Annotated in this window: 108 protein-coding genes, 1 tRNA gene and 1 riboswitch (1 of these 110 only partly in view); of the genes, 45 read left to right on the top strand and 64 right to left on the bottom strand. The window is 69.6% G+C overall.

The window, feature by feature from the left end:
* Positions 1–241 precede the first annotated feature (241 nt).
* A complete protein-coding gene (locus ACIBH4_RS14490; RefSeq protein WP_362521957.1) occupies positions 242–625 on the bottom strand; it encodes a DUF427 domain-containing protein in 384 nt (127 codons plus the stop codon).
* A gap of 96 nt (positions 626–721) precedes the next feature.
* Complete coding sequence (locus tag ACIBH4_RS14495) at positions 722–1,006, bottom strand: antibiotic biosynthesis monooxygenase family protein (protein ID WP_362521955.1); 285 nt, start codon at positions 1,004–1,006, stop codon at positions 722–724.
* Between the two features lie 296 nt (positions 1,007–1,302).
* Between ACIBH4_RS14495 and ACIBH4_RS14500 the strand changes: the two genes are divergently transcribed.
* The 3 genes from ACIBH4_RS14500 (at position 1,303) to ACIBH4_RS14510 (ending at position 4,215) form a co-directional block, all read left to right on the top strand.
* Complete coding sequence (locus ACIBH4_RS14500; RefSeq protein ID WP_350945225.1) at positions 1,303–1,620, top strand: hypothetical protein; 318 nt, start codon at positions 1,303–1,305, stop codon at positions 1,618–1,620.
* 327 nt (positions 1,621–1,947) lie between these two features.
* Complete coding sequence (locus tag ACIBH4_RS14505) at positions 1,948–2,694, top strand: DUF4253 domain-containing protein (RefSeq protein WP_362521953.1); 747 nt, start codon at positions 1,948–1,950, stop codon at positions 2,692–2,694.
* A 310-nt stretch (positions 2,695–3,004) separates the two neighbouring features.
* Positions 3,005–3,154, top strand: a riboswitch (cyclic di-AMP (ydaO/yuaA leader).
* Between the two features lie 245 nt (positions 3,155–3,399).
* Positions 3,400–4,215: a hypothetical protein gene (locus tag ACIBH4_RS14510; RefSeq protein ID WP_362521951.1), complete on the top strand. Its 816-nt coding sequence runs from the start codon at positions 3,400–3,402 to the stop codon at positions 4,213–4,215.
* Positions 4,216–4,374: 159 nt separating this feature from the next.
* Here ACIBH4_RS14510 and ACIBH4_RS14515 read toward each other — a convergent pair whose 3' ends face one another.
* The 6 genes from ACIBH4_RS14515 to ACIBH4_RS14540 form a co-directional block, all read right to left on the bottom strand.
* Positions 4,375–4,746: a hypothetical protein gene (locus ACIBH4_RS14515; protein ID WP_362521949.1), complete on the bottom strand. Its 372-nt coding sequence runs from the start codon at positions 4,744–4,746 to the stop codon at positions 4,375–4,377.
* A gap of 12 nt (positions 4,747–4,758) precedes the next feature.
* Complete coding sequence (locus tag ACIBH4_RS14520) at positions 4,759–5,139, bottom strand: roadblock/LC7 domain-containing protein (protein ID WP_362763786.1); 381 nt, start codon at positions 5,137–5,139, stop codon at positions 4,759–4,761.
* Between the two features lie 58 nt (positions 5,140–5,197).
* Positions 5,198–6,091 (bottom strand): hypothetical protein, encoded by an 894-nt coding sequence (locus ACIBH4_RS14525; RefSeq protein WP_362521945.1) that lies wholly within the window; start codon positions 6,089–6,091, stop codon positions 5,198–5,200.
* Between the two features lie 4 nt (positions 6,092–6,095).
* Positions 6,096–6,476, bottom strand: a complete 381-nt coding sequence (locus ACIBH4_RS14530; RefSeq protein WP_362521943.1) for a roadblock/LC7 domain-containing protein — start codon at positions 6,474–6,476, stop codon at positions 6,096–6,098.
* A 152-nt stretch (positions 6,477–6,628) separates the two neighbouring features.
* Positions 6,629–7,840 carry a DUF4032 domain-containing protein gene (locus ACIBH4_RS14535; RefSeq protein ID WP_362521941.1) on the bottom strand — a complete coding sequence of 404 codons (1,212 nt, stop codon included), beginning with the start codon at positions 7,838–7,840 and terminating at the stop codon, positions 6,629–6,631.
* 63 nt (positions 7,841–7,903) lie between these two features.
* On the bottom strand, positions 7,904–8,551 hold the full coding sequence (locus ACIBH4_RS14540; RefSeq protein ID WP_362521939.1) for a class II aldolase/adducin family protein: 648 nt from the start codon (positions 8,549–8,551) through the stop codon (positions 7,904–7,906).
* A gap of 331 nt (positions 8,552–8,882) precedes the next feature.
* Here ACIBH4_RS14540 and ngcE point away from each other — a divergent pair, with 331 nt between their 5' ends.
* The 6 genes from ngcE to ACIBH4_RS14570 all read left to right on the top strand — a co-directional run bounded on the left by ngcE (position 8,883) and on the right by ACIBH4_RS14570 (position 13,864).
* Positions 8,883–10,334, top strand: a complete 1,452-nt coding sequence (gene ngcE / locus ACIBH4_RS14545) for an N-acetylglucosamine/diacetylchitobiose ABC transporter substrate-binding protein (protein ID WP_362521937.1) — start codon at positions 8,883–8,885, stop codon at positions 10,332–10,334.
* Between the two features lie 6 nt (positions 10,335–10,340).
* Complete coding sequence (locus ACIBH4_RS14550; protein WP_362763789.1) at positions 10,341–11,252, top strand: sugar ABC transporter permease; 912 nt, start codon at positions 10,341–10,343, stop codon at positions 11,250–11,252.
* Positions 11,252–12,169, top strand: coding sequence for a carbohydrate ABC transporter permease (locus ACIBH4_RS14555; protein WP_362521933.1), 918 nt, complete (start codon positions 11,252–11,254; stop codon positions 12,167–12,169). Before ACIBH4_RS14550 ends, ACIBH4_RS14555 begins: the two co-directional genes overlap by 1 nt.
* Positions 12,170–12,277: 108 nt before the next feature.
* Positions 12,278–12,880 carry a hypothetical protein gene (locus ACIBH4_RS14560; RefSeq protein WP_362521931.1) on the top strand — a complete coding sequence of 201 codons (603 nt, stop codon included), beginning with the start codon at positions 12,278–12,280 and terminating at the stop codon, positions 12,878–12,880.
* Positions 12,867–13,157: a 4a-hydroxytetrahydrobiopterin dehydratase gene (locus tag ACIBH4_RS14565; protein WP_350945238.1), complete on the top strand. Its 291-nt coding sequence runs from the start codon at positions 12,867–12,869 to the stop codon at positions 13,155–13,157. The genes ACIBH4_RS14560 and ACIBH4_RS14565 overlap by 14 nt, the downstream gene beginning before the upstream one ends.
* Positions 13,158–13,288: 131 nt before the next feature.
* Positions 13,289–13,864 (top strand): superoxide dismutase family protein, encoded by a 576-nt coding sequence (locus ACIBH4_RS14570; protein ID WP_362763792.1) that lies wholly within the window; start codon positions 13,289–13,291, stop codon positions 13,862–13,864.
* Between the two features lie 33 nt (positions 13,865–13,897).
* On the opposite strand, the gene ACIBH4_RS14575 is transcribed toward ACIBH4_RS14570, so the two are convergent.
* Together ACIBH4_RS14575 and ACIBH4_RS14580 are read right to left on the bottom strand one after the other, a co-directional pair.
* Complete coding sequence (locus ACIBH4_RS14575; RefSeq protein WP_362763795.1) at positions 13,898–14,884, bottom strand: pirin family protein; 987 nt, start codon at positions 14,882–14,884, stop codon at positions 13,898–13,900.
* Positions 14,885–15,162: 278 nt separating this feature from the next.
* Positions 15,163–16,611, bottom strand: coding sequence for a serine hydrolase (locus ACIBH4_RS14580; protein ID WP_362763798.1), 1,449 nt, complete (start codon positions 16,609–16,611; stop codon positions 15,163–15,165).
* Between the two features lie 183 nt (positions 16,612–16,794).
* On the opposite strand from ACIBH4_RS14580, the gene ACIBH4_RS14585 reads away from it, so the two are divergent.
* Positions 16,795–18,621 (top strand): histidine kinase, encoded by a 1,827-nt coding sequence (locus ACIBH4_RS14585; protein ID WP_362521921.1) that lies wholly within the window; start codon positions 16,795–16,797, stop codon positions 18,619–18,621.
* A gap of 126 nt (positions 18,622–18,747) precedes the next feature.
* Here the strand turns inward: ACIBH4_RS14585 and ACIBH4_RS14590 are convergent, their stop codons facing one another.
* A complete protein-coding gene (locus ACIBH4_RS14590; RefSeq protein ID WP_362521919.1) occupies positions 18,748–19,596 on the bottom strand; it encodes a fused MFS/spermidine synthase in 849 nt (282 codons plus the stop codon).
* A 212-nt stretch (positions 19,597–19,808) separates the two neighbouring features.
* On the opposite strand from ACIBH4_RS14590, the gene ACIBH4_RS14595 reads away from it, so the two are divergent.
* The 3 genes from ACIBH4_RS14595 to lat all read left to right on the top strand — a co-directional run bounded on the left by ACIBH4_RS14595 (position 19,809) and on the right by lat (position 22,544).
* Positions 19,809–20,477, top strand: coding sequence for a hemolysin III family protein (locus tag ACIBH4_RS14595; RefSeq protein ID WP_362521917.1), 669 nt, complete (start codon positions 19,809–19,811; stop codon positions 20,475–20,477).
* Between the two features lie 10 nt (positions 20,478–20,487).
* A complete protein-coding gene (locus ACIBH4_RS14600; protein ID WP_362763801.1) occupies positions 20,488–20,868 on the top strand; it encodes a PPOX class F420-dependent oxidoreductase in 381 nt (126 codons plus the stop codon).
* 239 nt (positions 20,869–21,107) lie between these two features.
* The gene (lat, locus tag ACIBH4_RS14605; protein WP_362763804.1) at positions 21,108–22,544 is read left to right on the top strand and encodes an L-lysine 6-transaminase; all 1,437 of its coding nucleotides are present in this window, start codon (positions 21,108–21,110) and stop codon (positions 22,542–22,544) included.
* Positions 22,545–22,591: 47 nt separating this feature from the next.
* Here the strand turns inward: lat and ACIBH4_RS14610 are convergent, their stop codons facing one another.
* The 7 genes from ACIBH4_RS14610 to ACIBH4_RS14640 form a co-directional block, all read right to left on the bottom strand.
* Positions 22,592–22,846 (bottom strand): LuxR C-terminal-related transcriptional regulator, encoded by a 255-nt coding sequence (locus ACIBH4_RS14610; RefSeq protein WP_362521911.1) that lies wholly within the window; start codon positions 22,844–22,846, stop codon positions 22,592–22,594.
* A 153-nt stretch (positions 22,847–22,999) separates the two neighbouring features.
* Positions 23,000–23,075: transfer RNA gene (locus tag ACIBH4_RS14615), tRNA-His, on the bottom strand.
* Positions 23,076–23,151: 76 nt separating this feature from the next.
* On the bottom strand, positions 23,152–23,754 hold the full coding sequence (orn, locus tag ACIBH4_RS14620; protein WP_350945247.1) for an oligoribonuclease: 603 nt from the start codon (positions 23,752–23,754) through the stop codon (positions 23,152–23,154).
* Positions 23,755–23,776: 22 nt separating this feature from the next.
* Positions 23,777–24,919: a DUF2510 domain-containing protein gene (locus ACIBH4_RS14625; RefSeq protein WP_362763807.1), complete on the bottom strand. Its 1,143-nt coding sequence runs from the start codon at positions 24,917–24,919 to the stop codon at positions 23,777–23,779.
* Between the two features lie 55 nt (positions 24,920–24,974).
* A complete protein-coding gene (locus tag ACIBH4_RS14630) occupies positions 24,975–26,426 on the bottom strand; it encodes a hypothetical protein (protein ID WP_362763810.1) in 1,452 nt (483 codons plus the stop codon).
* Positions 26,427–26,460: 34 nt separating this feature from the next.
* Positions 26,461–28,179 (bottom strand): serine/threonine-protein kinase, encoded by a 1,719-nt coding sequence (locus ACIBH4_RS14635; protein ID WP_362763813.1) that lies wholly within the window; start codon positions 28,177–28,179, stop codon positions 26,461–26,463.
* Positions 28,180–28,535: 356 nt separating this feature from the next.
* A complete protein-coding gene (locus ACIBH4_RS14640) occupies positions 28,536–29,210 on the bottom strand; it encodes a pyridoxamine 5'-phosphate oxidase family protein (RefSeq protein ID WP_362763816.1) in 675 nt (224 codons plus the stop codon).
* Positions 29,211–29,277: 67 nt separating this feature from the next.
* Between ACIBH4_RS14640 and ACIBH4_RS14645 the strand changes: the two genes are divergently transcribed.
* A complete protein-coding gene (locus tag ACIBH4_RS14645; protein ID WP_362521900.1) occupies positions 29,278–30,684 on the top strand; it encodes a PLP-dependent aminotransferase family protein in 1,407 nt (468 codons plus the stop codon).
* A gap of 129 nt (positions 30,685–30,813) precedes the next feature.
* Here the strand turns inward: ACIBH4_RS14645 and ACIBH4_RS14650 are convergent, their stop codons facing one another.
* Complete coding sequence (locus tag ACIBH4_RS14650) at positions 30,814–31,896, bottom strand: GNAT family N-acetyltransferase (RefSeq protein WP_362763819.1); 1,083 nt, start codon at positions 31,894–31,896, stop codon at positions 30,814–30,816.
* Between the two features lie 195 nt (positions 31,897–32,091).
* On the opposite strand from ACIBH4_RS14650, the gene ACIBH4_RS14655 reads away from it, so the two are divergent.
* Positions 32,092–33,117: a phosphotransferase family protein gene (locus tag ACIBH4_RS14655; RefSeq protein WP_362763822.1), complete on the top strand. Its 1,026-nt coding sequence runs from the start codon at positions 32,092–32,094 to the stop codon at positions 33,115–33,117.
* Positions 33,118–33,387: 270 nt separating this feature from the next.
* Positions 33,388–34,770 (top strand): xylan 1,4-beta-xylosidase, encoded by a 1,383-nt coding sequence (locus tag ACIBH4_RS14660; protein ID WP_362763825.1) that lies wholly within the window; start codon positions 33,388–33,390, stop codon positions 34,768–34,770.
* A gap of 9 nt (positions 34,771–34,779) precedes the next feature.
* On the opposite strand, the gene ACIBH4_RS14665 is transcribed toward ACIBH4_RS14660, so the two are convergent.
* The 9 genes from ACIBH4_RS14665 to ACIBH4_RS14705 form a co-directional block, all read right to left on the bottom strand.
* Positions 34,780–34,977: a DUF397 domain-containing protein gene (locus tag ACIBH4_RS14665; protein WP_362521892.1), complete on the bottom strand. Its 198-nt coding sequence runs from the start codon at positions 34,975–34,977 to the stop codon at positions 34,780–34,782.
* A 9-nt stretch (positions 34,978–34,986) separates the two neighbouring features.
* A complete protein-coding gene (locus tag ACIBH4_RS14670) occupies positions 34,987–35,829 on the bottom strand; it encodes a helix-turn-helix transcriptional regulator (protein WP_362521890.1) in 843 nt (280 codons plus the stop codon).
* Positions 35,830–36,385: 556 nt separating this feature from the next.
* Positions 36,386–37,237 carry a helix-turn-helix transcriptional regulator gene (locus ACIBH4_RS14675; protein ID WP_362763827.1) on the bottom strand — a complete coding sequence of 284 codons (852 nt, stop codon included), beginning with the start codon at positions 37,235–37,237 and terminating at the stop codon, positions 36,386–36,388.
* A 4-nt stretch (positions 37,238–37,241) separates the two neighbouring features.
* The gene (locus ACIBH4_RS14680; RefSeq protein ID WP_362763829.1) at positions 37,242–37,760 is read right to left on the bottom strand and encodes a DUF6879 family protein; all 519 of its coding nucleotides are present in this window, start codon (positions 37,758–37,760) and stop codon (positions 37,242–37,244) included.
* The gene (locus ACIBH4_RS14685) at positions 37,738–37,962 is read right to left on the bottom strand and encodes a hypothetical protein (protein WP_362763831.1); all 225 of its coding nucleotides are present in this window, start codon (positions 37,960–37,962) and stop codon (positions 37,738–37,740) included. Before ACIBH4_RS14685 ends, ACIBH4_RS14680 begins: the two co-directional genes overlap by 23 nt.
* Positions 37,963–38,331: 369 nt before the next feature.
* A complete protein-coding gene (locus tag ACIBH4_RS14690; RefSeq protein ID WP_362763834.1) occupies positions 38,332–38,646 on the bottom strand; it encodes an IS3 family transposase in 315 nt (104 codons plus the stop codon).
* On the bottom strand, positions 38,639–39,736 hold the full coding sequence (locus tag ACIBH4_RS14695) for an IS630 family transposase (RefSeq protein WP_399172151.1): 1,098 nt from the start codon (positions 39,734–39,736) through the stop codon (positions 38,639–38,641). Before ACIBH4_RS14695 ends, ACIBH4_RS14690 begins: the two co-directional genes overlap by 8 nt.
* A 72-nt stretch (positions 39,737–39,808) precedes the next feature.
* Positions 39,809–40,459, bottom strand: a complete 651-nt coding sequence (locus ACIBH4_RS14700; RefSeq protein ID WP_362769614.1) for an IS3 family transposase — start codon at positions 40,457–40,459, stop codon at positions 39,809–39,811.
* Positions 40,456–40,764 carry a transposase gene (locus tag ACIBH4_RS14705; protein ID WP_355575034.1) on the bottom strand — a complete coding sequence of 103 codons (309 nt, stop codon included), beginning with the start codon at positions 40,762–40,764 and terminating at the stop codon, positions 40,456–40,458. The genes ACIBH4_RS14700 and ACIBH4_RS14705 overlap by 4 nt, the downstream gene beginning before the upstream one ends.
* A 66-nt stretch (positions 40,765–40,830) precedes the next feature.
* On the opposite strand from ACIBH4_RS14705, the gene ACIBH4_RS14710 reads away from it, so the two are divergent.
* Complete coding sequence (locus ACIBH4_RS14710) at positions 40,831–41,754, top strand: hypothetical protein (RefSeq protein WP_362769612.1); 924 nt, start codon at positions 40,831–40,833, stop codon at positions 41,752–41,754.
* Between the two features lie 153 nt (positions 41,755–41,907).
* Here the strand turns inward: ACIBH4_RS14710 and ACIBH4_RS14715 are convergent, their stop codons facing one another.
* The 9 genes from ACIBH4_RS14715 to ACIBH4_RS14755 form a co-directional block, all read right to left on the bottom strand.
* Positions 41,908–43,128 (bottom strand): DUF418 domain-containing protein, encoded by a 1,221-nt coding sequence (locus ACIBH4_RS14715; RefSeq protein WP_362769610.1) that lies wholly within the window; start codon positions 43,126–43,128, stop codon positions 41,908–41,910.
* A gap of 92 nt (positions 43,129–43,220) precedes the next feature.
* Entirely contained in the window at positions 43,221–46,469 is a 3,249-nt protein-coding gene (locus ACIBH4_RS14720) for a hypothetical protein (RefSeq protein WP_362769608.1), read from the bottom strand.
* Between the two features lie 270 nt (positions 46,470–46,739).
* Positions 46,740–47,543, bottom strand: a complete 804-nt coding sequence (locus ACIBH4_RS14725; protein ID WP_362514417.1) for a polysaccharide deacetylase family protein — start codon at positions 47,541–47,543, stop codon at positions 46,740–46,742.
* Positions 47,540–48,490: a glycosyltransferase family 2 protein gene (locus ACIBH4_RS14730; protein WP_362514420.1), complete on the bottom strand. Its 951-nt coding sequence runs from the start codon at positions 48,488–48,490 to the stop codon at positions 47,540–47,542. The genes ACIBH4_RS14725 and ACIBH4_RS14730 overlap by 4 nt, the downstream gene beginning before the upstream one ends.
* Before the next feature lie 2 nt (positions 48,491–48,492).
* Positions 48,493–49,323 (bottom strand): glycosyltransferase family 2 protein, encoded by an 831-nt coding sequence (locus tag ACIBH4_RS14735; protein WP_362514423.1) that lies wholly within the window; start codon positions 49,321–49,323, stop codon positions 48,493–48,495.
* A 157-nt stretch (positions 49,324–49,480) separates the two neighbouring features.
* On the bottom strand, positions 49,481–50,608 hold the full coding sequence (locus tag ACIBH4_RS14740; protein ID WP_362514425.1) for a GNAT family N-acetyltransferase: 1,128 nt from the start codon (positions 50,606–50,608) through the stop codon (positions 49,481–49,483).
* A gap of 522 nt (positions 50,609–51,130) precedes the next feature.
* Entirely contained in the window at positions 51,131–53,545 is a 2,415-nt protein-coding gene (locus tag ACIBH4_RS14745; protein WP_362769606.1) for a sigma-70 family RNA polymerase sigma factor, read from the bottom strand.
* Between the two features lie 201 nt (positions 53,546–53,746).
* Positions 53,747–55,531, bottom strand: a complete 1,785-nt coding sequence (locus tag ACIBH4_RS14750; protein ID WP_362514431.1) for a substrate-binding and VWA domain-containing protein — start codon at positions 55,529–55,531, stop codon at positions 53,747–53,749.
* A 419-nt stretch (positions 55,532–55,950) separates the two neighbouring features.
* Complete coding sequence (locus tag ACIBH4_RS14755) at positions 55,951–56,583, bottom strand: hypothetical protein (RefSeq protein WP_362514435.1); 633 nt, start codon at positions 56,581–56,583, stop codon at positions 55,951–55,953.
* A 325-nt stretch (positions 56,584–56,908) separates the two neighbouring features.
* On the opposite strand from ACIBH4_RS14755, the gene ACIBH4_RS14760 reads away from it, so the two are divergent.
* The gene (locus ACIBH4_RS14760; protein WP_362769604.1) at positions 56,909–57,682 is read left to right on the top strand and encodes a DUF4184 family protein; all 774 of its coding nucleotides are present in this window, start codon (positions 56,909–56,911) and stop codon (positions 57,680–57,682) included.
* The gene (locus tag ACIBH4_RS14765; RefSeq protein WP_362514441.1) at positions 57,675–58,577 is read left to right on the top strand and encodes an RNA methyltransferase; all 903 of its coding nucleotides are present in this window, start codon (positions 57,675–57,677) and stop codon (positions 58,575–58,577) included. Before ACIBH4_RS14760 ends, ACIBH4_RS14765 begins: the two co-directional genes overlap by 8 nt.
* Here the strand turns inward: ACIBH4_RS14765 and ACIBH4_RS14770 are convergent.
* The 7 genes from ACIBH4_RS14770 to ACIBH4_RS14800 form a co-directional block, all read right to left on the bottom strand.
* On the bottom strand, positions 58,561–58,965 hold the full coding sequence (locus tag ACIBH4_RS14770; RefSeq protein WP_362769602.1) for a RidA family protein: 405 nt from the start codon (positions 58,963–58,965) through the stop codon (positions 58,561–58,563). The genes ACIBH4_RS14765 and ACIBH4_RS14770 overlap by 17 nt on opposite strands.
* Positions 58,966–59,174: 209 nt before the next feature.
* A complete protein-coding gene (gene atzF / locus ACIBH4_RS14775; RefSeq protein ID WP_362769600.1) occupies positions 59,175–61,115 on the bottom strand; it encodes an allophanate hydrolase in 1,941 nt (646 codons plus the stop codon).
* Positions 61,116–61,166: 51 nt separating this feature from the next.
* Positions 61,167–62,774, bottom strand: a complete 1,608-nt coding sequence (locus ACIBH4_RS14780; RefSeq protein ID WP_362514455.1) for a hypothetical protein — start codon at positions 62,772–62,774, stop codon at positions 61,167–61,169.
* A gap of 3 nt (positions 62,775–62,777) precedes the next feature.
* A complete protein-coding gene (locus ACIBH4_RS14785; RefSeq protein ID WP_362769598.1) occupies positions 62,778–63,458 on the bottom strand; it encodes an isochorismatase family cysteine hydrolase in 681 nt (226 codons plus the stop codon).
* A gap of 250 nt (positions 63,459–63,708) precedes the next feature.
* Positions 63,709–64,356, bottom strand: a complete 648-nt coding sequence (locus ACIBH4_RS14790; protein WP_362514463.1) for a GntR family transcriptional regulator — start codon at positions 64,354–64,356, stop codon at positions 63,709–63,711.
* Positions 64,357–64,483: 127 nt separating this feature from the next.
* Entirely contained in the window at positions 64,484–65,521 is a 1,038-nt protein-coding gene (locus ACIBH4_RS14795; protein ID WP_362769596.1) for a serine hydrolase, read from the bottom strand.
* Positions 65,522–65,573: 52 nt separating this feature from the next.
* A complete protein-coding gene (locus ACIBH4_RS14800) occupies positions 65,574–66,119 on the bottom strand; it encodes a VTT domain-containing protein (protein WP_350945273.1) in 546 nt (181 codons plus the stop codon).
* 189 nt (positions 66,120–66,308) lie between these two features.
* On the opposite strand from ACIBH4_RS14800, the gene ACIBH4_RS14805 reads away from it, so the two are divergent.
* Entirely contained in the window at positions 66,309–66,872 is a 564-nt protein-coding gene (locus ACIBH4_RS14805) for a hypothetical protein (protein WP_362769594.1), read from the top strand.
* Between the two features lie 79 nt (positions 66,873–66,951).
* On the opposite strand, the gene ACIBH4_RS14810 is transcribed toward ACIBH4_RS14805, so the two are convergent.
* From ACIBH4_RS14810 to ACIBH4_RS14820, 3 genes are read right to left on the bottom strand one after another with little or no spacing between them, the layout of a single operon-like run.
* Positions 66,952–70,323: a BTAD domain-containing putative transcriptional regulator gene (locus ACIBH4_RS14810; RefSeq protein ID WP_362514477.1), complete on the bottom strand. Its 3,372-nt coding sequence runs from the start codon at positions 70,321–70,323 to the stop codon at positions 66,952–66,954.
* 53 nt (positions 70,324–70,376) lie between these two features.
* Positions 70,377–71,438 (bottom strand): lysylphosphatidylglycerol synthase transmembrane domain-containing protein, encoded by a 1,062-nt coding sequence (locus ACIBH4_RS14815; RefSeq protein ID WP_362514482.1) that lies wholly within the window; start codon positions 71,436–71,438, stop codon positions 70,377–70,379.
* A 54-nt stretch (positions 71,439–71,492) separates the two neighbouring features.
* The gene (locus tag ACIBH4_RS14820) at positions 71,493–72,350 is read right to left on the bottom strand and encodes a PIG-L family deacetylase (protein ID WP_362514486.1); all 858 of its coding nucleotides are present in this window, start codon (positions 72,348–72,350) and stop codon (positions 71,493–71,495) included.
* Between the two features lie 35 nt (positions 72,351–72,385).
* Between ACIBH4_RS14820 and ACIBH4_RS14825 the strand changes: the two genes are divergently transcribed.
* Positions 72,386–73,684, top strand: a complete 1,299-nt coding sequence (locus ACIBH4_RS14825; protein ID WP_362769592.1) for a glycosyltransferase family 4 protein — start codon at positions 72,386–72,388, stop codon at positions 73,682–73,684.
* 505 nt (positions 73,685–74,189) lie between these two features.
* On the opposite strand, the gene ACIBH4_RS14830 is transcribed toward ACIBH4_RS14825, so the two are convergent.
* Positions 74,190–74,585 (bottom strand): hypothetical protein, encoded by a 396-nt coding sequence (locus ACIBH4_RS14830; RefSeq protein ID WP_362514492.1) that lies wholly within the window; start codon positions 74,583–74,585, stop codon positions 74,190–74,192.
* Positions 74,586–74,718: 133 nt separating this feature from the next.
* On the opposite strand from ACIBH4_RS14830, the gene ACIBH4_RS14835 reads away from it, so the two are divergent.
* The gene (locus ACIBH4_RS14835; RefSeq protein WP_362514494.1) at positions 74,719–76,059 is read left to right on the top strand and encodes an APC family permease; all 1,341 of its coding nucleotides are present in this window, start codon (positions 74,719–74,721) and stop codon (positions 76,057–76,059) included.
* Positions 76,060–76,504: 445 nt separating this feature from the next.
* Here ACIBH4_RS14835 and ACIBH4_RS14840 read toward each other — a convergent pair whose 3' ends face one another.
* Positions 76,505–77,746: a hypothetical protein gene (locus ACIBH4_RS14840; protein WP_362514497.1), complete on the bottom strand. Its 1,242-nt coding sequence runs from the start codon at positions 77,744–77,746 to the stop codon at positions 76,505–76,507.
* A gap of 98 nt (positions 77,747–77,844) precedes the next feature.
* Here ACIBH4_RS14840 and ACIBH4_RS14845 point away from each other — a divergent pair, with 98 nt between their 5' ends.
* Together ACIBH4_RS14845 and ACIBH4_RS14850 are read left to right on the top strand one after the other, a co-directional pair.
* Positions 77,845–78,219, top strand: coding sequence for an STAS domain-containing protein (locus ACIBH4_RS14845; protein ID WP_362514500.1), 375 nt, complete (start codon positions 77,845–77,847; stop codon positions 78,217–78,219).
* A gap of 88 nt (positions 78,220–78,307) precedes the next feature.
* Complete coding sequence (locus ACIBH4_RS14850) at positions 78,308–78,673, top strand: STAS domain-containing protein (RefSeq protein WP_362514503.1); 366 nt, start codon at positions 78,308–78,310, stop codon at positions 78,671–78,673.
* Positions 78,674–78,750: 77 nt separating this feature from the next.
* Here ACIBH4_RS14850 and ACIBH4_RS14855 read toward each other — a convergent pair whose 3' ends face one another.
* A complete protein-coding gene (locus ACIBH4_RS14855; protein WP_362514506.1) occupies positions 78,751–79,488 on the bottom strand; it encodes a glycosyltransferase family 2 protein in 738 nt (245 codons plus the stop codon).
* 320 nt (positions 79,489–79,808) lie between these two features.
* Positions 79,809–80,093 (bottom strand): hypothetical protein, encoded by a 285-nt coding sequence (locus ACIBH4_RS14860; protein ID WP_350945285.1) that lies wholly within the window; start codon positions 80,091–80,093, stop codon positions 79,809–79,811.
* Between the two features lie 230 nt (positions 80,094–80,323).
* Between ACIBH4_RS14860 and ACIBH4_RS14865 the strand changes: the two genes are divergently transcribed.
* From ACIBH4_RS14865 to ACIBH4_RS14885, 5 genes are read left to right on the top strand one after another with little or no spacing between them, the layout of a single operon-like run.
* Positions 80,324–81,772, top strand: coding sequence for a helix-turn-helix transcriptional regulator (locus tag ACIBH4_RS14865; RefSeq protein ID WP_362514509.1), 1,449 nt, complete (start codon positions 80,324–80,326; stop codon positions 81,770–81,772).
* Positions 81,772–82,677: an aminoglycoside phosphotransferase family protein gene (locus tag ACIBH4_RS14870; protein WP_362514512.1), complete on the top strand. Its 906-nt coding sequence runs from the start codon at positions 81,772–81,774 to the stop codon at positions 82,675–82,677. The genes ACIBH4_RS14865 and ACIBH4_RS14870 overlap by 1 nt, the downstream gene beginning before the upstream one ends.
* Before the next feature lie 23 nt (positions 82,678–82,700).
* Complete coding sequence (locus ACIBH4_RS14875; protein ID WP_362514514.1) at positions 82,701–83,138, top strand: SRPBCC family protein; 438 nt, start codon at positions 82,701–82,703, stop codon at positions 83,136–83,138.
* A gap of 57 nt (positions 83,139–83,195) precedes the next feature.
* Positions 83,196–83,942, top strand: a complete 747-nt coding sequence (locus tag ACIBH4_RS14880) for an IclR family transcriptional regulator (protein ID WP_362514517.1) — start codon at positions 83,196–83,198, stop codon at positions 83,940–83,942.
* Between the two features lie 48 nt (positions 83,943–83,990).
* The gene (locus ACIBH4_RS14885) at positions 83,991–85,154 is read left to right on the top strand and encodes a 4-hydroxybenzoate 3-monooxygenase (RefSeq protein WP_362514519.1); all 1,164 of its coding nucleotides are present in this window, start codon (positions 83,991–83,993) and stop codon (positions 85,152–85,154) included.
* Positions 85,155–85,311: 157 nt separating this feature from the next.
* Here ACIBH4_RS14885 and ACIBH4_RS14890 read toward each other — a convergent pair whose 3' ends face one another.
* The gene (locus ACIBH4_RS14890; protein WP_362514522.1) at positions 85,312–85,953 is read right to left on the bottom strand and encodes a response regulator transcription factor; all 642 of its coding nucleotides are present in this window, start codon (positions 85,951–85,953) and stop codon (positions 85,312–85,314) included.
* 25 nt (positions 85,954–85,978) lie between these two features.
* Positions 85,979–87,142, bottom strand: coding sequence for a sensor histidine kinase (locus ACIBH4_RS14895; protein WP_362769588.1), 1,164 nt, complete (start codon positions 87,140–87,142; stop codon positions 85,979–85,981).
* Between the two features lie 135 nt (positions 87,143–87,277).
* On the opposite strand from ACIBH4_RS14895, the gene ACIBH4_RS14900 reads away from it, so the two are divergent.
* The 3 genes from ACIBH4_RS14900 to ACIBH4_RS14910 all read left to right on the top strand — a co-directional run bounded on the left by ACIBH4_RS14900 (position 87,278) and on the right by ACIBH4_RS14910 (position 90,342).
* Positions 87,278–87,952: a hypothetical protein gene (locus ACIBH4_RS14900; protein WP_362514528.1), complete on the top strand. Its 675-nt coding sequence runs from the start codon at positions 87,278–87,280 to the stop codon at positions 87,950–87,952.
* A 223-nt stretch (positions 87,953–88,175) separates the two neighbouring features.
* Complete coding sequence (locus ACIBH4_RS14905; RefSeq protein ID WP_362769586.1) at positions 88,176–88,832, top strand: DUF998 domain-containing protein; 657 nt, start codon at positions 88,176–88,178, stop codon at positions 88,830–88,832.
* A gap of 67 nt (positions 88,833–88,899) precedes the next feature.
* Complete coding sequence (locus ACIBH4_RS14910; protein ID WP_362514533.1) at positions 88,900–90,342, top strand: WGR domain-containing protein; 1,443 nt, start codon at positions 88,900–88,902, stop codon at positions 90,340–90,342.
* A 254-nt stretch (positions 90,343–90,596) separates the two neighbouring features.
* Here the strand turns inward: ACIBH4_RS14910 and ACIBH4_RS14915 are convergent, their stop codons facing one another.
* From ACIBH4_RS14915 to ACIBH4_RS14925, 3 genes are all read right to left on the bottom strand, one after another.
* Complete coding sequence (locus tag ACIBH4_RS14915) at positions 90,597–91,919, bottom strand: RICIN domain-containing protein (protein WP_399172167.1); 1,323 nt, start codon at positions 91,917–91,919, stop codon at positions 90,597–90,599.
* 45 nt (positions 91,920–91,964) lie between these two features.
* Positions 91,965–93,368, bottom strand: coding sequence for a ricin-type beta-trefoil lectin domain protein (locus ACIBH4_RS14920; RefSeq protein WP_399172169.1), 1,404 nt, complete (start codon positions 93,366–93,368; stop codon positions 91,965–91,967).
* An 889-nt stretch (positions 93,369–94,257) separates the two neighbouring features.
* Positions 94,258–96,636 (bottom strand): Tex family protein, encoded by a 2,379-nt coding sequence (locus ACIBH4_RS14925; protein WP_362766194.1) that lies wholly within the window; start codon positions 96,634–96,636, stop codon positions 94,258–94,260.
* 294 nt (positions 96,637–96,930) lie between these two features.
* On the opposite strand from ACIBH4_RS14925, the gene rpmG reads away from it, so the two are divergent.
* Together rpmG and ACIBH4_RS14935 are read left to right on the top strand one after the other, a co-directional pair.
* A complete protein-coding gene (gene rpmG / locus ACIBH4_RS14930) occupies positions 96,931–97,095 on the top strand; it encodes a 50S ribosomal protein L33 (protein WP_362514545.1) in 165 nt (54 codons plus the stop codon).
* A 2-nt stretch (positions 97,096–97,097) separates the two neighbouring features.
* Complete coding sequence (locus ACIBH4_RS14935) at positions 97,098–97,343, top strand: type B 50S ribosomal protein L31 (RefSeq protein ID WP_362514549.1); 246 nt, start codon at positions 97,098–97,100, stop codon at positions 97,341–97,343.
* Between the two features lie 156 nt (positions 97,344–97,499).
* Here ACIBH4_RS14935 and ACIBH4_RS14940 read toward each other — a convergent pair whose 3' ends face one another.
* The 3 genes from ACIBH4_RS14940 to ACIBH4_RS14950 form a co-directional block, all read right to left on the bottom strand.
* Entirely contained in the window at positions 97,500–98,066 is a 567-nt protein-coding gene (locus tag ACIBH4_RS14940; RefSeq protein ID WP_362514552.1) for a cellulose binding domain-containing protein, read from the bottom strand.
* 181 nt (positions 98,067–98,247) lie between these two features.
* Positions 98,248–99,318: a lytic polysaccharide monooxygenase gene (locus ACIBH4_RS14945; RefSeq protein WP_362766197.1), complete on the bottom strand. Its 1,071-nt coding sequence runs from the start codon at positions 99,316–99,318 to the stop codon at positions 98,248–98,250.
* A gap of 383 nt (positions 99,319–99,701) precedes the next feature.
* The gene (locus tag ACIBH4_RS14950) at positions 99,702–100,181 is read right to left on the bottom strand and encodes a GNAT family N-acetyltransferase (protein WP_362514558.1); all 480 of its coding nucleotides are present in this window, start codon (positions 100,179–100,181) and stop codon (positions 99,702–99,704) included.
* A 155-nt stretch (positions 100,182–100,336) separates the two neighbouring features.
* Between ACIBH4_RS14950 and ACIBH4_RS14955 the strand changes: the two genes are divergently transcribed.
* The gene (locus tag ACIBH4_RS14955) at positions 100,337–100,555 is read left to right on the top strand and encodes an EF-hand domain-containing protein (RefSeq protein ID WP_362514561.1); all 219 of its coding nucleotides are present in this window, start codon (positions 100,337–100,339) and stop codon (positions 100,553–100,555) included.
* A 141-nt stretch (positions 100,556–100,696) separates the two neighbouring features.
* On the opposite strand, the gene ACIBH4_RS14960 is transcribed toward ACIBH4_RS14955, so the two are convergent.
* The gene (locus tag ACIBH4_RS14960; protein WP_362514565.1) at positions 100,697–101,044 is read right to left on the bottom strand and encodes an STAS domain-containing protein; all 348 of its coding nucleotides are present in this window, start codon (positions 101,042–101,044) and stop codon (positions 100,697–100,699) included.
* Between the two features lie 335 nt (positions 101,045–101,379).
* On the opposite strand from ACIBH4_RS14960, the gene ACIBH4_RS14965 reads away from it, so the two are divergent.
* Positions 101,380–102,492, top strand: a complete 1,113-nt coding sequence (locus ACIBH4_RS14965; RefSeq protein WP_362766201.1) for an acetate kinase — start codon at positions 101,380–101,382, stop codon at positions 102,490–102,492.
* 88 nt (positions 102,493–102,580) lie between these two features.
* Positions 102,581–103,024, top strand: coding sequence for a DUF6789 family protein (locus tag ACIBH4_RS14970; protein WP_362514574.1), 444 nt, complete (start codon positions 102,581–102,583; stop codon positions 103,022–103,024).
* 129 nt (positions 103,025–103,153) lie between these two features.
* On the opposite strand, the gene ACIBH4_RS14975 is transcribed toward ACIBH4_RS14970, so the two are convergent.
* Positions 103,154–103,549 (bottom strand): isoamylase early set domain-containing protein, encoded by a 396-nt coding sequence (locus ACIBH4_RS14975; RefSeq protein WP_362514577.1) that lies wholly within the window; start codon positions 103,547–103,549, stop codon positions 103,154–103,156.
* A 290-nt stretch (positions 103,550–103,839) separates the two neighbouring features.
* Here ACIBH4_RS14975 and ACIBH4_RS14980 point away from each other — a divergent pair, with 290 nt between their 5' ends.
* Positions 103,840–104,466, top strand: coding sequence for a uridine kinase (locus ACIBH4_RS14980; RefSeq protein WP_362514580.1), 627 nt, complete (start codon positions 103,840–103,842; stop codon positions 104,464–104,466).
* Positions 104,467–104,526: 60 nt separating this feature from the next.
* On the opposite strand, the gene ACIBH4_RS14985 is transcribed toward ACIBH4_RS14980, so the two are convergent.
* Together ACIBH4_RS14985 and ACIBH4_RS14990 are read right to left on the bottom strand one after the other, a co-directional pair.
* Positions 104,527–104,823, bottom strand: coding sequence for a hypothetical protein (locus tag ACIBH4_RS14985; protein WP_362766204.1), 297 nt, complete (start codon positions 104,821–104,823; stop codon positions 104,527–104,529).
* Between the two features lie 109 nt (positions 104,824–104,932).
* Positions 104,933–105,181, bottom strand: a complete 249-nt coding sequence (locus ACIBH4_RS14990) for a hypothetical protein (protein WP_362514587.1) — start codon at positions 105,179–105,181, stop codon at positions 104,933–104,935.
* 134 nt (positions 105,182–105,315) lie between these two features.
* On the opposite strand from ACIBH4_RS14990, the gene ACIBH4_RS14995 reads away from it, so the two are divergent.
* Positions 105,316–106,050 carry a hypothetical protein gene (locus tag ACIBH4_RS14995; protein WP_362766207.1) on the top strand — a complete coding sequence of 245 codons (735 nt, stop codon included), beginning with the start codon at positions 105,316–105,318 and terminating at the stop codon, positions 106,048–106,050.
* A 230-nt stretch (positions 106,051–106,280) separates the two neighbouring features.
* On the opposite strand, the gene ACIBH4_RS15000 is transcribed toward ACIBH4_RS14995, so the two are convergent.
* Positions 106,281–106,760 (bottom strand): PepSY domain-containing protein, encoded by a 480-nt coding sequence (locus ACIBH4_RS15000; protein WP_362766210.1) that lies wholly within the window; start codon positions 106,758–106,760, stop codon positions 106,281–106,283.
* 277 nt (positions 106,761–107,037) lie between these two features.
* Between ACIBH4_RS15000 and ACIBH4_RS15005 the strand changes: the two genes are divergently transcribed.
* From ACIBH4_RS15005 to ACIBH4_RS15030, 6 genes are all read left to right on the top strand, one after another.
* On the top strand, positions 107,038–107,724 hold the full coding sequence (locus ACIBH4_RS15005) for a DUF6907 domain-containing protein (RefSeq protein WP_362766213.1): 687 nt from the start codon (positions 107,038–107,040) through the stop codon (positions 107,722–107,724).
* Positions 107,725–107,913: 189 nt separating this feature from the next.
* Positions 107,914–108,828: a helix-turn-helix transcriptional regulator gene (locus ACIBH4_RS15010; RefSeq protein ID WP_362766216.1), complete on the top strand. Its 915-nt coding sequence runs from the start codon at positions 107,914–107,916 to the stop codon at positions 108,826–108,828.
* Positions 108,829–108,973: 145 nt separating this feature from the next.
* Entirely contained in the window at positions 108,974–109,786 is an 813-nt protein-coding gene (locus ACIBH4_RS15015; RefSeq protein ID WP_362514600.1) for an SAM-dependent methyltransferase, read from the top strand.
* Between the two features lie 250 nt (positions 109,787–110,036).
* Positions 110,037–110,504, top strand: coding sequence for a hypothetical protein (locus ACIBH4_RS15020; RefSeq protein ID WP_362514603.1), 468 nt, complete (start codon positions 110,037–110,039; stop codon positions 110,502–110,504).
* A gap of 133 nt (positions 110,505–110,637) precedes the next feature.
* Positions 110,638–111,252, top strand: a complete 615-nt coding sequence (locus ACIBH4_RS15025; protein ID WP_362514606.1) for a TetR/AcrR family transcriptional regulator — start codon at positions 110,638–110,640, stop codon at positions 111,250–111,252.
* A 107-nt stretch (positions 111,253–111,359) separates the two neighbouring features.
* Positions 111,360–111,572, top strand: the 5' portion of a protein-coding gene (locus ACIBH4_RS15030) for a hypothetical protein (RefSeq protein WP_350945315.1). Its footprint extends 12 nt past the window's final position; 213 of the gene's 225 nt are visible here — the first part of the coding sequence; its start codon is at positions 111,360–111,362; its stop codon lies beyond the right edge, outside the window.

Raw genomic sequence — 111,572 nt, forward strand, 5'->3', positions numbered from 1 at the left:
CTGGAAGAAGGGGCTGAGCTACGCCGGTAAGTGGTACACCTCCGGCCAGTTCCAGCTGGGTCCGGTCGCGGGCCGCCTCGTCCTCGGCGACTGGTAGTCGATCACCTGTGACGCGACGGTGGGCGGCTGCGGGGTGCCGCCCACCGTTGGCCGTACGAGTCGAAGTGCCCGTCCCAGTGGTGATCGGAGGGTCGGGCACGAGAGCCGGACGTCTCCCGGCGGACTCGAGCCGAAAAGGCGCTCAGGCGGCCGGTTCCTCGACGATGGAGTCGACCCGGTCGGGATAGAAGGCGACGTGGTCCTTGATCTCGGCGACGGCCGGATACGGCGACTCGTAGAACCACACCGCGTCCACCGCCTGCTTCCCGTCCACCGTGACGGTGTAGTAACTCGCGTCGCCCTTGAAAGGACAGTAGGTGGCGGTGTCGGTCCGCTCCAGCAGCGAGCGGTCGACGTCGGCGATCGGGATGTACTGCACCGGCGGGTACGCCGCCTCCCGCAGTGTCAACGCGCTCCGCGAGTCGGCGACCACCCGGCCTGCCACCGAGACGACGATCCGGGCCGGGTTCGGCGTGATCGTGATCGGGTGACTGGGGCTGGGCTCCAGGATGGGCTTGTCGGTCATGACGAGACCCCTTTCTGTCATGTCCAGTCTGCCGGACCCCGGACCCCGGACCCTGAACCGCGTCGCCATCCCCCTCCCTGGTGGTGTCGACCCCGCTCAGGCGGGGCCGACGCCGGAGATCTGGTAGCGAGACACCTCGGCATCGCGGATCATCGTCTCCTGGTCGTCGCTCGGCCCGGAACCTCGGAAGGCGTCGAGGGTCTCCTCCGACTCCCACCGCTCGTAGACGTTGATCCGGCCGGTGTCCACGAGGTCGGCGCCAAGCGTGAAGTCGAGGCAGCCGGACGCGGCGCGGGCCTGCTCGATCACGCTCACGCATCCCTTGAGGTAGTCGTCACGGGCATCGGGGGCGACACGGATCCAGCCGGAGATAATGATCATGCCAGCAGGGTACGGCCCGCCACTGACAGAACCGGCTCCACGGGCACGCGTGCACCCTTTCCGTGTTGTCCTGGCCCCCACCGCCCCTCCTCGTCGGTCGCGTATATACGCGTATATAAAGGTGTCCGCCTTCCGCACCGGTCGCGCATTCCAGACGTCGATCCTTCCGCACCGGTCGCGCATCTCGGGCGTCGATCTTTCCGTGCCGTTCGCGCATATCAGGCGTCCGCCGGGCACGTAGGATTCGACGGCTGGGCAGGCGACGACGAGGACGACGAGGACGACGAGGACATGGTGTGAGCTTTGATCTCGGGGTCTGGTTTGCGGCCGGGCCGATCACCGCGCGGGAGGCCCTTCTTCGATATCTCGCCTGGGACGAGAGCGGAGCCGCACCCGGTGAGCCCCGCCCGGAGGTGGCGGCCTTCTACGAGGAGCTGACGGCGCTCTTCCCCGACCTGACCGTCGAGAACTACGGCGCCTCACCGTGGTCCGAGCCGCTCACCGTGGGCGAGGACTTCGTGCTGATGAACGCGGTCTTCCCACGGGCGGGGGAGGTGTGCCGCGTGGTCCTGGAGATGACGCGGCGCCACCCCCTGGTGCTCTTCGAGCCTTAGCTCTCCGGCTTCGTGGGCCCGCCCATTACCCCGAGACTCACGGCGCCCTCGCGAACGCGGCCTGTAGCCCCGAACGGTCTCGTTGAGCGTTGAGGGGTGGCACCCGCTCGGCCCTGTTCCCCTCTGTACCGATAATTTTTGCCTGGACCAGGGCAGAACTGTCCCTCGGGATGGTTGACAGGCCAAAATTGATCCGTGGTCAGGATCGGATCGGTAGAGATGAGCGATTGCGAGCGTGAGAGACTCCCGCCAGTTCTGGGCCAGCTGTTCGCCGATGGGGGAGAAGGAGCCCACGAAGGTGAGGGGGACGGGGGCAGGAGGCTTTCGGTGGAGTTGCCGCCGGGGGACGTGGTGTGGCCCGACCCCGGTTACGCTCAGCTCGCGGTCCGTCGCCGTCCGGCGTTCTGGCTGAGTGAGGTGACGGTCTCCGGCGAGTACTGGGCCCGGCTGAGGGCTCAGCACGAGCAGTCGGGCCTGTGGCCGGTTCTGCTGGAGGACTCCGTCCAGCCCTGGTCGGCCGGCCAGATCGCCCCTGACACCGCCGCTCAGATCGACAACTACAACGCCGCCGCGTTCATGGCCGAGGTGTGGTCCGACTGGATCGCGAGGGCGACCCTGGACCAGCTCGAACTTCTCGACCCCTACGGTCCCGAGTGTCCGGGCCCGGCGCCCGGGGGAAGGCTCGCCGCCGATCCCGGTGTGGTCGCCGACTGGTACGCCGGGTTGGTGGCCGAGCGCAGGACCCCGCTCGGGCTCGTCGCGGTGGAGCGCGGGGCCGACGCCCTGGCCGTGATGGGCTGGCAGGGCGCCCTGAACCACAACGAGTGGATGGTCCCGCTCGCGGCCGTCGTACGGAGCTGGGAGGAGAGGTTCGGGGTGCGGGTGGTCGGGATGGGTTTCAACACCCTCGACCTCAGCGTCGCCGCGCCTCCGACGACCTCCGAGCACGCCCTGCACGTCGCGGCGGAACACTGGACGTTCTGTCCCGACAGCATCATCCAGGGGGCGGGGACCCTCATCGACTACGCCGAGCAGATCAAGGGCAGGAACGCCTGGTCGTTCTGGTGGGACTGACCGGACGGGGATGACCCGGGGGCCCATCCCGGATCTCGGGGAGGAGCTTCGTCCGGCGGGACGGGCTGTCGGCCGCCGGTGGAGGCCCCCGCGCGGGTCCGGGGGCGGGGGTTCTCGCGGCGAATGACGGCATGGGGAAGGCGTTCTCGCTGGTAGGGCGGGTGCCGACCTGGCGGGGCGATCGATGGGGCTTCCTTGAAGCTTTTAGGTAGATCTTCTGGGTTTTTCGTGGTGTTTGCTTTGCTTTGTCCGATTTGGTGGGTAGTGTCCACTGTTATCGGTTGGCGACCTGCCCTTCACAAGAGGAGGCGGCCGGCCGACGTCGAATCCCGAGGGCCCGCAGGGCTCCGGAGCCGGGGAACCAATTTTCCGGGGTGAATCCGCCGCGAACGCGCGGCGGTAGGGCAACTCCACCGCCCGAACCCGTCAGCTAACCCGGTAGACGAGATGGAGAGGAGATCCCCTCATGGATCACCGCGTCACCACGTCGGTGGACCCACTGTCCGCACCGACCACCTGAACTTTCACGCCGCCCCCCGCCCCTCGACCCGCCGCGCCTGATCGCGGCATCTTCAGGACCGTGCTCCGCGTAGCGATCGGCTGATCCGACTACGCCACCTTTTCCGATGAGCGCGTCCCCGCCGGTGCACCCCTTCGGTGTTCGCACACGGCCGCCCCGTTCCCTCGTGAAAGAGCCCTTTCTCCATGCACCCCTCCTTTGGTATGCACAAGAACGACCTGAACAAGCCCCGTCCGGGCGAGCGACCCTCGTACAGGAACACCTCCCTCGGGCGCGGCCTCGCCGCGGCCCTCACGGCCGCGAGCCTTCTCCTCTCCGGCGGTGTCGCCCTGGCGCTTCCCGCCTCCGCGGCCCCCGCCTCCACCCGCCTCGCGAACGACCCCGCGGCCGCCGCGCCCGCCGGTACCGAGGCCGTTCTCCTCCAGGGTGCGACCACGGCCTCCTACTTCTGGGACGACTCCTCGGGCCGGGCCGGTGACACCGGACTGCCCGCCAGCGGCAAGCCGATGCAGAAGGGCATGATCGCCAGCCCGAGCTGGCCCCTGTTCACCGAGGGATACGTCCTCTACAAGGGCAAGAAGGCGAAGTTCTTCGTCGGCGACCGCGGCCCGGGTACCCCCTCCAACCGGGGCATCATGATCGACATCGACGCCAAGACCTTCGCCGACCTGACCGGCGGCACGTTCAACTCCCGCACACTCGGCGTGGACGGCAACGGGGGCATGGGCCACATCGACATCCAGTACGTCGTCACCAAGTGGGGCAACGGCACGGGGATCAAGAACCACCCCGTCGCGTTCTCCACCGGCGCGTGGAACCGCAGGGACACCAGCCCGGCCCAGCCGCCGACGACCGTCTTCGCGATGGCGAGGAAGCTGGGCATCGGCCTGCAGACCCAGCTGGTGAGTGCCGAGGCGCGGCCCTGGCTCGGCAAGCCCAAGGTCATGGTCGAGCACGTCTCCGAGCATGTCCCCGACGGCGTGGCCGCGGAGAAGAACTGACCCCGACGGCGCGACAGCCGGGAAGAACCGGCCTCCGCCACCGCCACCGTCCCCGGCGGCGTGGCGGCCCAGAAGAACCGACCCCTCCGTCACCGTCCCCGAGGTGCGGAGGGTTCCGGTGCGGTCCGCGCCTGTCGGGGCGCGAACCGCAGCGGAGGATCAGACTTCGAGCTTCTCCTCGATGCCGCGCAGGCTGTGCCGGGCGAGCGCGAGGTTGGCCCGGCTCCGGTCGAGGGCCAGGTAGAGGAACAGCCCTTTACCGCTCCGGCCCGAGATCGGGCGGATCACGTGATACTGCGTGCCGAGCGTGATGAGGATGTCCTCGATGCCGTCCTTGAGGCCGAGCGACTCCATGGTCCGCATCTTCGCCCTGACGACCTCGGTGTTACCCGCGGCCGCGACCTGGAGGTCGAGGTCCTTGGACCCGCCGAGCGCGCCGAGCGCCATTCCGCTGTTGTAGTCGACGACGACCGCGCCGATGGCGCCGTCGATCGCCATCATCTCCTTGAGCGAGATGTCCATGTTGCCCATTACTGTCTCCGATCACTGGGATATCGATGTGCGTGAGCTGACGGCGGCGAGTCTGTCCGCCGTTTTGCGGCCCTCCAGCCTGAGCAGCCCGAGATTGGTCCCCGGGCGTGCCAGGACTGTGAGAACGATCTTGGGTCCGGCGGCGTAGAACGCCGCGTAGCCGTTGGTTCCGGAGATCAGCGTCTCCTCGAAGGCGCCCTTGCCGGCGATGCCCGTCATCCGGCGGCTCAGGGCGAGCACCGCGGAGGAGAGCGCGCCCGTCTGCTCGATGTCGTTTCTCAGGTCGCTGGCTATCGTCAGGCCGTCGACACTGCACGCGATGCTCCCGTCCACGTCGGGTACGCGTTCTCGCAGCATCGCCATCTCACGGCGTATCTCCTCGCGCAGTTCCACCGGCATCCTCCTTCCGATCAACTTCAGCGTCCGTAGCCTTATCGGCATGTGACCGGGCTCAAGTCATTGCCTCCAATGCGTTCCTGAGCCGGATGAGCAGGTTGACGTCGGCCGGGTCCCCGTTCGCCCTGGGGATCCGCTCCGACGTCTCCACGGAGCCCGTCCCGGCCGCCGGGATCTCCGTGGCGCCCTTCGTCCGCCTGGGCAGCGGGTCCGGCGCGGCGGGGGCCTCGGCCGGACCGGGCTCCGGGACGCGGAGCAGCCCGGAGGAGGCGAGCTGTCGTACGGCGAGCAGTACCGAGTACGCGGGACGGCCCAGCTTGCGCGCCAGTTCGGCCGGGGTCGCGACGGAGTCGGCGCCGACGAGCACCTCCCACTGGAGCGCGCTCAGCACCACCCGGTGGGCGTCGATGCGCTCCACCGGGACGACCGGGAGCGTGTCCAGTTCCGCGGACGGCCAGATCTGTTCCAACTGCGCCTTCCTCCGCTCGCACTCCCGGAGCAGGCCGGTCGCGTCGAAGTACCACTGCGGTCCGAGCCAGTGCCGCTCTCCCCGCCGGAACCTGGGCCGGTGCCCGGTGGCCCGCAGCAGGAAGTACGCGGCGTCGAGCACCGTGCTGAGCACGCAGAACTCCAGCTCACCCCTGGTGAGCAGGCCCTGGACGATCAGCCGCTCGCCGCCCGTCGGCTGGGGCTCCCGCGACTCCCGCGGCTCGGGAAGGGGCGCGGGGTCCGGTCGCCTGCGGGTGGTGGCCTGCCTGACCTGCCGTACGGCGTGGGCGGATATGCCGCGGCAGGCGCCCAGCAGGTCCTCCAGCCGAGGGGCGGACGCGCTCTCGGCGTAGGTCACGCGGCCGTCGGTGAGGTAGATGACCCCCGCCTTGCCGAGCCGCAGGGATCCGGTGGCGTGGTCGCCGGCGAGCCCGCTGAGGATGTTCTCGACGCTGGGCATGGGCTCACGTCGATATCAGGCGGCCGGAAAGGGCCTGGAGGCGGTGGCGGGCCAGTGCCAGGTTCGAGCGTTCCAGATCGAGCCTGACGTAAATGACGAGCGGGCCGTCGAACGGCGTTTCCAGCGGCTTCAGTAAATGGTGTCCGCCGTCCGTGGTCACGATCATGTCGTTGATCCGGACCGTGCCGCCGGGCACGGTGACGGCGAGCCCGTCGAGCGTCGCGCGCAGGGTCTCGCTCAGCCCCGCGGCCGACCTCTCCACGTCGGTGTGACGGCTCGCACCGCCGGCGGCCACCGCGGTCCCGCTGGTCTGATCGATGAGGATCGCGTCCAGGGCCCCGGGGATGGCCATTACCTCGGTGAGACAGTCTTCGATTCCGAGCACGTGCTCTCCCTTGCCGACGACTTCGAACGTCGCCCGGTCAGCGTAGGGAAAACCCTCGGAAACCACTCTCTCCGACTGGGGGTTTCATGGGAGAAGGGGGAGGATTCACCACCCCGAGGGGAAGTTATGCACCCCGGATGGAAATCAACCCTTTAGTCCTCGGCGATGAGTGCCTTTTCGTCCGGCTTGAAAATGAGAATGTTCTTCACATAGGAATTCACCGCGGCGGGCAGGCCGACATCGGTCCCCGCCTCCTCCGACATGTACCAGCGGTGGTCGAGCACCTCATGGAAGAACTGCGCGGGCTCCAGCTTGCCCCGCATCTCCTGAGGGACGGCCTGCACCGTGGGCTGGAAGACCTCGGCAAGCCAGCGGTGGGCCACGATCGCCTCGTCCTCGTGGCGAAGACCGTGTGACACGCGGAAGGAGTCGAGGTCGTTGAGGAGGCGTCTGGCCTGGTTCTCCTCCACGTCCAGGCCGGTGAGCCGCAGCAGCCTGCGCTGGTGGTGCCCGGCGTCCACGACCTTGGGCCTGACGATGAGCCGCCCGGTGCCCGCCTTGCGGCGGACCATCATCTCCGCGACGTCGAACCCCAGGGAGTTCAGCCGGCGGATCCGCTGGTCGATCATGTGCCAGTCGACCTCTTCGATGATCTCGTCGGAGGTGAGCTCGCTCCACAGACGGTGGTAGCGGCGGCAGACCGAGTCGGCGACCTGCTCGGGGTCGATGGAGGAGTGCAGCAGCCCGCCCGCCTCCAGGTCGAGCATCTCGCCGAAGATGTTGGTGTGCGCCACCTCGATGTCGTACAGCCGCTGCCCCTCGCTGATCATGGGGTGCAGTTCGCCCGTCTCGGCGTCGACCAGATAGGCGGCGAAGGAGCCCGCGTCCCGGCGGAACAGGACGTTCGACAGCGAGCAGTCGCCCCAGTAGAAACCGCTGATGTGCAGCCGTACGAGCAGTACGGCGAGGGCGTCGAGCAGTCGGTTGAGCGTCTCTGGGCGGACCGTCCCCGACATGACCGCGCGGTAGGGCAGCGAGAACTGCAGGTGCTGGGTGATGAGCGCGGAGTCGAGCGGCTCGCCGTCCGAGCCGGTCCGCCCGGTGACCACGGCGACCGGCTCGACGGACGGGGTGTCCATCCGGCTCAGGTCCCACAGCAGGCGATACTCGCGCTTGGCGTAGTACTCGCTGATCTCCTTGATCGCGTACACCTTGCCCGACAGGCGGGCGAAGCGCACCACGTGCCGGGAGATGCCGCGGGGCAGGGAGACCAGGCGGTGCTCGGGCCACTGCTCCAGCGGGACGTCCCAGGGCAGGCGGATGAGGTCCGGATCGCTCGGCGCGCCGGTGAGCTGCAGGGGCATGGGGTCAGTCCTCGCGATGGGGAGTCCGGCGGTGTGCCGGACGGGCAGGTGGTCGCGCCGCGGTCAGTCCTCGCGGCGGGGAAAGGTGGGCGGGTCGAGGGCGCGCCGGACCACCGAGGCGAGCTGCTCCTCGGTGAGCACGCGGGGCTCGCCGACGCTCCTGGCCCGCACGTAGACCTCGCAGAGCCACTCCAGCAGCCTGGTCGCCTCGAAGGCGCCGTCCAGGTCGTCGCCGATCGTGACCCCGCCGTGGTTGGCCATCAGCGCGGCACGCCTGTCCTTGAGCGCGGCCCTGACGGAGGCGGCGAGCTCGGGGGTGCCGTAGGTGGCGTACTCGGCGACCCTCACGGTCCCGCCGAGCAGCAGGACGTTGTAGTGGATCGGCGGCAGCTCGCTCATGGTCGTGGCGACCACGGTGCCGAAGACGGAGTGGGTGTGCACGACGGCGCCGGCGTCGGTGGTCGCGTAGACCGCGAGGTGCATGGGGGTCTCCGACGACGGCCGCAGGTCGCCCTCGACGAGGTGTCCCTCGATGTCGACGACCGGGCAGGCCTCGGGCTCCAGCCGGTCGAGGGAGACGCCGCTGGGTGTCACGGCGACCAGGTCGCCCGCGCGGACGCTGAGATTTCCCGCGGTCCCGACGACCAGTCCGGTCGCGGCGGCCCGGTGGCCGTACTCACACAGCAGGCGGCGCTGCTCGGCCAGCAACATGTCGTTAAAAGTAGGGGGTTGCGGTACCGGGCGGCAAACCTTCATTATCTGGTCTAGACCGGTTGCCGCCTGTCGGCGGCCGGAGAGCAGGGTTCCTCTACCTCCCCAGAGGTCGTGCGTCAATGGTTCGTAGAGGAATTTAGACCGCTATGTGCTGTTTCGTTGCCAGATCGCACTTCCCTGGCGTTTGGTTTCTACCGGATATGTCGCGAGGACATCACGGCTCGGTCTAGACCGGATGCGAGCTCTTGACGGTGGACTCCAGGGGTACGTACCTTCGGGCAAACGTTTAGGAAACTTTCCTAATTGATCCCCCGTGCAGGAGGGTTACATGTCCACATCGGCCAGTACGCCCGGAGATATCACCCGGCGGCAGATGCTCCGCCGGATCGGCATGACCGCTCTGATCGCCGGCCCCGGCGCAGGGATGCTCACCGCCTGCGCCACCGCCGGCGGCCCGGCCCCCGCCGCCTCCGCGGCACCCTCCGCGAGCGGCGCGATCTCCGCGGCGAACCCGTTCGGCGTCGCCGCCGACGCGCCGCTCGAGGTCGTCATCTTCAAGGGCGGCCTGGGCGACAGCTACGCCACCGAGGTCCACGAGCCGCTGTACAAGAAGGCGTTCCCGCAGGCCCAGATCAAGCACGTCGCCACCCAGCAGATCGCCCAGACCCTGCAGCCGAGGTTCGCCGGCGGCGACGTCCCCGACATGATCGCCAACTCCGGCACCGACCTGATGGACAACGGCGCCCTGCAGCAGGAGGGCCAGCTCCTGGAGCTCACCGAGCTGTGGGACGCCCCCTCCATCGACGACCCGAGCAAGAAGGTGCGCGACATGGTCGCGCCGGGCACCGTCGAGTCCGGCCTCATCGGCGGCAAGCCCTACCTGATGAACTACGTCTTCTCCGCGTACGGCCTCTGGTACGACTCCGCGCTGTTCGAGAAGAACGGCTGGACCCCGCCGAAGACCTTCGACGAGTTCAAGACCTTCGCCGAGACGGCGAAGGCGGCGGGGATCACCCCCTTCGCGTACGCGGGCAAGAACGCCTCCTACTACATGTACTGGATGATCCTCATCTCCGCCGCGAAGATCGAGGGCAACCAGATCCTGATCGACGTCGACAACCTCGTCGACGGCGTCTGGCAGCGCGACGCGATGAAGCAGTCCGCCGCAGCCTGGGCCGAGATCGCCAAATACATGGACAAGTCCTTCGAGGGCCTCATCCACACCGAGGTTCAGCTCCGCCAGAACCAGGGCAAGATCGCGCTGTACCCGTCGGGCTCCTGGCTGGAGAACGAGCAGAAGGAACAGACCCCCGAGACCTTCAAGTACGCGCTGACGCCCACCCCCAGCGTCACAGCCGCCGACAAGATGCCCTTCGAGGCCATCCGCGCCGCGGCCGGCGAGGCCTACATCGTCCCCGCCAAGGCGAAGAATCCCAAGGGCGGCCTGGAGTATCTGCGCATCATGCTCTCCAAGGAGGGCGCGCGCGGCTTCACCGAGAAGTCGGGCAACATCACCGTCGTGACCGGTGCCGCCGACGGCCTGGAACTGTCGCCGGGCAACGCGAGCCTCAGCGCCGCGCAGACCGCCGCCGGCCAGAACATCGTCACCTTCAGCAGCTTCGAGAACTGGTACAAGGAGTTCGAGACCGAGCTGCGCAAGCAGACCAACGCCCTGATGTTCGGCCGCATCTCCGCCGACGAGTTCTGCGAGAAGATGCAGAAGGCAGCCGACAAGACCAAGGCGGACTCGTCCATCACCAAGCAGGAACGGCCGGTGTAGCTCCCGATGCGGCAGGGCAAGTATCCGTTCATCGTCGGCTTTCTCGCCGCGCCGGTCCTCCTCTACGTGGTCTTCGTGATCAGCCCGTACATCCAGGCTTTCCAGATCTCGATGACCAACTGGAAGGGCATCTCGGCGAACCCTCAGTTCGTCGGCCTGGAGAACTTCACCAGGCTCTTCGACGACGAGGTCTTCTGGGCCGCGGTGCGGCACCACGGTGTTCTGCTGCTCGTCATGCCGCTGGTCACGATCGTGATCGCCCTGTTCTTCGCCTTCCTGCTCAACCTGAGCGGCGGGCAGCGGGACGGGCGGATGACCGGGATCTGGGGTTCGAAGGTCTATCGTGTGATCTTCTTCCTGCCCCAGGTCCTGGCCGTCGCCATCGTCGGCGTGCTCTTCCAGGCGATCTACCGCCCGGACGGGACCGGCGTGATCAACGGCCTGCTCGGCAAGGTCGGCATCGAGCCGGTCGGCTGGCTCATCGACCCGGACATCGCCCTGCTGTCGATCATCGCGGTGATGGTCTGGCAGGCCGTCGGCTTCTACGTGGTCCTGTTCTCGGCCGGCATGTCCTCCATCCCCAAGGACGTGTTCGAGGCCGCCGCGCTCGACGGCGCGGGCCGGTTCACCCTGTTCTTCAGGATCACGATCCCGCTGCTGTGGGACACCATGCAGGTCGCCTGGGTCTATCTCGGTATCGCCGCGTTCGACGCCTTCGCCCTGGTCCAGGTCCTCTCGGTCGACCGCGGCGGGCCCGACAACTCCACGACGGTGCTCCCGCTGGAGATCTGGCGTACGGCGTTCAACTTCTCCAAGTTCGGCTACGCCTCGGCGATGGGCGTGGCGCTGTTCTTCATGACCATCACGTTCGCCGCCCTCACCCTGCGCGTGACCCGGCGCGAGAGGATCGAGTTCTGATGGCTGCGCCTCCCACGGACACGGCTCGCAAGCCCGACGCCACCCGCCCCGCCGCCCCCGCGCGCGCCGGGCGCCGCGTGAGAAACCCGCTCGGGGTCTTCGGCGCGCTCTCCCACGTCGCGCTGCTGGTCTGGGCGATCCTGATCATCGGTCCGATCCTCTGGACGTTCCTGTCCTCCTTCAAGACCAACACCGAGATCTTCGGGGACGCGATCACGCTCCCCGCCTCGTTCGGCTGGGACGCCTGGGGCCGGGCCTGGGAGAAGGCCCACATCGGCCAGTACATGCTGAACACCGTCTTCGTGGTGGCGTGCAGCACGGCGGGCACCATGCTGCTCGGCTCGATGGCCGCGTACGTGCTGGCGCGCTACACCTTCCCCGGCAACAGGTTCATCTACTTCCTGTTCGTCTCGGGGATGACCTTCCCGGTCTTCCTCGCGCTGGTCCCGCTCTTCTTCGTGGTGAGAAACCTCGGCCTGATCGACACCCACTTCGGGCTGATCCTCGTCTACATCGCCTACTCGCTGCCGTTCACCGTCTTCTTCCTGTCGGCGTTCTTCAAGACGCTGCCCACCTCGGTGGCCGAGGCGGCGATGATGGACGGCTGCTCGCACACCCGGACGTTCTTCCAGATCATGGTGCCGATGGCGAGGCCGGGGCTGATCAGCATCACGATCTTCAACATCCTGGGCCAGTGGAACCAGTATCTTCTGCCGATCGTGCTGCTGTCGGGCAACGTCGAGGACAAGTGGCTGATCACCCAGGGCGTCGCCAACATCTCCACCAGCGCCGGGTACGAGGCCGACTGGCCGGGACTGTTCGCCGCGCTGAGCATGGCCATCATCCCCGTCATGATCATCTACATCATCTTCCAGCGCCAGATCCAGTCGGGTCTGACCTCGGGCGCCGTCAAATGACCGGATCCGGTCAAATAAACGGTCTCGGCGAGTAATCCCGGGGGCGTCGTCAGGAGTCGTTCATATTCGGAACGACTCCTGACCCTTCTCCCGCGGAGAACCCGACACATGGCCCACCCCGACCAGGATTTCCCCTTCCCCTTCTTCGGTGCGGGGGAGGCGAGTTACTACATGTGGGCCGAGGTGCACGTACGCTTCGCCCGTCAGCCCAGCAGTTCCCAGCGCGCGGTCATCGTCGACACCGTTCCGGCGCCCCTGCGCGGGGCGCTCGACTGGTGCGAGGGCCGCCAGCTCATGGTGGCGAGCGGTCTGCTCCTGCACGGCACGGTGGTCCGCACCTACCCGGTCGCCGACGGCGAGTCAGACCGCATCGGCGACGACGGCTGGCTGTACGCCGCGCCCTCCCGGATCGCCGCGTTCAACGCCGACATCGAGCGATGGCTGCTCCGCATCAACCGCGAGTGCCCGATCCTGGCCGCCTACCGCGCCGAGGACCCCGACAGCGGGGGCACCCGCCTGTCGGGCTGGCACGAGTGGAGCCTCGCCGGGCTGCCCGAACTGCTGCCCGAGCTGGAGCCCCTCCTCGACCAGGCCAGCCACGCCACCTCCATGGCCCAGGGCATCATGGCCATGGCCAGGCGCGCCGGAAGCCTGCCCAGGCTTGGTGTCCTCGCCGGAGACATGATCTCCTGGGGGGATGAACCTGCTTGACGACTCCACGGTGGACGCTCGGCTGACCGGCCTGCCCGAGTGGCGGCGCGAGGGCGACGAGATCCGCCGCACGATCAACGCCACCGACTTCCCGACCGCGATCCGCATCGTGGACGAGATCGCGGTGGAGGCCGAGAAGCTCGACCACCACCCCGACATCGACATCCGCTGGCGCACCCTCCACCTGGCGCTCAGCACGCACAGCGCGGGCGGCCTGACGGAACTCGACTTCACCCTGGCCGCCCGCATCGACGAGATCGCCTCGGCCAACGCCTGAACCGCTCCCGCGCCGATCACATCCCGCGCTTCCTGGGCGGCGTGGCCGAGAGCGGTCAATACCGAGAGTGATCATATGATTACTCGATATGGTGGGCTCTGCTCTTCTCCGGCCGCTCAAGGAGATCGTGGATGCGCATCATGAGAGTTCTCGCCGCTGTGGCTCTGCTCTGCGCGGGCTGCGGTGATCAGGCCGCCGATCCCGCCGGGCGCGGCCCGGCCGCGGCGTCGGCCACCCCGGGCGCCCGCGAGATCCGTCTCGTCGGGGGCGGCACGTTCACCGATCCCGCGCCGCGCGTCTCCACCATCGTCTACGACACCCGGCTCGTGCCGCCGGGAGCCTGGGCGCAGGTCAACGTGGAGTCCGGGGCGGTGCTCGCCACCGCCACGGTCACCGTGAAGGGCATGCTCCCTGGGCGCACGTACGGGGCGCACCTGCACGTCAATCCGTGCGGCTTCGAACCGGAGGACGCCGGGCCGCACTACCAGCACTCCCACACCCACGCGAGCGCCGAGAACGAGGTCTGGCTCGACTTCACCACCGACGCCCAGGGCGCCGCCACCGGCACCGTCACCCAGGACTGGGCGCTCGTCCCCGGGCGGCTCCCCAGGTCGCTCGTGATCCACGCCGAGCCCACCCGCAGCACGGGTCCGGAGGCCGGCGCGGCCGGTATCCGCGTCGCCTGCGTCACCCTCGTCGAGAGCTAGGCCCGGCACCGGATGGCCGGTGCCGGACCGCGCTCAGGCGTGGTCGGCGGGGATGGTGCCGAGGCGGCCCGCCTGGTAGTCCTCGAACGCCTTGGCAAGCTCCGCCTGGGTGTTCATCACGAACGGCCCGTAGTGCGCCACCGGCTCGCCGATCGGACGGCCGCCGAGCACGATGACCTCCAGGTTGGGGCTACGGCTCTCCTGCGTACCGGCGGCCGAGAGCGTGATGGCCTCGCCGTCGGTGCCCAGCCCGGGAAGGTTGCCGAAGCCGTCGAAGACGGCCAGCTGACCCGACTCGATCGGCTGCCGGTCGCCGCCGACGGTGCCACGTCCCGACAGGACGTACGCGAGCGCGTTGAAATCCTTGCGCCAGGGGAGCGTCAGCTGGGAACCGGGGCTGAGGGAGGCGTGCAGCAGGGTGATCGGCGTCCGGGTGGAGCCGGGGCCGGTGAACTCGCCGACCTCGCCCGCGATGAGGCGGACCAGCGCTCCGCCGTCGTGGCTGCTGAGAAGGACGACGTTGGTCCTGCCGATGTCCTGATACTTCGGCGCGACCATCTTCTCCTTGCCCGGCAGGTTGACCCAGAGCTGGATCCCGTGGAACAGGCCGCCCTTGGCGACCAGCCACTCCGGGGGAGCCTCCTTGTGCAGGATGCCACCGCCGGCCGTCATCCACTGCGTGTCGCCGTCGGAGATCGTGCCGCCGCCGCCGTGCGAGTCGGCGTGGTCCATCACACCGTCGATCATGTAGGTGACGGTCTCGAAGCCCCGGTGCGGGTGCCAGGGGGTGCCCTTGGGCTCGCCCGGCGCATAGTCGACCTCGCCCATCTGGTCCATCATGATGAACGGGTCGAGATACTGGGACTTGATCGTCGCGAGTGCCTTGCGGACCGGGAATCCCTCTCCCTCGAATCCGCTCGGCGCGGTGGTGACGGCCAGCACCTGGCGCTCGCGGGTCGCGTTCAGCGGCTGCGGCAGGCGGGGCAGGGTCAACGGGTTCTCAACGGTCACGGCGGGCATCTTGGATTCCTTCCTGCGATGTTCGCCGGTGACAACTCAGTTGATGTTTCAACTATTCCTTGCCGGGCGAGACCGTGACATCCCGAGCCCCCGAGACCGTTACGCCCCTAGACCGTGAGGCCGCGAGACCGTGACGCCCCGAGGCCGTGACACGTCGTTGCCACGGCCTCGTCGGTGAATTCGTTCGCCTGGAGGGGCCACTTCCCCATCGTTCGCCGAGGAGAATCACCTTCCCGCCGTCCATTGAACGGGGACCGCTGCCGCCGCCCCGGGTGGGACTACTTCCTGCCGGTCAGTGCGAAGCCGCCCCGGCTCAGCGAGATCAGCTCGGGGGTCGCGACCCGCTCGTCCAGCGCGCCGGCGGGGTCGCTGGTCAGCGCGGTCACGACGTAGGTCCTCCCGGTGGCCGAGCGTGCCATGTACGACAGGTCGAGGACCCCCAGCTCCGAACCGCCCTTGGCCCAGACCACCGGCCACTTCTTCTTGTCGAGCCCGATCCCGACGTCGTTGGCCGACATCACCGCGCTCACCTGCTTGCCCCCCAGCTTGAGGAGCCCGGCGTAGGCGCGGCAGATGTCGCGGGGCGAACCGAACCACTCCAGAGTGTCGATCTCCCTGGGCTTCTGCCAGAGCACGATGTCCGACAGCGACTGTCCGGCGACCGTGTTCTTGAGGTAGGCGCGCTTGCCCGCGGTGTCGAGCGCCAGGTAGGCGCGGGCCTGCGCCGGGTGGTTCACGCCCTTGAGCAGGAAGACCTCGCGCGTGGTGAGGAAGGGGATGTTCCGGGTGGCGTGGCTCGACCACTGCCGTACCTTCGCCTCCACCGCCTTGCGGCCGACCGTGTGGATCAGGATGTCGGTGGCGGTGTTGTCGCTGATCGAGATCATCAGCTTGGCGGCCTCCTTCACCGTGGTGGTGCCGCCGTCTGGACGGCCCGTCAGTCCGTCCTCACCCAGGCTCTTCCACTCGGGCTTGATCGTGAGCTTGGTGTTCCAGCTCAGCTTGCCGTCGCGGACCTTCTCGGCCACGGCGCCCAGCACGTACAGCTTGAAGATCGAGCCCAACGGCCGGACCGTGTCCGGCGCCACGGCGTGCGCGACGTCGCACCTGCCCCGCGAGTCGATCTCGGCGGAGAGGAAGCCCACGCGCGGTGCGACCTCGCGGACCCGGGCGTCGAGCTGCTTCCAGTTTTTGGGAGCGGCGGGTACGGAGGGCTCCGGAGGCGTCAGCCCGAACAGGTTGATCTTCCCGTCGCCGTCCACACCGAGCTGCAGGACGAACGCCTGCTCGCCGATCGCCCCGGTCCCGGCCAGCGCGGACGGCGTCTCCTTGGTCAGCTTCTCCAGGCGGAACCCCTTCGCCGCCTGCAGGAAGGCGTTGACGCCGTTGACCGTGAGCGACGAGAGGTAGCCGGAGTTGAGATGCTCCCCGAGCTCGCTCTCCGAGAGCGGTGCCCGGTCGGGCGCGCCGAGGAACCAGCGCAACTGCCGGCCGGCGGGGCTGTCGGGGATCTCCGGCTCGGCGAGAACGCCTCCGGCCGTGACCGCTCCCGACGTGGTCGTCTCGGCCGTGACCGCCCCTGCGGTGACCACTGAGGTGGCCGCTCCCGTGGTGACCACCTCCGTGACCGCCGACGCGGGGACGGCCAGTGGCAGGGCCGTCGCTGGAACGGCCGCGACGGCGACGGCGACGGCGAGCAGGCGCTTCGATCGGAACGGCAACCGCATGAGGTTCTCCTTGGATGGTCTCCGGCGTTGCGGCCATCTCCCCGATGGCCCTCATCCGAAACTAGAAAGCGCTCCCCGCTCACGACACCCGGTGGTCCTCCGTCTCGCGGGTGCGGCGAACCACACCGGACATGCGGACAACCCCCTGGACGGCGGAGCCGGTCGCAGGTCACCCTACGTCCCATGACGTCCACGGCCTCCCGCACCGTCCCGGCACCCGCGTCGTCGCCGGGGCCGTCGACGTCCACCACCCCGGCCCGCGCCCTCGCCACGTCGATGGCCGCGGTGTCGGTTGCCGGGATCGTCGCGGGTTGCCTGCTGGCGGCCCGCATGTCCGTGCCGTTCAGCGAGTGGCTGTTCATCGCGGTCTGCACGGCCCTGCCGTCGGTCGGCCTGCTCATCGCGGTGCGGCGCCCCGACAACCCCTACGGCTGGCTGCTGCTCGCCGCCGCCTGCTGCCTGGGCCTCGGCTGCCTCGGGGTGGGCGTCCTGACGACGTACGGAGAAGGGAGTGGCCCTCTGGCCGTGGCCGCCGTGCTGCTGACCTCGGCGCTTCCCGTCTTCTACGGTCTGAGCTGGGTCTTCGTCCCGCTGATCTTCCCCGACGGCAGGTTGCCCTCGGCGCGCTGGCGCCCGGTCGCCTGGATCGCCGCAGTGGCGATCTTCCTGCACTGGCTGGGCATCCTGCTGAGCCCGGACGAGGTCTACGCGTTTCTCCCGTACGGCAACCCGCTGGGGCTCGAAGGCATGGCTGGGCTGTTCGCCGCGCTGGTGGGCGGGTTCGGGCAGCTGGCGGTCTTCATCGTGTCACTGTCGGTGCTGGTCTCCCTCGTCCTGCGCGGGCGGCGCGGACCCCGTGCCGAGCGACGCCTGCTCCGCTGGATGGCCTTCGGGGTGGCGGCGGGTCTGAGCGGTTCCGTGCTGACGATGATCTTCGGGCAGGCCGGGCAGGGAAGCCATGCGCTGAGCTGGCTCGGCGTCGTGACGGCGGTGGCGGCGCTGCCCGCGGTGATCACCACGGCTGTGTTCCGCCACAACCTGCTCGACATCAAGGTGGGGATCAAGGGCTCCAGACTCTTCCTGATCTTCGACCTCAGGCCCACGGTGGACGAACTCCTGACAGAGCTCGGGCCGGGCCTGGAGGAGGTGGAGCCCGTGAAGCAGCTGGGAAGGCTGGCGGAGGCCGTACGAGCGGGCCTGGAGACGCGGTGGGCCGCCGTGACGCTCGCGGACGGCACGCGGGTGGTGGCGGGCAGGGAGGACGGCGAGGCCGTGCTCACCGTCCCGGCGGGGCTGGGGCACATCGCCTGCGGACCCAAGGTCGTAGGGCGCCTCAACGCGGAGGACCGCAGGCTGCTCGTCTCGCTCGCGGTGCCGATCGGGCTGGCGATCCAGAGCGCGGGGCTGGCGGCACGCCTGGTCAACGCCCAGGAGGCCGAGCGGCGGCGGATCGAGCGCAACATCCACGACGGGGCACAGCAGCAACTCGTCGCGCTGATCGCGGGGCTGGAGCTGGCCCGCGCCACCGGCGGCGGCTCCGACAGCTTGACGCTCCTGCGCGAGCAGGCCCGCCAGACCCTCGCCGACCTGCGGGAGCTGGCGGCGGGCATCCACCCGTCCGTGCTCAGCCAGGGTGGTCTGGCCGAGGCGGTCGAGGAACGCTGTTCGCGGCTGCCGGTGGCCACGACCGTGACGGTCGATCCCGCGCTTCGCTCGCGGCGCTTTCCCGACGAGATCGAGGGAGCCGTGTACTTCACGGTCAGCGAGGCCATCGCCAACGCGCTCAAGCACGCCGACGCCTCCAGGATCGAGGCGCGGCTGGCCTGGTCGGGCGGGCGCCTGCGGGCCGTGGTCTCCGACGACGGCAGGGGCTTCGAGCGGGGCGGGTCCGGCCACGGGGGCCTGGGCGCGCTCGCCGACCGGATGGCCGCGCTCGGCGGCGGCCTCGACGTCTCCTCGACGCCCGGCGAGGGCACCCTGGTCAGCGCCTGGGTTCCCGTCCCGGACTGAGGTGCGGAACGGGGGCCGGGGCGACGCGTTCGGCCCGTGCGTCGGGCTGACGGGCCGAGGTTACGGGCCGGGCGGACAGCCGGACCGGTGCGCCGGAGGGAGGGGCAGAACAGGCTGGGAGCCGAGTCAGCCGAAGACCGCGGGCGGGGGGACGGGGATGACCACGGCGTCGCCGTCGTGCAGGGGGCGGGCTCCGGCGATGAAGTTGACGATGTCCTCGCCGTACACGCAGCGGGCCTGCGTGAGGCCGCCCGCGGCCCTGCGGGTGAGGCCGGAGACGGGCAGGGGCAGGCGGGAGGCGGCGACGATGAGGTTGCCGAAGCGCCGTCCCCGCATGACGCCGGGTTCGGCGAGCAGCACGACCTGGGGGAAGGTGGTGCGGACGGTGGCGAGCACCCGGCGGGTGAAGGCGAGCCCCTTGCCGTCCGCGACGTTGATCAGCACGGTGCCGTCCGTGCGCAGGACGCGGGCGACGTCCCCCATGTACTCGGAGGTGGCGAGCTCGATCGGCATCGTGGCGCCGCTGAAGGCGTCCAGCACGAGCAGGTCGGCGGAGGCGTCGCCGAGTCCGGTGGTGGCGGTGCGGCCGTCGAGGATCCTGACCTTGAGCCGGGGCACCGACTTCAGCCGGAGCTGGTCCCTGACGAGCTGGACGAGCCCTTCGTCCGGCTCGGCGACGATCTGCCGGGACCCCGGGCGGGTCTCCGCGACGTAGCGGGGCAGGGTGCAGGCGCAGCCGCCCACGTGCACGGCGTCCAGCGGGCCCTCGCGGAGGAGGTCGACGACGTCGGCCATCAGCCGGACGTACTCGAAGTCGAGGTAGGTGGCGTCGTCGAGGTCGACGTACGACTGCGGTACGCCGTCCTTGGAGATCACCCAGCCGGAGGGCCGGTCGAGGTCCTGCAGGAGATCGACCTCGCCGAAGGTCACCGGATACCGTCCCGGCATCGGCTCCCGCGCTTCCCGCCTGCCCATCGGTTCGGTCCTCTTTTCCCTGATGTGAACCCGTAGGTTCCTGATGCGAACCCGAGGGGAAACCATATGCGCAGTGGCGACCGGTTGGCGTCCGGGTAGGGCGGATCACCACCTCGTACGGTCTGGCGTGCGGCGCCTTGCTCTCGTCGGGTCGACGTTCGTGTAGGACAGATCACAACCTACGAACGCGTAACTTACGCTACCGTAGGTTCATGGCCACGTCCCTCACGGAAACGCTCACAGAGTCCGTCAAGCCGCGCCTGCGCGGCTGGTTGCACGCCGGGACGCTGCCCGTGGCGCTCGTCGCGGGCTTCGTCCTCGTCGCGCTGGGCCCCACCCCGGAGGCGAGGCTCGCCGCCGTCGTCTATGCGATCACCTCCGGCCTGCTCTTCGGCATCTCGGCCACCTACCACCGGGGGAAGCTCTCCCCGCGCCTGGAGGAGGTGCTGCGGCGCCTCGACCACGCCAACATCTACCTGATCATCGCGGGCACCTACACCCCGTTCGCGCTGCTCGCCCTGGAGGGTGTGGCGGGCGCGGTGGTGCTCGGCGTGATCTGGAGCGGCGCGATCGCCGGGGTCCTCTTCCGGGTGCTGTGGACCGGCGCTCCCCGGTGGCTCTCGACCGCGCTCTACATCGGCCTCGGCTGGACGGCCGTCTTCGTGCTGCCCCAGCTCGTGGAGGGGGCGGGGATGGTCGCGGTGGCCCTGCTCTTTCTGGGCGGGGTGCTCTACACGGCGGGCGGGATCGTGTACGGCATGCGCAGGCCCGACCCCTCTCCCGGCTGGTTCGGCTTCCACGAGGTCTTCCACGCCTTCACCGTCGCCGCCTACCTGGCGCAGTACGTGGCGGTGTCCCTGGTGGTCTACGCGGCGGCGTAGCCTGCCGTGCATGACGCGCATCCAGGATCTGGGCACCGAGAAGTACGTGTCCGTGACCACCTTCAAGAAGAGCGGCGCCGCGGTGCCGACGCCGGTGTGGGCCGCCTCGGACGGTGACTCCCTGCTCATCTGGACCGCCGGCTCCTCAGGTAAGGCCAAGAGGATCCGTAACAATCCGGAGGTCGTCGTGGCGGCGTGTGACGTGCGGGGCAACACGCGGGGGGAGGGGATCAGGGGCGTCGCGCGGGAGTTGCCGGCCGAGGAGAGGGAGCGGGTCCGGGGGCTGATCATCGCGAAGTACGGGTTCCTCGCCCGGTTGATCATGATCGGCAGCAGGTTCCGCAGGGGCGCCGACGGCACCGTCGGCATCCGCATTTCTCCGCCGAGCTGACCTGGCCCACCCCGCGGCAGGTTGATTTGACCGATCTGTGGTCTCGGAAGGGGCGGTCTCCGGGAAGGGAGACGGTCATCGGGAGGGGCTTGGACCGCGCGGTCCCGGCGCCCGGACATTCGCGTCCAGGGCGTCGGGAGACCGAAAAATCTTCACAAGAACCGTCTCCAGAGCGTAATGTCTCCGTGTGGATACGTAAATAGCGGGGGATCATCTCTTCGGATCACCGTGGAGGGGACATGGACGTTCATGGCCGTCTCGCCCGTCACCTGCTCGTCGACGGCTATCGGCTCGTACTGGACCTGGAACGGAGCCGGGGGTCCCGGCTCGTCGACGCCCGCACCGGCCGGAGCTACCTCGACTTCTACTCCTTCTTCGCCTCGGCCCCGCTCGGGGTGAACCCGTTCGACGACGATCCGGAGTTCCTGGCTCTGCTCGGCAGGGTCGCCGCGAACAAGCCCGCCAACTCCGACCTCTACACCACTCACCTCGCCGACTTCGCCGAGACGTTCGCCCGGGTGCTCGGTGATCCCGAGCTGCCGCACCTGTTCTTCGTGGAAGGCGGCGCCCTCGCCGTGGAGAACGCGCTCAAGTGCGCCTTCGACTGGAAGAGCCGTCTCAACGGCGCGCGGGGGCACTCGCGGGAACTCGGCACCAGGGTCCTCCACCTCACCCGGGCCTTCCACGGGCGCAGCGGCTACACCCTCTCGCTGACGAACACCGACCCGATCAAGACCGACCGCTTCCCGAGGTTCGACTGGCCCAGGATCGAGGTGCCCGCGATCCACCTCGGCGACGTCGAGGCGGCCGAGGAGCGCTCCCTGGCCGCGGCGCGGGCGGCCTTCGAACGCCACCCCCACGACATCGCCTGCTTCATCGCCGAGCCCATTCAGGGAGAGGGCGGCGACAATCACATGCGGGCGGAGTTCCTGCTCGCCATGGAACGGCTCTGCCACGAGCACGACGCCCTCTTCGTCCTGGACGAGGTGCAGACCGGCGCGGGGACCACCGGAACCCCCTGGGCGTACCAGCAGCTGGGCCTGCGTCCCGACGTCGTGGCCTTCGCCAAGAAGGTCCAGGTGGGCGGGATCATGGCGGGCCGCAGGGTGGACACGGTGCCGGGCAACGTGTTCCAGGTCAGCGGCAGGATCAACTCCACCTGGGGCGGCGGGCTGGTCGACATGGTCCGCTCCCGCCGGATGTTGGAGATCGTGGAGCGCGACGGCCTGATCCCGCGTGCGGGAAGGCTCGGCACCGAGCTCCTCGCAGGGCTGGTGGAGATCCAGGAGCGTTTCCCCGACCTGGCGGAGAACGCGCGTGGACGCGGCCTGATGTGCGCCTTCGACCTGCCGGACGCCGTGAAGCGCGATCTCCTGGTGGCCCGCCTGCGGGAGGAGGAGGGCGTGCTCGTCCTGCCCTGCGGAGAGCGGTCGGTACGGTTGCGTCCGGCGCTCTCGATCACCTCGGAGGAACTGGGGGAGGGCACGTCCGCCATCGCCCGAGCCCTGGAGACGTGTTCCGCCGCCTGCGGCTCACCGCCTGGCCCCGTACTCGCGCACACGGCCCCGGCCGACCCGCAGGGCGGTCGCCGTGGCGTCGAGAGCCTCGCGCCCGTACTCGCGCACGTGACCCCGATCGACACGGGGCCACTGGATCGCGGAGCCGGTCCGCGATGACGCCGCACGTGCGAGGGACGGACCCGAGGGGCCCGTGCCGGCGGGCGCTAGTGGCGCTGCGACTCCTCGTGCGCGGCCCGTTCCAGCCACAGGTCGATCGCGGTGACCCGCGAGTCGACGCCGAGCTTGGCGTATATCCGGTTCACGTGGTTCTTCACGGTTTTCTCGCTCAGGAACAGGTGCTGGGCGATCTGCCCGTTGGAGCGCCCCATCGCGATCAATTCCATGACCTCGGTCTCACGCCTGCTCAGACCCGTAACGGCTCTGGGCTCCGCGTCGAACGGGGCATCGTCGACTCTCATCCGGCCTCCGTGGCTGAAACACGGTCAGGTCGCCGAAACCCCCGGTCCTAACGGCGTTGCGATAGCAGCGAGCATAACCTGCAATATCCACTTTTGGTGGGTAATGGGGCCGGAAATGCGGAACGGCCGGTCCCTAAGGACCGGCCGTTCCGATGGGGTGAGCGAGGGGACTTGAACCCCCGACATCTAGGACCACAACCTAGCGCTCTGCCAACTGAGCTACGCCCACCATCGCCGCCGTGGCAGCACATGAAAAGTGTAGCGGTCTTTGGGAGTCGTTTCGTACCGGGTTTCTCGTGAAACGTTCAAGGCCTGCGCGTGGACACGCTTTCGGCCAACTCCCTCGCGGTGGCGGAATCGGGGCCCGGCTGGGACACGAAGACCGCCGCGCGGTAGTAGCGCAGCTCCCGGATGCTCTCGACGATGTCGGCGAGCGCCCGGTGGCCGCCCTGCTTCTCCGGTGAGGCGAAGTAGACCCGGGGGTACCAGCGGCGGGCCAGTTCCTTCACCGAGGAGACGTCGATCATCCGGTAGTGCAGGAACCCGTCCACGGCGGGCATGTCGCGGGCGAGGAAGGAACGGTCCGTGGAGATGGAGTTGCCGCACAGCGGGGCCTTCTTCGGCTCCCGGATGTGGCCCCTGATGTATTCGAGCACCATGGACTCGGCCTCGGCCAGCGTTACGCCGCCCTCCAGCGCCTCCAGCAGGCCGGAGGCGGTGTGCATCTCCCGCACCACCTCCGACATCTGCTCAAGGGACTCGGGTGGGGGCTTGATGACCACGTCCACCCCCTCGTCAAGCTGGTTCAGCTCGCCGTCGGTGACCACGCAGGCCACCTCGACAAGCGCGTCACGGCCAAGGTCGAGCCCGGTCATCTCACAGTCGATCCAGACCAGCAGGTCACTCATAGCCCTCAGGGTAGTACTCACTTCAGGGCAGCTTGAATGACTTGATCACCTTGTCTACTGCAGATATGTCTAGATTGTCCGGTATGGAGATGTAGGCCAGCGCCGGACGGGTGTTCTCACCACGATCGACGATCAAGAACGCGGCCCGCTCCCGCTTCCACTTCCAGTCGTTGATCTCGGACTGCTCGGAGAAGTCCAGGTCGAAGACGAGCAGCCAGGCGTCCTTGCCGCTCACCTTGACGGCCTTGTCCTCGACGATGTTCCGCTTGTGCGGAGGGCTGTAGAAGGCGGGCTCCACGACCTGCAGCAGCGTCGCGGCGGCCGAACGCAGGCTGCCGACACCCTGGTAGCCGTACTGGTCGGGAAGCTCACCGGTGAGCACGTTGCCGAGCCAGTCGCCGCCCTTACCGTCGAAGTTCTCCTGGGCGACGGCGATGGCCGCGCTGTTCCAGACGAACCCGAGCCCGCCGCCGACGGTGGGAGGCACCTCCCAGGGCCCCTCGGGCATCTCGAACGACAGGCCGGTCACCGGGTCCGTGACGCGCCCGTCCACCGCCTGGGGCGGCGCGCTTCCCGAGGGTGCGGGCGTCGCCTCGGGAGTCGGCTCGGTGGGCTCCAGGCTCGCCGTGGGGGGTGGTGTCCGGGGCGCGGGAGACCTGCCCGCGGTGTTCGTGCCGTCGGGGTTCATCAGGTACATCGCGGCGACCACGATCACGATCACGAGGATCAGCGCGCCTCCGCCTCCCAGGATCCACGGGAGGGGGCTGCTCTTGCGTGGTGGAGGCCCGGACGGGTAGCCGCCGTGCGGCGGGACGGGCATCTGCGCCGTGTTGCCGTTCGGCGGCCCGCCGCCCCACGGTGGCTGTTCCGTGCCCGCCGACCCGGGGGTGGCCTGCTGGGCCCACTGGCCGGTGGGCCCACCACCGTGCGCCCCTTCCCGCGCGGGAGGCGGGCCCGCCTGCCGGGAGTCGGGCCCCGTCGGGTGCTGCCGGCCCGTCGGGTACTGCTGGAAGGAGGGGCCGGTCCGCGGCCCCTCCGCCGTGCCCTGTCCGGCGGGAACGTCCGCCTGGTGGGTGGCGTCGGTCCACTGGTTGCCGTCCCACCACCGCAACAGCGGTGAGCCGTAGGGATCGGGGTACCAGCCGGAGGGGGTCTGCGTGGTCATGGCCGCCAGAGTAGTAAGAACGGCTTTGTGCCGCATTGTGGACCTTGGTGATCAATCATGAACATTTGTAGGCGAAGGTAGCCTTGTCCTGGATCTTCTTCCCCTCGGGTACCGGAGAGAGCAGCATCAGGGTGGCGGTTCCCTTGAAATTTCCCTCTCCCTTGACCGTCCACTCCAGGCTCACCTCGTGCGAGGTCGTCCCGGACGGGATCTGGTCGGTCTGCGCGATCGGCTTCTTACGATCGCTCCGCTTCCACTGGTAGCGCACCTCGCCGCCCGCGCCGTTGGTGGACAGCACGCCGGTGATCTTTACCGTGGTGTCGCACCCCTGCGTCTTCTTCGGGGCGCTGACGTCCACCTTCGTCACCTCCAAAGGCGTCGCCGAACCCCGGAACAGCCAGAGCGCCAGCGCGCCCACGACCATCAGCGCGAGGATCACCGAGGCGAGGATCGTACGGCCGCGTCTGCGGCGCGCGCGGGGGGCCGCGCCCGCGTCGAGCCTGCCGGAGGGCGGTTCGGTCTGCTGCTGGTCCCTTCCGGCCCGCCAGAGCTGGGCTGCCGTGGTCTCGGAGGGCACCCCGGGACCGAACCGCATGACCACCTCCTCGGCCCCCCGCCGGTCACCCCCGGGGGCCCACTCGCCGGTCCCCTGGGCGCGCGGCTCATCGGCCCTCGGGACATGCAGCAGGGTCGCGATCTCCCCCTCGTCCGGGGCCGGCCGTACGGGGGCCGCGGGACCGCCCGGCACGGGCGCCTCGTGCGCCGGCCACAGGTGCAGGGTCTCCACGAGCCTGTCGCGGGTGGTGAACCCGGACGGCAGCACATCGCGCCCGGCGAGCAGCGCGTCGCGCGCGGAGGCGAGCCCTCTGGTGGAGGCCGTCGCCGCAGCCCTCTCCAGCAGCCCCGCGGCCCCGCGATCGGCCGAGGCCCAGGTCGCGGCGAGCCCTCGGGCGAGCGACGCCCAGGCCGCCACGTCACGTTCCGGTGCGGAAGGGCGGCCGAGAAGGGCATCGGCCAGCCCTCGCCCGGTGAGCAGCGCCGACCCGTCCGAGGCGATCACCACGGTGCCCGGGTGAACCTGTCCGTGGGCGAGCCCGGAGGCGTGCACGGCCAGCAGTGTTTGCGCGGTCTCCACCAGGACGGTGGCCGCGCTGCCCGCGTCGGGCCGGGACGATCCGGGCGAGAAGGCCGGTCCGGCCGAGAGCAGGTCGCCCACCGTCGGATCGACCGGTTCCGAGGCGATCAGCCAGACCTCGTCCCTCGCCGTGATGAGGTCGGCGACCGGGACCAGCCCGGTCACGCCGCTTCGCGCGAGCCCGCGGTCGGCGAGCACGGCCGCGACCAGCCGCTCGCGCGCCGCGGGATCGGCGACCAGCCGCGGGTCGAATCTGAGCGCGCCGGCCGGCCGTCCGTCGGGCGCGACGGCCGACGACCAGACTCCCAGGTCGTCCGTCCGGGTACGGCCGGTCAGCCGGAACCCGGCGATGTCTCCGCGATCGGTGCTCATGGGTCGATATTCATGATCGCGATCGTTCCCCTGTCTACCGGCGTCTCCGGTGCCGTCCTGACATGCCGCGCTTGACGGCCAGTGTGAACGGTACGACACCGCTCGTCACCAGGCCCAGTGCGAGAAACGCCGCGGGGGCCGTCTCGACCGGCGGCAAAGGCGAGCTGGAGAGGGTGGGAGGCGGCTCGGTGCCCGGCGAGGAGGGGTCCGTCCGGGTGGGGGAGGGGTCCGAGCTGGGGGTCGGCTCCGCCGACGTCCGCGTGGGAGAGGACGTCGGCCGGGTCGGGCGGGTCGTGGGCTGGGTGGGGGCGGTCGTCGGACGGGTCGGGGTGGCCGACGGCGGCGTGGTCGTGGGACGGTCGGGGTCGCGGGGGCCGTCCAGGGTGGTGCTCTCCTCCGGGGTGGGCTCCGTGGACGGCCGCCGCGTCGGGGTCCTCGTCGGCCGGGTGGTGGGCCTCCTGGTGGGCCTCGCCGACGCTGTGGGCGTCGCGGCCGCCGACGTCGCGGTGGGCGCCACGGGCGGAAGACCGGAGGTGGCCGTGATGCTCGGGGTCGGCGTCGGGGTGGGCGTGCCCGCGGACGGAGACTCCTCCACCGGCTCGTCGAGCTCGTCGGGGTCGTCCTCGGGGGCGAGCGTCTCCAGCGGGTCGGAGGGGGAGGGGCTGTGCGAGGTGACGGCACCCTGCGACTGGATCTCCGTGGGGTCGCCGGAGCCGACCAGCACCGCGGTCAGCCCGCCGATCACCGCGATGCAGCCGACGCCGACGAGGATCTTGATGCCCAGCCTGCTGACCGAGGAGGTTCTCGTCCCGCCGAGGTCGCCGCCGTCGAGCTCGGTCATGGCCAGCGAGGTGTCGGCTCCGGGGACGGGCACCTCCATCGGGAACATCCCGGCGAGTAGCCCGGCGACCGCGGCCAGGCGACGCCGGCCGCGGTCCTGCCAGTCGGGGCCGTAGGCGTCGGCGGCCACCGCCTCGAGTTCGGTGAGGAACGCGCTCGCGGTCGGCGGCCGGTCGGCGGGGTGCTTGGCCAGGCCGCGCTCGACCAGCCCCTGCAGGGCGGAGGGCACCTCCTCGACCGGAGGCGGCATGACCTGGTGCTGGCGGGCCAGCGCGGCGACGTTCGTGGCGCGGAAGGGGCGGGTGCCGGTCAGGCATTCGAAGAACACGACGGTGGCGGCGTAGACGTCGGTGGCGGGTCCCGCGGGCCCGCCCACCCACTGCTCGGGGGCCATGTAGGGCGGCGTGCCCGCCGGGAGGTCGCCGTCGCCGGAACGGACCGCGATGCCGAAGTCGACGAGCTTGCTCCTCCCGTCGGCCTCCACCATCACGTTCTCCGGCTTGAAGTCGCGATGCACCACGCCCGCCGAGTGCGCGGAGGCGAGCCCCAGGAGCGAGCCCTTGAGCACGAGCAGCGCCGCCTCGGGACCGGTCGGCCCCTCGGAGCGCAGCAGCGCGCGCAGGGGGACGCCGTTGATCAGCTCCATGACGATGGCCGCGCCGTCGCCGGTCTCGACGTAGTCGTACAGCCGGGCGGAGTGCGGGCTGCTCAGGGCGTTGAGCAGCCTCGCCTCGTGCCGGAAGCGCGCCACGAACCCGACGTCGCTCCTGAGCTCGTCGGACAGATACTTGATCGCGACCATGATGTCGTCGGCGTCGTGCCGAGCCATCACCACACGCCCGGCCGCACCGGCGCCCAACTCGCGGATCTCGGTGTATCCGGGGACTCGCCAGGCCGATGGCGTGCCGTACATAACGGTCTCCTCAGTTGTCTGGGCCCCCACCCATAACAGACGGACCGCAGCTTAGCGATAGATAACAGCATTCCGCTCATTAACCGTGGATCAGTCTCACAGGATGGGGCTGATCAGTGGTTATTCACCGCGGCCGGCCCGGCCAGGCAGCCTTGGTGGCAGGACCGAAATCCCGGTTGATCCCCGTTTTCGGTGCTACGCCGCGGTTCACCGTCGGCCTCGCGACGGCCCGCCGGGCGCGGGCGACCTTCGCCTCCGCCGACGCGGTGGAGGAGCCGGTCGCCGGTGCCGGCGGCGATGCGGGTGCGGGTGCGGACAGGGAAGGCTTTCGAAGCGCTCCCCACGGGCTAAACGGGCTAAAGCGGAGGGTTCACGCCCGGCATCTCCGACGGGGCGGGCATGGTCCTCGACGTGATGTGCTCGGGCACGGCCAGGTCCACGGTGAGGGCGGGGTCGGGCTCGGGGGCTCCCCAGGACTGGTGAAGCGGCAGGACCCCGGCCCAGATCGGCAGCTCGTAGTCCTCGTCCTCGTCGACCGGCGGGCCCTGGCGCACTTTCACCGACGCCTCCTCAAGGGACAGGGCGAGCACCATGGTCGCGGCGAGCTCCTTGCGGGTGGGCTTGCGGGCGGCCTCCCACTGGCCGGGGGCGAGCTGCTCGGTGATCGCCCGCAGCGCGGCGAGGTGCTCCTCGGGGTCCTCCACCCGGCGGACGCGGCCGTAGACCATGGCGCAGCGGTAGTTGACCGAGTGGTTGAAGGACGAGCGGGCCAGCACGATGCCGTCCAGGTGGGTCACCGTGACGCAGACCTCGTCCGCGTCGCGCAGGGAGGTCGCGCCGGTGGAACCGTGCAGGTAGAGGGTGTCGTCTATCCGGCCGTAACCGGTGGGTACGACCATGGGGAAGCCTCGGCTCACGACGCCCAGGTGGCAGACCAGTCCGGCGTCCAGCACCGCGTACAGGTCCGCACGGGAGGTCCTGGCCTTGTCCTTCGCGCGGTTGAGGGTGGTACGGGGAGTCGTAGAGAGCATGACCCTAACCTAGAAAGAAGTGGATACCGAGAACACGTCCACTCTAATGCTCTTACAGGAGACCACTTTGCCACGCCCTTCCGTCGACCTGCCTGTCTCGGTGGACCGTGAGGCGGGCACGGCGCTCGCCGTCCAGCTCGGCGACAGCCTCAGGGACGCCATGCGCGGCGGCGCCCTCACCTCGGGAGAGCGCCTGCCCTCCACCCGCGCCCTCGCCCGCCAGCTCGCGGTGAGCCGCACCGTCGTCACCGAGGCCTACCAGCAGCTGTACGCGGAGGGCTGGGTCGAAGGACGCCACGGCTCCGGCACCTACGTGGCCGAGATGGCGTTTCCCGCCGTGGGGGAGAAGGGGCGGCGGGCCCCCGTCCCCGTCCCGGTCGAAGGGGACGACCACGGGGGGTGGAGCGGCTACCGGAGCGAGAGCGGGCGGGGCGTGATCGACCTGCGCCCGGGGCGGCCGTGGGTCCACGACTACGACAGGGCGGCCTGGCGCAGGGCCTGGCGGAGAGCGGCCGACCTGCCGCCGGTGAGCGACCCCGACCCGCGCGGCCTGCCGAGGCTGCGCGCCGCGCTGGCCGAGCACCTCCGCAGGACCAGGGCCATCCCCGTCGGACCGGAGAACGTGATGGTCACCCGGGGCACCGGCAACGGGCTCGACCTGGTCGCCGCCACCCTTCTGCGGCCCGGTGACCGGGCGGGCGTGGAGGAACCGGGCTACCGCGTCGCCAGGAACGTCTTCGCGGGGCGGGGCGCCGAGATCGTGCCCTGCCCGGTCGACGAGGACGGTGTCGTCGTGGACGGACTCCCCGGCGACCTGCGCGTCCTGCACACCACCCCCGCCCACCAGTACCCCCTCGGCGGGCGCCTGCCCATCCCGCGCAGGGAGCGCCTCCTCGCCTGGGCCCGCCGCACCGGCGCGATCGTCGTGGAGGACGACTACGACGCCGAGTTCCGCTACGACGTCGCCCCGCTGCCCGCCCTTTACGGCCTCGACCCCGCGTCGGTGGTGCTGCTGGGCAGCCTGAGCAAGATCCTGACGCCGGACATCGGCGTCGGCTGGCTGGTCGCCCGCCAGAGCCTCGTCGAAGCCCTCGCCGTGACCAGGGACGCCCTCGCCGACCGCACGAGCGGTCCGGCACAGCAGGCGGTGGCGGTGCTTCTGGAGAAGGGGGATCTGGACCGGCACCTGCGCCGGACGCGCCTGGAGTACGCGCGCCGCCGCGCCGTGGTCGTCGAGATCCTCGGTCCCAGGGTCATGGGCGACACCGCGGGCCTGCACGTCATGGTGGAGTTGCCCGAGCACACGGTCGCGCCCCTGGTCGAGGCCGCCCGTGCCCGGGGGGTGCTGCTCGACTCGATGGCCCGTCACTACCACGGGCCGCGGCTGCGGCACGGCCTGGTGATCGGCTACGGCTCCGCGTCGCGAGCCGACGTCAGGCGGGGCGTCTCGGTGGTCGCCGAACTGATCGGTTGACCGGCCTTTCGAGTGGGTGGGCCGACCGGCCGTCAGAGGAGGGCGGACGGACCGTGTGATCGGCCGCCCGAACCCGAAGGACGGGTGCCGCCGTGGCGTGGGACCGTTCCCAAACCACGGCGGGACGGATCACGCCTGTATGGACGTCCGCAGGCGGCCGTACGTCTTGAGCGCGCGGTCGGCGGTGGTGCGCAGGAGCGGGCTCGCCAGGACCGTGCCACGTGCCTTGCGTACCGGTACCCGCAGCATCCAGTGGACCCCGGCGCCGGGGCTCAGCCTGGCGATCCTGCCCTCGGCGACCTCGTACTCGCCGTTCTTGAGCTTCTCCTTGTACTCCTTCTCGCCGCGGCCCATGTCGATGACCTGGATTCCGGCGTCGGCGGCCTTCTCGGCCATGGCGAGGTGGTGGATCAGGCCGGGGGAGTACTTCGCGAAGGCGGTGTCGTAGGCGGGGAACCAGCCCGCGAGGGTCGTGCCGGTGCGCAGCCCGAAGTGCCCGGCGACCGGCCGCCCGTCCGCGTACAGCATGTCGAGGACCCCGCCGAAGTGCTCGGTGTCGGTGGCGAGGAAGCGTTCGACCAGCTCCACGATCCACGGCTTGGCGAACCTGTCGGTGCGGCCGGTGCGGCGGTACTGCTCGGTCTTCCAGCCGAGCAGCGTGCGCAGCGGCGTCAGGTCGGTGGTGGCGTAGTCGTGCCGGAGCGGCCCGACGTCGCGCTGGAGCTTGCGGCTCTTGTACGCCGTCGAGCGGTAGGTCTTGCCGGAGGTCACCTTGATCGTCTCGATGTACGAGTCGTGGCCGTCACGCAGGTCGATGATCGGCGAGGGGTGCCTGCTGTGTCCCGCCTGAAGCAGTGGCTGCCCGGAGACCAGGTGGTCGAACTCGTAGACGGCGAGGCCGCACGCTCTGATCAGCCGCTGCGCGTCGATCTCCACGTCCTTGGCGTGCACCAGTCCCTGCGCGTCGGTCAGGCCCGCGGCGACGGGCATGCCGATGCCCATCGGGTGGCGCTCGAAGGGGAAGAATCCCACCGTGTCCGTCCCGTCGTGCAGCACCGCTACCCGGACGCGTTCCTGGAGCGCGCCGACGGTCACGGTGAACTCCGGCGACAGGAACGGGGTGTCGAAGGCGGGGTCGGCGCTCTGAAGGACTCTCCATCGGTCGATGTCGGCCGGTCCAAGATCACGGGGCTGAACAACTGAGACGCGCATGAGCTCCTACTGGGATGTGCGGGGTCCCCTACGTCATCCCGAAGGATGCCGTAAAGCTCAAGCATGCTGGTAGGGACGTAATGTAACGATAAAGGACGGAACTGAGGGCAGGCTGTGTGCATCGCAACGTTTCGGAATCTCATTGAAAGACCCCGGCTGGCGCCGCCGGCCCGAGTGACGTTCTAATTAGTGGCTATGAGCACCCCTGGCATCGACTGGTCACACCTTGTCGGATGGATCGCGGCCAATGTCCCCGGCATCGGTGAGCCTACCGGGGTCTCCCTGATCGCGGGCGGCAGATCCAACCTGACGTACGTCGTGGAGACCCCCGAACGCCGGCTGGTGCTGCGCCGCCCGCCGCTGGGGCACGTACTGCCGACCGCCCACGACATGAGGCGCGAGTGGCGGGTGATCTCGGCGCTCGCGCCGACCTCCGTCCCCGTGCCCGAGCCGGTCGCCTTCTGCGAGGACCCCGGGGTGATCGGGGCGCCCTTCTACCTCATGGGACACGTGGACGGCGTGGCCGTGCGGACCCAGGAGGACGCCTGGGCACTCACCCCCGGGCAGACGCGGCGGCTGTCGGAGCGCCTGGCCGAGGTGCTCGCCTCGATCCACGCCGTCGACTACGAAAGGGCGGGGCTGGGGGACTTCGGGCGTCCCGAGGGATACATGGCCCGCCAGCTGGAGCGCTGGGGGCAGCAGTGGGAGCGGTCGAAGACCGCCGAACTGCCCGCGTACGACCGCCTGGTGGCCCGCCTGCGCGCGCGCCTGCCCACGCGGTCCGCCTCGACGCTCGTCCACGGCGACTACCGGCTCGACAACACGCTCGTGCGGCTGTCCCCGGATCCCGACATCCTCGCCGTCGTCGACTGGGAGATGTCCACGCTCGGCGATCCCCTCGCCGATCTCGGCCTCACCCTCACCTACTGGCAGGACCCCGGCGACGAGGAGCGCGCCTCGGTCCCGGTCGCGGCGGGCGTCACCGTGGCCCCCGGCTTCCTCACCGCCCGCGAGTTCGCCGCCCACTACGCGAAGGTCTCCGGCGCGGACCTGTCCGACCTGGACTTCTACGTGGCCTTCGGCAACTACAAACTCGCCGTCATCGTGGAGGGCATCCACGCCAGGTTCAAGCAGGGCAAGACCGTCGGCGAGGGCTTCGAGGAGATCGGCGCCGCCGTTCCCACGCTCGTCGAGCGGGCTTTGCGGGTCCTGGGAGACTGACCGACAGCTCACCACGTATTTAGCGGGTCCCCGGAGACTCACCGACAGGTCCGCTCGCAGGGGGCCCGCGGTCGCCGGGCCCGGCGACGGCCCGGCGGCTGGAGAGCGGGCGGGAACTACGGTAGAAGTTTCAAGCGTTGTGCAAGCCACCCTGGATACGCTGACGGCATGGCCGGTAACGCTTGCCTGTGAACCATGCCGAGGCACCGTCACGGTCCGCTGCCGCTGTGGAACGCTACATTCGTTGACCTGCGAGGATTGAGGAATTCGGTGATACCGACTAACGGACGGCACCAGCGACGGCGCCCGGCCTGGCCGGTCGCACTGGGAGCCATGGTCGTGACGGCGGTGCTCGTGGTCGGCATCATCGCCTACGCCGCGAAGCCGGACGTTCCCCGCGGACAGGCCATGACCGCGGCTCCGACGGAGCCGGCACCCGTGCTGGAGTCGCCCCCCTCCCTTGAGGAGTGGCCGCGTTGGGGCATCACCCACACGGAGTTCAGCGCCGACAACGAGGGCAGTGACGTCACCGAGGCCGCCTCCCACATGCTGAGCCGGGTCCCGATGCTGCAGAACCAGCACATCATGGGCTGGGGCGCGGGCAATCCCGAGCCTGCGCCGGGTAAGAACGACTTCCGCGACCTCGACCGCAGGGTGAGACTCATGGCCGGCTCCGAGGCCGTCCCGATCATCACGCTGTGCTGCGCGCCCGACTGGATGAAGGGCGGCAGCTCCGGCAGGACCGACTGGACGCAACTGGAGACCGCACCCCGGCGCGAGCACTTCGACGACTACGCCAAGCTCGCCGTGACCGTCGCCAAGCGCTACCCCACCGTCAAGCACTTCATGGTCTGGAACGAGCTGAAGGGATTCTGGAACACCCCCCAGAACCGCTGGGACATCGAGGGCTACACCGAGCTGTACAACAAGGTCTACGCCGCGCTGAAGGCCGTCGACAAGGACATCAAGGTCGGCGGCCCCTACGTTTCCGTCGGCAGCACCACCGTCCCCGAGCGGGGTGCGGAGATCCAGGGACCGTGGGGGAGCATCGTCCAGCGCGACCTGGAGGCGGTCAGCTACTGGATCGAGAACAAGGACGGCGCCGACTTCATCGTCGTCGACGGAGCCTCGGTCACGAAGGAGGCGGGGGCCTTCCCCGACGAGTTCACCGCCCTGGGCAAGTTCGGCGCCCTCACCAGGTGGCTCCAGGAGAAGAGCGGAAACCTGCCGGTCTGGTGGGCCGAATGGTACGTCGAACCCACCAACAGCGACTGGGAGGAGGATCGCCGCATCGCCGTCCACACGGCCGCGATGATGGAGTTCGCCACCAGCGGCGTCACCACCTCGCTCTTCTGGAACCCTCAGCGCAAGTCCATTAACGCGAACCAGGCGTGCCCCGGCTGCCTGTGGCATCCGACCACCGGCGTCGAGATGCCCATGGCGGGCATCATGAGCGGTTTCACCAAGTGGTTCCCCCTCGGGGTCACGCTGGAGACGGTCACCTCATCCAACACGCAGGTGCGGGTCCTGGCCCAGGAGCGCCAGCTCGTGATGGTCAACACCACCGACGCGCCCGTCACCACCGTCGTGGACGGCAAGGAGTTCCAGCTCAGGCCGTACGAGGTCAGATGGAGCGACCGCACCGGAGCCTAGGCGGCGCGCCTAGTCGAACTCGCCGTCCCTGACGCCGCCGATGAAGGTGTTCCACTGCTCCGGGGTGAATCTCAGGACGGGGCCGTCGGGGTTCTTGGAGTCCCGTACGGCCTGACCGCCGCCGGGAAGGGGCGCGACCTCGACACAGTTGTCGCCCGAGCCGGAACAAGAACTCTTTCGCCACGTGAAGGGCTGGGGGAGATTCATGATTACCTCTTAACGGAGCTGATCTACCAGGTTGGACAGGTATGCCACGGACGAGTCTGGGCCGAGTGCGGACGAGCGTATGAGATCGAAGAGAAGCCTGTAGTGCTCAAGCTCTTCGGAAGTCTCCAGGTATAGGTCACTTGTCGCGGTCTCAATATAAACAATGCTCGGATCATTCTGATCCGGGAAATTCAATATGGTGAATGCGCCGTCCATGGCGGCATGGGCTCCGGTCGAGTCTGGTAGAACTTGCAGGTAGATGTTTGGCCTGGCACTCATTTCGATGATATGCCGCAACTGCTGGCACATCACCGACGGACTACCCACCGTTTTGGTCAGTGCGGCTTCATCGATCACAGCCCACAGTGTAGGTGGGGTCTCGCTGTGCAGGACGGCTTGCCTCGCCAGTCGCGCCTCTACACGGCGACGAATTTGGGCATCCTCCATCACCCGGCCACCCTTGAACATCGCCGTGGCGTAATCCTCGGTCTGAAGCAGACCGGGTACGCGGAGATCCTCGTAGGTGTTGATCAAAGATGTCTCTGCTTCGAATCCAGCTAGAGAACCACGCCAAATGTCTTGATAGTTGGCCCACCACCCCTTCTCGCGTGACTGGCGAGCCAGCGTCAGGACAGCCTCGCGTTGTGCTGGGTCCGTTACCGAGTACAGGTCCAGAAGAGCCCGAATGTTCCCCAGGTCGGGCCTGGTCCACTTGTTGGCCTCCATTTTGTTGAGGCGACCGCGTGACCATTCCAATCGACGTCCTGCCTCTTCGACGCTGAGCCCCGTCCGTTCGCGAAGGCGGATGAGTTCGGCGGATAGACGGCGTCGGCGGACTGTGGGACTCGCCATGATTCCCTCTCTTGTTTCGAAAATAGGACATTTTATCGCATTGAAACTATCGCCTTGAAAGTATCTATGCGATCAGTCACTATCAAGAGAGTACTCGTAACCCTGCGTGAGAGGGGGTGGTTGTGGGCGATCGCGAGCAGCGCATAGAGAGCACCTCGGCCGTCCACGCGCGTGGCGTGCCGTCCATCGAGATCGAGGCAGGGAAGATCCACGGCGGACCTTTGCTCATGATTCAGGTCGACGATCGATATACCTGCGGCCTGTCTGGCACGCGGCCGGATGCACCCGACGTGTGGCCTGGTTACAGGCGCTCGTTTCTGCAGCAACGAACGTAAAAAATTTCCGGCGTCCTCGGGCATGGTGACGCAACCACCAGCCCGAGGACTGGATCAGGAACACGGACGACGTACTTCCGGCAGGAGTCGTCGAACAGATCACCGCGCCGGTCGCCCATGTCTGGGTCGACGTGCTGTGCAACCCGTCCTGCCCGCCGGGCGGCCATAAGCCGTACCCGAGCTGAGGACGACGTCACCGTGCCGGGCGGTCCTGGGGCCAGTCAGTCGTCCAGGGCGGCCACCGCCGACGTGATGAGGTTGCGGGCCGCCTTGCCGTACACCGCGAGCTCCGCCATCTTCGTGAACACCTTGCCGTACATGGCGATCTCGTGGGGCTGCGTGATCCTCAGATGCCCCGACACCAGTTCCACGGTGACCTCATCGTCGTCGAACATGAAGAACGACTCCGTGGGCCACATGCGGGAGCGGTCGGCCCCGAGGGGGATGATGCCGAGCGACACGGACGGCATCGCGCTCGCGGTGAGCAGGTGACCGAGCTGGGCGGCCATCACCTCACCGCCACCGATGGGAGCGCGGAGAACGCTCTCCTCCAGCGTGACCGCGAATCGATGGTCGCCCTCCTGGACCACCCGCTGCTTGTCCAGGCGCACCTGTACTGCCTCGGTCACGTCGTCGGGGAGATTCCGGCGCAGCATGAGCGCCGTGAGCACCGCCGCTATGTAGGGGCCGGTCTGCAACGGCCCCGGGATCAGCTTGGATGAGTAAATTCGGAATTGCCGTGTCCGCTCCCACAGAGGAAGCACCGCCTCTTGAGCCTGGCGCAGCCCGTTGCGTTCCATGTGTCGCCACTCGACGAACATGCCCTCGATCGTCTCCAGCGAGGCCACCAGTTCGTTCGTCTGCTCCGGCGCACCGCAGCAGCGACACCAGATGCGGATGTCGGCCGCGGCCGGGCGCCGGCGGGCATGCTCGATGCGGCTCACCTTTGAGGCGTGCCAGCCTGCCAGCCGCGCGAGATCACGACCGGACAGGCCGGCTTCTTGCCGAAGGTGGCGGAGTCTCGCCGCCAGGAGTTCGAGCGCCTGCTGAGCGCTGGAGGACGTCGGGCGCACGGGCTCAGGCCGGCCGATAGTCCTCGTGCGGGGTGGCACGCTGCCATACGGCCTCGAATGCCTCCGCCTGCTGCTTGACCACGATGGGATCGGTGATGAGCTCCTCTCCCACCTTGTCGCCCACCCCGCTGAAGTAATGAACGAGCAGCGTGCTGCCGTCGAACAGCCAGAAGTCGTTCGCGGGCAACATCAGGTCCGTGGCCTTTCGGCGGGGCAGCCATCGCACATGCTCCCCTGCCCGTATGTTCGGGACGGTGACGTCGTACTCGTACTGGATATAGGGGCTGATCGGCTCCGATACGACGCGCGCTCGCTGCACTTCAACGCCCCGGCTTACAGCATCGACGATGTTCTGCAGCCATGGCCGCCACCACGAGGAACGGTCATCCAGGTCGATCCTGTGCCCGGATTGCCAGGCGCTGAGGCCGGGATCGTTCAGGGTGTAGCCGTCGCGCATCTCCAGGTGCCAGGCAGAGCGCTGACAGGCGGCCAGGAGTTGCTTAAGCGTTGCTGTTGCCGCCACCGGTTACCTCCGGGAAGAACTGCATCATGCGCTTGGGGAAGCGGATCAACGTTTCGCCCTCGGGCATGTCGCCCACATGCTGGAGAGTGGCGGTGTCGGTGATGGTGAAGCCCTGCAGGATGTAGTCGTCGCCGTCCTCCCAGACGGTTGGCGAGTCGCCGTCGGGGCTGTCGGGATCCTTGCCGAGGAACCGGAGTGCCATGGGATGCCTCCCGCTGGGGATGGAGTGCCTGTGTGCCGTAGCTTGCGCCCGGTCGTGCTCTGACCTCAACACGATTGCCAGAAATTGCCAATCGCCATCCGCTTTGACGCGGTACGGGCTTGGCGCGCGCAAGGTGCGGCAACAACATTGAGCTGCTCAGACCGGCATCAATACCTTGCCGGCATGGACAGTTACGGGTCCGCAACCCCACATCGCACACCGGTCCGGGCGTCACGATCAGACCATGGCCAGATGCGGGCCGCAGACGATTGAGCACGAATGGCAGGAGCAGGAGCCCACGTTCGAGTGGGAGCCGTACACGCCGTCCGGCGGCATACTTGAGGTTCCCCCGGTTTCCCGGAGAGTTTCCTATGTGGTTTCGGTCAGCTCGGTGTGGCTGCTGACGGTGTCGGGTAGATCGTGTTGTCGGGCGTACCAGGCGGCCTCGTACTCGTCCGGGGAGAGTCCGCCCAGCCTCTTCTGGATGCGGCGGGGGTTGTACCACCCGTCGATGTAACGGAATAGGTCCGTGTCGGCTTCCTCTCGGGTGGCCCAGGTGGTGCGGTAGACCAGCTCTACCTTGATCGTTGACCAGAGGTTCTCGGCCAGGGCGTTGTCGAAGCTGTCGCCGACGCTGCCGGTCGAGGGGGCGATGCCCGCATCGGCTAGTGGCGTGTCACGCAACCTTGGCGGGATAACTGGTCCATGAGCGGATCGGGGAGCTGGCCGCGAAGCTGACCTTGGGCTGGGCGTGCCGGTTGTGCCAGCGGATGTAGGCAGCGATGGCGGCGTTCTGCTCGGGGTGGCTGCGGTGGTCGGTGCCGTTGAGGGCGAAATAGCGCAGTGCGGCGAATTCGGACTCGATCCAGTTCAGCCAGGAGGCATAGGTCGGAAGGAACACCAGCTCGACGTCGTTGGCGGCGGCCCAGGCTTTGACCTGGGGATGCTTGTGCGGCGAGTAGTTGTCCACGATCAGGTAGAGGGTGCCTGCGGGCCAGCGCCCGCGCAGGGACTTGATGAACGACAGGAACTCACGCCACCGTTTGCGTTCACGGATCCGGTAGTGGATCTTCCCGGTGGCCAGGTCCAGGGCGCCGAGCAGGTGCATGACCCCGCTGTAGCGGTTGTAGGTGGCCCGCAGACGGCGGGGGTTCTTGCCCTGCCGCCAGGCCTTGCCCTTGCGGGGCTGCAGGTTCAAGGGGCCGAACTCATCCACGCACAACACCCGCCCGCCCTGTGGCGGGGCGTCGTACAGGGCCAAGATGCGCTGCATCTTGGCGATGAAGCCGGTGTCGTTGCTGCTCTTCCACGTCGTGGTGGTCTGCCATGACACCTTGCCGGCCTTGAGGATCCGCGCCAGGTGCCAGCGGCTGATTGAGGTCACCAGCTGCAGCTGGACCAGGTGGGCGGCGAGCTTGGACAGGCTCCAGGTGGAAAAGCCGGTGAGGCCCCACTCGGCGGGGGTCGTCCGGGCGATCAGGCAGATGCGCTCGCGCACCCACTCACTGATCCTGCGTGGACGACCCCCGCTCCATTTTGGGTCCAACGCCTCGAACCCCCGCTCGTTGAACGCGTGCACCACCTGGCGCACATAGTCGTCACTGACCTGCATCAACGACGTGATCGCCGAAGCCGACTGCCCTTGCGCGGACATCAGCACCACGATCGCCCGCCGCAGCTTCACCGGATCCTTGGCTGAGCGGGTGATCCTTTGCAGGCGCCGTCCCTCCTCCATCGTCAGCGCACGGACGAACACCTCGGGTTTACGTGCCATGACCACCTCCCAGAACTACTCCGGGACCAGGCTGGCCTGCTCACCCGCCGAGATCAAATAGCCCAGCAAGGTTCAGTGACACGCCACTAGCCGCTGGGTGAAGCGAATTGCCGTATATTGACAGCCTTTATCGGAGTGATGAATGAGCTGCCCGGTGCGCACGTCGCGGCTCCACAGGGCGAACTCCAGCGCGCCCAGCACCAACTCGGTGTCGGCCCGGTCGGAGGTCTTCCAGCCCACGACCCGGTTGGAGAAGGCGTCGCGGACCGAGGCCAGCCACAGCACGCCCTGGCCGGTGAGGATCCTTGTCAGGTCGGCGACCCACAGCCGGTTTGGCGCGGAGGCGGAGAAGTCGCGGCAGACCAGGTCCGGCGCCGGCTGATGACGCGGGTCCTGGCGGGTGGAGCCGGTCGTGAAGCCCTTGCGCATGAAGGCACCCTGCAGCCCGGCCTGGCGCATGAGGCGCTCGACCCGCTTGCGGGAGACACGAACGCCGCGTCGGCGCAGCTCCAAGCGGATGCGTGGTGAGCCGTAGGTGGCGGCGAACTCGTGATCGGCCCGGATCTTAACGATCTCCTCCAGCAGCAGGGCATCGGCCACTGCCCGTGCGCTGGGCCGGGCGGCGCGCTCACGCCATCCGTAGTAGGTGGAGACGGGCACGCCCAAGACCCGCAGGATGAGTTCGACCGCGGCAAGGCCGGGGTGGGCATCGATGAACCTCATGACCGCCGCCGGGTCAGGTCGAACTCCTGGGCGAAATAAGCGCTGGCCGCCCGCAGGATCTCGTTGACGCGCCGCAGCTCGGCGTTCTCCTTGGCCAGCCGCCGGTTTTCCTCCAGCACCGCGGTGCTCGGCAGGTCGTCACGCTCGCCGTGATCGGCCTGGTCCTGCCGGATCCAGTTCCGCAGCGCCTCGCGGTGGATACCCAGCTGGTCGGCCAGGTGCGCGATGACCGGCTTGGGCTCGGCCTGCCGATACAGCCTCATCGCGCGCTCGCGTAGCTCCAGCGGGTACTTTCGCTTCCCCATAATCGAGACCTTTCCCATGATCCGTGGACCATGATCTAAAGCCTCCGGAAAAACGGGGGAAGCTCAATGAGCGATTGCGGTCTGCCTGACCTCGCACGCACTCTATGCCGTCAGCAGGCTCAGATCTTTTTCAGCGTCCCGTCCTTCACTGTGGCGACAGCGGAGCTCGCACTGGAACCTCTTGTCAACCTTTCCCGCCTGCTTATCCGCAGCGGCGACGGCGACGGCGCCTACCATCTGCTCAATACGCTGTACAAGGCAGTCGCTTCCCGCTCGGACACCGTGATCGACGGCATGAAGATCGGATTCGGCGATCTCATCCGCGATGACGATCACCGGGAGATCGTCCGATGGATGTGGACGGTCCTGCTCGCCGACGGCACCCGCGCCCTGACCAGTGCGGGCCGCTGGCAGGACGCGCTCGCTCATCTTCGGCAGCACAACGGTGTCGGCCGACGGATGCTCGACGGCCGCCAAGTCGCGGTCGTCGCGAGCATCACCGCGGGCGACGCGGACGGTGCCTTGGCGTTGCTCGCGGACACCGTTTTGGGGGAGCCGTGGGAGAACGCGGTCACCGCGTGCCTGACCGTGCTGTGCCGCCGCAGCGCCCACCAGTCGGTGGAGGCGGATCTCGCGGTGATGGTGGAGCGCTACCGGCAGATTGCTCCCGCGTCCGGCCTGGCGGTGTTCGGCACACGCTTGGGTCTGTCCGTCATCGACGCGGCCGGAAGCGTGGAGTATCCCGGTGTGCGGGGGATAGCCGCCGCGCTCATCCAGCGGGCTTGCCAGGATGGATACGCGGCACGCGAGGTGCTGGCTCATGAGGGGTGCGCCGCGCTACTCAACGACGAGCAGGCACGCGTTCTCGCCGAAGTGCTGGACGCCTGTGCGCTGGGACGCCGGATACTCCCCCCACGATTGGCGGCTGATCTTTCGACTGCGCTGGACACCAGTGAAACGGTGCTTTCGGGGACTCTCCGCGTTAGGTAGGCGCGATCGAGCAGTAACTCTTTTTCTAGGAATCGGACCCGCAGCGGGTTGGCGACGCACCGCTGCAGCGCGGTCCGGCGGCCGGCCTCGTCGCGCAGGATTCACTCGATGGATACCCACGCCTTGGGACGGTTTCAGCTGGGCGGCTTCCTCTTAGGCGGCGCCCGCGGAGGGAGAGGGTCTGCGCCAGTTGGTGAACCAGCGCAGCACCCACTCCACGGGCCCGTAGCGGTGGCGACGCAGCCACCACAGGCTCCAGAGGGACTGCGCCGCGAAGATGCCGACGCCGATCGACACGACATGAAACGGGCTGAGCAGGTCGACCAGGCTCAGCCCGTAGCCGGTGAAGATGAGTGAGCTGATCAGCGACTGCGCCAGATAGTTCGTGAGCGCCAGCCTGCCGGGCGCCGCGAGCGCCCCCGCCAGGCGCGGCATCGCCGGGAGCAGGCGCAGCAGGGTCGCGGCGTAGGCGGCGGCCAGCAGCGGCGCGGTGACCAGGTTCACCGCCTGGCCGACCATGTGGTACGCGTGCCCGCCGCCCGACCAGGTCGAGTGCGCGTAGACCAGCGCCCCGGCGAGCCCGACGGTGAACCCCGCCCACTGCATCCGCCGCAGCGTGGCCGTGTGCCCGGAAAGGTCGCTCAGCAGCCGCAGCTTGCCCACGGCCAGCCCGACCAGGCAGGCGGCGAGCACCGTGGGCCCCTGGAAGGAGACCCGCAGCACGAAGATCTTGGCGAGCCTGTGCAGGTGCTCATTGATGATCATGGAGGCGGAGCCGTGCAGCGCCTCGTCGGACAGGGCGGCCTGCGCCGCGTTCTCCGACATGGCCTGAGAGGCGTCCGTGCCCAGCGTCGCGAGCGCCGCCAGCAGCAGCATCCCCACGGCCAGCGCCACCGTGAGCGCGAGCGCGATGATCAGCGCGGCGCGCGGGGCGATCCGCCGCATCGCCAGCAGGACCAGCCCCACCACCGCGTACGTCGTCAGGATGTCACCGGGGAACAGGAGGATCGCGTGGGCCAGGCCGAGCAGGAACAACCCTCCCAGGCGGCGCAGGAACCGGGGGGCGAACCTCGTCGCCGACCTGCGGGCCGAGTCGATCTGGAGGGTGAAGCTGTAGCCGAACAGGAAGGCGAACAGCATGTAGAACTTGTTCTCGAAGAGAATCGAGACGAACCAGCGCACCTCCCAGTCGAGCGGTGCGGAGAACGTCGGCGCCGCCAGCCCGGCCATCCGGTATCCCGAGGCGAGGTAGGTGATGTTGACCACCACGATGCCGAGCAGCGCGAAACCGCGTAACGCGTCGACCGCCGCGATCCTCGGCCCCGTGGCCTCGGCGGACGTACCTGCCCGGCCCCGGGGCTCCCCTGCGAGCATCTGACCGTCCTTCGAGCAGCGCCGGGGCGTGCGCCCCGGCGAACGATGCTCAGTATGGTGCGGTTCGACCGCCCACAATGAGATTTTGTTCCTTATTGAAGCTGGTAGCCGATGACGATGAACCGCTCCGCGATCACGGCCAGGGCCAGCACGAACGCGGGCACCGCGACGAACAGGATGCGCCTCCTCCGCCTGGTCGCCTGGTCGCGGCCACGCAGGCAGGCCACCTCGTAGGCGAACAGCGCGATCCACGTCACGACCAGCGCGGCCAGGCCGACCGGCGTCCACGGCGACGTCGGGTCACTGCCGTTCAGCTGCACCCCCGGCTCGGGGATCTCGGCGCCCTCGGGGTAGGAGCTCAGCGTGTAGACGGCCGCGTCCTCGCCGTTGAAGACCCGTTTGAGCTCCTTGTTGGCGTCGAGCGCGGCGCGGAACCGCTGCGCCCAGTCCTGTGGGAAGCCGTGGTTGAGCTGCAGGTATCCGGCCTGCCCGCGGGTGGCCACCAGATAGGTGTTGGGCGGTGACACCCGGAGCTTGTCGATCACCGAGGAGAGCTGGGCCGGATCCTTGTCCACCAGCACCTGCTGGTAGGAGATCTTGTCGAAGTCGCGTTCGCCCCACGGAATGCTCGGCGTCACCTCCTGGCCCAGCACCGGGACCAGGTAGAGGACGCGGGCGCTCGGCTCGTCGTTGTCGTAGATGTAGTGCATCGCCGCGACCTCGCTGGCGGAGACCCGCTCGAACTGCTCGTTGCCGTAGCGCGCGACCAGGAAGACCATCGCCAGCATCATGGCGCACCCGGCGGCCAGCAGCAGCGAGATCCGCCGCGTCAGCTCGGGGTTGAACCGGATGTTGCGCCTGCGGATCGGCACCGTCTCCTCCGGCGCGTCCTCGGTGCCCGCGGGGAGGTTCGGGAAGAAGGCGTACGCGGCCAGGATGCAGGCGCCGGGCAGCGCGAACAGGTAGATGCGCAGGCCGATCTCGCCGCCGTAGTTCTGCAGGCCGAGGGCGAGCACGGGGACGCACAGCAGCAGCAGGGCCGCGCGGTCGCCGACGCCGCGCCGCAGGCGGCGGAACAGGCCGGCGGCGGCGAGCGTCAGGATGACGCCGCAGATGCCCAGGCGGGCCATGAGGACGAGCGCGTGCTTGGGATCGCTGCCGTCGATCCGGTCGCCGGTGTTGCTCTGCAGGTTCTCCAGGATCCGGCCCAGACCGCCGAAGAGCTGGTCGATGTGCCCGCTCCAGAAGGTGACCGTCTGGTAGCTGATCCAGGCCAGCACCATCAGGCCCAGGAAGAAGGGCAGCCCCCAGCTGAGCGAGGAACGCCGGAGCAGGATCAGGCCCGTCAGCGCGCCGAGCATCATGAACGGTGTGATCTGGTGCGAGGCGGTCGCCGTCGCGAACAGGCCGATCAGCACGATCAGCATGATGGCCCGGTCGTAGACGCCGGTGGAGTGGGGCAGCTCACCCGGCGTCAGCCCGTCCAGGCGGGCGAGTAACCGCCGGATGGGCCCCTTGGCGGGCATCGGTTTGACGCGGGGCTCCACCTTGCCGAACCAGCGCAGCACGATCGCGACGAAGGCGAGGTAGATCGCGTACGTGAAGCCCTGGGACGAGAAGTAGTCCTGGCCGATCCACTGCACGATGACGAACAGCAGCGCGGCGAACCAGCGGGCCCTGGTCGTGGCGACGACCTGGCGCAGGATCAGCACGAACGGCAGGAGGTACAGCAGGTTCGACAGCAGCGGCGTCCACCGCATGATCGTCGTCAGGTCGGTGACCCCGGCGGCCTTGGTGACGAAGGCCACCAGCGCGAAGAACCCCGGCCACGCCAGGCGGGCGTCGAGGATGGCGGAGGCCTCACCGGTGCGGTTGATGTACTCAACGAAGCCCGCGTGGACGTAGGCCGTGTGGAACCTCGCCTCGTCCTCGATCAGCGCCGCGGCCCCGTGCAGGGCGAAGGTGATCGCCGCGATCTGGAAGAGCAGCAGGAACTTGCGGTCGGTGTTCTGCGCGATCGTGACGAAGAACGCGACGAGCATCAGCAGGATCGCGGCGAACGCGGTCGACGGCATGGCGGAGATCAGGCCCACGCCGTCGATGTCGTTCAGGTCGACGCCCCGCAGCGGGCCCGGCGACACGCGCAGGGCCAGCACGTACATGATCAGGCCCTCGACGGTGAGCACCGGCGGCAGCCACACCATGGCCGACCGCATCACGGCCTGCAGGCGCGTGGGCTTGGCAGCGGGGTTGGCAGTGGGTTCGACGGTGGGCGTCGTGACCGGAGGCTCGACGGTGTCCACCGCGGCCGGAGGCATCGCGCTCGTCGCCGGTGCCGCCTTCTGCGCGAGCCTCCCGGCGCTCTTTCCCGCTCCCGAGCCGGTCTCCGAGCGCCTCTGCGTGTCCTGTGGGGCCCGATAGGCCGCCGGGGTCTCCGTGACTTCGGAGAAGGACTCAGAAGCTTCCAGGGGGAGCCTGGAGGCTCCGGCGGACCTCTCCCGAGACTCCACGCCCGCAGGCCGGTCGAGTCCCGAAGGCCCGGGGGGTGCAGGGGGCGCGGTGGGCACTGGGGACGCCGTCAGGTCGGGCAGGCGGAACTCCGCCGTGCTGTCGGCCCCGTCCTCGTCCCCGGCGTCCTCAGTGTCCCTGCCGTCCTCAGTGTCCCTGCCGTCCCCCACATCCCCGGCGTTCTCACGGCGCGCGGGCGGGGCCCCTGTCGTCTCGGACCGGGGAACGCTCGCGGAGGGCGGGGACGCTGGGCTGAGGGGTAGCCGGATGACGGCGGTCACCTCGGGATCGTCACCGTAGACGCTCTCCTCGGGAGAGCCTTTCGCGCCTTTCGTGTCGGCGTCGGCGTCGGTTGCGGGGGCCGGCGACAGGCCGTCGGCGTCGTCGTCGGTGTCAACGTCAGGATCGGCGTCCTCGGCGGAGTCCAGCGGTGTTCCGCCGTCGGCGGAGTCCGGCGGCGTGCCGTCATCGGCCGTCTCGTCGTCCGGCGTCTCGTCGCGAGGGGCGCCCGCAGGGGTCTTCTCGTCGGACGTCCGGCCGTCGGGAGTCTCACCGTACGGGCTTCTGCCGTACGGGGCTCCGGCCCCGGACGTCTCGTCGTCGGGAGTCTCGCCGTGCGGACTCCCGGCGCCGGAGGTCTGATCGCCCGGAGCCTCCCCGTCGGGAACCTCGCCGTCCGGGATCTCGTCGGGAGCCTCGTCGCCGGGCGCTCCGAAGGGCGCCGTGCCGGTGGGCTCGCCGTCGGACCCGGCCAGGGGCTCGTCCGAAGGCGCGGGGTGAGTGGGATCGATCTTCCCGACCTCGGCGGTTTCCGCCGCCCCCGTCGTCGTCACGTCATTACCTGCCCGTTGCCTCACGTCTAACATCATGGCGGCTACGCGGACCAGGCTGTGACAGGTCACTACGGATATCCGTCATGTCCGGACGCTTCGCGTAGATCAGTTAAAAGCGGTATCGCGGCTGTACTCCAGCCAAACGGTCCCCTGCTGGCGCCCCCGATCCCACATGGGGACAGGGAAGCCGGACAGCGGAGACCGCCGGGGCGGCCACCGGTGCGCGACCCGCTTCGCGGATCGCGCTCTTTCCGTGGCGTACCCGGCCGTTCACACCTGGCCGCGTACCTTGCGCAGACCGTATCTCGTGCGCCTGACGACGGCGTACCCCTTCGTCAGCATCCGTTCCCGCATGTAGATGAGCGGGACCTGGTTCCCCTCGACCGCCCGGGTGAACATTCCCATCGAGGTGCCCTCGGCGACGGTGAGGCGCGGCAGCGCGAGCACGTCGTGCCGGTCGGCGGCGATGGCGTTGTTCACCGCGCAGGCGGCCCAGTATCCGGCCTTCCTCACCTCGCGCCGCACCCGCACGTTGGAGTAGCCGTACGGGTAGGCCATCGTCGAGACCAGTGAGCCGATCTTGTCCTCAAGCAGGGCCTTGTTGCGCCGCAGCTCCTGGCGGAGCTCGTCCTCCGGCAGCTGGTCGAGCTGGGGGTGGCTGTGGCTGTGGCCGCCGATCTCGATGCCGCAGGAGGCGGCCTCGCGGGCCTGGCTCCACGAGAGCATCGTGTCCAGGGGCCTGCCCGCCGCGTCCTTGCCCGCGTCCCTCACCCACCCGCTGGTCAGGAAGACCGTCGCGGGGAAGTCGTAGCGTTCGAGCAGGGGCAGCGCCTCGCTGTGGAAGTCGGCGTACCCGTCGTCGAAGGTCACCACGACCGGCCGCTCGGGGATGGAGCGGCCGTTGTTGTTGTGCAGCGAGGCGACCAGGTCGGCCACCGTGAGCGGCGTGAAGCCGTTCTCCTTCAGGTAGGCGAGCTGCTCGGCGAAGGCCGAGGGACGCACCGCGAGCGGCTTCGTCTCGGCGTTGGGCCGGTCGGAGACCGAGTGGTACATCAGGATCGGTACGCGGATCATGCCGCACGCACCCGCTTCAGCTTCAGTCGAAGGGAACCGACGATGTAACCCCAGGTCGTCCAGGCGAGACCGACGACGATCGCCCCGGCCCTGCCGAGGCCGGACAGGTCGCCTCGCAGCGCCTCGCCGACTCCGCGCAGCGCGCCCAGCGGCAGAGCCTTCAGCGCGTGGGCCCGCTCGCTCGACAATCCGTCGCCCGCTCCCACGCTCTGGGCGACCAGCGCCTTGGACAGGCCCTCGGCGAAACAGCGTGAGCGGAAGTAGGCGAACGTCGAGCGTACCGGCGGGACCTTGTGGCCGATCACCGCCGCGGGCTCGAACAGCATTCCCGACCCCGGCATCCGCTGCGAGAGCCGGATGCAGAACTCGGTCTCCTCACAGCCCAGCGGGCGGGGTTTGCGCCCCTGCACGCTGCGCCCGATGCCGGTGTGGAACCCGCCGACACCGCCGATGACCTCCCTGCGGAAGGCCGCGTTACCGCCCATGACATTGCGGATCCGCGCCCGCTGCGTGGGCATGCCGAGATAGCTGCACCCCACGGTCCAGTCGAACTCGTGGGGATACCAGCCGGGTCGGTGCCCGATGCCCCACAGCGGCCTGGTCAGCCCGCCCACCCCCACGATGGTCGGGTCCTGGAAGCCCTCCTCCAGTGCTTCCAGCCAGCCAGGCTCCGCGACGGCGTCGTCGTCGAGATAGGCCACGATGTCGCCGGAGGCGGTCGCCGCACCGGTGTTCTTGCCACCGGACAGCCCCTTCTCCTGAGCGTTCTCCACCACGATCGCGCCGGGATACTCCTTTTTGAGCCTCAGGTGGAGATCCGGGTTGTAGTCGACGACCAGGATGATCTCGTGCGGCGCGCGCGTCTGGTTCTGGACCGACTCGACGGCTGCTCGGATGTCCTCCCAGCGGTCCTCGGTGTAAACGCAGATGACGACACTGCTTCTCATGGTTACGCGGCACCCTGATCGGCGGCCGGAGCGGCGGCGGCCGGCTCGTGAACGGCGGGAGCCGGGTTGCTCCGCCACTCGCGGATGATGGTCTTCAGCACCCGGATGCCGTCGCGCACGGCGTGCAGGTTGCTCTCACCGTGAATGCGGCAGCGCTCGTGGCTGGGAACCTCGTGGACCTTGAGCCCGGCCTTGGCGGCGCGGACGTTCATCAGGGTCTCGATCTCGAAGCCGTCGCAGTCGAGGTTGAGGACGTCCAGATGGCGGGCCCAGAAGGCGTTGTAGCCGTAGCACAGGTCGGTGTAGCTGGTGCCGTACATCCTGTTGACCAGCGCGGTCAGCGACTTGTTGCCGAACTTGCGGATGAACGTCAGGTCGTCGCTGCCGCCGCCTGACGCGTAACGCGAACCCTTGACGAAGTCGGCGCCGGTGACCAGGGCGCCCACGAACTGGATGATCTCGCGGCCGTCGGTGGAGCCGTCGGCGTCGATCATCACGATGATGTCGCCGCTGCAGGCGGCGAATCCGTCCGTCAGCGCGTTGCCCTTGCCCTTGCCCGTCTGGTGGACCACGCGCACGTTGGGACGCAGTCTCTTGGCCACGGCGACGGTGTCGTCCTTGGAGTTGCCGTCGACCAGGACGATCTCGTCGATCCACTGCGGGATCGTCGCGAAGACGTGCGGGAGGTTCTCGGCCTCGTTCATCGCCGGCACGACGACGCTGACGGTCGGGGAGATCGCCATGTTGGGGGTGATGGGGGTGAACCGCTCGATGGGAGGCACCGCCCTCAGCGGTGGCTTGTTGTTGTAGTGCTTGGTGATCTCGGGACTCATTGTGACGGATGTCCTTCCGGGCGGTCGGTCGTCAGGGGCGACTTGGGCGGACGGACCCGGGGCCATGGCCGATCGAGACGATCGGCGAAAACGGCGAATGCGATGAGGGATGCATACGAGGGTCCTGGCGAGTGGTGTGGTGATGAACAGGAGCGGTCTAACCCACTCCCCACGGTTCCTTGACGACCGGGGTGCCTGATTGGTTCTGCGCGGGGGAGCGCATACGGCCGAAACCTTTCAGCACACGGTCAGCAAGCCTGTACAAATTCGGGCGATCTGTGACGATCGTTCGTGCCTTGTTGACCGGGGTGCGGCCGATCCAGTGGACGGCGGCGGCCGGGGAGGGACGCGACACGCGACCTTCCGCGACGAAGAGATCACCGCTTTTCAACCAGCTCTTGTACTCGCGTCCGCCCTTGCCCATGTCGACCTGCAGCAGCCCGGAGTTCGCGGCGTGCTCGGCCATGTGCAGGTGGTGCATGATCCCGGGGGAGTAACGCGCGAACTCGGTGTCGTAGGCCGGGAACCAGCCCACCAGCGTCGTCGCCGTCCGAAGGCCGAAGTGGCCGGCGACGGGCCTGTCTCCGGCGTAGACCATGGTCAGGACGCCCGCGAAACTCTCGGACCTCTCCGCGTGCATCTCGTCGAGCAACTGGACGATCCACGGCTGGGCGAAACGGTCGACCCGGCCCGTCCTGCGGTACTGGTCGGACTTCCAGTTGGTGAGGGTACGGAGCGTACCCAGGTCGGTCGAGGCCCACTCGAAGCGGATCTCACCCTGCTCGCGGCCGAGCTTGCGCTCCTTGTAGCGGACCGTCTTGAGATTCTTCGGCGAGTTGGCCTTCACCTGCTCGATGTAGGTCTCGAATCCCACGCTGAGGTCCATCACCGGAGCCGGTCGCACGTCCGACTCGTACGGCGCGAACGTCGGCTGGCCGGGGACGAGGTGGTCGAAGTCGAAGACGGAGAGCTTGCAGGCGCGCAGGAGCGTCCGGACGTCCAGCTTGAGGCCGGAGACCGCGATCAGCCCGTGGCAGGTGGTGAGGAAGCCGCCGAGAGGCTTGCCGATCCCGAAGCTGTGGCGCTCGTAGGGGAAGAACCCCACGATCTTGCCGCCGTCCTGGATGATCGCGACACGAACGTAGTCACGCAGTCGCCCCATGGCCAGGGTGAACTCCACGGAGAGGAAGGGGTTGTCCAGCGACGGGTCCGCCACCTGCAACTCCCGCCAGCGCGAGATTTCGGGCTCCCCGAGGTCTCCCGGGCGAACGATGACGATGTTCACCTTGACCTGGCCCCCTGTTCGGTCTGCAAACTCCCGCTCCCCCGATACAACACGCGTAGTACGTATATGAAGCCGCCGAGCACCGCGATGGTCGCGACTCCGGCGCGGGGCGACCATGCATCAAAGGTAAGCATGGCAGCGGCCAAGAGAACGTTTACGACCAGGCTCGCCGCTGCACCCACTGATAGTGCCGCAAGAGGGTCACGATCACGCAACAGTCCTACCACTGCGGCGCCGGGAACGACCAACAGGAACAGGGGCGTAAGGATCAATCGTAACGGAGTGTCCAGGTCGGCCAAGGCGATCACTGCCCCCGCCACGCACGCGAGGGTGAGTGCCCATCTGAGCACCCTGCGGTTGACCGACATCTTCCGAGCTCCTGGTTGGTAATGATGTGACTGATCGCGCTCTTCATGTGACCAATCACTCAACATGGACGTCAATGCCGACGCTCGGCACCAGTCCATGGTTTACCGGATCCCTGAGGGAAGTCTCGGTGTTAGGTAAAACGAGATGTGGGAGTCAGCCCGTCGCCTCCTCCGAACTCGCCCCGGCGGAGGGGGTCGGAGTCGGCTCGGGGGCAGGGTCTTCAGGGGGTGCGGAGGCATCTGGGTCAGGGCTTTCCCACGAAATCGCGCATCCAGCGTTGCCTCCGGCGGACTTGAACGCGACCCGCCCCGCACCGCTCTCCGACGGGTCCTTGGCAGTGACCCAAATCACGCCGCTCGCGCCCGCCTTCAACTGCCCGCGGACGGGGTGCACGGCGAGCCCGCCGGAGGTGGTCGCCGACCACGAAACCGTGGCGCCGCGAGCCGCGAGCCGGATCTGCCCGGCACCCTCCCCGATGTCGCGCGGGCACGAGACGTTCAGCCGTCCGGTCGCGGGCGGCGTGGTGGCGGTGCGGGTGGGGCGGGGCCGTCCCGCGGTGGTGGCGCGGCTCGGAGCCGGTCGCGCCACGGTGGCGGTGGGGGCGGCGGTGACGGGTGCCTCGCTCCTGCGGCTTCTCGTCGGCGTGGGCGTCGGCGCCGTCTCCGGGTCCTCCGACAGGGGGTCGGGCCCCGGCTCGGGCTCGGGCTCCAGCGTGATCAGCGCGGGTTTCGGTCCCGGCGCGGCCTGGGGGTCCCTCAACTCCCCGCCGGCCAGGTCCCCTCCGCCCACCACGACCACCGCCCCGGTGGCGGCCAGCACGCACACCGCCGCCAGCAACACCGGACCCCTGCGTCCGCGCCGCCTGCGCCGCTGCGCGGGGAGCGTCTCCGTGCCCCGCTTCCCGCCGCCGGGGAGTGTGGCACGCCGGACCTCGCCGTCCTCCGCCGATGACGTACGCCCGGCCCCCAGGTCTTCCCGCGACGCCGTACGCCGAGCCTCGGGAGCCCCCGCCGGTGGCGTACGCCGGGCCTCGGCGCCACCGTTCGGCGGGGTGCGCCAGGATTCGTCGTCCACCGGCCACGACGCGTGCCACGCCTGGTCGTTCGCGGGCGGCGCCCCCTCCCACGCCTGGTTGCCGGTGGAGGGTGTCGTCTGCCACGTTCGGTCGTTCGTGGGAGGTGTCGTGCGCCACGCCTCGTCCGCCGGGGGTGCCGGCCATGCCTCGGCGTTCGCGGTCGGCGTCGGCCACCCCTTGGCGCTCGCCAACGGCGCCGACCAGACCTCGATGTTCACGGGTGGCGGTGTGTGCCGCGCCTCGCCGTCCGCCTGCCGTGAGGTGTGCCGCGCCTCCGTGTCCGTCCACGGTGCAGCGCGGCCTGGCTCGCCGTCCGAGGGCGGCGCCAGAACGTATCGGGGGGCCGGCCCGCCCTCCGCGCGGTGCGGCCCGCCCTGGTTCTCCGGCCCCCACCACGTCGTGCCCGACCCGCCCTCGGCGGAGCGCGTCCCGGTCGCTGTGTGTCCCGCTCGCTCCTCCTCGTGCGTTGCCCCGGCCTGCGAAGCCCTCGCGCCCGTAGGAGGCGTTCCGGGGTCCGCGGGCGGCGCCGCGTGCCGGGCGCGGGTGCCCGCGGGCGGTGTGGCCGCGCTCTCGGAGGTTTTCTCGTCGCGTGCCCGCCTGCCGCCCGCGCTCCTCCTCCCGCCCCACCGGCGCCCTCCTGAACGTCGTTCGGCCGCCGTGGGGAAACCGGCCTTGTCGAAGCCGTTCTCGGCGGCGATGGCGGCGCGCTCCTCGCGCGACTCCGGGTTCACGCAGGTCTCGATCACCCGGCGGCGCAGCGAGAGCGGCGGGTAGGCCAGGGGGACGAGGTCCAGCAGCCGTCCGGCCGAGACGTGCCGGTCCCTGCGCTCGACGCAGACCTCGCAGCGGCCGATGTGGGCCGACAGGCGCCTGCGCAGCATCGTGGTGAGGGGCCCCTCCCACGAGTCCACCATCGCCGACAGGTCGGGACAGTGCGCCCGGCCGACCTTGGCGAGCACCACTGCGCCGGCCGCGTTCTCCAGGTGGTCGCGGACCCGGCCGAGCCTCGCGGTGACCTGGCGGGAGGTGAGCCCCAGCACCGCGCCGACCTCGCCGCTGCCGAGGTCGTGGCGGAGCGACAGTTCGAGCACCTCGCGTTCCTGGACGCTCAGCTCCGTCATCGCCTCGTGGACCAGGACCGCGAGTTCCCGCTCGCCGGGATCGTCGTGGATGTCGGGCGGTGGCACCGCTCCCCGAGGTCCGCCGTGCCCGGCGTCCGCGCACCGGATCCGTACGAGCGCGTACAGCCACGCGCGCAGGCGGCCGGGCTCGCGCAGGCGGTCCACGCTGCCCTGGGCCGCGACCAGGGCGTCGTGTACGGCGTCGGCGGCGGTCTCCCGGTCGCCCAGCAGCGAGTGGGCGTAGTCGTTGAGCCGTTCCGCATAGGAGTCGTAGAGGCTCGCGGGTGCCACTGGGTCGGCTGTGTCGGCACGCCGCAGCGCTTCAACGAGTCGTTGGTCGTCGGTCCGGCCGACGGTCGGCCATCCGGGCACGGATATTCCTCCCCCGTGAGACGGGCTCGTTCACGGGTTTCATCACTCGCCCGTTCCAGCCCACACGCGTAGGACGTCACCTCCCCGCGACTGGTTGACCAAAGGGGTCAATATCATGCCGATACGGTATGACCTGGGAAAACTGCTACGGCTGGTACCAATGTGGCACCAGCCGTACGAGATGAAAGTGATGCGGGAGGGTCAGCAGTTGGGAGCGCAGAGCCGGCGCTTCATGCCCTCCAGGAAGAACTTCCTGACCTCCAGGACGTCCTTGGCGATGTAGGCGTCACCGGCGGTCGCCTTGGCGAGGGCGTCCATCTGGCGCTTGCCCTTGGGGGCGTCGGGACCGAAGGCGATGATCAGGACGCTGACCGGCTTCTCCGGGTTGAACTGGTCCCTGAGCCGCTTCAGGATCTGCTGGTTGCTGATCCCGCCGTCCGGATCGTCGTTGCCGGCCCCGTCGGTGAGGATGAGCACCGTGTTGATCTTGTCGCTCTGGTACTCGTCGGTCATCTGCTTGTACGCGGCCGCGAGGGTGTCGTTGAGCCCGGTGTCACCGGTCGCCTTGGCCTGGGTCGTGATCAGCTTCTGGTTGATCACGTCCCTGCGCAGGACGCCGTTCATGTCCTCGGTGAGCGGGCCGACCGGGACCGTCTCGCGGTAGTCGACGCCCTGGCCGTTGAGATGGGTGGAGAACTCCCACAGTCCCAGCTCGCTGTTGGCGGGGAAGAGCTTCATCCCCTCGACGGCGATCCTGCTGATCGCCTGCATCCGGGTCAGGCCCGTACCGGGAACAGGGAGTGCCATGGTGCCCGAGACGTCCAGCAGGGTGAGGAGCCTCGTGCCCAGTTTGATCCGGGACCAGGTCTGGGACATCCTCGCGACGGTCTTGGCGTCGGGCGGCTCGATCGCCTGCGGCGCCTTGGCCTGGAAGCCGTCGGAGCCGGATATGGCCTTGCCGCCCTTGCCGTCCGGGGTACGGAACCCCTGGTCCTGCAGCGTCTTCTTCGACGCCTCGCTGCCGAGCTCCTTCTGGAACGCCTCGGCGGCCTTGCGGACGATGGCGTCCTTGGCGGTGATCACCACCGGGTAGTCGAGGTTGATGGTCCCCTCTGCCGGATAGAGCGGCACGGCCGGGACATCGGGCTTCTTGGCCTTGTTGAACGCCCAGACTCCCTGCTCCGAGGAGATGCCGAGCGGGGCCTTACTGCCCTGGACGCCGAGGCTGGACAGCAGCGCGTCCTGGTCGCGAACCGTCGACGTCGATCCCGACAGGCTCTTGAGCGCGCCGACCAGCTGCTCCTCGCCCGCGCCCGAGGCCGTGGCCACCCCGGCCGCCGCCAGGAGCGCGCCGAGCCCGGCGGAGTTGAGCGCGGGGTCCAGCACGAGCACGCGCACCTTGCGGCCGGGACCGTCCACGTTGGCCACGTTGGCGGCGTTGATCATGCCACCCCAGCTGGCCTCGCCGAAGCTCTTTTTCAGGCTCGGCACCACCGAGCCCGAGGCCACCATGACGATGGGGGACTGGGCGATGGACGCGCCCGCCTCGGGCACCTCCTCCACCCTCGCCCGCAGGTTCGTCACCCACAGCTTCGAGTCGGGGACCCACATGTCCATCGCGACGGCCTTGCCCCCGGTGAAGGAGGAGGCCACCGTCGCCGAGGTGCCCTTGGCCACCGTGACGGCGGCGCACCTGCCGTCGACCTGGTGGGCCGCCTTGTTGAAGCGCTGGGCGATCTGGGACAGGGCGGGCTGGATGTCAGGGGAGGCGGTGATCCGCAACGGGAGCGCCTCGCCCGCGCACCCGCCGTCACGGTCGCGGTTGATGACCACGAACGCGGCGACGCCGAGCAGTACCGCGAGGGCGACGGATCCGGCGAGTGGGACCAGCACCTTGCCGCGTCCTCCGCGCCTGCGCCGCGTCTGCTGTTCCCTGTACGGGGTGTAGCCGTCCTCGAGTTCATCTGTCCGGTGACGTCCGCCCACGATGTCCTCTTCGGTGTCGATGTCATGGAGCTAGCGGGTCACCCTATCGGGAGGTCGTCCGCAATATTCACGGAACTGTACTTGGAATGATTAGTGGGGCAAAAAACGCATTTCGGTGCGGTTGTTACCGTATGTGTTGATCATTGAACCCTGTGTCCGCGAAGGGCCGTCGACGATCGAGACAGCGAAGATCGCCTGGTCAGATAGCAGAAACAAAGGAAAGCCAACGGCAGGGGAACGAACGATCCGTGACCGAGGAGAGCGGACGATCGGCGACCGTGAACGGGTGGCCGGTGCCGATGGCCGGTGGCCGGAGGAGCGGGTGGTCCGCGACGGTGAACGGGTGGTCGGAGGAGGGAGTGGTCCGCGACGGCGAGCGAGCGGGTGAGAGCGCGGGCGATCCGCAACGGTGGGGGCGGTCAGTGGCAGCAGGAGTGCCCGTGCCACGCCCTGAAACCCTCGCGTACCGCCACCGCGGCGAGCAGGACCGCCATCGCGGGATCGACCCACCACCACCCGGCGGAGTTCAGTGCGAGCCCGGCCAGGACCCCCGCCGCGAGGAGGGCGCACATGAGGTTCTGCGTCCCCTCTCCCGCGGTCGCCGCCGAGTGCAGCCGGACCCCCAGTCGCCGCTTCGCCACCCCCAGGAACGGCATGCCGACCACGCTGACCGCCGTCACCGCGATCCCGAGCAGGCTCGGCACGGCCCGGTGGCCGGCGTCCAGGTCGTGCGCCACGTGCACCACCAGGTAGGGGGCGAGGATCCAGAGGCTGATCGCCACGGCCTTGCGGGCCCGCTCCTCGGCGTACGCGGAACCTGTCCTCGCCCCGGTGAACCGCCAGACCACGATCAGGCCGGCCGCCGCCTCCACCAGGGCCGACGTGCCCCAGCCGATGAGGGCGACCGAGTGCGCCCCCAGACCCGCGGCGATGCCGAGCAGACTCTCGGCGCCCAGCCAGACCAGGGTCACCAGGGAGAGGGCGCGAGCCCTGCGGGCGTCACGCAGCCACTCGGCGCTCGGCGGTGCCACCGGCACGATCTGATCGGTCACGACGGCCTCCGGTACCCGTTCGGCAACGCTGGGTAATCTATGCGTCACATGGTGTCGGAGTGTGGAGAAGTGGCGAAGCTCCTCACGGTGACGGCGGTGTGCCTCCCGCGTGGCGGACCACGTGCCTCCCTATGACGAACCGCATGACGGAACCGCATGGCGAACCGCGCGAACCGTGTGGCGGGACAGGCCGGTCGACCGGCCTGTCCCGCCGTAGGCGGGTCGTAGGAGGACGGCGGGTTTCGCGGGCCGGTGAAAGTCCGCGGTCCCGGCGCGGGCATGCCGCAAGATGGAGCTGTCCAGCAGATCGTCGGGAGGGAAATCCGTGCCGTTCACGCCCAGCCACGTCGCAGCCGTGCTGCCGCTGATCTCCTCGGAGCGGATGCGCCGGTTTCTCGACCCCTGGGCCCTCGCCCTGGGCGCGATGGTGCCCGATCTGCCGATCTTCTTCCCCTTCCTGCCCGACTACATGTTCTGGCACTCCTCCAGGGGCGTCCTCACGATCGACCCGTTCGCCGTCGTGGTGCTGCTCGCCGTCTTCCACCTGACGCTCCGCGACCCGCTGACCGCGCTCCTGCCCCCCTCCCTCGCCGGGCGCGCCGCCGTGCTGACCCCGGGGATGTACGGGCTGCGGCGGCTGCCCGCCGTGGTCGCGGGAGGTGTCGTGGGCGCCTTCACCCACAAGCTCTGGGACTCCTTCACCCATTCGTACAGCTCGGCCCTGTGGGGCTGGAGCTGGCTGGACGTCCGGGTGGCGGGAGTGATCTCCCTGTTCCGCCTGTTGCAGTACACCTCCACCGTGGTCGGCCTGGCGGTCGTCCTCTGGTGGGCCTGGCGCGGACTGAGTGCGATGGAGTCGCGGCCGGTGCCCGAACGGCTGCTCCTGCCCGCCGGTGAGCGTGCGGCCGTGCTCCTGGCCACCGCCATCTCGATCCCGCTGGGCGCGGTCGCCTGGGCGCTGGCCTTTCCCCCGGACACCAAAGCCGAGCTCGTGACGAGGCTGGGCGCGGGGGCGGTCGTCGGCTGCTCCGCGATGTTGCTCATCTACGCGCTGATATGGCAGCTCAGGCGGGTCATGGCAGTATTCGAGGGTGCCTGAAGCCATCGACCCCCACCTGGCCGACTACGCCAACCTGCGCGACGTCGAGCTGCGCAAGAGCATGGAGGCCGAGCACGGCCTCTTCATCGCCGAGGGGGAGAAGGTGATCCGCCGCGCCGTCGCGGCGGGCTACCCCGTGCGTTCCGTACTCCTCACCTCCCGCTGGGCCGGTCCCCTCGCCGATCTCCTCGACCCGCTCGGCGATCGGGTCCACGTCGTGGACGACGCCGTCATGGAGGAGGTCACCGGATTCCAGGTCCATCGCGGCGCCCTCGCCGCGATGGAACGCCTCCCGCTTCCCGAGGTGGAGGATCTCCTGTCCGGACGCGAGGCGCGAAGGGCTCCCGCCGGGCACGCGGTGCGGTCGGAGGGCGAGCCCGGGTCGGGCTTCCCGGCCCCGCGAGGGGCCTCCGCCGAGCCCCCGGCACCCCGGCGCGTCCTGATCCTCGAAGACCTCGTCGACCACGGCAACGTCGGCGCGATCTTCCGCTGCGCCGCCGCCCTGGGCGTGGAGGCGGTGATCCTCTCGCCGCGCTGCGCCGACCCCCTCTACCGGCGCTCGGTGAAGGTCTCCATGGGCGCGGTCTTCGCGATCCCGTACGCGCGGATGACCGACTGGTACGCCGGCCTGGCCGAACTGCGCGAGGCGGGTTTCCAGACGCTCGCCCTCACCCCCGACCAGTCCGCCACCCCCATGGACAAGGTCGCCATGGCCGACCGGGTGGCACTGCTCCTCGGTTCGGAGGGGGACGGGCTCTCCTCCCGTTGGCTGCGCGAGGCCGACGAGGCGGTCTGCATCCCGATGAGCCCGGCCGCGATGGACATGGGCGTCGACTCCCTCAACGTGGTGGCCGCCGCCGCCATCGCCTGCCACGGACTCATGCGCGCCGGTTGAGCGGATCTCCTCGCCGCGCGTCCACCTCGATCTCGATCTTCATGCGAGGGTCGGCGAGGCCGCACACGATCATCGTCGCGGCGGGGCGGACCTCGCCCAAGTGACGGCGCAGGGTCGGCCAGCAGGGCTCGAAGTCCTCGCGGTCGGGCAGCATGTATCGCACCCGGACGACGTCGGCGAACGAGCAGCCCGCCTTGGCCAGTGCTTCTCCGATGTTGCGCATGCACTGCTCTGCCTGCTCGACGACGTCGTCGGAGATCGTCATGGTCGCGTAGTCGTAGCCGGTCGTCCCGGACACGTGCACGCGGTCACCGTCGACCACCGCCCGCGCGTATCCGATCTGCTCCTCGAAGGTGGACCCGCTCAGGATCGCGAACCGTTCAGTCATGCGGAAAACCGTAACAATCTTCGTTGGTTCCCCAGGCAGGTTCGCCGACGGTCGTCCGAAACCCGCGATCACCAGGGCGCGGGCTCCGGACGACCGGGAAGCGGCCGTCGCCGGATCGTCGGGACCGTGACAGGGAGCCGGACCTTCAGGACCGTAACCGGACAGGGAGCCGGACCCTCAGGGCCATGGCCGGACAGGGAGCCGGACCCTCAGGACCGTGGCCGGGCGAGGAGATAGTCCGGCCAGCTGCCGTGGTGGCTGATGTCGGGGGCCTGCTCGGTGGCGTACGGCTCGCAGAGGAAGCCGTGCACCGCGCGGCCGTCGGTGAGTTCGATCGTGCCGAGGCCGAGGGGCGGAGCGGTCTGTGTCAGGAGGATGCCGAGTGCCGAGGGGGCCAGTTCGTACAGTTCGACCTCCACCGCGACCCCGCCGGAGGCCGAGCGGACCAGCCCCGGGAGTGGCATCTCGCCGCCCTCCAGGGCGTAGAGGCGGTAGAGGGGGGCCGTGAGGGCGGTTCCCAGGCCGGTGGCACCGAGGGAGGTGAGCCGGCCGTGCAACGGCTGGCCGTAGCGGTGCGCGCCGACCACGGCGAGCACCGTCCGCGCCTCGGCCTCGACTGCGTCTTCGGCCTTGACCTCGGCTTCGACTGCGGCCTCGGAGGCGCGGGCCGTCGCCGGTCGCGCCTCCGGAGCGTGGACGGTGCTCGCCGAGGCCGAGGTGGTCGCCGACCGTGAGTTCTGGACGGGGAGCGCGGGACCGCCGGTCAGGGCGTGGAAGGTGGCGCCGAGACCGGCGAGGAGTTCGTCGGAGCCCGCCGGTCCCAGGAAGGTGAGGCCGTGCGGGCGGCCGGTGGTCGTCGTCCCCGCGGGTACGGAGATCCCGGCGAGGTCGAGAAGATTGGTGAAGGTCGTGTAGTGGCCGAGGATCGTGTTGCGCTCGATCGGGCTTTCGAGCATCTCCGCGACGGTGAAGGTCGTGGGTATGGTCGGGACCGCGAGCACGTCCATCGACGCCCACGCCTCCCGGGTCTCCGCGTCCAGCGCGCGCAGGCGGTAAAGCCCCTCGAAGGCGTCCACGGCACTGAGCGCGCCGCCGCCGGACAGCACCTTCAGGGTGACGGGGTGGATCTCGCCGGGGTTGCGGGTGACGAAGTCGCCGACCGCGGCGAACCGTTCCGCGAGCCACGGCCCCTCGTACAACAGCCGCCCGGCGACGAGGAAGGGGCCGAGGTCGACGGGGACGAGCCGGTGGCCGAGGCCGCCGAGTCGTTCCACCGCCTGCGCGAAGGCCGTCTCGGCGGCGGTGTCGCCGAAGAACTCCGGGTCGCGCGGAACCCCGATCCGCAGCGGGGACGCGCGGGCCGGTACGGGGCCGGGGACGGGGAGCACGCGTGACCAGGGGTCGGTGGGTTCGAAGGCGGCGATGGCCGACAGGACGGCCAGGCCGTCGGCGGCCGAGCGGGCGAAGACGCTGGGGCAGTCCAGTGACGCGCACGCGGGCACCATGCCGAGGGTGCTGACGAGCCCTCGGCTCGGCTTGACCCCGACGGTGCCGGTGAGCGCGGCGGGTACCCGGCCGGAACCGGCCGTGTCGGTGCCGACGGCGAACGAGACCAGGCCCGCGGCCACCGCCACCGCGGAGCCCGAGCTGGACCCGCCGGAGATGAGACCGGGTACCAGCGGTGACTCGCACGCGCCGTACGGGCTGCGGGTGCCCGACAGACCGGTGGCGAACTGGTCCAGGTTGGTCTTGCCGACGAGGAGGGCGCCCGCCGCGAGCAGCCGCTCCACCAGCGGCGCACTACGCGCGGGGACGTAGGAGTAGGCCGGGCAGGCCGCGGTGGTGGGCAGCCCGGCCACGTCCACGTTGTCCTTGACCCCGAAGGGGACCCCGTAGAGCGGTGGGCGAGCGCCGGGGTCCGGCCAGCGGCGGGCCAGCTCGGCCGCGTCGCCGAGCAGGTCCGCCACCGGGCGCAGGGTGATCCACACGTGGTCGTCACCTCGCGCCGCGATCCGCGCGAGCACCTCCCCGGCGACGTCGGCGGGGAGGGCCGCACCGGAACGGTAGAGACCGGAGAGGCTCTCCAGGTCCAGCCGGGCCGTGTTCAGGGTGAGGCGGGGCATGCTGTCCGGATCAGGCGGAGTGTGCATATGCCTTTCCTGTGTACGTGGTTCGCGGGACGGTGTTCGGCGGGACGGTGTTCAGGAGGTGGCGGGTGCCTCGGCGGAGACGGGCCTCGCGGGGGCCGGCTCGGGCTCGTCGGCGGCCTCCGGCGTCTCGTCGGAAGGCCTGGGCTTGAGGAGGGTGAAGGCGAGCAGGATCAGTCCCGCGAAGAGGTAGCCCAGGGAGACCTGGCCGTTGGCGTTCCACTCGACCCGTTCGCCGTGGATGAGGCCGATGAAGGCCAGGGCCGCGCCGACGAAGGCGTACCCGGCGGCCCACAGGAACGACCGGTCGATGATGAAGGCCGTGATCGAGCCGAGCACCAGGCCGGCGAGCACGGCGCCGCCGCCGAGCAGGACCGTTCCCTCGTAGACCGTTCCGCTCTGCGCGATCGTGTCGTACCCGACCTCCCGCGCGCTGGTGCCCGCCGCGGCGAGCGCGTTGTCCATGTAGCCCTGCGCCCAGGAGGCGATGTTGGGGATGATCGCGATCACCACGGCCACCGCGTGCGCCTTCGGCACCGACTGGAAGGCCTGGGCGCCGATGAGCAGGCCGATGTAGAGCAGGATCGGCACGATGGCGGGCGTCGGCAGCACCGCGCCGAGCAGCGCGAACATGCCGAGGAAGCAGAAGAGCGCGATGACGACGCCGCTCGCCATCGAGTAGCTCGTACGGCCGCCCGCGGACTTCCACCCCGGGTGGCCGATGTAGACGGCGGGCGGGAACGGCGAGCCCAGCATCGAGCCGACCACCGCGCCCGCGCCGTCGGCCAGGAGCACCGAGCGCAGGTTGTACGAGTCACCCGCGGCGGCGGCGCTCTCCACGTTGCTCATGCCCTCGGTGAAGTTGTAGATGCCCAGGGGGATGGCGGTGGCGAGCAGCGGCGAGACCTGGCCGAGACCTTCGAGGAGGAGGTCGATGTGCAGCGACGGCAGGCTCACCGCGATGTTCCCGGCGGCGGCGCCCACGTCGGCGGGGTCCATGTAGCCGCCGATCCAGGCGATCGCGGTGCCGGCGAGGAGCGCGGCGAGCCCGACGGGGATGTTGCCCGGCAGCCTCAGGTCGGTGAAGAAGCCGACCATGATGATCACCAGCACCGGCAGCGCGATCCAGGCCGCCTCCCACATCTGCGCGGCGGGCCGCATCGAGATGAAGGCGATCGAGATGCCCGCCAGGGTGCCGAGCATCGCGGCCCTGGGGGTGAATCGGCGGATGTAAGGGCCCACGAAGGCGCCGATCAGCACGATGACGCCGATGATGAAGCACCAGGCGAGCCCCGCCACCCAGGCCCGCAGGGGATCCTTGGTGGCCAGGTAGGTCGGCAGCATGATCACGAACACGACGATGAACATGTGCGGGACGCTGGGACCGTACGGCATCGCGCACACGTCGGTGCGGTTCTCGCGGCGGGCGAGCCGCCGGGCGAGGTAGGTGTAGTACACGTTGCCGATGAGGAGCTGGATGCCCATCGCGGGGAGGATGACGCCGAAGACGTCGGAGCCCGGCAGGTGGACGACCCCGAGGCAGAGGCCGCTCAGCACCAGCACGTTGACCATCACGTTGAAGCCGAGGCCGAAGAAGGCGTTGGTGTCCCCGCTGACCCACCAGGGGAGTTTGAGTTTGACGGGGTCGGTTGTCGTGGTCATCGGTCAGCTCCGTGTTTCGAGTGCCTTGAGATAGCCGCCGGAGAGGGCGACCCAGCCGAAGATGCCGCCCTGGGCGGCGATCATTTCGAGCCCGTACCGCTGGAACTCGGCGAAGTACGAGCCCACGCAGTCGGACAGGACCAGGCACTCGTAACCCCGGTCGTTCGCCTCGCGGACGGTGGTGTGCACGCACACCTCGGTCGTGACGCCGGTGACGATCAGGGTGCGGATGTCCGCCGCCCGCAGGGTCCGGTCCAGGTCGGTGGAGTGAAAGGAGCCCTTGCCCGGCTTGTCGACGACGATTTCGCCCTCGACGGGGGCGAGTTCGTCGATGATGTCGTGGCCGTACTCGCCGCGGATCAGGATCCGTCCCTTGGGGCCCGGATCCCCGATGCGCAGCGACGGCGTGCCGCGGTTGAGCTTGGCGGGCGGGCAGTCGGACAGGTCGGGCAGGTGCCCCTCGCGGGTGTGGATGACGGTCATTCCAGCCGCGCGGGTGGCGGCCAGCACCTCCTGGAGCGGCGGGATGACCCGCCGCAGCATGGACACGTCGTTGCCCAGGGTCTCCCCGAAACCCCCGGGCTCGACGAAGTCCCGTTGCATGTCGATGAGCAGCAGCGCTGTGTGTCGGGGATCGAACCCGTATGCGTACGGCTCGGCCTCGACGAGAAGCGGATCGGACACGTTGACTCCGTTCCTCGGATCCTCCTTTTGTCGATTGTCGACAGAATTGTGTCGGCGGCTTTCCCGTCCGGTTACGCTTCTGTTAGCGGCCCTACCAGAGCGTGATCGTGCCCGGTGAACGCCTCTCCCGCAGTCGAGCGTTCGGCCGATACGTGGCGGTCCCCGCGGCCCCGCGGCCCTGCGGCCCCGCGGTCGGCCGAGGACCGACGGGCGCGAGCTCGGCGGTCGGCCGGCACCCGCGCCCTGCCGCTTAGCCGATGTAGGTGCGCGCCCCGTGCCGGGAGAGGGCGTCGAGCGCGGTGACGGGATCGCCTGAGGCGATGGCCTCGAAGAGCCGCCTGTGCCGCTCCACCCCCTCGGCCGGAGAGCGCTGCTCGGCCTCCCTGCGCAGGTTCGCGGCCATGTAGAGCTGCAGCTTCAGGATGACGGGCTCGTACGCCATCAGCAGCTGGCGGTGGCCCGCGAGCGCGACCAGCGCGAGGTGGAAGCGCCGGTGTGCCTCGTTCTCACTGAGCGGGTCGTCCAGGCGTACCGCCGACGCCATGCCCTCAAGGGCCTCGGCGAGCGCGGTCATGTCGTGCGTGCCGGAGAGAGGCAGCGCGGTCTCGACCGCGTAGCGTTCGAGCACGTCGCGCAGTCCGAACAGCTCGTCCACGTCGTTGCCGGTCAGCTCGGTGACGCGGGCTCCCCGCCGGGGCAGGTGCTCCACCAGCCCCTGCTGCCCGAGCGACCGCAGTGCCTCGCGCAGCGGCGCCCGGCTGATGCCGAACCGCTGGGTGAGCTGCTCCTCGATCAGCCGCTCGCCCGGTGCGAGGGCGCCGGAGAGGATCTCGTGACGGAGCCGTCGCATCGAAAGCTCGACCAGGCTGGGGTGTTTCAGCTCCCCATCGGGTTCCACCCGTCCAACTCCTCTCGACGTGTGGAACAAACTCTCTCAGAGAACGGCCGGAATCCCACGCGTGGGATGGCGGCGTGGCCGGGTATTCCGGTCGCGGGCCGGTCGGGAGCGGGCGCTCCAGCCGTCCTCACAGCTCGGGTGGAGTCTGCTCGCCCGCCCAGTCCAGGAGCCGCGCCGCGGTCTGGAAACGCCGGTCGCCGTTGGACTCGCCGAGGATGACGCCGATGAGCCGGTGGCCTTCGCGGTCGGCGGCGAAGGACAGGCAGTATCCGGCGGCGCTGGTGTAGCCGGTCTTCAGACCCATCACCCCGGGTGTCTTGCCGAGCAGCTTGTTGGAGTTGGTCCAGGTGTGCGCCCGATGCACCTTGGACTTCGCCACGAGGTGGCGCCTGGTGGACGCGATGATCCGCAGCACCGGGTCGCGCAGTGCGAGGTCGGCCAGCTTCGCCTGGTCCAGGGCGGTGGAGTGACCGGGCCCCGGCTTCGGCAGGCCGTCGGGGGTGGCGTAACGGGTGTCGACGAGCCCCATGGAGCGGGCCGTGGCGTTCATCTTCGCCACGAACCTCGTGGTGCCGGGCCCGTAGACGCGGGCCAGGGCGTGGGAGGCGTCCGCCCCCGAGGGGAGCATGACCGCGTAAAGCAGGTCCCTCACGGTGAGTCGCTCCCCGGCGCGCAGGGAGGCGTGGGTCGCGCCGTTCGCCGCCGCGTGCCGTACGTCCTCCGCCTGGACCGTGACGGTGTCGGTCAGCCGCGCCTCCCTGAGGACGACGTACGCCGTCATGATCTTGGTCAGGCTCGCCACCGGCATCCGCTTGCCCGCCTGCTTGCTCAGGTGGATCGTTCCGGTGCTCGCGTCGTACAGGTACGCGGCCCGTCCCGGCGCTGAGGGCGCTGAGGGCGCTGAGGCGCGCCGCTCCCCTGCGGGCGCGAAAGCGGGTGCGGCGGTGAGGGCGGAGGTGGGTGCGGCGGTGAGGGCGGGCGTGCGAAGCGTGGCCAACGGGGCGGACGCCGTGGATCCGGTGGCCAGGACGCGTGCCGAAGCCCCGCCGGGCGGCGCGGAGGTCGAGATCCCCCAGGCCGGGGCGGACACCGAAGACGTGGTGCCCAGGATGAGCGCGGTGACCAGCGCGGCGCGGGCCGTGCGGCCTGTTCCCCCGTGATGCATGCGAGCCATGCTGGCAGAGGCCACCGTCGATATACGGAAGTTGTCGGTTTGGCTATTGAAAAGTTGACATCTGTGGCGGGTGTTTCTCCAGCTCGCGGCGGGAGGCCCGGCGACGGCGCCAACGCACGAACCCGGCGACGAGCGCGACCGCCACCAGCGCGGCCAGGCCCGCGAGGAGCGGCGAGCGAGCGGCCAGCTCCAGCCACCCCCAGATCACCGAGTACAGACCGAAGGAGGTCACCGGCACCCAGGTCAGGCAGCCCAGCGCGCTCGCCACGACGTACCAGGGGTAGGAGATCCGCAGCACCCCGGCCACCCAGGGCAGCGTGTGGCGCAGGCCGGGCACCCAGAAGCAGCCGTAGACGGCGAGTGCGCCCCACTTCCTGACGACGTTCTCGACCCGGGTGATGTTCTCCTGGCCGATCTTGGCGCCCAGGCGCGAGGCGTAGAGCCTGGAGCCCAGGGCGTGGCCGATCCAGTAGTAGGCCTGGAACGCGCCGAACAGGGCGACGCCACCGATGATCACCCAGAGCCACAGGGGCATGCCCAGGAAGGACGCGGAGGTCGGGTCGGGGATGCCCGCCACAACAGGTCGCATTCCGAACATCACCGCCGCGGTCGTTCCAGCTGCCTTTACTTGATATTAGGGCAGGCTTACCTGAGCCGGCATGGCGGAGCCCTACTTGGGCGCACCCGCCGGCCTGTGGGTGCACCGGCTGCAAGCGGACGTCAACTCCAAGGCAAGAACCGTGGCGTACACCTTGGGGTAACGAAAGAGGTGTCTGTCATGAGTCCGCGTAGCAGTGTGGCACCGGTGGTGGCGAGTGGAGTCGCGAGCGCACTCAAGCTGCTCGTCGCCACCCTCGCCTTCGCTGGAGCCTACCTGGGGGTGGAGGCCGCGTACGGCACTCCGGCCCAGGTGACGGCCGGTGCGCCGGCGCAGGCGCAGGCGCCGGTGCGGACGGTGGAGCTGTCGTCGCGATCGATGCCCGCCACGGAGCGGGTCCCGGCCACCGTCGAGCGGGTCTCCGCCACGATCATGACGCCCGGTACGGTCACCGTCGGCGCGATCGACGCGCTCGGCCCCTGCGACAGGCCCTACCAGGCCCAGAGCCTCGTCGAGAGCGACGACCCCCGGGCCACCGTCTCCTACGGCTGGCGCCTGGAGCGCTGGAGCCCGGGCGTCCGCCGCTGGCAGGCATACCTGGGCACCGGGTCCGGCTTCACCGGCGAGAGCCAGGTCGTCGAGTGGCAGCCCAGGGTCGTGAACAACCCCGGCTGGTACCGCGTCGTGCTGTCGGTCTCCGGCGAGGCCCCGCTGCGCAGCGAGAGGTTTCTCGTCAGCTGCTGATCCGTCCCGGGCCTCCCGTAGGAGAGCCGGTCTCGGAGAGGGAGCGGATCTCGGTGAAGGTTCCCGCCCTCGTGAGGCGTCAGCTGCCGAGTGAGCGCCGTGCCGCCTCCACCCACCGGCCCACGCCGACCCGTTCGGCCACCGCGAGGGCGTTCTCGTAGTGCGGCTTCACCGCGTCGGCGAAGCCCAGCCGCAGCGCCAGGTCACCCAGCGTCAGGGAGACCGGCCAGAGCGCGACCACCCCGGTTCCCGCGCCGGCGATCCGGTCGGCGAACGGCTTCAGCGTGTCGTACGCCTCGATCATCCGCTCCCGGTCGTCCAGCAGCATGCCCGCCAGGGCTCGCCAGATCATCGCCAGCTCGTAGAGGAAGTCGGGGCGCACGGGCGTCTTCACCGCGATGACCGCCCTGGCGTCGCGGTGGTGGCCCGCGGAGGCGAGAGCCACCGCGTAGGCGTCGAGGGTCCACTTGGCTCCGCGCTGGTGCGCCTCGGCGAGCGGCTCGACCATCTCGGCGGCCTGCCCGTTCACCAGGCGCAGGCAGAACGTGGTGATCAGCGGCAGGTCCTGGCGGCCCTCCAGCATCCCGGCCTTCGCGGTCAGCCGGGCGGCGTCGCGGTAGGCGCGCTCCGCCCCGGCGAAGTCACCGGCGATCATCAGGCGCTGCCCGGCGTACCAGGCGACCACGGAGGCGGGCGCGGACAGGCCGTACTGCCTGGCGAGCTTCTCGGCGGCGGCCACGTGCGCGTCGGCCTCGGCGAACGCGCCCGAGGCGGCGGCGCACTCCATCAGCACCAGGTGGGCGAGGGCCTGCACCGAGATCTGCCCGGTCGTCTTGCCGACCTCCAGCAGCTCCCTGCCGATGACCTCGCGCTCGCCCACGGGGGTGATGCCGTACGACTGGCGCAGCCGCCCGCTCAGCGCGGTCGCGAGCAGGGCAGGGTCACCGGAGCGACGGGCCAGCTCCTCGGCCTCCAGCGAGGCCTGCTCGCCCCGGGGGGTCGCCGAACCCTCCAGCTCCAGGGCGAGGGTGGCGAGCAGGCTCGCCCGCAGCGACTGCTCGCCGGCGGGCAGCTCGACGAGCGCCTGCTCGGCGACGTCGACGATCTCCCAGGCCGTACGGGTGAAGTCGCGGGCCATGCCCTTGTGCGGCACCGCGAGCGAGGCGGCCACCCGGGCGGTGAGCTCCAGGTTGCCCAGGGGCAGCGCCGCGTCCATCGCCTCGCGCCGCCGCCTGCGGGCCGCGGCCATGTCGCCGCAGAGCGCGAGGGCCTTGATCAGCCGCAGGGTGAGCAGCAGCCGCTCCCTGGTGCTGTCGGGAGTGTGGGCGACACCCGACCTGTCGAAGGCGGCGATGGCCTGCTCCCACAGGGTGGCCGCCTCGCGGTGGGCGAAGCGCCGCTCGGCCTGCTCGGCGGCGAGGCCCGCGTAGTGGACCGTCTTGCCGGCGGTCTCGCTGGTGCCCGCGGAGTGGTAGTGGTGGGCGAGCGCGGCCACATCGCCGGGGTTCCTGCGCTCGATCACCGAGGCGACCGCGGCGTGCAGCCGGGAGCGGCGCAGTCGGGAGGCGTCGGAGTACAGGGTGTCGCGGACCAGGTCGTGGTCGAAGCGGAGCATGCCGGGACCGGGCTCGGTGACCAGACCGGCGAGCAGCGCCGCCTCCACCGCGTCGACCACGGCGTCCTCGTCGCCCGAGACGTCGACGAGCACGTCCACGTCGACGTCGCGGCCGATCACCGCGGCCTGTAGCAGGATCTGCTGGGCGATCGCGGGCAGCCGGGAGACGCGCCTGCGCAGCACGTCGCGGACGCCGGAGGGCACACCGGAGATCACCTCGGCGGCCGTCGCGCGGTCGCTCACCGCCTCGGCGTCGAGCAGGCGCACCGTCTCGCGGACGAAGAAGGGGTTGCCGCCGGTGCGCTCGACGATGCTGCTGACCGCGTCCTCGTCGACCTCGCGCACGCAGGTCGCCCTGACCAGCTCGGCCACCGCCTTGGTGTCGAGTCCGGTGAGGCCGACCCGCACCGGACCGAGCCTGGCCAGCGCGGCCAGCACGTCGGCCTGCTGGTCGCTGAGCTCGCTGTCACGGCAGGTCACCACGAGCAGCACCCGGCTGGTGGCGAGCAGGCTCGGCAGCGCGCGGAGCAGCGCCAGCGTCTGGTCGTCGGCCCAGTGCAGGTCCTCCAGGGTGAGCAGGATCGGCGTCTCCTTGGCGACGGCGGCGAGATAGCCGCCCACCGCCCGGTGCAGCCGGAACCCGCCGGAAGCCTGGTCGTCGTCGGGCTCGGGGGCCGCGTCGTCGAGGAGCGGCGCCAGCAGCGAGGCGTACTCGCCGGGCCCGGCCGCGTTCACCAGGGTGCGCAGGATCTCCACCCAGGCCCAGCCGGGAGGCGTGGCGCTGCTGTCGGGGCAGGCGCCGGAGGAGATACCCCACCCGTCGTCGGAGAGCCGCCTTATGAGCTGGCGAACCAGGGTGGTCTTGCCCGCGCCCGCGTCGCCGCTGATCACCGCGACGGTGAAGCGGCCGGCTCTCGCCGCGGCGGTGGTGAGCCTGCCCAGCTCGGCGTCGCGGCCGACGAACGGCTCGGGCTCCAGCGGGGGAAGCTCCACCTGGGCCACCGTCGGCCTGGGCGGCCAGGTCTCCGCGGCCACCTGCTGGCGCTGCCTGGACGGCGCCGAGGGGGCGAGCTGCAGGCCGGGGTCCTGGGACAGGATGTCGGACTCCAGCTTGCGCAGCGCCGGGCCGGGGTCGATGCCCAGCTCGTCGGAGAGGATCGTGCGCGCTCGGCGCAGCGCCGCCAGCGCGTCACCCTGTCGTCCGCAGCGGTACAGGCCCAGGGCGAGCAGCCGCCAGCCCTCCTCGCGGAGCGGGTGCTCGGTGGTGAGCGTCTCCAGGTCGGGTACGGACTCCGCGGGCAGGCCCATCCGCAGGCCGCTGTCGGCGTGCCGCTCGCGGGCCACCAGGCGCAGCTCGGCGAGCCGGTTGACCTCGGCCTCGGCCCACGGCTGGTCGGCGAAGTCGGCGTAGGGAGTGCCTCGCCACAGGCCCAGGGCCTTCTCCAGGCGAGCCCGCGCGGCGGCGGGGTCGTCGCCCTCCAGGTGCTCTCCCGCGGTGCGGACCAGCGTCTCGAAACGCAGCGCGTCGACCTGGTCGGGAGCGGCGCGCAGCGCGTACCCCGAGGCCACGGTCACCAGCAGCCGGTTCGGCCCTCCGCGTGGACGTCCCGGCTCCAGCACCCTGCGCAGCCGGGAGATGTAAACCTGGAGCCCCGACTGGGCGCCCTTGGCCGCGTCGTCGTCCCACAGGTCGTACAGCAGGGAGTCGACGGGAACGACCTGCCCGCGCGCGACGAGCAGGCGCGCCAGGACCGCACGTTGACGGAGCCCGCCCAGGTCGAGCTCGTCTTCACCTGAATGCGCCTCGACCGGGCCGAGAACTCGGAACGCCACCATGTCAGCCGCCACGCTATGTGGGCCTTCCAATCGCATACAAGGTATTTCCCAATCTAGCGGCTGATCGACTCCTTTTCGGCGGCCGTCGCGGCGTTCTCACGCCTGCGCAGGAAGGTCCAGGCTCCCAGCGCCAGCCCGCCGAAGGGGATTTCGACAGTGTAGGTCCAGAACCCGAAAAGCAGGGCGGCGGCGGTGGCGGAGTCGAGGGGGGCGCCGAAGAAGACCAGCGCGCCGATGGTTCCGGCCTCCATTATCCCGGTACCGCTGGGGGTCACCAAGGCCGTGGTCAGGACCCTGGACAGGGCGAAGGCGGCGATCGACTGCGCCAGTCCGGGATAGGCGCCGGTCGCCTGCAGGCAGACGACGAGAATCAGCCACTGGAAACCCAGAAAGAAGATCATTCCCAGCGTGAGCCCGGCCCAGCGGTCCCTCACGATCTCGGAGGTGTCGGCCCGCAGCTTGGACAGCGCCTCGGAGGCGGAGTGCTCGCCGGGGCGGATCCGGCGGGGGAGCAGACGGGTGAGGGCGTCGAGGCCGCGACCCAGGACGTTCGCGGCGCGGTCCCAGTACAGGGCGACGGTCACCACGGCGACCAGGCCCAGGATGGAGAGCGCACCCACCCAGCCCGCCCTCGTCACCGTGGGGCTGAGCGACTGCCCGCTGAACAGCAGGGCGACGATGCCCGCCGCGGGCAGCAGGAAGCGGAACAGGGTGTTCCAGATGCCGGTGGTCAGCGTGGAGACCACGACCGCCCGCGCGGGAAACCCCCAGCCTCTGGTCATCGCGAACGTCATCGCCACCCCGGCCGCGCCGCCGAAGGGGAGCAGGTTGCTCACCGCGCTGCCGCCCGCGTTCAGCGTGAGGGCCTGCAGGTGGGTCAGTCCGGGAAGGGAGGCGGTGAGCACGAACGTGTAGGCGAGGAGGCTGAGCAACCAGACGACGGTCATCAGCGCGACCTCCCGCGGACCCAGCGCGGCGAACTGCGCGCCGATCTGCGCCCAGGAGACGTGCTTGCCCGTCAGGGCCGCCACGACCTGGGGCATGAAGAACACGAGCGTGGCGGCGAGTGCCAGCGACACGACCGACAGCCCGGCCTGGAACAACCTGCTCTTCATGCGACACGACCGCTCTTCGTTCGATATCCCCGACCAAGTCTGCCGCTACCGAACTCATCCTTTGGGAGGAACTTCGAAGGGGTGCCTCAGCCGGGAGCCCAGTGGGGCGTCCCTGCGGACATACCACTCGGTGCCGAAGACGAGGCGGTAAAGAGGCTGGGGGATCTTGAGCATCACCCCGAGGGTGCGGGTGTCGGCGCCGGTGGCCTGGGAGGCGTGGGCGGCCATGCTCGCCCGCTTCTGGCGGGCGAAGCGCCGCACGGAGACCCGGTGGGTGATCACCTCGCCGGGGGAGTAGGCCCGCTCGAAGGCCCGGATGTCGAGCTGCGGATAGAACCTCCTCGCGAGCCGCAGCCCCCGCATCAGGGGGTCGCGGTTGACGGTCGCCTCCAGCACGATCGGGGTCTTCGCGATCTCGGCCGCCCTGCCGCCGACCCGGTGCACCTGGACGTGGTCGGGGTGACCGTAGCCGCCCGCGGGGTCGTAGGTCGTCAGCAGGTCGGCCTTCTCCTCGGTGAGGATGGCGGCGAGCCGCCGGGCGGCCTCCTCGGCGTCGGCGTCGATGAAGGCGTCGTCCGGCCGGTCGTCGGCGATCCCGCCGCCGGGGGCGAGCCCGGAGTCGCCGTAGCCGAGGTTCACCACCCGGGCGCAGCCGAGTGCCGCGGCCGATTTGTACAGCTCGGCCATGCGGGCGGCGCCCAGCGCCTCACCGGGTTCGAGGTCGGCCTGGCCTCGCTCACCCGAGGTCGCCACCACGAGGACCACCCGGTGGCCCTCGGCGGCGAGCATCGCCATGGTGCCCGCGGTCAGCAGGGCCTCGTCGTCGGGATGGGCATGAAAGAACACTGCTGTCTTGACGCTGCTGATCAGGCTCACTCCGTTCGCGCGACGCGGATGCGCCCTCAGGGGCACGCAGGCATGATCTCACGCGGGTCTACGCTGGCACGGTGAGGATCCTCCACATCAGTGACTGTTACCTGCCGCGCCTCGGCGGGATCGAGGTGCAGGTCGCCGATCTGATCCGGACGCAGCGGGAGGCGGGCCACGACGTCGAGGTGGCGACCGCCACCCCGGGGGAGAGCCTTCCCGGGGTGCACAGGATCGTCGCGAGACTCCCCTTCGACCTGCCGGTCCACCCGTTCGGCACGGGACATCTGCTCCGCCTGATCAGAGCGCGGCGGCCCGATGTGGTGCACGTGCACACGGGGGCGGTCTCGCCGTTCGCCTGGATGGGCGTGCGGGCGGCGACCCGTGCGGGCCTGCCCGTGGTCGTCACCGTGCACAGCATGTGGGACCCGGTCACGCGGGCGCTCTACCGGGGGCTGCGGCTGCTGTTCGGATGGCACCGCTGGGGGTTGGTGGGCACCGCGGTGAGCGAGGCCGCGGCCCTGCCGATCCGCGCGGTGGCCGGGCCCGGCGTGCCGGTGCACGTGGTCTCCAACGGCCTGGACGTCTCCGGCTGGCGCTCGGCGCACCTTCCCCCGGCCCCCCCGGCCCCCCCGGCTTCCTCTGCCCCTCCGGATCCCTCTGCCCCTCCGGCTTTCCATGCCTCCCCCGCCGACGACGTACGAGCCGCGGCCCCCGCGGGACACGTGCCGTCCGAGCCGGACATTGATCACGTACCGTCCGATCAGGAAGGCGGCCCGGTACAGCCGGTGCACGTCGTCGCGGTGGGGCGGCTCGCGCCCCGCAAGCAGCCGGTCCGGTTGCTGCGGCTCCTGCGGGAGGCCCGCGCCCAGGTGCCCGCCGAGACGCCGATGCGGGCGACCGTCGTCGGGGACGGTCCGGCCCGGTCGCAGATGGAGCGCTACCTGAGGGTGAACGGCATGACCGGCTGGGTCTCGCTCCCCGGCCGCTACAGCCGCGACCAGATCCGCGAGCTGCTCGCCTCGACGGACGTGTTCGTCGCCCCCGCGCCCCGTGAGTCCTTCGGGCTGGCGGCACTGGAGGCGAGAGCCGCGGGGGTGCCCGTGGTGGCGCGTGCGCAGAGCGGGGTGGCCGACTTCGTACGGCCGGGCAAGGAGGGACTTCTCGGGCGGACCTTCGACGACCTGGTCTCGTCGGTGGCGAGACTGGTCCGCGACCGCGAGTTGCGCGAGTCGATCGCGGCGAACAACCGGGAGACCGAGCCCGTCCGCAGTTCCTGGCCCGCGGTGCTCGAAGGCTTCGAACGCTGCTACCGGAATGCGGGCCAGTGCTCCGGCCTTCAGGCCGGAGGCGAAGGTCCGCGCGGGAGTGCCCGCTAGGGTGCGAGCGTGCCCTGACCTGAGTGGTTTCGCCGTCAGGTCAGGGGCGATGCGGTAATGTGTTCGAGTCGCCGCCGGGCGGGCGGAGACGCTAAACGCCCGTGGAGACCCGGTAAGACCACCGCTCGCGGTGGCTCAGGTCGACGAAGCAGGAAGTCTCAGAGGTGCCGCGTGAACGCGCGGCGCGGGTTGAATCCCCGGCCTTCAGGCAGGGAGCGCGTCAAGAGCAGGCTCGCGTCGGCCGGACCTGAGAGCCGGGTCCCGCATGAGAGGGCCGGCGGACGGGAGACCGGGGCGAGGGCCGGTGTCCGGCGGGACGCCGTCGTGAGGCCGGGCGGCGGCCGGGTGGAAACGCGTGAGGCCCCTGCCGTGCGGTGGCAGGGGCCTTGCTGAAGATCGTCGGTACGGCCGCCGCGCCGCACTGCCCCCCGCAGGCGGAGCGGCGGCCGTACCCGGAGTGCCTCCTGTCGCCAGGAGGCACGGGTCCCTGGATCGTCCAGGAGGTCTAGGCGCAGGCCTCGGCGAGCTTGGTGCTCGCCTCCTGGGCCTTCGTCGCCAGCGACGTCGCGGCCGTCGCGGCCGCGGCCGGGTCGTTCGGGTCGATCTTGACCGACTCGAACGAGGTGGCGAGGTCGGTGAGGGCGGTGGCCACCTCACCGTCGGCGGTGGCCGCCAGCGCCTTGAGGTCGGCGGCGAGCTTGGCGGTGGCGTCGTTGAACTTGGTGAGATCGCCGGCGCTCGCCGTGGCGGCGGTGGTGAAGTCCGAGAAGGGCTTCGACCACGCGGCCTCCGTGCAGACCGCGCTGTTGGAGGACGACCCGCCGCAGGCGGCGGTCATCGATATGAGAGCGACTCCCGCTGCGGCGACGGCGAGGCGGCGGGAGGAGAGGGCGCGGAACATTTCTGCCTTTCATTACATTTCGTGACAGTTGGCACTGTAGGCAGGGTTCCTTGCGGATCACTTTCATGACACTTACAGGAGTGACTCCTGTGACCTGACGTGATTTTGCCCCCGTCGAGGGTAAGTGCGGGGCATGGCTGAGGCGATCGTCGATCCCGGTTCCGGTCAGCACTCGCTCAAGCGGGTCATCGGGCGCAGGGTTCTTCTTCTGTTCGTGGTGGGCGACATCCTCGGCGCCGGGATATACGCCCTGGTGGGGAAGGTCGCCGGCCATGTCGGCGGGGCGTTGTGGGTGCCCTTTCTCGTGGCCTTCGTGCTGGCGGCGCTGACGGCGACCGCCTACGCCGAACTTGTCGGCAAATATCCCCGGGCAGCCGGTGCCGCGCTTTATGCGAACAAAGCGTTCAACATTCCCTTTGTCACGTTCATTGTGGCGTTCGCGGTATTGATGAGCGGCATCACCTCCGCGAGCGCCGCCGCGCGGGCCTTCGGCGGCGACTACCTCGGGGAGTTCGTCACGCTGCCGGTCGTCGTCGGCGCGTTCATCTTCCTCGGCCTGATCACGCTGGTGAACTTCGCCGGAATCTCCGAGTCCATCAAGGTCAACGTGGTGCTCACGGTCATCGAGGCGTTCGGCCTGCTGGTGATCATCGCGATCGGGATCTTCGCCCTGCTGTCCGGCGACGGCGAACCGGCGCGGGCACTGGAGTTCCATCCGGCCAACGGCGCCTTCCTCGGGATCCTGGGCGGCACGGCCCTCGCCTTCTACGCGCTGCTCGGCTTCGAAGACTCGGTCAACCTCGCGGAGGAGGCCAAGGAGCCGCAGCGGAACTTTCCCCGCGCGCTCTTCGGCGGCCTGATCATCGCGGCGGTCATCTACCTGGGGGTCGCGTTCACGGCGACCATGCTGGTCGACACCAAAACGCTGATGGACTCGTCCGGTCCGCTGCTGGAGGTCGTCAAGGTCGCCGGGCTGGCGTTCCCGCCCAAGTTGTTCGCCCTCATCGCGCTGCTCGCGGTGGGCAACACCGCGCTGATCAACATGCTCATGGCCTCGCGCTTGGTCTACGGCATGGCGCGTGAGGGAATCGTGCCCAAGATCTTCGGGACGGTCCATTCGACGAGGTCCACCCCGTGGGTGGCGATCGTCTTCACCGTGGGTGTCGCGGCGGTGCTCGTCGCCACCGGTGACATGGGCGACCTGGCCGACACCACGGTGCTGCTGTTGCTGTGCGTCTTCGCGATCGTCAACGTGGCCGTGCTGGTCCTCCGTAAGGACCGTGTCGACCACGATCACTTCCGGGCGCCGAGCTGGATGCCCGCTCTGGGAGCGGTGGTCTGTCTCGTCCTGACGTTGCCGGTCACCGGCAGGGATGCGGACGTCTATCTCCGCGCGGGGGCCCTGCTCGTGATCGGTGTGGTCCTCTGGTTCGTCAACCGGTTGTTCCTGTCAGAAGGGCAGGGCCCGTCCTGAGGGGGTGCGGAGGTCCAGGGCGATGGGTTTCCGTGGCGGCCGGGGCTTTTGGAGGATAAGAACCTTTTTCATGTGATACTCCCTCTTTGTTGGAGTTTGAGAGAGACTACGTCAACTGACCGACTTTTTCACGGATTTTTTACCAAGCGCATGTTGATCCGTACCGGCAGGACGGGGTGCGAACGTGCCGGACGGCGTGGTCGTGCGGATGCGAGGGCCGGCAGGGGGAGGTCTGACGTTCGGTGTCCCGGCTGCGGCGTCGAGGGCTCTGTCGTGGCGTTTGGGAGGAATAGTCCGCCATGTCCGCAGACTAGGAGGCCCGTGTTTCCGGCAGGGACACCGTTTGTTCCAAGTTCGCGACCTCGGCGGCGACCTCAGGAGCGATGACGGTCCGGTGTCGGCGGCGGTGTCGGCGCTGTCGGCGGACTCAGGAATCCCGGAGGTCTCAGCGGCGGAGCACGAAGGCCTTCTCGTCGTCGCCCACGCCGACCGAGCCCACCGCCCACAGCGTGCCGCTGCCCGGCACCCGGGTCAGGACGGCGCCGCCCACGTCGTCGGTCTCCTCGTACTGCTGGGTGGCTGCATAGGTGCGAAACAGCGGACCGTACTCGCGCGACCAGGCGGTGCCGTCGAAGTGGAGGATGAGCGCCTGTCCGGCGTGGTCGGCGTCGACGCCGCTGATCCACACGTCGGAGCCGGAGGCGGTGACCCCGTACAGGCCTCCCCGGGAGACCGGCACCTCGACCCGCGTCCAGCGGGTCCCGTCCCAGCGCATGACGAGCGGTTGCGCCCCTTCGGCACCTCGCGTCTCCGACCCGGTCTCCTGGCCGGTCGAGACCCGTCCGACCGCCCACACCTCCGACGGCGAGACCTGCCAGACCGCGCTGAGACGACCGCCTTGGACCGGCGGCGTCTCCAGGCTCTCCCATGATCCGGCGGTGCCGCGCCAGACCAGCGGGGTGTGGGTCTCGCTCGTCCCCACCGCCCAGATGTGCCCCTGCCCGGAGGTGATCGCCTCGAAGGTGCCCCCGGTGGTCAGCACGTTGCGGAAACCGCCGTCCGCCCACTCGAGGACGACCGCGCCCGAGGGGCCGTTCGCGGCGAACCACGTGCCGCCGCCTGTCGCGACGTCGGCCAGTCGGTAGTCCTCGGCCACCCCGAAGGGCCGGTGCGGGCTCCACGCCCGCCCGTTCCAGTGTGCGGCGAACGCGCTCGGGCCGTTGCCCACCACCCACACGTCGTCGGGCCCGGCCGCGCCGACCCCCTCCAGGTGTTGGACGTCGGCCTCGTCGCCCAGGGAGATCTCCCTCCAGCGGCTCCCGTTCCAGCGAAGGACGGCGGGCGTGCCCTCCCGGTCCTCCGCGCTGTCCTGGTATCCGACGGCCCAGGCGTCACGGGGCCCGGTCGCCACCACGTCGAGCAACGCCGTCGCGCCCGACAGGTTCGCGCCCCCCACGGCCGTCCACTCGGCGGACGCGGCGACCGCCCCGGTCGCCGCCGGGGTCGCCTGACTCGCCGACGGGGCCCCTGGCGCCGGGTTCGGAGAACCGGGGGAAGGGGAGGCGGGGGCCGGCGAGGTGGTACCGCCCGGTGCGGCGGTGGGTTCGGGCGTCGCGGGGGCCCCGCCGCACGCTGCGATCAGGAGCGTACCGACGACCATGACCGCCATCGGGCGCGCTTTCACCATGCCCCCATTGTTCCGCATGCCTTCGCGATCCGGCCGTGCTCCGCGTGATTAGAACCGCCTGGCCGGGGCACCGGGGACGTAGGTGGGAGAGGATGTCGATGTCGAAGGCTGAAGAGGGCGGCAGACTCCGTGTTCGAGCCGACAAACACCGTAATTTCATCGCCCTGCACGCGGTGGGAGCACTGGACTACGGGTCCTCACCACTGCTGAAGGAACAGGCCGACGTCGCGCTGGGAGCGACGGATCACCCGCGCCTGGTGATCGATCTCACCGAGGTCACCTTCTGTGACTCCACCGGGTACGGCGTGCTCATGTACGCCCTCAACCGCGTTCGCCGGCTGGCGGGCTCGCTCGTCCTCGTCGGCCCGTCCGCCGTGATGAGGCAGCGGCTGAGGCGTCTCGGGGTGGCCGACCTGTTCGACGCCCGTCGTACGGTTGAAGAGGCGGTGGAAGCGTTTGCCGAGGTGACATGAGTGGCCATGTTTCTCCGCACTAGGGCGATCCACGCCGTATGAGACAGTTATGGTTGCTTGGGCAAAGGGTCGGTTCAGAAGGTTGGTCATGTTCGTGGGAGATGAGCCGGATTCGGTTTTCACCGCCACATCCGGGCTGCACGGTACGACACTTGTCGTACGGGCGAGCGGAGAGCTTGATCATTACCATACGTCTGTGCTCCGCGAGGAGATGGGAAGAGCGTGGGGCTCCCTTCCCTCACCGAAGCTCATCCTCGACCTGTCCGCCCTGACCTTCTGCGACTCCTCCGGGATCGGCGAGCTGCTCCAGGTGCGTCACCAGGGCCTGAGCAGAGGGGTGAGGGTCATCCTCACCGGTGTTCAGGGCAACCTGGCCCGGCGTCTCAACCTCGCCGGCCTGATCCAGGTGTTCGAGGTGCTCCCCTCCGTGGCCGACGCGCTCGAGGTGGCCTGAGCCCTCGCGAACGGCCCGGGGACAACGAGAAGACCGGCGCGGAGGAGCGCCGGAAGATCGGCCCGATCCCCGGCGGGTCAGACGGCGGCTTGGGTGGCGTGCTCCCGCCGCAGCCGGACACCGTCGACGCGTCCCTCGCGCTCGCGGAGGATGGTGCGAAGCACCCGCAGGCCGTCGCGGACGGCGTGCAGGTTGCTGGTGCCGTGGATGCGGCTGCGCTCGTGGCTGGGAACCTCGCGAATGACGAGGCCGGCCTGGGCGGCGCGGATGTTCATGAGGGTCTCGATCTCGAAGCCGTCGCAGTCGAGGTCGAGCGCGTCGAGGTGGCGGGCCCAGAAGGCGTTGTAGCCGTAGCACAGGTCGGTGTAGCGGGTGCCGTACAGCAGGTTGGTCACCTTGGTCAGCATCGTGTTGCCGAGCGAGCGGATCGGGCTGATGTCGTCCGAGCCTCCGCCGGGGGCACAGCGAGACCCTTTGGCGAAGTCGGCTCCCTCGACCAGCGCGGTCACGAAGGAGTGGATCTCCCGGCCGTCGGTGGACCCGTCGGCGTCGATCATGACGATGATGTCACCGGTCGCGGCGGCGAAACCCTCGGTGAGAGCGTTGCCCTTGCCCTTGCCCGTCTGGCGGACGACGCGCAGCCCGGGCCGCAGGGTCTTGGCGACGGCAACGGTGTCATCGGTGGAGTTGCCGTCGACCAGGATCACCTCGTCGATCCAGGACGGCAGGGTCGCGAAGACGTGCGGGAGGTTCTCCGCCTCGTTCATGGCGGGGACGACCACGCTGACACTGAAAGGAAAAGGGGCGCTGTTCATGGCTACAGGGTTGAACGCACCACCTGCAGAACACTTGAAAGCCTCTTGCAAGCCCTCACGTGACAGAGGATCGTGCCTTGTGACCTCCCCTTGGGGGTGGCGGGAGGGTCTCTTTGCCGACCGTTCCAAGGGGAGGCACGACCCGATGTGGATCGTGAGGGCTGTCAGAAGGGGAGCGTGCGACCCGAAGGGCTGCGCAGGTCGAGTGGCACCGGCTCACGGGGTGGACGCGGACGTTGTACGAGCAGGATCCTTTTCACGGTGCCGCTCCATTCTGGGCTTGATCACCGGGTGTTACCCATGCCAGGCCCAAGAATCACCTATCTTCGTATCACGTGAAGAACGCTGGCCACACGTTCCGCGGCCGTCGCGACGTCCTCCGCATGGCCGATGCGCCCCGCCCAGGACAGCCAGAACCACCACTCGCCGTCCTCCTCGTGGGCGGCGAGCACGTCCTCGGTCCTGGCCGGGGCCATGGGGTTGATCACATGAAGTCGTGGATAAAGCCCTGCGGCCGACCTCAGACGCACCTGAAAGGCGTGCGCCTCCAACTGGGTTGCCAACCGACGCAGGTGGTCGATGCCCTCGCCGCGCTCTGTCATCATCCGGCTCACTCCTGGCGGACACTGGTGACTTGCCTCTCTGCAGAGTGCGGTTTTGCGGCACTTGAGGCAATCGGTCCCTCCGCAACCCCCTCTGGGAACAGTGGAATAGACCGGAAAGTCGTGGATGTTCCGTGGGGAAACCGCGAATAAACGGAATGCCGCGCACGGCTGCGTTTACGCTGAGGTGCGCGCTTGTTAATGTTGTGTAAACAGCAAGCGGGAGGGGCGCCGTGGCCCGAGGTGAGCATTCGCCGGCATGTGCGCGACGCTGGCGCGAGCAGGCGGCGTCCAGGCAGTGGACCCACTGGCAGACCGCGCAGGCCATTCACGGCTGCTGCGGGGTGAGCCTGCTCAAGGCACACCGACTGGCCAGGGGCTGGTCGGCCAGGCAGTCCGTTCAGGAGCTGGAGGAGCTCTGTGAGCGCCAGGACCTGGGCGAGGCGCGGGCCAGCATCGACCTGCTCAACGCCTGGGAGAACAACCGGGCACGGCCGCGCCCGCAGACCATCGATCTACTGGCTCGACTTTACCGTGCGAACGCCGTCAGGCTAGGCCTGGCCGGAGATTACTGCGAGGACGGCGGGGGCGCCAAGGTCGTGGTCGTCTCCGGCGGCGAGGGCCGCGCGCCCTACCAGACGGAGGAGCGGGAACGGTCCGAAGACGACATCGAGCGGCGCGCACTGTTCCACCAGGCGCTGCTCGGCTCGCGGTCGGTGATGACCGGCCGGCTGCTCGCCGAGGTCGAGCGGACCCGCCAGGACCTGGACCGTACGCTCGCCGTCTCCACCGTCTCCGAGGAGCAGCTCGACCGGCTCGACGAGCAGGTGCTGCGCTACCGGCGCGAATACATCAGCAGCGCGCCGGTGCCGATGCTCTACCGGCTGATGCTGGAGCTGTCGGACGTGCGGATGCTCTCGCTGGCCCGCCAGCCCGCGATGGCCCAGCGCCGCCTGCTCAACGCCACCGTGATGCTGGCGCTGCTCTCGGCCGACGCGCTGATGAAGCTCGGCGACACCCGCCAGGCCCACGCCTGGTACGGCACCGCGCGCAACGCCTCCGACGACATGGGCGACGTGCGGCTGCGCGCCCTCGTCCGGGCACAGCAGGCGATGCTCCCCTACTACTACGGCGACCTCGCCGAGACCGTGCGGCTCGCCCGCGAGGCCAGGATGCTCGCCGGCAGTGCCCCCAGTTCCCCGGCGGCGCTCGGCGCGGCGGCGGAGGCGCGGGCGCTGGCACGAATGGGCGAGCACAAGGCCGCGAGGGTCGCGCTGGCCGAGGCGGAGCGCATCTTCGCCAAGATGCCTCCCGAGGGCCACGACCACCTGGCCTTCCGCTTCTCCGAGCGGCGGCTGCAGTTCTACAGGATCGGCACCCTGATCGAGCTCGGCGAGGACGTCGTCTGGAACCCGGGGCCCGCGGGACCTTCGGTGCCGTACGCGATCGACCCGGTCCTCCTCCTGCTCGACCAGGCCGCGCACCTGGTCCGCGACGGCAAGGTCGAGGACGCCTGCCACCTGGCCGAGAAGGCACTCCTCCAGGTTCCGCTGGAGCACCGCACCTCCATCGTGCTCAACCGCGCGAAGGCGCTGCTGTCGGAGGTGCCGCAGACCAGAAACAGGGCGGCGGCGGTGCGACGTCTGAACGACCTGGTCACCGGCGCGGCGCCGGTCAGCTGATGAACTCGCTCGCCGAGGAGGCGTTCACCGTCTTGCGGGAGGTCTGCGAGAACCTCGGCATCGACCACAGGGACGCGGAGCTGCTGAGGGTGCGCAGCAACGCCGTCTTCAAGCTGCGCAGTGAGATCGTGGTCAGGATCGCCACCGCTCCCAACGCGCTGACCCGGCTGCCGCTCGTCCTCGCGGTGGCCCGCTGGCTCGCCGAGCAGGGGTTCCCCGCGGTGCGCCCGGCCGACGAGATCTCCGAGCAGCCCGTGGTGCACGAGGGCAGGGTCGTCACCTTCTGGCACTACGTCCCGGCGAGCGGTCGTCCCACCACCACGGAGCTGGGCGAGATCCTGCGCAGCCTGCACCTGCTGCCGGTGCCGCCGGTGGCGTTGCGGCGTTTCGTCGACCCGCTGTGCGAGGTACGTCGCGCCGTGGACCGCTCCGAAGAGCTCACCCCCTGCCAGCGGGCGTGGCTGCGCGATCGCATCGCGGAGCTGACGGAGCGCTGGTCGGATCTCGGCATGGACGACTCGCCGGTGCTGCTGCACGGCGACGCGTGGATCGACAACCTGTTGCGCTGCACGGACGGACACGTGGTGCTCTGCGACTGGGACGGCGTCGCGGTCGGGCCTCGCGAGTGGGACCTGGTCCACACCTACCACGGCCAGCGGCGCTTCGGCCTGACCGCCGCCGACGTGGACGCCTTCGCCGACGCGTACGGCAGCGACCTGCGTTCCTGGCCGGGATACTCCACCCTCATGGAGGTGAGGGACATCTACGCGGTGGGCATCCACATCCGCAACGCCGCCGCCGACCCCTTCTCCCGGCGTGAGCTTCCCCGAAGACTGAATTCCCTCACCCGAGGTGAGCAACATGCCCGGTGGTACATGGCCGAACCCGTTAGTGTCTCCCAGTAAAAATCTTCAAACGGGGGCACAAGATGCCAAAGGTCACACTGCGCAACACCTTCCACGTACAGAACACCGCGGCGGCGGTCCGTGCCCACCTGAGCCAGCCGCAGAGCTACGTGGGCCTCTCGCCGATGGTGGTCGCGGTCAAGGACGTCGAGCAGGGAGAGTCGGAGACCCGCTACACCTCGGTGGAACGGTTCAGGTTCTTCGGCCTCGTCAAATACGACAACATGATCAAGGTGACGCTGCGGAGCACGCCGCGGACCGTCGAGGGTGAGGTCGACAGCCCCGGCGGGGTGCGCCTGGACTACCGGTTCACCCTCAGCGAGAAGGGCGGGGGCACCGAGGTCGAGGACATCCTCGTGGTGCACGCCTGGGCGAGGCCGATGCTGGGCTACGCCGCGAAGAAGGCCCGCGAGGTGCAGCTCGCCCGCGCCGGGATCCTCGCCGCCCGCCTCGCCTCCTAGGCTCCCCTTCACGATCGCCGCCGTGGGGGCGGCGGGTGAGGATCTAGGGTGGGAGGTGTGAGGGCGCCCACGGTCACCGGGAAGGTCATGGCCATCCTCGGCGCGTTCCTGCCGGGAGACGTGCGGCTGACACTCACCGAGATCTGCCGTCGCGCCGAGCTGCCTCCCGCCACCGGACACCGGCTGGTCAAGGAGCTGGCGGAGGGCGGGTTCGTGGAGCGGCTCCCCGACGGCTCCTACCGGATCGGGATGCTCCTGTGGCAGATCGGCGCCCAGGCCGCGGAGCCGAGGGAGCTGCGCGAGCTCGCCCTGCCGTACATGGAGGACCTCTACGCCGCCACCCGCGAGAACGTGCAGCTCGCGGTGCTCCGCGACGACCGGGCGCTGTACGTCGAGCGACTGCGCGGACCCACCTCCGTGCCGGTCGTCTCGCGCGTGGCGGGGGAGTTGCCGCTGCACGCGACCGGGGTCGGAAAGGTCCTGCTCGCCTTCGCGGACCCGGAGACGGTGGAGCGGGTGCTCGCCGGAGGGCTCACCTCGCACGCGCCGAACACGGTGGTGGACCCGGCGCGGCTCCGCGGTGAGCTGGAGGAGGTCCGCAGGACCGGGATCGCCTGCACGCAGGAGGAGATGTCGGTCGGCACCTGCTCGGTCGCGGTGCCGGTACGGGGCGCGGGTGGCCGGGTGGTGGCGGCGTTGTCGCTGGTGGCCTGGCGGCACACCGCCGATCCGCGACGGCTGGCACCGGCCGTGCTGACCGCGGCCGCCGCGCTCTCCCGCGACCTCGTCGCCGCTTTCCGCTGAGCGGAAGAAGGCGGTATGCGCGAGCGGACGGTACGGGATGCTCGACGCATGCGAACTCAGGTCGGGATCGTCGGCGCGGGACCCGCCGGGCTGCTCCTCTCCCATCTGCTGCACCTGCGGGGCATCGACTCGGTGGTTTTGGAGGCGCGGAGCAGGGAGTACGTGGAACAGCGCGTGCGGGCCGGGGTGCTGGAGCAGGGCACGGTGGACGTGCTCAACGAGGCGGGGGTCGGCGACCGGATGCGCGCCGAAGGGCTGCCGCACCACGGCATCGAGCTGCGCTACGGCGGAGCCGGGCATCGCATCGCGTTCGAGAGGCTGGTCCCCGGCAGGGCCATCACCGTCTACGGGCAGCAGGAGGTCGTCAAGGACCTCATCGCCCGGCGGCTCGCCGACGGCGGGAAAATCCTCTTCGACGTCCCCGACGTCGCGCTGCACTCGCTGGAGAAGGACCCCTACCTCACCTTCAGGGGCGAGCGCCTCGACTGCGACGTCATCGCCGGGTGCGACGGTTTCCACGGCGTCTCGCGGACGTCGATCCCCGAGGGCGTCCTGTCGGTCTTCCAGCGTGACTATCCGTTCGCCTGGCTCGGCATCCTCGCGCGGGTCCCGCCGTCGTCCGAGGAGCTGATCTACTCCCGTAACGACCGAGGTTTCGCGCTGCACAGCATGCGCTCCGAGGAGATCAGCCGCTTCTACCTCCAGGTGCCGCCGGACGCCTCGCTCGACGACTGGCCGGACGAGCGGATCTGGGCCGAACTGCGGGCACGCCTGGAGACGGTACCCGGGTTCACGCTGGCCGAGGGGCCGATCATCTCCAGGGACCTGTCGGCGATGCGCTCGTTCGTCGCCGAGCCGATGCGCCACGGCAACCTCTACCTCGCCGGGGACGCCGCCCACATCGTGCCGCCCACCGGGGCGAAGGGACTCAACCTGGCCGTCGCCGACGTCCGGCTGCTGACCAGGGCACTGGAGGAGTTCTACACCAAGGGCTCCACCGGGCTGCTGGACACCTACTCCGCCGACTGTCTCAGGCGCGTCTGGCGCGCCCAGCACTTCTCCTGGTGGATGACGACACTGCTGCACACCTTCGACGCCGACGACCCCTACGGGCGGCGCCTGCAGACCTCCCACCTCGACTACGTCACCTCCTCGGAGGCCGCCGCGACCACGCTCGCGGAGAACTACGTCGGCCTGCCCTTCGACTCCTGAGCCCTCGCCCCCTCACGGACCCGCGTCACCTCACCACAGGCTGCCTGCTCCGCCTCCCTGTCGGTACGACCTGTCGCGGTCCGGAGGGGGAGCGGTCCCGGCTGTTCGACGTCCGCCTCCGGGGTGACGGCGGGAGGGCGTTTTCCGCCCGCCGGGCTCAGCGCTCGCCGGGGCGGACGAGGCCGTGCTCGTAGGCGTACCTGACCGCCTCGGCGCGGTCGCGCAGGGCGAGTTTGGCGAGCAGACGGTTGACGTGGGTGCCGACCGTGGACTCGGCGACGAAGAGGGTGGTGGCGATCTCCGAGTTGTTCAGGCCGCGGCCGATCAGGGTGAGGACCTCCCGCTCCCGCGGGGTGACGGCCGAAGGGAGGGGGGAGGTGCCCACATAGCCCGCCATGACCCGGGCGGTGATGGCGGGGTCCAGGGCGCCCAGGCCACGTGCCGCCGTGCGGATCGCGGTGAACAGCTGCTCGGGCGGCGAGGTCTTGAGCAGGAAGCCGCTCACCCCCACGCGCAGGGCCCCGTCGAGGTTCTCGTCGGTGTCGTACGTCGTCAGGATGAGGACCTTGGGCGGGTCCTGGTCGGCCAGGAGTTCGCGGGCCGCGGCGATGCCGGACAGGCGGGGCATCGAGATGTCGAGCAGTACCAGGTCGGGGCCGAGGCGTCTGACCGTCTCCACGGCCTCGCGCCCGTCGGCGGCCTCGCCGATCACCCGGATGTCCGGCTGGGTGCCGAGGATGAGCCGGAGCCCGCGGCGGATCATGGCCTGATCGTCGGCCAGTACGACGGTGATGGTCATTCGGCACTCCTTCACGGTCTCCCGTTCAACCGGCGGGTTTTTCCCCGGTGGCCCGCCCCGCCAGTGGGAACGAGGCGCTGACGCCGTAACCGCCGCCCCTCAGAGGCCCGGTGGCGAGTCGCCCGTGGAAGAGCGCGACCCGCTCCCGCATGCCGATCAGGCCGTGCCCGGCGCCCTGGAGTCCGATGTGGCCGTCTTCGGGGCCGTCGTCGACTACCTCCAGGCTGAGCGTACGCGGCAGGTGGGAGACGGTGACCGCGACGCGTGCGGGGCCCGCGTGCTTGAGCGTGTTGGTCAGCGCCTCCTGGATGATGCGGTAGGCCGACAGCTCCAGCCCCGCCGGGAGCGGCCGGGCCTCGCCCCGCACGGTCAGCTTCACCTCCAGCCCGGCGGCGCGTACCTGTTCCATCAGGTCCTCCAGCCGGGCCAGGCTGGGCTGCGGGGCGAGCCCGTCCTCGCCGGAGTCGGTGCGCAGCAGGCCGAGCATGCGGCGCAGCTCTTCGACCGCCTCGCGGCCGGCCTCCTCGACCAGGGCGAGCGTCTCGCGTTCGACCAGCTGGTCGGGGCGGAGCATCAGCCTGGCCGCGCCGGCCTGCATGACCATCACACTCACGCTGTGGGCGACCACGTCGTGCAGTTCGCGGGCGATCCGGGTGCGCTCCTCGGCCACGGCCTCGCGGGCGAGCAACTCGCCGTGCTCTCGCGCCTGGACCGCGACCTGCCGGTGCCGCCACACGGCGAAGCCCGTTCCGCCGGCGATGGAGGTCATCACCACGGCCACCGCCATGTCCCCGGGGCCGAAGGGGTGGTCGACGGTGAGCATCATCGACCCGACGAAGAGTCCGGTGACCACGAGCCCGAGCACGGTCCTGGGGTCTCGCGGGGGAATCTCGCTGACCAGGGTGAACAGCAGGACGAGCTGGGTGTAGAACTGCCAGGCCGCGGCGAGGTCGCCGAAGTACGCGAAGCTCGCCGCGCTCGCCAGCGAGTAGACGGTCAGGACCGTGAACGGGGCATGGCGCCGTACGAGCACCAGGGCCGCCGCGACCATCACCGTGACCAGCCACAGCGAGGACTGTTCGTGGTCGAGAGCCGACGTGCGCGCGCTGAGCTCCTCGGTGAGCCCGAACGCGGCCATCACCGCCGCGATCAGCCAGTCGACGGCGGTGGGCGGTAAACGACGGCTCATGACGCGGGAGGAGGGAGGTGCGGCATGGCGTGAGGGTAAGGGGTGGGAAAGGAGGTTGACATCCCTCTTTGGGCTGATTGCGGGTCATGGCAGGCCTTGATGACGCTGAAAGGCGCGGTACGTAGTTTTCGAGCCATGTTCACACTCACCAATCCTGACGCGTTCCGTCGCGGGGTCGCGGGCGTCAGCCTCATCCTCGCCCCCCTCTGCCTGCTGCTGGGCATGATCGTCGATCCCCTGGAGTTCGGGGTCGAGGACACCCTCGGCTACGCGGAGAACCCCGGGGCCGCCGGGGTGAGCGCGACGCTCCTGCACTACGCCTGGGTGCTCTGGGTGCCCGGGGTGATCGGCATGGTTCACCTCGTCCGGCGCAGAGGGGTCGTCCTCGCACACCTGGCCGGAGTGGCCGCCGTGATCGGACTGATCAACTTCTCCTCGCTGATGATCTCCGACTTCTTCGACATCGTGCTCTACCAGCAGCTCCCCGAGGAGACGGCGACGAGGATCCTGCAGGACGCCGCACAGCCCGCGCTGATCTTCGCCTGGCAGATCCCGGGCATGGCCGGTTCCTTCTTCGGCCTGGTCCTGGTGGCCGTGGCGTACACTCGCGCGGGCCGGGCCGGGTGGTGGTTCCCGGCCGGCGTGTTCGCCGGGCTGGTGGTCTGGGTGATCGGCGCGCGGCTGTGGAACCCGCTGCTCGGCTACTCGGGCCCGCTTCTCCTGCTGGTCGTCTTCGGCGCGGTGGGCGTGGCGATGATCCGGATGAGCGACGAGGAGTGGAGCCCGTCCCGCGCACCGGTCGTCGCGTGACCGCTTCCCGGCGGGCGGCGCGCTCGCGGGGGCTCACCCCGAGGGGGACCCTGATGAGGGCCGCCCTACCATCGGAGGTTTTCCCGCAGGTCAGGCAGGCGGGGCGGGGGCCGTGCCGGGGAGGACGGCGCTACCTGGCCCCGACATCCCTACGGGATCGTTCAGGGATGTCGGAGGGCTCTCTCCGATATTCCGGAATCCTGGTCGTCGCCATCGTTGAGGCATGGGAAGTCAGGCGTTCACGGGGTCGGCGATGGTCTTCGGTGGTTACGCGGCGATCGGCGCCGGGGCCGCCGCGATGCTCGGGCTGCACGTGGTCACCGGCCTCGATCCGGTGCACACCGTGATCAGCGAGTACGCGTTCGAGGCGGACGGCTGGTTGCTGCCCCTGTCGCTCACGCTCTTCGCCGCCGCGGCGACGATCATCGGGGCGGTGCTGGCCCGGCGCGGGGAGGACCGCGCGGTGGCACTGCTGGTCGGAGTCTGGGGCCTGTGCATGCTGCTGATCGGAGCCTTCCCCACCGACGAGCCCGGCGTGCCGCTCTCGATGTCAGGTGGCATCCACAGGTACGCGGCGTTCGTGGCCTTCCTCACCATGCCGATCGCGGGGCTGCTCCTCGCCAGGCGGTACGCGACCAGCCCGTACGCCCGCGCGGTCCGGTTGCTCAGCCTGGCCGCGGTGGGCGTGCTGGTCCTGGTGGTCCTCCCGTACGCGGTGCGGATGTTCGGCGTGGACCTGGCCAACGACGACATCCCCGCGGGGGTGACCCAGCGGCTGGTGGTGGGCTTCGAGGTGGCGGTGCTGGCCATGCTGGGGATGGTGGCCGGTGCCCGGCGCGGACGCGTCCGCCGTCCGCTCCCGGCGGCCGCCCGCGCCTGACCCGTTCCCGGTTTGTCGTACGGCTGCCCTACGCTCCCGGAAAGTCGATCGATCGAGAAGGTGGAGCATGGCCGCGCGGAGCACTTACCTGGAACTGTCCGAGGACGGCGGAAGCTCGCACAAGTTCTACGAGGTCGTGGTCGACGGGACCGAAGTGACGATCAGGTACGGCCGCATCGGCGAGTCCGGCCAGTCCAAGGCGTCGGCGTTCGCCAGTGAGGCGAAGGCGGAGGCGGCCGCCGCGAAGAAGATCAACGAGAAGGTCCGCAGGGGGTACGCCCCCGCGGTCCAGGGAGTGCGCCAGCGCCGCACGGTCACCCGGCGCAGCGTGGAGAGCAGTCGCTCCACGGCCACCCAGGCGCCGGTGCTGTGGCGCTTCGCCAGCGGCGCGGCGGCGTTCGGCATCTTCGTCGACTCCGAGCGCTGCTGGGTCGGCAACCAGCGCGGCGACGTCTACACCGTCACCCACGGCGGCACCGTCACCGGCCGCTTCAAGCTGCCGGACGGGGTCAAGTGCATCGTCGGCGACGACTTCTGGATCTACGCGGGCGCCGACGACGGCAAGGTCTACGACCTCGGCGGCAAGGTTCCCAGGGTCGCGTACGAGATCGCCGAGGACGTCGACATCTACTGGCTGGACATCCACGACGGCGTGCTCGGCGTCTCCGACCGGGCAGGGCGGATCACCACCATCGACCACGAGGACGAGTTCCAGTGGGCGCGCAAGGGCAGGGGCGACTCGGCCTGGATGGTCCGTTGCGACGACGAGGCCGTCTACCACGGCCACTCCACCGGCGTGGCCCGCTACGACGCCGCCGACGGAGCGCCGGTCTGGGAGACGCCCCTCACCGGCGCGGTGCTCTTCGGCTGGCAGGAGGCCGACTCGGTCTACGCGGGAACCTCGCGCTCCACCGTGCACCGCCTGCGCAAGTCCGACGGCGCCTCCCAGGCGGTCTACCGCTGCGACGCCACCGTCTTCTCCTGCGCCACCGCCCCCGGCGGCCGGTACGTCTTCGCCGGAGACAACCACTCCTCGATCTACTGCTTCGACCAGAGCGGCGAGCGCCTGTGGAAGCTGGCCACCGGCTGCGGTTCCGCCTTCTCCATGCAGTATCTCGACGACCGCCTCTACATCGTCACCACCGACGGCACCCTGGCCTGCATCGACGCGACCGAGGAGGCGATCAGGGCGGCCCAGGACGGCACCCTCCCCGAGGCCGTCGACGTCAAGGCGTCCGCCGGGCTGGCGGTGGTGGAGCCCACCGCCGTGCTGGAGACCGTGGTGTTCGACAGCGTCCCGGACACCGGCGACGGTGTGGTGCTCGAGTGCTTCCGCGAGGGCGAGCGACTCCGGGTGCGGGTCCTCAGCGAGGGCTACGACGCGCGGCGGAACGTGCAGTTCCCCAAGGGCGTCAGAGAGGCCGGGGCCCGCTACCTCGTGGAGGGCGTCCGCTTCTCCGAGCGCGGGGGTTTCTACCGCGCGTACGGAGACATCAGGCGCCTGCTCTGAGCTGCCGGGCGGACGTTCGTCAAGCAGACGGGATCTTGTCATAGTGCCGCGAGGCGCCGGGCCGCCCTGGCGTCTCCGGAGTATCGAGGGAGCTTTTCTCACCCGGGAATGTCGGATACCGAGCACGCTTTCCGAGGCGTCTCAAGCGGATCGGGAGGACGGGGAGGACCCGTCACGGGCAGGCCGACGACAGCGGGACAAGCCCGGCGCGGGCCGGAACCGAGGGTGAGGGTTCCGGCCCGCGCCGGAGCGGGTCAGGACGGGACGTTCCACTTCTGGTTGGCGGTGCCGCCGCAGGTCCAGATCTGCAGGCGGGTGCCGTTCGCGCTGGACTGGCCGGTGGCGTCCAGGCACTTGTTGGCGGCCGGGTTCACGAGATCCCGGGCCCCGCTGTAGACCCACCGCTGTGCCGCGGTGCCGTTGCAGTCGTACAGCTGGATGGGGGTGCCGTCGGCGGTGCCGGCGGCGGTGACGTCCAGGCACTTGCCCAGGGCGCGCACGGTGCCGTCGGTGCCCATGGTCCACTGCTGTGCGCCGGTGCCGTTGCAGTCGTACAGCTGGATGGGGGTGCCGTTCGCGGTGTTGGCCGCGGCGACGTCGACGCACTTGCCGCCGATGCCGGTGATCTGCCCCGTACGGCCACCGCCGGTCGGCGGGGCGTAGACGCGGACGTAGTCGATGGTGAGCTGCTGGGGGAAGGTGGTCGAGGCGTCGGGCGAGCCCGGCCAGTTCCCGCCGACGGCGAGGTTGAGGATCATGAAGAACGGGTGGTCGTAGACCCAGGGGTTGCCCCGCGTGTCGGCGGGGGTCTTCCTGGAGTACTGGACGCCGTCGACGTACCAGGTCACCGCGCCGGGCTCCCAGTCGACGGTGAAGGTGTGGAAGGCGTCGGCGAAGGCCTGGCCGGCGGGGAGGTTGTAGCTGCCGCTCAGCGGGTTGCCCCCCGAGTAGCCGGGGCCGTGGAGGCTGCCGAGCACCTGCCCGGGGACGCTGCCGACGTTCTCCATGATGTCGATCTCACCGTTGGCGGGCCACTGGGCCCCTCCGGTGCCCAGCATCCAGAACGCGGGCCACATGCCCTTGCCCCTGGGGAGCTTCATCCGCGCCTCGAAGCGGCCGTAGGCGCGCGTGAAGGTCGCGGCGGTGGTCAGCTTGCCCGAGGTGTACTCGCACGAGCCGTACCAGCAGCCGTGTCCCGCGGGGTTGCCCTTGCGGGCGGTGATGACCAGGTTGCCCGCGCCGTCGTGGGCGATGTTCTCGTTGCCGGACGTGTAGTACTGCCGCTCGTTGTTGCCCCAGCCTCCGCCGCCGACGTCCCGGCGCCATTTGGCGTTGTCGGGGCCGGTGCCGGAGGCCGCGTTGAACTCGTCCGACCACACGAGGGGTCCGGGGGCCGGGGCGGCGAGGGCCTGCTGGGTGGCACTCTGGACGGCGGTGGCCTGGGCCCCCGCCTGGGAGGGGACGAGCGTGGCGGAGCCGAGGGCGAGGAGTGTCGCGGCGAGGAGGCCGCCGATCCGCGCGAACCGCGTCCGCGAGGGGCGAGGGCCGGTAGGGGGTGCCGGGCTGGTGACGATCATCGGCTGTTCCTTTCGAACCGGTGTCCGCTGGAGGGGGGTCACGGTCTAGAAGCCGGCCGTGATGCGGGTGAACTCCCAGTTGGGCTGGGAGATGCCGCTGCACTCGGAGGAGGCGTTGCCGCCGGGGCAGGGACGGTCGCGGTTGACCGCCCAGTAGGCGAAGCGGGTCAGGCCCTTGGACCTGGCCCAGTCGCGGATCTGGGTCCAGGCCTGGGTGGTGGTGAGCTCACCCTGGTCCGACAGGCCGTTCATGCCGGAGATGCCCATACGGGCGTACGCCTGCGCGTCGGTCCAGCCGTTGGCGGCCTTGAGCGCGTTCTTCAGCCCCTCCGAGGAGCTGACGGTGGCGTTGTAGATGTTCGAGGCGCCGAAGTTGAACGGCATGATCGTGTAGTTGTCGATCGGCACGGCGAGCGCCTTGGCCTGGTTGATCAGGCGGACACCGGCCGAGGTGGGGCCGTTCACCCCGGTGCCGAAGGTGACGGCGATCTTGACGTTCGGGTTGTTCTGCTTGACGATCTTCAGGCCGTTGAGGATGCGGTCCTGGACGGTGTAGTTCTCGAACTCGTCGGTGTTCTCGATGTCGAAGTCGACGACCGCGGGGCCGACGGCGTTGATCACCTGCTGCACCGCTCCGGCGTAGGCGGCCGGGGTGGAGCAGTTCGGGCCGAGCTTGTTGCCCGACCATCCGCCGAAGGAGATCTGCACGCTGCCGCCCGCGGCCTTGATCTGGTTGATCGCGGCCTGGTCGGCGCCGCCGGTCAGCGGCCTTGAGCCGTCCCAGGCGGGGTTGCAGCCGCCGCCGGACAGGATGAACGCCATGGTGAAGGACTTCACGCCGGTGGTGCTCATGATCGTTGCCGGGCTCGGCGGGTTGCCCCAGCCCATGTAGAGGTAGGGGGCTCCGGCCATCTTGCCGGCCGGCGGGGGCGTGGTGCCGCCGTCGCTCGGGGCGTTCCACTTCTGGTTGGCGGTGCCGCCGCAGGTCCAGATCTGCAGGCGGGTGCCGTTCGCGCTGGACTGGCCGGTGGCGTCCAGGCACTTGTTGGCGGCCGGGTTCACCAGGTCGTTCGCGGCGCTGTAGGCCCACTGCTGTGCCGCGGTGCCGTTGCAGTCGTACAGCTGGATCTGCGCTCCGTCGGCGGTGGAGGCGGCGGTGACGTCCAGGCACTTGCCCAGGGCGCGCACGGTGCCGTCGCCGTTGCGGGTCCACTGCTGTGCCGCGGTGCCGTTGCAGTCATACAGCTGGATGGGGGTGCCGTTCGCGGTGTTGGCCGCGGCGACGTCGACGCACTTGCCGCCGATGCCGGTGATCTGCCCGGTGGCGGCGGCGGCCGGGGACGCGGTGGTCACGCCGGCGAGGGCGAGAACGACGACGGTGAACATCCCGCCGAGAGTGGCCGGGAGCGACATGCGACGGCGCCGGGGAGGCGGCTGTCCTGTGTCCATGCGCGGATTTCCTTCCGTCTTGGGAGGCGACGTGCGGGTGACGTCACGCCCGGGCGGGGACGTGACGTGCGCGTGACCTCACGACCCGTACGAGCGGGGGACATGCGGGCGGTGCCGGACGCGGAGAGCGTGCCTTTCGCGGGCGGCCGTACGGCGTCCCTGAAATGGGTCGCCATGCGGCGGCACGCGCCGCTCGGCGCGTCCTGGGCCCTGCCGCGACGGATACGGCAGGGAGAACGGGAGCCCTCACGGGCGGGAGGCGGTCGGTGTGCCCCCCGTTCGTGAAGGGGTGTTGTCAGGGTGGTGGAGCGGGGCGCGGCCACCGCGCCCGCCGCCACACGGCGTCAGGAAAGCGAGTCATGGAGGTCCCTTCGCGGCAGGCTCTCGCTTGCCCGGACCTTAGGACAGACTTCGTTCCTTGGTCAATACAAGCAGTAAAAAAAGCATCACAGCACCGGTCTCATGTTCGTGCGGACCGCTGTGAGCTCTCGGAAAAAATGGAAAGTTTGTTTACGGTAGAAGCCCTGAGAGGAACGTTCCAGAGCTCTACGTTGTCAGGATCCCCTGTCAGGAAATCTCGGGTGGGTGCCGGAGGGGGTGCGAGAGACCCGATGCGGCGACGCTCAGGACGGGGTGTGTACTCCTCCGGCCTCGTTCGCGGACACCCGGGGTCGCGCCCTGCGGGGCCGCCGTCCGCGAGCGGGGCCTGTGCCGGTGAGGGGCCGCCGGCTGTGAGCGGGGACCGGGGTCGGCGAGGGCCCGTCGTCTGTGAACGGGGTCGGCGTCCCCGGTCGTCGGTCTCGCGCCGGGGACGTCTCGCGCCGGGGACACGGCGTCGCGTGCCGGTCCCCGGCGATGTGTCCCGCGGGTGTGCGGGGCCTGCGGATATCTAGCGTTTGCCGCCTGAGCCGTCGAGCCCCGCGCGACGCAGGGCGTCGGCCATCGCGCCGCTCGGCGCGTTGCGCTGCCGGTCGCCGCGTCCCTGTCCGCCGCCCTGGCCGCCGCGTCCCTGGCCGCCACCGCGCCTGCCGCCGCCGTCACCCTGGCGCTGCCCGCCGCCACCCTGCTGGTCACGCTGGTCACGCTGGTCGCGCGGCCCACGGGGCCCCGAGGGCTTGACGTCGTCCTCCAGGCGGAGGGTGAGCGAGATGCGCTTGCGCGGGATGTCGACGTCGAGCACCTTCACCCGGACGATGTCGCCGGGCTTGACCACCTCGCGCGGGTCCTTGACGAAGGTGTGCGACAGCGCCGACACGTGGACCAGGCCGTCCTGGTGCACACCGACGTCGACGAACGCGCCGAAGGCGGCGACGTTGGTGACCACGCCCTCCAGCAGCATGCCGGGCTTGAGGTCGGAGATCTTCTCCACGCCCTCCTTGAAGGTCGCGGTCTTGAAGGCCGGACGCGGGTCGCGGCCCGGCTTCTCCAGTTCGGCGAGGATGTCGGTGACGGTCGGCAGGCCGAAGGTGTCGTCCACGAACTCCTGCGGGCGCAGGGCACGCAGCGCCGTACCGTTGCCGATCAGGGACGCGAGGTCGCCGCCGGTGCTCTTCAGGATGCGCCGCACCACCGGGTACGCCTCCGGGTGCACGCTGGAGGTGTCGAGCGGGTCGTCGCCGTCGCGGATGCGCAGGAAGCCCGCGCACTGCTCGAAGGCCTTCGGGCCGAGCCTCGGCACCTCCTTCAGCGCCTTGCGGGAGCGGAAGGGCCCGTTGGCGTCGCGGTGCTGGACGATGTTCTCCGCGAGCCCGGAGCCGATACCGGAGACCCGGGTGAGCAGCGGCGCGGAGGCGGTGTTGACGTCGACGCCGACCGCGTTCACACAGTCTTCCACCACGGCGTCGAGAGAGCGGGAGAGCTTGGTCTCGGCGAGGTCGTGCTGGTACTGGCCGACGCCGATCGACTTGGGATCGATCTTCACCAGCTCGGCGAGGGGGTCCTGGAGCCGCCTGGCGATCGAGACGGCGCCGCGCAGCGACACGTCCATGCCGGGCAGCTCCTGGGAGGCGAACGCGGAGGCGGAGTAGACCGAGGCCCCGGCCTCGGACACCACGATCTTGGTCAGGCCGGGGACCAGCTTGACCAGCTCGCCCGCGAGCTTGTCGGTCTCGCGCGAGGCGGTGCCGTTGCCGATCGAGACGAGCTCCACGCCGTGCTTCTTCGCCAGCGTGGCGAGGGTGGCCAGCGACTGGTCCCACTGGCGGCGCGGCTCGTGGGGGTAGACGGTGTCGGTGGCCAGCACCTTGCCGGTCGCGTCGACCACCGCGACCTTCACGCCGGTGCGCAGCCCGGGGTCCAGCCCCATGGTCGCGCGGCTCCCCGCGGGCGCGGCGAGCAGCAGGTCGCGCAGGTTCGCGGCGAACACGCGTACCGCCTCCTCCTCGGCGGCCTGCCACATGCGCGTCCGCAGGTCGATGCCGAGGTGGACGAGGATGCGGGTGCGCCAGGCCCAGCGGACCGTGTCGGCCAGCCACGCGTCGGCGGGCCTTCCCCGGTCGGAGATGCCGAAGCGGTGCGCGATGCGGCCCTCGTAGGTGCCGGTTGGCTCCTGCTCAGGCTCCAGGGTGAGGGTGAGAACCTCCTCCTTCTCGCCGCGGAACATCGCCAGGATCCGGTGCGAGGGCAGTTTGGTGAACGGCTCGGCGAAGTCGAAGTAGTCGGAGAACTTGGCGCCCTCCTCCTCCTTGCCCTCGCGGACCGCCGCGAGGAGGCGGCCCTTCGTCCACATCCGTTCGCGTAGCTCACCGACGAGGTCGGCGTCCTCGCCGAACCGCTCGACCAGGATCGCGCGGGCACCGTCCAGCGCGGCGGTGGCGTCGGCCACCCCCTCGCCGACGAACGCCTCGGCCGCGGCCCGCGGATCGACCGACGGGTCGGCGAGCAGGCCGTCGGCGAGCGGTTCGAGCCCCGCCTCCCTCGCGATCTGCGCCTTGGTCCGCCGCTTGGGCTTGTACGGGAGGTAGATGTCCTCCAGGCGGGCCTTGGAGTCGGCGAGGAGGATCTGCGCGCGCAAGGCGTCGTCGAGCTTGCCCTGGGCGTCGATCGACTCCAGGATCGCGGTGCGCCGCTCCTCCAGCTCCCGCAGGTAACGCAGCCTCTCCTCCAGCGTGCGCAGCTGCGTGTCGTCGAGCATCTCGGTGGCTTCCTTGCGGTAGCGGGCGATGAACGGCACGGTGGCCCCGCCGTCGAGCAGGTCCACCGCCGCACTCACCTGTCGCTCGCGCACACCCAGCTCTTCGGCGATCCGCTGATGAATAGACGTGGTCACGATCTCTCTTCCTCTGTGATGGCAGTCCCAAGTTACCGCCTCACCCCCCTGCCGGCCCGGAGAGCCGGAGGGATGAATCACCCGAGATCGGGAGGAGAACCGTACGCTCGGCGGTCCCCGCTGAACGCGCCGGTCGTCCGAGGCGATGAGGTCGGGAACTCCGCTGCCCTCGCGGGCGGACCGCCGCCAGAACGCCTGAAGGGTGTACCGGGAGGGGGGCTCAGGCGGGAATGTCCGGCTAATGAAAACCGTTATCGTCTGCGTCGGGTAATCCGCCCTTCGAGAGGAGCAGGCGTGGCCAAGAACGAGGTGCGCCCAGTGATCAGGCTGAGGTCCACGGCGGGCACCGGTTTCACCTACGTGACCCGCAAGAGCCGGCGTAACGACCCCGACCGGCTCACCCTCGTCAAGTACGACCCGATCGTCCGCCAGCACGTCCCGTTCCGAGAGGACAGATAGCCATGAAGAAGGGCATCCACCCCGACTACCGCCCGGTCGTCTTCCGCGATCCGAGCGCGGGTGTCGCCTTCCTGACCCGTTCGACCGTCACCAGCCGCAAGACCGTCGAGTGGGAGGACGGCGCCGTCCACCCGCTGGTCGACGTCGATGTCTCCTCGGCGAGTCACCCCTTCTACACCGGGCGCGGCCGGGTCGTCGACACGGCGGGGCGCGTCGAGCGCTTCCAGCGGCGCTACGGCAAGAGCTGACATCCAGCCCGATTCCGGCCCCGGCCTTGGCCGGGGCCGTGCCGTTTTCCGGTGGCCTTCTCGCACCCCCACCTCGCCGGGACGCGCGGTGCCGCTCATCGGGGCGCGAGCCACCGTGGGAGGCCGTGTGCAGGCCGCGGCCGGCCGTCGGCCCCGTCAGCCGCAGGTGATCTCGGTGAAGGCCGGGGGTGTGGTGGCGGACCCCACGAAGCCGATGTCGGTGGCGGTCGCCCCCGGTGCCAGCGACGGCTTCTCGGTGGGGGCGTGGAGCATCGCGACGGGGCCGCTCTGCATGTGGGTGCCGTTCCACGACTGGGTGAAGGTCGCCTCGCGCGGTTGCATCCACTGGATGTACCAGTCGCGTATCGGCTTGTCGGTGGTGTTGGTGATCGTCGCGGCGCCTCGGTAACCGCCGGGCCATGACTCCACCAGGGTGACCGTAGCCCGGCACCTCTTGGTGCCCGGGGCAGGGGTGTTCTGGCCCTTGTCCTCGTGGAGGGGCGTGGAGGACGATGCCGCCGAGGGGTTCCCGTCATCGGACGGGGACGCCGGGGGGTTCCCCTGGACGGACGGGGACACCGAGGCGACGTGCTGGGAGATCGGGTGCGCCGCGGTGTGTCCGCTCTCCTGTGTCCGGCCGGCGCAGGCCCCCGCGACCAGGGCCACCGCCGCTCCGAGCGAGACGAGACCCAGCAGTGGCGCGATCTTCGTGGTGAACGGCACGGGACTCCCTTCCGCCCTTTTCGCGAGGGCGCGGCGGCCGTGGGGAGGGGCGGTGATCCGGTGCGGTTGTGGCGGTCCCGCGGTCTGCCGGTCCGCTCATCCGTCGGTCTGTCGGAACGAATGGGGCGAGGGGGGAGACGGGTCGGTCCCCGCCGGTGGCACCGGCGGGGACCGCGTTACGTCAGGGGCTGGAGCAGGTGACGCTCGGAGAGCCGCTGGTGCCCGATCCGGTGAACCCGAAGGTGGTCGAGGCGCCGGGGGCTATCGTGCGGTTCCAGTCGACGTTCTTGGCCGTGACGGTGGATCCGGACGTGGTGTGCGTGGCACTCCAGAGGCTGTTGATGGTGCTGCCGCTGCCGAGTGTCCACTTCGCCGTCCAGCCGTTGATGGCGGCCGATCCCGAGTTGCTCACGGTCACCTCGCCCTGGAAACCGCCCGACCAGGAGCTGACGGTCTTGTAGGTGGCGGTGCACGCTCCGGTGCCGGGGGTCGGCGTCACGGTCGGCGTCGGGGTCGGGGTCGGCGTCACGGTCGGCGTCGGGGTCGGGTCCGGGTTGTTGCCCGAACGGCCGACTCCGGTCACCTGGCCGTTGCCGCCGTCGAAGACGACGTCGGAGCAGTTGTAGAACGTCTCAGCGCTGTCGGAGCGCTTCCACACCGAGTAGATGATGTGGCGGCCCGACTTGCCGGACGGGAGCCTGGCGTTCCAGTAGTAGTTGGCGTCGTTGGTCCCGGGGGAGCCGACGCTCTGCGGGTGGTCGGCCGTGTGGAAGGGTTCCGACTCCAGGTCATCCCAGGTCAGAGCCCGGTTGGGGTTCCAGCCGTCCTTGGTGATGTAGAGGTAGAACCAGCCGGGGTGGGCGGCCCACTTGTTGTACTTGAACTGGATGTTCGCGCCCGCGGTCAGGTGCGTCACCGGCCAGTTGGCACTCGGCAGGTCGTACCCGCTGTAGCCGGGGTTGCCGCCGCTGCACGCCTGGCCGTCGGGGATGAACCCGCGGGTTCGCCCGGCTCCGTCGGACCGCAGCAGGCTGAACCAGTTGTACAGCGAGTTCGCCCCGCTCTGGGCAACCGCCGCCGAACACGCCGAGTTGATCGGCACGATGTTCCCCTGCGGGGAGAGGCCGTCCTGCCAGCAGAAATACGTCCGGCTGCCGGGCACCATCATCGCGCCGTGCGCGGAGGCCGGTAGGGGAACGAGAACGACGGCGAGCAGCGCGGTCATGAAAGTGACCACACCGGCGACAGCCATACTTCGCCATTTACTCACAGAATTACCATCCCTTTCGAGGGGGTGACGAGGCATTGATCAATGGCGGTGAGGCGCTCACGCGAGACGGACTCTAGGTCGCAGGTTGCGGGGGTGTAAACGGAGTGCTTCTTTCACCATGAGGTAGCGGCTTGTTGTACCAGTTCAGGGGGTTACGGGGTGATTTCACCCGATGAAAGGTTCACGGTTGGGGTGCCCTGTGGTGAGTCTCCGCAGTAAGGGCCGCACCGGGTGGAGAACGAAGGACTTGCGGATCTTCGAGGTGTAGGAGAAAGCGGTGGGGGAAAATGAAAGACCGGCCGGAGGATTTCCGGCCGGTCTTCGGCGAAAGGCGGGTCCTGGGCGAGACGCCTTTCCCCGGGGGGCTACCGCGCTCTTTCCGCCGCGACCTTCTCCAGTGCGGGCCCCGTGAGGCGGTACCCGTCCCACTCGTCGAGCGGTTCCGCGCCGATCGCCCGGTAGAAGTCGATGGCCGGGGTGTTCCAGTCGAGCACCGACCATTCGAAGCGGCCGTAGCCGCGCTCCACGCAGATGCCCGCCAGTTCGGCGAGCAGCCTCCTGCCGTGTCCGCCGCCCCGGTGGGCCGGATGGACGAAGAGGTCTTCGAGATAGATCCCGTGGGTGCCGAGCCAGGTGGAGTAGGAGACGAACCAGATCGCGAACCCCGCGATCCTCTCCCCGTCGACGGCGATGTGGCAGAACACGCTGGGGGAGGGGCCGAAGAGCGTCTCGTGGAGCATGTCGGGGGTGTTCTCGACCTTGTCCAGCGCCTTCTCGTACTCCGCGAGTCCACGGATCATGTCGATGATCGCCGGGACGTCGTCCGGCGTTGCGGGGCGAATCATGCTCGAAGTCTAGGGCGGGGCCGCAGTCAGGGATGAGCTGGAAAAGGATTTTTGGTGATAAAAGGTGTCATATGGGGTCGCATAGCTGTACGGGTGACGCCTCCCGTAAGTTGTCTGCTGATCGAAGTGCGGGTCGTTGAGAGAGGCGGGTCACCATGTCGACAGAACCCCACGGGGAGCGGCTGGCGGAGCTCAGGGAGACGTTCGCGGCCATCGACACCGATGGCGACGGATTCATCACGGAGCGGGAGTTCGGTGAGCACTTTCCCGCCCTGCCCGCCGAGGCCATCGGATCGCTGAACCAGAACGGCGACTCCGACGGCGACGGCCGGCTCTCGTTCGAGGAGTTCGTCCGCCTGGTCTCCCGCGACTGACCGTTCCCCGCTCTCTGGGGGGCCACCGATTCCGGTGGCCCCCCAGAGAGCGGGTGCCACCTGGTGCGATCTTCTCTCGGCGTTCTCCCTCGTGACGTCGGGCGCCGCGGGTATGACCGCGATCACCGGAGGCGGCGGGGATCAGCGCGGGACCGGGACGTGACTGTCGGAGACCTCGCGCAGTGACTCCTCGACGGTGGAGTCGATGGGGAACGCCTCTCGCAGCCTGGTCAGATCGAGCAGGCGGCCGAGGAATCCGTGCACGCCGACGAGGCGCAGCCAGCCTTTCCGCTCGTAGGCGCGTCGCAGGCTCGTCAGCAGCACCCAGATGCCCGTGGAGTCGCAGAATTCCAGCCCTGTCGTGTCGACGACGAGGCAGACGTGACCGCGCCTCATGAACTCCGCGATTTTCTCCTCAAGCAGGGGTGCCGAGGACTTGTCCAGGTCGCCGACCAAGGTCACCACGGAGAAGTGCGGGTGCGCGTCCATGCTTATGGAAAGTCGATTCATATCGCCCCGCTGTCTACGACGGGTGAAGACAGCGCCCTGTTGGGAGCCGTACGAAGGACGGGTGCCGTTACCCCCACCGTACGCCCGTCGCTCATGACAGTTCAACAAGTGATTGCGAACCGTCAGCGGTCAAGGAATCCGGAGGCAGACCGCCACGCCCCGGTTTCGTCCTCAGCGCGAGACATCACAGGACCAGGCCGTCGCGGTGAGACGGGGATCGGCGCCCTTCTCCCCCGGATGCTCACGCACGGTGACGAATGGCGGGCCGCCGTGGGCCGCCGTTTGTCCCATCCGCCCTCGGGCACGTGAGGAAAATGGGAACCACTGATCCGGCGGTGCTCACCGTCAACGCGGGATCGTCGAGCCTGCAACTCCACCTCGTCCGGGACGGTCAGGTCCTGCGCACCGAGCACAGCGAGCAGAGCCTCGACCCCGGTGCGGCCGAGCGGGCGATCACGGACTTCCTCGACGCCGCCCCCGGCACCGATCTCGCCGCTGTCGGCCACCGTCTCGTCCACGGAGGCGAGGCGGTGAGGAAGCCGACGGTCGTCGACGACGGCGTGCTGCGAGCGGTGGGGGAGTATGCCGATCTCGCCCCGCTGCACGTACCGCCCGCGCTCGCGCTCGTCGAGGCCGCCCGGCACAGGCTGCCCGATATCCCGCACGTGCTCTGCCCCGACACCGCCTTCCACGCCGAACTTCCCGACAGCGCCGCCACCTACGCGCTGCCCGCGGGGTGGAGGAGCCGCTACGGCCTGCGCCGCTACGGCTTTCACGGCCTGTCGTACGCCTGGGCGCTGGGAAGGGCCGCGGAGATGCTCGACCGGCCCGCGGGCACCCTCCAGGTCGTGCTGACCCACCTCGGCGGAGGCTCCTCGGTGTGCGCCGTCCGCGAGGGCCGCAGTGTGGACACCTCGATGGGATTCACCCCGCTGGAGGGGGTCCCGATGAGCAAGCGGTCGGGAAGCGTCGATCCCGGCATGCTGCTGTGGCTGCTGTCGGACTCCCGGCTCACGCTCGACGAACTGCGCGAAGGACTGGAACACCACTCGGGGCTGCTCGGCCTCTCGGATGGAAAGTCGGGAGACACCCGGGAACTTGTCGCCTCCGGGGATCCGGCCGCCGCGCTGGCCCTGGAGGTGTTCGCGCATCGGGTGAGCCGGGAGATCGCCGCCGCCGCGACGAGCCTGGACCGGCTCGACGCGCTCGTGTTCACCGGGGAGATCGGCTGGGACCAGCCGGAGGTCCGCGAGGCCGTCTGCGGAAGGCTCTCCCTGCTCGGTGTCGAGCCGCTCGCCCGCAGTGACCTCGACACCGACGGGACGGTCAGCGCGCCCGGCGCGTCCGTGCCCGTACTGGTGGTCAGGCCAAGAGAGGAACTGCAACTCGCCAGGGAGACCCTCGGCGCGCTCGGCGGGCACCCGTGAGGGGCCCGGCCGCCGTTCGAGGATCTTCGTTTCGAGGAATCTCACAGGAGTTTCGAGGACTTTCACCGGAAAGGCAGGGGTGACGATCGTGATTCGTGATCTCGTCAGGGGCGTGGGAAGTGGCGTTCTCGCCACCGCGGCGATGAGCGCTGTGATGCTCGCCGGGGAGCGCGCGGGGCTCATGAGGGATCAGCCTCCCAAGAGGATTGTCCGCGGCCTCCTGCCGGGCCACAGGCACCGACCCAAGTCGAGGGAGAGAGCACTGGGCGCGATCGCCCACTTCGGCTTCGGCGCCACGGGCGGGGCCGCGTTCGCCCTGCTCTGCAGGGGACGCCGTGCCCCGGTGCCACTCGGGGTGGCGTACGGGCTGGCCATCTGGTTCGTCAGCTACCAGGGTTGGGTGCCGAAACTGGAGGTCCTGCCGCCGATCGACGAGGATCAGCCGGGACGTCAGGCGGTGATGGCCACGGGCCACGTGGTGTACGGCGCGATGCTCGCCCTCGCGATGAACGGTCCCCGGCGCGAGGCCTGACGGCCCGCACCCTCCGCGTCCCCGCCGGAATGGGCCGGGACGGGGAAGGCGCGAGCCGCAACGATGATCGCGGAGCCGGTGGAACGGCCTGTCCGGGGGATCCCGCTCCTGCAAACGGTCACCGAGGTGCTAGGAGGAGGCCACCGAGGCCGTGACCGGCTGCCCGGCCGAGAGCGTCTGCCGCATCGGCTTGCCGACCGCGGTGCGCGCCGCGCTTGGGCTCTCAGGAGCCTCCTGGACGTCGGCGGGGTTGATCCGGCCGCCGTGCTCGTCGTGGTGGTCGGCGTCCGCGTCGTCGAACCACACGCCGCCCTCCGCGAGATAGCGGAACCGGATGGGCTGGTGGGCGGGAACCATCAGGCTCACCTGATAGGTGCCGTCGTCCCTGCGCCGCATGGGATGGGCGTAGGGGTCCCAGCCGTTGAAGTCACCGACCAGCGAGACCCCTCCGCGGGTCGGGCTCTCCACTATGGTGAAAGTCAGCTTGACCTGGCCGTTCTTGGTCGGCTTACCGCGCTTGATCACTGAAGTCCTCCTGACATCGCTGTCTCCGTGCGTAACGTGCCGTGATCTTGGTTGCGGAAAGACGTGAAGATCACGCCAACTACCGGATCGCGCCGATGTGGACGTGACGCGACCTGGAGGCCGACGCCCGGTCACGGCCGGGCCGTCGATCCATATGGATCGTTACCGCCCGTAGCGGTCGGACAACCCGGACAGACCGATATTTGATCGCCATCACGTCCGACCTTGACCCGACCGTGATGGTTGACCGGTCCCCGTCGGAGGCGGCGGGCGTCGGCCAGGATGGTGGGGTGGACATACGGCCTATCTCTCCTTCCTCGCTGGTGGAGGAACTCGCCGACCGGGTGGCCGCGGAGCCCCGCGACTCCTGGGTGCGCGTCGCGCTCGACGGGGCTCCCGCGACGCGGCCGGAGCAACTCGCCGACGCGCTGGCGGACCCGCTCCGGCTGCGCGGCAGGGAGGTGCTCCGCGTCTCCACCGCCGACTTCCTGCGCCCGGCCTCGCTGCGTTTCGAGTACGGCCGGACCGACCCGGACTCCTTCTACACCGACTGGTTCGACTACGGAGGGCTGGTCAGAGAGGTGTTGGGACCACTCGACCCGGGCCGGTCGGGAAAGGTGCTGCCCACGCTGTGGGACAGCGCCATCGACAGGGCCACCCGTGCGCCGTACGTCACGGTCCCCCCGGGCGGTGTGCTGCTGCTGGCCGGACCCCTGCTGCTGGGCCGGGGGCTGCCGTTCGAGCTGACCGTGCACCTGAGGTTGTCGCCGGGCGCGCTCGCCCGGCGCACCCCGGAGGAGCTGCACTGGACGCTGCCCGCCTACGCGCGCTACGAGGAGGAGGTCGCCCCGGCGGAGGTCGCCGACGTGGTCGTCCGCGTCGACGACCCGAGACATCCGGCCCTGGTCACATCGTGATGAGCGAAGGCGGGGCACGTCCCCCTGACGCACCCCGCCCTCGATCCTCCGGTGACGGTGCTACACGCCCGCGCGGGAGGGCGTCCTGCCCTCGGAGTACGACTCGCCGAGCGACTCCTGCCCCAAGGAGGACCGCATCTCCTCGCGGGTCTCCTCCATGCGCAGCGCGATCCCCATCGCGAAGAAGGTCGGTGCCCACTCGCCGATGAAGATCCCCCAGTGGTCCGCCCGCTCGATCCCCGCTCTCTCCTGCGCGTTCGACGTGAACCACGCCGCGATCGACGCGCCGACCGAGGCGATCCCGGCGGCGTACATCATGTTGGACTTCACGCCCATCTTGTGAAGCATGTTGATCATTTCATCCCCCTGATGATGGTTCGTCCTTATGGTTACCCAGCGAGACGGCGGATAACCGAATGTGGCGAACCGCAGGTGGTGGCTGCTTCCGGCGGGTGGACCCCGTCCCCTACGTCCTCCCGCGCGGTTTCGAGGAGTTTCGCTCGTCGTCCTCGTCCAGGCGTTTGAGAAGGCCGTCGCGCCTGGCTTCGAGCTCGCCGACAAGGATTTCCTGCTCGTCGGCCTGATTGATCAACATTGCCCGTTCGACGGCGTCGGTGGGGCCGATCTCTCCCACCTGCCCACGCAGCTCCGCGACCTCGGCGCGCAGTCTCTCCAGGTCCCCTTCGACCTGCCGCAGTTCTTCCTGAAGACTCATTTGCTGTCCATACCCCTGCTTTCGGCCTTGACTCCACGGCCTTGACCCCACGCTCCGGGCCATAGCGGTCCGGTGACCGGGAGGCGCACCGCGCGGTGGTGGAACCTGATCGACTCGGCCGGTGTATCTCCCGCATGAGAAGAATTCTTTTCCTTCTGGCGCTCATCGCCCCCCTGCTGGCCCTGGGCGCCCCGGCACGGGCGGGAGGCTGGGCGATCACCGTGATGGACCCGGTCCCGGTGACGAGCCCGGACACGACGTACACCCTCGGCTTCTGGCTGCTCCAGCACGGCACCCATCCGTACGAGGGCGACGACCTGGGGGAGCTGGGGGAGGTCGCGCTGGAGTTCACCGACGGCAAGAGGACTCTCCGGTTCTCCGGTGTGGAGCTGAAGGAGCCCGCCCACTACGCCAGCGCGGTCTCCCTGCCCAAGGGCACGTGGGAGGTGACCGCGATCCAGGGCTGGTTCCCGTCCTACCGGATCGGCACCCTGGCCGTGCCGGGACGGTTGGAGGTCGCCCCGGTTCCCCCGGACCTCAGGCCGGCGATCACCGGCCAGCAGCCGCCGGAGGAGGATCACTGGGGGGCGATTCGCCCGCCGAGGATTCCCCTCGGTGACGGCACTCCCGGCTTCCTCCCCTACAGGTCCGCCACCCCCACGCCCGTCGCCACCCCGGCGGCGGCGCCCGCCGGAGGCTCGCCGGGGGAGACGACCACCGTCGCGGTCGTGGAGCGGGGAACCTGGTGGCGGCCCGCGTACGTGATGACGGCGCTCGTAGGGGTCGCTGGGGTCGCTGGGGTCACAGTCCTCGCCGCGCTCGTCCACCGGACGCGGCGGGGCCGGGCCACCGGCGTTTCGCCTCGGTGACCCGGCCGCCATCCACCGGCTTGTGGCGGGGGCGGGTCACGGGCGTCCCAGGTCGGTGACCCGGCTTCCGCCCACCGGATACGGAGGGAGCGGGTCACCGCACCCGGTGCCGGTGACCCGCTCCCGTGTCCGGGGACCGCCGCCGTGTTCGGCCGGCATGGACCTGGCATGGACGAGGAGCCCGTGACACGCGAGGTGTCACGGGCTCCTTGTCGCTGTTCGTCTTTCCGTCAGTCGTCGTCCTGGTCGTCATCGTCATCGTCATCGTCGTCGATGTCGTTGGCGTCATCGGCGGCGTCGGCGGCCCGTTCCGCGGCGGTCTCGGTCTCCTGCTCATGCTCCAGGATCGCGCCGGTGGTGGCATCGATGTCGAACTCGTGCTCGACGTCACCCTCAAGGAACTCGATCTCCCACTTGGTGGGAGCGTCGTCGCCGTCGAACTCGGTCTTGACGAGCTTGGCGCCGGGAACCTTGTCCTGGGCGATCTTGATGGCCGCGTCCCGGCCGACCTTGGCCTCCGCCTCTCCGGGGGCGGGGGTCGCCGGAGCGGTGCCGGTCCCCGGCGTCTCGTTGACCGGCGCGGGAGTCGTCGCCGTACCGCTGGGGGCCGGAGTGGGCGTCGCGGTTCCGGCGAAGGCTACTGCGCTACCTCCGGAGACGACGGCGAGGAGTCCGGCGGCGGCGATGGTGAGTTTCGTCGTGTTTCGCATGTCCCAAAGCTTGCCTGGGGCGTCGTTAGCGGCACGCTGCGGCAACCCTAAAGGCAGGTTAAGGCCGTCGAGCGGTTCCGGGCCCCGGATTCCGCCCCCCGTCGGCCTTTCCCGATGAACCGGCCATGCCGGTCCTGCGTACCTGCCGGTGAAAGCGACCTCGAAATCGATGGCGCGAGCCGGGACCCGCGCTCTGGTCCGGCTCGGGTCCGGGGACGATCCGCCGTCGTGCCCTCACGTCGTCGACGACGCGGATCTCCATGCCGGAAGGACTGGGATGAACGACATCACGGCCTGGCGAGGAGTCCCGGCCGGGACTTCTCGCCTCCGTTCGGAGGCTTCGTGCCCCTCGTGGTGCGAGCGCGAGCATTCCACCACGTACGTCACCCACGCGGCCGACATCGCCGAGCTGCGCAATCCCGACGGGTCCACGGTGACCGTCACGCTCTCCCAGCACGTCCAGCCGGGGTACGTGGGGGAGCGGGTCGTGCGTGTCTACACCTGCCTCGGTGCGGAGACCGGCATCGCCGACCTGTCACCGGACTCCGCGGAGGCCGTCGGACGTTCGATCGTCGCCTTCTCGCCCGACGGGTCCATGCGCGCGTACGGACTCGCCCTGCAGCGGGCCGCCGCGCACCTGCTGCTTTGTGGGCTGGAGGTGTCCCGCGACGGGGAGGGCGCGACGGGGCCGGTCAAGGTGTCCGCCCCCACCGCCGTGTCGCCCTCGCAGGAGAAACTGTTCAGGATCGCGTACCTGTCCGGGTACCTCAACGTGACGAGGGCGCCGGGGCCGTTGAGCGGGGGAGTGGTCGAGCGCCGTCTCAGCCAGGTGCTGTCACCGAGGGAGACGAGCGAGTTGTGCGACATCGTGCGCGGCATGCTGTCGCGCCGTACCGCCGCGAACCGGGGAACCCTCCGCGACGACGCGTACGAGGACCCGGGGGACCTCGCCTCGGGGCTGTAGGGCCGAAAGGCTTTACCGGCGATCCCGCAGGGTGAGAAATTCGCCGACATTCGCCGACAAAGGTAGATTTGTAGCTATCTGCACTCGCGGATGCAAGTGCAAACGCAAGTGCGTGTCCGGCGGAGCTGTGCGAAACACGCTGTATGTGTGAAACTGTGGCACCGTAGGAAGGCGCGACAGGGAGCCCGCATGGCCGGACAGACCGCGAAGGACAGCGGTGAGCAGGGTGGCGTTCTCGCGTACGCGGGTGGTGGTGGTCCCACGATCCTGCGGATTCTGCTGGGTTCCCAGCTGCGGAGGCTGCGCGTCGCCAAGGACATCACCCGCGAGCAGGCCGGTTACGCCATCCGCGCCTCCCACGCCAAGATCAGTCGGCTGGAGCTCGGGAGGGTCGGCTTCAAGGAACGCGATGTCGCGGACCTGCTGACGATGTACGGGGTGACCGACCCCGAGGACAGGGCCCCGCTGCTCACGCTGGCCCGCCAGGCCAACGCCCCCGGCTGGTGGCACAAGTACGGAGATCTGCTGCCCAACTGGTTCGAGGTCTACGTCGGGCTCGAAGAGGCCGCCTCGATCGTCCGGACCTACGAGGTGCAGTTCGTCCCCGGCCTCCTGCAGAGTCCCGAATACGCGCGGGCCGTCATCATGCTCGTGCACGGCGCCGCCTCCACCGACGAGGTCGACCGCCGTGTCTCGCTGCGCATGGCCCGCCAGAAGCGCCTGACCAGACCGGACGCCCCGACGCTCTGGGCCGTGATGGACGAGGCCGTGCTGCGCCGGCCCATCGGCGGTCCCCACGTGCTGCGCGCCCAGCTCGACCACCTGCTCGACGTGGTCGAGCTGCCCAATGTCAGGCTGCAGATCATGCCGTTCGAGCGGGGCGGCCACGCCGCGGCCGGTGGTCCGTTCTCCATCCTGCGCTTCCCCGAGCGGGACCTGCCCGACGTGGTCTACATGGAGCAGCTCACGAGCGCCCTCTACGTGGACAAGCTCGAAGAGACCGACCACTACATGCAGGTCATGGACCGTCTGTGCATCCAGGCGTACTCCGTCTCCGAGAGCAAGCGGTTTCTGCGCGACCTCCGCGAGGAACTCTCGGTCTGATGCGGTTCGGCGTGGTTTCACGGGAACGATGAGGTCTGCTGACCTGGGGAAACCACATCCGGTCATCAGACGAAACATCGGTTCATGATCTGAAGGCGTCGATCACTCGTCTACCATTCGAGAAAGAGATGGTGAAGGCGAGGACATGACTGAACACGAGCAGGCTCCGCCGGGAATCGACCCTACGGTCCCGAGTGTGGCTCGTATGTACGACTACTACCTGGGAGGCAAGGACAACTTCGCCTCCGACCGGGTCGCCGCCGAGAAGATCGTTGAACTCGTCCCCAACGTCAAGGACGTGGCGCGCTCCAACCGTGCCTTCCTCGGGCGTACCGTACGGCATCTCGCCGCCTCGGGAATCCGCCAGTTCATCGACATCGGCACGGGACTGCCGACCCAGGAGAACGTGCACCAGGTCGTCCTGCGCGAGGCGCCGGACTCCCGGGTCGTGTACGTCGACAACGACCCCATCGTGCTCGTCCACGCCCGCGCGCTCCTCGCCGACAACGCGCAGACGGTTGTGATCCCCGGTGACCTGCGGGAGCCGGGGGCGATCCTCGACCATCCGGACGTTCGCGAGCGCATCGACTTCGACCAGCCGGTCGCCGTCCTCATGGTGTCCATCCTGCACTTCGTCGCCGAGGACAAGGAGGTCGCCGACATCGCCGCCTCCTTCGGGAAGCGGCTGGTCTCCGGCAGCCACGTGGTGATCTCCCACGTCACCTCCGGCGACCTCACCGAGGAACAGGTCCGGCAGGGCCGTGGCGTCTACGGGACGACCACGGCGGGCGGCATCTTCCCCCGCACCCTCACCCAGATCCGCGGCCTGTTCGACGGTCTGGAGATGCTCGAACCCGGCCTGGTGCCCGTCTACGACTGGCGACCCGACACCGGCGACGTCGTCATCCCGCCGGGAGCCGGCGCCGTCACCGTGGGGGCCGTCGGGCGGGTCCCGTAGGAATCTCGTCTCCCGTCCGCGTTCCTCCCCGGAGCGCGGACGGGAATCTCGGCAGAGTGTGAGGTCCAGGAGCGCGGAACCTTGGCGGGGCCGTGGGATACCGGGAGCGGGCCGGGGGCAGGCGGGGGCAGACAGAGACGCGGAGTCCTTTTCCGGTCCCTCGGGTCTCTCGCAGGGCCTTCGACTCCGTTCGGGCGCCCTCGACGGGAGACACGATGAACCCGCCGGGGCCGGTGAGCGTATCTGAAGGATGTTGACACATTCGCGCCGGACCGGTGTCGCCAGGAACCTCCGGGTGGTCGCCACGGTGATCCTCACCCTGTCCTTCTCCCTCGCCTGCAGCGCGGACCAGCCCGCGAGCGCCCCCGCCGCGGCCGGAAACGCCGTCCCCGCCGCCCCCGCGGGCCCGCCTCCGACCGTCGAGCAGCTCGCGAAGAAGGTCGACTGCAAGCCCCGGATCCAGGTCGACGCGGTCGACATCCGGACGGGAGCCTGCAAGACCTCCGTCGGCCGGTTCTTCATCAGCACCTTCGTCACCCAGTCCGGCAAGGACCAGTGGATGGACCAGGCGCCGGAGTACAACCCCCACCTCGTCGGAGAACTGTGGACCGTACTCGGCGCCAGGCAGGTCCTGGACGAGTTGCGCGTGACGCTCGGAGGAGAACTCCACCTGACCGACCACCGGGTGACCTCGACCCCCACGCCGCCCACCGGGTGACATGTGCGCCCCGGCCCGCACCTGGTGAGCGCCCGGTGCGGGCCGGGCCGCCGCTTGCCGTATCGGTGCTAGATGTGCGAGCGGCGTTATTAATAGCAAGAGGCGACTTAATAGCGGTGCTAGCATCAGCGTGATGTCCACACAGGAGCGCCGCGAGCGCGAGCGGGCGCGGCGTCATCGGCTGATCGTGACGGTCGCCCGCGAGCTGGCCGAGGCCGAGGGGTGGGAGGCGGTCACGACGCGCCGTCTCGCCGAGCGTATCGAATACAGCCAGCCGGTCCTCTACAGCCACTTCGCGGGCAAGGACGCCATCGTGGCGGCCGTCGCGCTGGAGGGTTTCGCCGAGCTCACCGCGGAGCTGGGAAAGGCCCGCGTGAGGGCGGAGAGCCCGCGCGAGGCGCTCTCCGCCCTGATCCACGCCTACGCCGACTTCGCCCGGCTGAACCCGTCGCTGTACGACGCCATGCTCACCCTCGCCGTCGACCTGCCCTTCGGCCGTCCCGACACGCCCGCCCCGCTCCAGGCCGCCTTCGCCGAATTCCGCGAGGCGATCGCCCCCTTCGCCGGCGGCCGCGACACCGGAGTCCTCGCCGAGATCGCCTGGGGATCCGTGCACGGCCTCGCCACCCTCACCCGCAGCGGACGTCTCCCGGCCGCCCACCACGAGCGGCGGCTGGCGATGCTGATCGACCAGCTCACCGCGCCCGCCGACGGTGGCCGTCCTTCGCCCGCCGTCGGCGGTGGGTGATCCCGCGTAGGCGTTTCCAGCTGAATTCTCAGCCGGGGCGAACTTTATCCCTGAATGAAATAGACGCGGCATTGCCTGCTGATTCGCCGGTCCGTAGCATCCGTCCCATGTCCATCACGCGTGAGTTCGCCTACGCATCATCCTCACGTCCCGCTGACGGGGAATGTGTCTGGTATCGCTCAAAGGGCGATATTTACGACCTGATTCGCACGGGCAGCGACGGAGATTTCCGATACCACGCCTTCCACGCCCGCGACGGTCGCTATCTCCAGGCCTTCGCCTCCTGGCAGGACGGCCTGGAGTGGATCAGGGAGCGTGTC

It is taken from the genome of Streptosporangium sp. NPDC050284 (assembly GCF_044459525.1).
Classification (GTDB): Bacteria; Actinomycetota; Actinomycetes; order Streptosporangiales; family Streptosporangiaceae; genus Streptosporangium.

Bases quoted from the DNA above. Each gene is read 5' to 3' on its own strand.
- ACIBH4_RS14490 (WP_362521957.1), bottom strand. From the start codon at position 625: ATGACCGACAAGCCCATCCTGGAGCCCAGCCCCAGTCACCCGATCACG.
- ACIBH4_RS14495 (WP_362521955.1), bottom strand. From the start codon at position 1,006: ATGATCATTATCTCCGGCTGGATCCGTGTCGCCCCCGATGCCCGTGAC.
- ACIBH4_RS14510 (WP_362521951.1), top strand. From the start codon at position 3,400: ATGCACCCCTCCTTTGGTATGCACAAGAACGACCTGAACAAGCCCCGT.
- ACIBH4_RS14515 (WP_362521949.1), bottom strand. From the start codon at position 4,746: ATGGGCAACATGGACATCTCGCTCAAGGAGATGATGGCGATCGACGGC.
- ACIBH4_RS14525 (WP_362521945.1), bottom strand. From the start codon at position 6,091: ATGCCCAGCGTCGAGAACATCCTCAGCGGGCTCGCCGGCGACCACGCC.
- ACIBH4_RS14535 (WP_362521941.1), bottom strand. From the start codon at position 7,840: ATGCCCCTGCAGCTCACCGGCGCGCCGAGCGATCCGGACCTCATCCGC.
- ACIBH4_RS14540 (WP_362521939.1), bottom strand. From the start codon at position 8,551: ATGTTGCTGGCCGAGCAGCGCCGCCTGCTGTGTGAGTACGGCCACCGG.
- ngcE (WP_362521937.1), top strand. From the start codon at position 8,883: ATGTCCACATCGGCCAGTACGCCCGGAGATATCACCCGGCGGCAGATG.
- ACIBH4_RS14550 (WP_362763789.1), top strand. From the start codon at position 10,341: ATGCGGCAGGGCAAGTATCCGTTCATCGTCGGCTTTCTCGCCGCGCCG.
- ACIBH4_RS14555 (WP_362521933.1), top strand. From the start codon at position 11,252: ATGGCTGCGCCTCCCACGGACACGGCTCGCAAGCCCGACGCCACCCGC.
- ACIBH4_RS14560 (WP_362521931.1), top strand. From the start codon at position 12,278: ATGGCCCACCCCGACCAGGATTTCCCCTTCCCCTTCTTCGGTGCGGGG.
- ACIBH4_RS14565 (WP_350945238.1), top strand. From the start codon at position 12,867: ATGAACCTGCTTGACGACTCCACGGTGGACGCTCGGCTGACCGGCCTG.
- ACIBH4_RS14570 (WP_362763792.1), top strand. From the start codon at position 13,289: ATGCGCATCATGAGAGTTCTCGCCGCTGTGGCTCTGCTCTGCGCGGGC.
- ACIBH4_RS14575 (WP_362763795.1), bottom strand. From the start codon at position 14,884: ATGCCCGCCGTGACCGTTGAGAACCCGTTGACCCTGCCCCGCCTGCCG.
- ACIBH4_RS14580 (WP_362763798.1), bottom strand. From the start codon at position 16,611: ATGCGGTTGCCGTTCCGATCGAAGCGCCTGCTCGCCGTCGCCGTCGCC.
- ACIBH4_RS14585 (WP_362521921.1), top strand. From the start codon at position 16,795: ATGACGTCCACGGCCTCCCGCACCGTCCCGGCACCCGCGTCGTCGCCG.
- ACIBH4_RS14590 (WP_362521919.1), bottom strand. From the start codon at position 19,596: ATGGGCAGGCGGGAAGCGCGGGAGCCGATGCCGGGACGGTATCCGGTG.
- ACIBH4_RS14595 (WP_362521917.1), top strand. From the start codon at position 19,809: ATGGCCACGTCCCTCACGGAAACGCTCACAGAGTCCGTCAAGCCGCGC.
- ACIBH4_RS14600 (WP_362763801.1), top strand. From the start codon at position 20,488: ATGACGCGCATCCAGGATCTGGGCACCGAGAAGTACGTGTCCGTGACC.
- lat (WP_362763804.1), top strand. From the start codon at position 21,108: ATGGACGTTCATGGCCGTCTCGCCCGTCACCTGCTCGTCGACGGCTAT.
- ACIBH4_RS14610 (WP_362521911.1), bottom strand. From the start codon at position 22,846: ATGAGAGTCGACGATGCCCCGTTCGACGCGGAGCCCAGAGCCGTTACG.
- orn (WP_350945247.1), bottom strand. From the start codon at position 23,754: ATGAGTGACCTGCTGGTCTGGATCGACTGTGAGATGACCGGGCTCGAC.
- ACIBH4_RS14625 (WP_362763807.1), bottom strand. From the start codon at position 24,919: ATGACCACGCAGACCCCCTCCGGCTGGTACCCCGATCCCTACGGCTCA.
- ACIBH4_RS14630 (WP_362763810.1), bottom strand. From the start codon at position 26,426: ATGAGCACCGATCGCGGAGACATCGCCGGGTTCCGGCTGACCGGCCGT.
- ACIBH4_RS14635 (WP_362763813.1), bottom strand. From the start codon at position 28,179: ATGTACGGCACGCCATCGGCCTGGCGAGTCCCCGGATACACCGAGATC.
- ACIBH4_RS14640 (WP_362763816.1), bottom strand. From the start codon at position 29,210: ATGCTCTCTACGACTCCCCGTACCACCCTCAACCGCGCGAAGGACAAG.
- ACIBH4_RS14650 (WP_362763819.1), bottom strand. From the start codon at position 31,896: ATGCGCGTCTCAGTTGTTCAGCCCCGTGATCTTGGACCGGCCGACATC.
- ACIBH4_RS14655 (WP_362763822.1), top strand. From the start codon at position 32,092: ATGAGCACCCCTGGCATCGACTGGTCACACCTTGTCGGATGGATCGCG.
- ACIBH4_RS14665 (WP_362521892.1), bottom strand. From the start codon at position 34,977: ATGAATCTCCCCCAGCCCTTCACGTGGCGAAAGAGTTCTTGTTCCGGC.
- ACIBH4_RS14670 (WP_362521890.1), bottom strand. From the start codon at position 35,829: ATGGCGAGTCCCACAGTCCGCCGACGCCGTCTATCCGCCGAACTCATC.
- ACIBH4_RS14685 (WP_362763831.1), bottom strand. From the start codon at position 37,962: ATGGCACTCCGGTTCCTCGGCAAGGATCCCGACAGCCCCGACGGCGAC.
- ACIBH4_RS14695 (WP_399172151.1), bottom strand. From the start codon at position 39,736: ATGGCACGTAAACCCGAGGTGTTCGTCCGTGCGCTGACGATGGAGGAG.
- ACIBH4_RS14700 (WP_362769614.1), bottom strand. From the start codon at position 40,459: ATGAGGTTCATCGATGCCCACCCCGGCCTTGCCGCGGTCGAACTCATC.
- ACIBH4_RS14705 (WP_355575034.1), bottom strand. From the start codon at position 40,764: ATGGGGAAGCGAAAGTACCCGCTGGAGCTACGCGAGCGCGCGATGAGG.
- ACIBH4_RS14710 (WP_362769612.1), top strand. From the start codon at position 40,831: ATGAGCGATTGCGGTCTGCCTGACCTCGCACGCACTCTATGCCGTCAG.
- ACIBH4_RS14715 (WP_362769610.1), bottom strand. From the start codon at position 43,128: ATGCTCGCAGGGGAGCCCCGGGGCCGGGCAGGTACGTCCGCCGAGGCC.
- ACIBH4_RS14725 (WP_362514417.1), bottom strand. From the start codon at position 47,543: ATGATCCGCGTACCGATCCTGATGTACCACTCGGTCTCCGACCGGCCC.
- ACIBH4_RS14730 (WP_362514420.1), bottom strand. From the start codon at position 48,490: ATGAGAAGCAGTGTCGTCATCTGCGTTTACACCGAGGACCGCTGGGAG.
- ACIBH4_RS14735 (WP_362514423.1), bottom strand. From the start codon at position 49,323: ATGAGTCCCGAGATCACCAAGCACTACAACAACAAGCCACCGCTGAGG.
- ACIBH4_RS14770 (WP_362769602.1), bottom strand. From the start codon at position 58,965: ATGACTGAACGGTTCGCGATCCTGAGCGGGTCCACCTTCGAGGAGCAG.
- atzF (WP_362769600.1), bottom strand. From the start codon at position 61,115: ATGCACACTCCGCCTGATCCGGACAGCATGCCCCGCCTCACCCTGAAC.
- ACIBH4_RS14780 (WP_362514455.1), bottom strand. From the start codon at position 62,774: ATGACCACGACAACCGACCCCGTCAAACTCAAACTCCCCTGGTGGGTC.
- ACIBH4_RS14795 (WP_362769596.1), bottom strand. From the start codon at position 65,521: ATGCATCACGGGGGAACAGGCCGCACGGCCCGCGCCGCGCTGGTCACC.
- ACIBH4_RS14800 (WP_350945273.1), bottom strand. From the start codon at position 66,119: ATGCGACCTGTTGTGGCGGGCATCCCCGACCCGACCTCCGCGTCCTTC.
- ACIBH4_RS14805 (WP_362769594.1), top strand. From the start codon at position 66,309: ATGAGTCCGCGTAGCAGTGTGGCACCGGTGGTGGCGAGTGGAGTCGCG.
- ACIBH4_RS14810 (WP_362514477.1), bottom strand. From the start codon at position 70,323: ATGGTGGCGTTCCGAGTTCTCGGCCCGGTCGAGGCGCATTCAGGTGAA.
- ACIBH4_RS14815 (WP_362514482.1), bottom strand. From the start codon at position 71,438: ATGAAGAGCAGGTTGTTCCAGGCCGGGCTGTCGGTCGTGTCGCTGGCA.
- ACIBH4_RS14830 (WP_362514492.1), bottom strand. From the start codon at position 74,585: ATGTTCCGCGCCCTCTCCTCCCGCCGCCTCGCCGTCGCCGCAGCGGGA.
- ACIBH4_RS14835 (WP_362514494.1), top strand. From the start codon at position 74,719: ATGGCTGAGGCGATCGTCGATCCCGGTTCCGGTCAGCACTCGCTCAAG.
- ACIBH4_RS14840 (WP_362514497.1), bottom strand. From the start codon at position 77,746: ATGGTGAAAGCGCGCCCGATGGCGGTCATGGTCGTCGGTACGCTCCTG.
- ACIBH4_RS14845 (WP_362514500.1), top strand. From the start codon at position 77,845: ATGTCGAAGGCTGAAGAGGGCGGCAGACTCCGTGTTCGAGCCGACAAA.
- ACIBH4_RS14850 (WP_362514503.1), top strand. From the start codon at position 78,308: ATGTTCGTGGGAGATGAGCCGGATTCGGTTTTCACCGCCACATCCGGG.
- ACIBH4_RS14855 (WP_362514506.1), bottom strand. From the start codon at position 79,488: ATGAACAGCGCCCCTTTTCCTTTCAGTGTCAGCGTGGTCGTCCCCGCC.
- ACIBH4_RS14860 (WP_350945285.1), bottom strand. From the start codon at position 80,093: ATGATGACAGAGCGCGGCGAGGGCATCGACCACCTGCGTCGGTTGGCA.
- ACIBH4_RS14870 (WP_362514512.1), top strand. From the start codon at position 81,772: ATGAACTCGCTCGCCGAGGAGGCGTTCACCGTCTTGCGGGAGGTCTGC.
- ACIBH4_RS14875 (WP_362514514.1), top strand. From the start codon at position 82,701: ATGCCAAAGGTCACACTGCGCAACACCTTCCACGTACAGAACACCGCG.
- ACIBH4_RS14885 (WP_362514519.1), top strand. From the start codon at position 83,991: ATGCGAACTCAGGTCGGGATCGTCGGCGCGGGACCCGCCGGGCTGCTC.
- ACIBH4_RS14890 (WP_362514522.1), bottom strand. From the start codon at position 85,953: ATGACCATCACCGTCGTACTGGCCGACGATCAGGCCATGATCCGCCGC.
- ACIBH4_RS14895 (WP_362769588.1), bottom strand. From the start codon at position 87,142: ATGAGCCGTCGTTTACCGCCCACCGCCGTCGACTGGCTGATCGCGGCG.
- ACIBH4_RS14900 (WP_362514528.1), top strand. From the start codon at position 87,278: ATGTTCACACTCACCAATCCTGACGCGTTCCGTCGCGGGGTCGCGGGC.
- ACIBH4_RS14905 (WP_362769586.1), top strand. From the start codon at position 88,176: ATGGGAAGTCAGGCGTTCACGGGGTCGGCGATGGTCTTCGGTGGTTAC.
- ACIBH4_RS14910 (WP_362514533.1), top strand. From the start codon at position 88,900: ATGGCCGCGCGGAGCACTTACCTGGAACTGTCCGAGGACGGCGGAAGC.
- ACIBH4_RS14915 (WP_399172167.1), bottom strand. From the start codon at position 91,919: ATGATCGTCACCAGCCCGGCACCCCCTACCGGCCCTCGCCCCTCGCGG.
- ACIBH4_RS14920 (WP_399172169.1), bottom strand. From the start codon at position 93,368: ATGGACACAGGACAGCCGCCTCCCCGGCGCCGTCGCATGTCGCTCCCG.
- ACIBH4_RS14935 (WP_362514549.1), top strand. From the start codon at position 97,098: ATGAAGAAGGGCATCCACCCCGACTACCGCCCGGTCGTCTTCCGCGAT.
- ACIBH4_RS14945 (WP_362766197.1), bottom strand. From the start codon at position 99,318: ATGGCTGTCGCCGGTGTGGTCACTTTCATGACCGCGCTGCTCGCCGTC.
- ACIBH4_RS14950 (WP_362514558.1), bottom strand. From the start codon at position 100,181: ATGATTCGCCCCGCAACGCCGGACGACGTCCCGGCGATCATCGACATG.
- ACIBH4_RS14955 (WP_362514561.1), top strand. From the start codon at position 100,337: ATGTCGACAGAACCCCACGGGGAGCGGCTGGCGGAGCTCAGGGAGACG.
- ACIBH4_RS14960 (WP_362514565.1), bottom strand. From the start codon at position 101,044: ATGGACGCGCACCCGCACTTCTCCGTGGTGACCTTGGTCGGCGACCTG.
- ACIBH4_RS14965 (WP_362766201.1), top strand. From the start codon at position 101,380: ATGGGAACCACTGATCCGGCGGTGCTCACCGTCAACGCGGGATCGTCG.
- ACIBH4_RS14985 (WP_362766204.1), bottom strand. From the start codon at position 104,823: ATGATCAACATGCTTCACAAGATGGGCGTGAAGTCCAACATGATGTAC.
- ACIBH4_RS14990 (WP_362514587.1), bottom strand. From the start codon at position 105,181: ATGAGTCTTCAGGAAGAACTGCGGCAGGTCGAAGGGGACCTGGAGAGA.
- ACIBH4_RS14995 (WP_362766207.1), top strand. From the start codon at position 105,316: ATGAGAAGAATTCTTTTCCTTCTGGCGCTCATCGCCCCCCTGCTGGCC.
- ACIBH4_RS15000 (WP_362766210.1), bottom strand. From the start codon at position 106,760: ATGCGAAACACGACGAAACTCACCATCGCCGCCGCCGGACTCCTCGCC.
- ACIBH4_RS15005 (WP_362766213.1), top strand. From the start codon at position 107,038: ATGAACGACATCACGGCCTGGCGAGGAGTCCCGGCCGGGACTTCTCGC.
- ACIBH4_RS15010 (WP_362766216.1), top strand. From the start codon at position 107,914: ATGGCCGGACAGACCGCGAAGGACAGCGGTGAGCAGGGTGGCGTTCTC.
- ACIBH4_RS15015 (WP_362514600.1), top strand. From the start codon at position 108,974: ATGACTGAACACGAGCAGGCTCCGCCGGGAATCGACCCTACGGTCCCG.
- ACIBH4_RS15020 (WP_362514603.1), top strand. From the start codon at position 110,037: ATGTTGACACATTCGCGCCGGACCGGTGTCGCCAGGAACCTCCGGGTG.
- ACIBH4_RS15025 (WP_362514606.1), top strand. From the start codon at position 110,638: ATGTCCACACAGGAGCGCCGCGAGCGCGAGCGGGCGCGGCGTCATCGG.